At 55.2% G+C, this 104,357-nt stretch carries 84 protein-coding genes, 2 tRNA genes, 2 rRNA genes and 1 pseudogene (1 of these 89 running past the window's edge); 29 read left to right on the plus strand and 60 right to left on the minus strand.

The window, feature by feature from the left end; all coding sequences use genetic code 11:
- Positions 1-193 precede the first annotated feature (193 nt).
- Together ACR3EH_RS08800 and ACR3EH_RS08805 are read left to right on the plus strand one after the other, a co-directional pair.
- Positions 194-283: transfer RNA gene (locus ACR3EH_RS08800), tRNA-Ser, on the plus strand.
- 577 nt (positions 284-860) lie between these two features.
- Positions 861-1,562 carry a hypothetical protein gene (locus tag ACR3EH_RS08805; RefSeq protein WP_171183781.1) on the plus strand — a complete coding sequence of 234 codons (702 nt, stop codon included), beginning with the start codon at positions 861-863 and terminating at the stop codon, positions 1,560-1,562.
- Between the two features lie 79 nt (positions 1,563-1,641).
- On the opposite strand, the gene ACR3EH_RS08810 is transcribed toward ACR3EH_RS08805, so the two are convergent.
- Positions 1,642-2,922, minus strand: coding sequence for a serine hydrolase domain-containing protein (locus ACR3EH_RS08810; RefSeq protein ID WP_171183780.1), 1,281 nt, complete (start codon positions 2,920-2,922; stop codon positions 1,642-1,644).
- Between the two features lie 502 nt (positions 2,923-3,424).
- On the opposite strand from ACR3EH_RS08810, the gene ACR3EH_RS08815 reads away from it, so the two are divergent.
- Positions 3,425-4,987 carry an amidase gene (locus ACR3EH_RS08815; RefSeq protein ID WP_171675929.1) on the plus strand — a complete coding sequence of 521 codons (1,563 nt, stop codon included), beginning with the start codon at positions 3,425-3,427 and terminating at the stop codon, positions 4,985-4,987.
- A gap of 272 nt (positions 4,988-5,259) precedes the next feature.
- Here ACR3EH_RS08815 and ACR3EH_RS08820 read toward each other — a convergent pair whose 3' ends face one another.
- A complete protein-coding gene (locus ACR3EH_RS08820; RefSeq protein ID WP_216601651.1) occupies positions 5,260-5,715 on the minus strand; it encodes a hypothetical protein in 456 nt (151 codons plus the stop codon).
- A gap of 824 nt (positions 5,716-6,539) precedes the next feature.
- On the opposite strand from ACR3EH_RS08820, the gene ACR3EH_RS08825 reads away from it, so the two are divergent.
- From ACR3EH_RS08825 to ACR3EH_RS08835, 3 genes are all read left to right on the plus strand, one after another.
- Positions 6,540-10,139, plus strand: a complete 3,600-nt coding sequence (locus tag ACR3EH_RS08825) for an adenylate/guanylate cyclase domain-containing protein (protein WP_171183768.1) — start codon at positions 6,540-6,542, stop codon at positions 10,137-10,139.
- 27 nt (positions 10,140-10,166) lie between these two features.
- On the plus strand, positions 10,167-10,424 hold the full coding sequence (locus tag ACR3EH_RS08830) for a DUF4242 domain-containing protein (protein WP_171092613.1): 258 nt from the start codon (positions 10,167-10,169) through the stop codon (positions 10,422-10,424).
- Positions 10,425-10,539: 115 nt separating this feature from the next.
- Positions 10,540-11,955, plus strand: a complete 1,416-nt coding sequence (locus ACR3EH_RS08835; RefSeq protein WP_171675876.1) for an FAD-binding oxidoreductase — start codon at positions 10,540-10,542, stop codon at positions 11,953-11,955.
- A gap of 303 nt (positions 11,956-12,258) precedes the next feature.
- On the opposite strand, the gene ACR3EH_RS08840 is transcribed toward ACR3EH_RS08835, so the two are convergent.
- A complete protein-coding gene (locus ACR3EH_RS08840; protein WP_171183764.1) occupies positions 12,259-13,152 on the minus strand; it encodes an AraC family transcriptional regulator in 894 nt (297 codons plus the stop codon).
- 168 nt (positions 13,153-13,320) lie between these two features.
- Between ACR3EH_RS08840 and ACR3EH_RS08845 the strand changes: the two genes are divergently transcribed.
- Positions 13,321-14,274 carry an SDR family oxidoreductase gene (locus ACR3EH_RS08845; protein WP_171183762.1) on the plus strand — a complete coding sequence of 318 codons (954 nt, stop codon included), beginning with the start codon at positions 13,321-13,323 and terminating at the stop codon, positions 14,272-14,274.
- 107 nt (positions 14,275-14,381) lie between these two features.
- Here ACR3EH_RS08845 and ACR3EH_RS08850 read toward each other — a convergent pair whose 3' ends face one another.
- The 11 genes from ACR3EH_RS08850 to ACR3EH_RS08900 form a co-directional block, all read right to left on the minus strand.
- The gene (locus tag ACR3EH_RS08850; protein WP_171675874.1) at positions 14,382-15,926 is read right to left on the minus strand and encodes an amidohydrolase family protein; all 1,545 of its coding nucleotides are present in this window, start codon (positions 15,924-15,926) and stop codon (positions 14,382-14,384) included.
- Positions 15,927-16,270: 344 nt separating this feature from the next.
- Positions 16,271-16,684 carry a methylglyoxal synthase gene (locus tag ACR3EH_RS08855; protein WP_171183759.1) on the minus strand — a complete coding sequence of 138 codons (414 nt, stop codon included), beginning with the start codon at positions 16,682-16,684 and terminating at the stop codon, positions 16,271-16,273.
- Positions 16,662-17,189, minus strand: coding sequence for a 2,4'-dihydroxyacetophenone dioxygenase family protein (locus ACR3EH_RS08860; protein ID WP_171183758.1), 528 nt, complete (start codon positions 17,187-17,189; stop codon positions 16,662-16,664). Before ACR3EH_RS08860 ends, ACR3EH_RS08855 begins: the two co-directional genes overlap by 23 nt.
- A 14-nt stretch (positions 17,190-17,203) precedes the next feature.
- A complete protein-coding gene (locus ACR3EH_RS08865; protein WP_171183755.1) occupies positions 17,204-17,908 on the minus strand; it encodes an SDR family NAD(P)-dependent oxidoreductase in 705 nt (234 codons plus the stop codon).
- 3 nt (positions 17,909-17,911) lie between these two features.
- On the minus strand, positions 17,912-18,829 hold the full coding sequence (locus ACR3EH_RS08870) for a sugar kinase (RefSeq protein ID WP_171183753.1): 918 nt from the start codon (positions 18,827-18,829) through the stop codon (positions 17,912-17,914).
- A gap of 61 nt (positions 18,830-18,890) precedes the next feature.
- Positions 18,891-20,081: an L-dopachrome tautomerase-related protein gene (locus ACR3EH_RS08875; RefSeq protein ID WP_171647441.1), complete on the minus strand. Its 1,191-nt coding sequence runs from the start codon at positions 20,079-20,081 to the stop codon at positions 18,891-18,893.
- A 65-nt stretch (positions 20,082-20,146) separates the two neighbouring features.
- Positions 20,147-20,797, minus strand: a complete 651-nt coding sequence (locus tag ACR3EH_RS08880; protein ID WP_171183750.1) for an RraA family protein — start codon at positions 20,795-20,797, stop codon at positions 20,147-20,149.
- Positions 20,798-20,840: 43 nt separating this feature from the next.
- Complete coding sequence (locus ACR3EH_RS08885) at positions 20,841-21,809, minus strand: C-terminal binding protein (RefSeq protein WP_171183748.1); 969 nt, start codon at positions 21,807-21,809, stop codon at positions 20,841-20,843.
- 21 nt (positions 21,810-21,830) lie between these two features.
- A complete protein-coding gene (locus ACR3EH_RS08890; RefSeq protein WP_216600427.1) occupies positions 21,831-22,841 on the minus strand; it encodes a DctP family TRAP transporter solute-binding subunit in 1,011 nt (336 codons plus the stop codon).
- Between the two features lie 19 nt (positions 22,842-22,860).
- Complete coding sequence (locus ACR3EH_RS08895; protein ID WP_171183745.1) at positions 22,861-24,147, minus strand: TRAP transporter large permease; 1,287 nt, start codon at positions 24,145-24,147, stop codon at positions 22,861-22,863.
- Between the two features lie 9 nt (positions 24,148-24,156).
- Positions 24,157-24,657, minus strand: coding sequence for a TRAP transporter small permease (locus tag ACR3EH_RS08900; protein WP_171647443.1), 501 nt, complete (start codon positions 24,655-24,657; stop codon positions 24,157-24,159).
- Between the two features lie 124 nt (positions 24,658-24,781).
- Between ACR3EH_RS08900 and ACR3EH_RS08905 the strand changes: the two genes are divergently transcribed.
- The 7 genes from ACR3EH_RS08905 to ACR3EH_RS08935 all read left to right on the plus strand — a co-directional run bounded on the left by ACR3EH_RS08905 (position 24,782) and on the right by ACR3EH_RS08935 (position 34,403).
- Entirely contained in the window at positions 24,782-25,462 is a 681-nt protein-coding gene (locus ACR3EH_RS08905; RefSeq protein WP_171183741.1) for a GntR family transcriptional regulator, read from the plus strand.
- Between the two features lie 729 nt (positions 25,463-26,191).
- Positions 26,192-26,992, plus strand: coding sequence for a hypothetical protein (locus ACR3EH_RS08910; RefSeq protein ID WP_171183738.1), 801 nt, complete (start codon positions 26,192-26,194; stop codon positions 26,990-26,992).
- A 662-nt stretch (positions 26,993-27,654) separates the two neighbouring features.
- Positions 27,655-29,229: an ABC transporter substrate-binding protein gene (locus tag ACR3EH_RS08915; RefSeq protein ID WP_171183736.1), complete on the plus strand. Its 1,575-nt coding sequence runs from the start codon at positions 27,655-27,657 to the stop codon at positions 29,227-29,229.
- A gap of 55 nt (positions 29,230-29,284) precedes the next feature.
- Positions 29,285-30,838, plus strand: coding sequence for an ABC transporter substrate-binding protein (locus ACR3EH_RS08920; RefSeq protein WP_171675872.1), 1,554 nt, complete (start codon positions 29,285-29,287; stop codon positions 30,836-30,838).
- Positions 30,839-31,807: an ABC transporter permease gene (locus ACR3EH_RS08925; RefSeq protein ID WP_171096722.1), complete on the plus strand. Its 969-nt coding sequence runs from the start codon at positions 30,839-30,841 to the stop codon at positions 31,805-31,807.
- Positions 31,804-32,718: an ABC transporter permease gene (locus tag ACR3EH_RS08930; RefSeq protein ID WP_171096721.1), complete on the plus strand. Its 915-nt coding sequence runs from the start codon at positions 31,804-31,806 to the stop codon at positions 32,716-32,718. The genes ACR3EH_RS08925 and ACR3EH_RS08930 overlap by 4 nt, the downstream gene beginning before the upstream one ends.
- Positions 32,715-34,403 (plus strand): ABC transporter ATP-binding protein, encoded by a 1,689-nt coding sequence (locus ACR3EH_RS08935; protein WP_171183733.1) that lies wholly within the window; start codon positions 32,715-32,717, stop codon positions 34,401-34,403. The genes ACR3EH_RS08930 and ACR3EH_RS08935 overlap by 4 nt, the downstream gene beginning before the upstream one ends.
- Before the next feature lie 436 nt (positions 34,404-34,839).
- On the opposite strand, the gene ACR3EH_RS08940 is transcribed toward ACR3EH_RS08935, so the two are convergent.
- A complete protein-coding gene (locus tag ACR3EH_RS08940; RefSeq protein WP_171183731.1) occupies positions 34,840-35,718 on the minus strand; it encodes a LysR substrate-binding domain-containing protein in 879 nt (292 codons plus the stop codon).
- Positions 35,719-35,830: 112 nt separating this feature from the next.
- Here ACR3EH_RS08940 and ACR3EH_RS08945 point away from each other — a divergent pair, with 112 nt between their 5' ends.
- Together ACR3EH_RS08945 and ACR3EH_RS08950 are read left to right on the plus strand one after the other, a co-directional pair.
- Positions 35,831-36,580: an SDR family oxidoreductase gene (locus tag ACR3EH_RS08945; protein WP_171183730.1), complete on the plus strand. Its 750-nt coding sequence runs from the start codon at positions 35,831-35,833 to the stop codon at positions 36,578-36,580.
- Positions 36,581-36,595: 15 nt separating this feature from the next.
- Positions 36,596-36,991: an ectoine synthase gene (locus ACR3EH_RS08950; protein WP_171183728.1), complete on the plus strand. Its 396-nt coding sequence runs from the start codon at positions 36,596-36,598 to the stop codon at positions 36,989-36,991.
- Positions 36,992-37,348: 357 nt separating this feature from the next.
- Here the strand turns inward: ACR3EH_RS08950 and ACR3EH_RS08955 are convergent, their stop codons facing one another.
- The 4 genes from ACR3EH_RS08955 to ACR3EH_RS08970 form a co-directional block, all read right to left on the minus strand.
- Entirely contained in the window at positions 37,349-38,128 is a 780-nt protein-coding gene (locus ACR3EH_RS08955) for an IclR family transcriptional regulator (protein ID WP_171183727.1), read from the minus strand.
- An 11-nt stretch (positions 38,129-38,139) separates the two neighbouring features.
- The gene (locus ACR3EH_RS08960) at positions 38,140-39,498 is read right to left on the minus strand and encodes a TRAP transporter large permease (protein WP_171096759.1); all 1,359 of its coding nucleotides are present in this window, start codon (positions 39,496-39,498) and stop codon (positions 38,140-38,142) included.
- Entirely contained in the window at positions 39,498-40,163 is a 666-nt protein-coding gene (locus ACR3EH_RS08965; protein ID WP_171183725.1) for a TRAP transporter small permease, read from the minus strand. Before ACR3EH_RS08965 ends, ACR3EH_RS08960 begins: the two co-directional genes overlap by 1 nt.
- A 67-nt stretch (positions 40,164-40,230) precedes the next feature.
- Positions 40,231-41,469, minus strand: a complete 1,239-nt coding sequence (locus ACR3EH_RS08970; protein ID WP_171183723.1) for a TRAP transporter substrate-binding protein — start codon at positions 41,467-41,469, stop codon at positions 40,231-40,233.
- 109 nt (positions 41,470-41,578) lie between these two features.
- Between ACR3EH_RS08970 and ACR3EH_RS08975 the strand changes: the two genes are divergently transcribed.
- A complete protein-coding gene (locus tag ACR3EH_RS08975; protein ID WP_171183721.1) occupies positions 41,579-43,174 on the plus strand; it encodes a GMC family oxidoreductase in 1,596 nt (531 codons plus the stop codon).
- Between the two features lie 485 nt (positions 43,175-43,659).
- On the opposite strand, the gene ACR3EH_RS08980 is transcribed toward ACR3EH_RS08975, so the two are convergent.
- On the minus strand, positions 43,660-44,067 hold the full coding sequence (locus ACR3EH_RS08980) for a universal stress protein (protein ID WP_171183719.1): 408 nt from the start codon (positions 44,065-44,067) through the stop codon (positions 43,660-43,662).
- A 57-nt stretch (positions 44,068-44,124) separates the two neighbouring features.
- Positions 44,125-44,574 carry a phasin family protein gene (locus ACR3EH_RS08985; RefSeq protein ID WP_171183717.1) on the minus strand — a complete coding sequence of 150 codons (450 nt, stop codon included), beginning with the start codon at positions 44,572-44,574 and terminating at the stop codon, positions 44,125-44,127.
- A gap of 200 nt (positions 44,575-44,774) precedes the next feature.
- On the opposite strand from ACR3EH_RS08985, the gene ACR3EH_RS08990 reads away from it, so the two are divergent.
- Complete coding sequence (locus ACR3EH_RS08990) at positions 44,775-45,947, plus strand: cation:proton antiporter (RefSeq protein WP_171183715.1); 1,173 nt, start codon at positions 44,775-44,777, stop codon at positions 45,945-45,947.
- Here the strand turns inward: ACR3EH_RS08990 and ACR3EH_RS08995 are convergent, their stop codons facing one another.
- Both ACR3EH_RS08995 and ACR3EH_RS09000 read right to left on the minus strand, forming a co-directional pair.
- Complete coding sequence (locus tag ACR3EH_RS08995; RefSeq protein WP_371810535.1) at positions 45,948-46,532, minus strand: c-type cytochrome; 585 nt, start codon at positions 46,530-46,532, stop codon at positions 45,948-45,950.
- Entirely contained in the window at positions 46,516-48,120 is a 1,605-nt protein-coding gene (locus ACR3EH_RS09000) for a Na/Pi cotransporter family protein (protein WP_171183710.1), read from the minus strand. Before ACR3EH_RS09000 ends, ACR3EH_RS08995 begins: the two co-directional genes overlap by 17 nt.
- A 439-nt stretch (positions 48,121-48,559) precedes the next feature.
- Between ACR3EH_RS09000 and ACR3EH_RS09005 the strand changes: the two genes are divergently transcribed.
- Positions 48,560-49,780 (plus strand): APC family permease, encoded by a 1,221-nt coding sequence (locus ACR3EH_RS09005; RefSeq protein WP_171183708.1) that lies wholly within the window; start codon positions 48,560-48,562, stop codon positions 49,778-49,780.
- A 283-nt stretch (positions 49,781-50,063) separates the two neighbouring features.
- On the plus strand, positions 50,064-51,440 hold the full coding sequence (locus tag ACR3EH_RS09010) for an MFS transporter (RefSeq protein ID WP_371732005.1): 1,377 nt from the start codon (positions 50,064-50,066) through the stop codon (positions 51,438-51,440).
- On the opposite strand, the gene ACR3EH_RS09015 is transcribed toward ACR3EH_RS09010, so the two are convergent.
- Both ACR3EH_RS09015 and ACR3EH_RS09020 read right to left on the minus strand, forming a co-directional pair.
- Positions 51,441-53,009, minus strand: a complete 1,569-nt coding sequence (locus tag ACR3EH_RS09015; RefSeq protein WP_171675870.1) for a trypsin-like peptidase domain-containing protein — start codon at positions 53,007-53,009, stop codon at positions 51,441-51,443.
- A 243-nt stretch (positions 53,010-53,252) separates the two neighbouring features.
- Positions 53,253-53,756 carry an Hsp20/alpha crystallin family protein gene (locus ACR3EH_RS09020; protein ID WP_171183702.1) on the minus strand — a complete coding sequence of 168 codons (504 nt, stop codon included), beginning with the start codon at positions 53,754-53,756 and terminating at the stop codon, positions 53,253-53,255.
- A gap of 400 nt (positions 53,757-54,156) precedes the next feature.
- Between ACR3EH_RS09020 and ACR3EH_RS09025 the strand changes: the two genes are divergently transcribed.
- Complete coding sequence (locus ACR3EH_RS09025; RefSeq protein WP_253758651.1) at positions 54,157-55,341, plus strand: ferredoxin reductase family protein; 1,185 nt, start codon at positions 54,157-54,159, stop codon at positions 55,339-55,341.
- 327 nt (positions 55,342-55,668) lie between these two features.
- On the plus strand, positions 55,669-56,232 hold the full coding sequence (locus tag ACR3EH_RS09030; RefSeq protein ID WP_171183699.1) for a flavodoxin domain-containing protein: 564 nt from the start codon (positions 55,669-55,671) through the stop codon (positions 56,230-56,232).
- A gap of 78 nt (positions 56,233-56,310) precedes the next feature.
- Here ACR3EH_RS09030 and ACR3EH_RS09035 read toward each other — a convergent pair whose 3' ends face one another.
- The 5 genes from ACR3EH_RS09035 to ACR3EH_RS09055 all read right to left on the minus strand — a co-directional run bounded on the left by ACR3EH_RS09035 (position 56,311) and on the right by ACR3EH_RS09055 (position 60,984).
- Complete coding sequence (locus ACR3EH_RS09035) at positions 56,311-57,156, minus strand: universal stress protein (protein ID WP_171647451.1); 846 nt, start codon at positions 57,154-57,156, stop codon at positions 56,311-56,313.
- Between the two features lie 88 nt (positions 57,157-57,244).
- On the minus strand, positions 57,245-57,622 hold the full coding sequence (locus ACR3EH_RS09040) for a nuclear transport factor 2 family protein (RefSeq protein WP_171183693.1): 378 nt from the start codon (positions 57,620-57,622) through the stop codon (positions 57,245-57,247).
- Positions 57,623-58,411: 789 nt separating this feature from the next.
- The gene (locus ACR3EH_RS09045) at positions 58,412-59,293 is read right to left on the minus strand and encodes a tetratricopeptide repeat protein (protein WP_171183692.1); all 882 of its coding nucleotides are present in this window, start codon (positions 59,291-59,293) and stop codon (positions 58,412-58,414) included.
- Between the two features lie 7 nt (positions 59,294-59,300).
- A complete protein-coding gene (locus ACR3EH_RS09050) occupies positions 59,301-59,783 on the minus strand; it encodes an adenylate/guanylate cyclase domain-containing protein (RefSeq protein WP_256368429.1) in 483 nt (160 codons plus the stop codon).
- Between the two features lie 325 nt (positions 59,784-60,108).
- The gene (locus ACR3EH_RS09055) at positions 60,109-60,984 is read right to left on the minus strand and encodes a LysR family transcriptional regulator (RefSeq protein ID WP_171647453.1); all 876 of its coding nucleotides are present in this window, start codon (positions 60,982-60,984) and stop codon (positions 60,109-60,111) included.
- 94 nt (positions 60,985-61,078) lie between these two features.
- On the opposite strand from ACR3EH_RS09055, the gene ACR3EH_RS09060 reads away from it, so the two are divergent.
- Positions 61,079-61,927, plus strand: a complete 849-nt coding sequence (locus ACR3EH_RS09060) for an alpha/beta fold hydrolase (RefSeq protein ID WP_171183687.1) — start codon at positions 61,079-61,081, stop codon at positions 61,925-61,927.
- A gap of 225 nt (positions 61,928-62,152) precedes the next feature.
- On the opposite strand, the gene ACR3EH_RS09065 is transcribed toward ACR3EH_RS09060, so the two are convergent.
- The 11 genes from ACR3EH_RS09065 to ACR3EH_RS09115 all read right to left on the minus strand — a co-directional run bounded on the left by ACR3EH_RS09065 (position 62,153) and on the right by ACR3EH_RS09115 (position 75,529).
- Positions 62,153-63,619 carry a M81 family metallopeptidase gene (locus ACR3EH_RS09065; RefSeq protein ID WP_171675868.1) on the minus strand — a complete coding sequence of 489 codons (1,467 nt, stop codon included), beginning with the start codon at positions 63,617-63,619 and terminating at the stop codon, positions 62,153-62,155.
- Between the two features lie 16 nt (positions 63,620-63,635).
- Positions 63,636-64,490, minus strand: a complete 855-nt coding sequence (locus ACR3EH_RS09070; RefSeq protein WP_171183683.1) for an alpha/beta fold hydrolase — start codon at positions 64,488-64,490, stop codon at positions 63,636-63,638.
- Positions 64,491-64,519: 29 nt separating this feature from the next.
- Positions 64,520-66,538 carry a CocE/NonD family hydrolase gene (locus ACR3EH_RS09075; RefSeq protein ID WP_171183681.1) on the minus strand — a complete coding sequence of 673 codons (2,019 nt, stop codon included), beginning with the start codon at positions 66,536-66,538 and terminating at the stop codon, positions 64,520-64,522.
- Entirely contained in the window at positions 66,535-67,536 is a 1,002-nt protein-coding gene (locus ACR3EH_RS09080) for an ABC transporter ATP-binding protein (RefSeq protein ID WP_171183680.1), read from the minus strand. The genes ACR3EH_RS09075 and ACR3EH_RS09080 overlap by 4 nt, the downstream gene beginning before the upstream one ends.
- On the minus strand, positions 67,533-68,519 hold the full coding sequence (locus ACR3EH_RS09085; RefSeq protein ID WP_171675866.1) for an ABC transporter ATP-binding protein: 987 nt from the start codon (positions 68,517-68,519) through the stop codon (positions 67,533-67,535). Before ACR3EH_RS09085 ends, ACR3EH_RS09080 begins: the two co-directional genes overlap by 4 nt.
- Positions 68,519-69,397, minus strand: a complete 879-nt coding sequence (locus tag ACR3EH_RS09090; protein ID WP_371732004.1) for an ABC transporter permease — start codon at positions 69,395-69,397, stop codon at positions 68,519-68,521. The genes ACR3EH_RS09085 and ACR3EH_RS09090 overlap by 1 nt, the downstream gene beginning before the upstream one ends.
- Positions 69,378-70,322 carry an ABC transporter permease gene (locus ACR3EH_RS09095; protein ID WP_171183674.1) on the minus strand — a complete coding sequence of 315 codons (945 nt, stop codon included), beginning with the start codon at positions 70,320-70,322 and terminating at the stop codon, positions 69,378-69,380. Before ACR3EH_RS09095 ends, ACR3EH_RS09090 begins: the two co-directional genes overlap by 20 nt.
- 54 nt (positions 70,323-70,376) lie before the next feature.
- Positions 70,377-71,936: an ABC transporter substrate-binding protein gene (locus ACR3EH_RS09100; RefSeq protein WP_171183672.1), complete on the minus strand. Its 1,560-nt coding sequence runs from the start codon at positions 71,934-71,936 to the stop codon at positions 70,377-70,379.
- A gap of 93 nt (positions 71,937-72,029) precedes the next feature.
- Positions 72,030-72,722 (minus strand): helix-turn-helix domain-containing protein, encoded by a 693-nt coding sequence (locus tag ACR3EH_RS09105; RefSeq protein ID WP_171183670.1) that lies wholly within the window; start codon positions 72,720-72,722, stop codon positions 72,030-72,032.
- 108 nt (positions 72,723-72,830) lie between these two features.
- Positions 72,831-74,870, minus strand: coding sequence for an NADH:flavin oxidoreductase (locus ACR3EH_RS09110; RefSeq protein ID WP_171183668.1), 2,040 nt, complete (start codon positions 74,868-74,870; stop codon positions 72,831-72,833).
- Positions 74,867-75,529 carry a helix-turn-helix domain-containing protein gene (locus ACR3EH_RS09115; protein WP_171183666.1) on the minus strand — a complete coding sequence of 221 codons (663 nt, stop codon included), beginning with the start codon at positions 75,527-75,529 and terminating at the stop codon, positions 74,867-74,869. Before ACR3EH_RS09115 ends, ACR3EH_RS09110 begins: the two co-directional genes overlap by 4 nt.
- 164 nt (positions 75,530-75,693) lie before the next feature.
- On the opposite strand from ACR3EH_RS09115, the gene ACR3EH_RS09120 reads away from it, so the two are divergent.
- From ACR3EH_RS09120 to ACR3EH_RS09145, 6 genes are all read left to right on the plus strand, one after another.
- Positions 75,694-77,655: a CocE/NonD family hydrolase gene (locus ACR3EH_RS09120; protein WP_171647464.1), complete on the plus strand. Its 1,962-nt coding sequence runs from the start codon at positions 75,694-75,696 to the stop codon at positions 77,653-77,655.
- Between the two features lie 1,077 nt (positions 77,656-78,732).
- Positions 78,733-80,535: a hypothetical protein gene (locus ACR3EH_RS09125; RefSeq protein ID WP_171675864.1), complete on the plus strand. Its 1,803-nt coding sequence runs from the start codon at positions 78,733-78,735 to the stop codon at positions 80,533-80,535.
- Positions 80,532-80,891 (plus strand): hypothetical protein, encoded by a 360-nt coding sequence (locus ACR3EH_RS09130; RefSeq protein ID WP_171675861.1) that lies wholly within the window; start codon positions 80,532-80,534, stop codon positions 80,889-80,891. Before ACR3EH_RS09125 ends, ACR3EH_RS09130 begins: the two co-directional genes overlap by 4 nt.
- A 390-nt stretch (positions 80,892-81,281) precedes the next feature.
- Positions 81,282-81,953, plus strand: a complete 672-nt coding sequence (locus ACR3EH_RS09135) for a cupin domain-containing protein (protein ID WP_171189206.1) — start codon at positions 81,282-81,284, stop codon at positions 81,951-81,953.
- On the plus strand, positions 81,950-82,945 hold the full coding sequence (locus ACR3EH_RS09140; protein ID WP_171189208.1) for a flavin monoamine oxidase family protein: 996 nt from the start codon (positions 81,950-81,952) through the stop codon (positions 82,943-82,945). The genes ACR3EH_RS09135 and ACR3EH_RS09140 overlap by 4 nt, the downstream gene beginning before the upstream one ends.
- Entirely contained in the window at positions 82,942-83,478 is a 537-nt protein-coding gene (locus ACR3EH_RS09145; RefSeq protein WP_171647468.1) for a TetR/AcrR family transcriptional regulator, read from the plus strand. The genes ACR3EH_RS09140 and ACR3EH_RS09145 overlap by 4 nt, the downstream gene beginning before the upstream one ends.
- Positions 83,479-83,807: 329 nt before the next feature.
- Here the strand turns inward: ACR3EH_RS09145 and ACR3EH_RS09150 are convergent.
- The 19 genes and pseudogenes from ACR3EH_RS09150 to ACR3EH_RS09240 all read right to left on the minus strand — a co-directional run.
- Positions 83,808-84,515, minus strand: a pseudogene (locus tag ACR3EH_RS09150) (IS6 family transposase).
- 85 nt (positions 84,516-84,600) lie between these two features.
- Positions 84,601-85,608 carry a LacI family DNA-binding transcriptional regulator gene (locus ACR3EH_RS09155; RefSeq protein WP_171189137.1) on the minus strand — a complete coding sequence of 336 codons (1,008 nt, stop codon included), beginning with the start codon at positions 85,606-85,608 and terminating at the stop codon, positions 84,601-84,603.
- Positions 85,609-85,613: 5 nt separating this feature from the next.
- Positions 85,614-86,783, minus strand: a complete 1,170-nt coding sequence (locus ACR3EH_RS09160; protein WP_171675859.1) for a dihydrodipicolinate synthase family protein — start codon at positions 86,781-86,783, stop codon at positions 85,614-85,616.
- Positions 86,784-86,787: 4 nt separating this feature from the next.
- Positions 86,788-87,096, minus strand: coding sequence for a Dabb family protein (locus tag ACR3EH_RS09165; RefSeq protein WP_171189140.1), 309 nt, complete (start codon positions 87,094-87,096; stop codon positions 86,788-86,790).
- A 2-nt stretch (positions 87,097-87,098) separates the two neighbouring features.
- Positions 87,099-88,685: a GMC family oxidoreductase gene (locus ACR3EH_RS09170; RefSeq protein WP_171189142.1), complete on the minus strand. Its 1,587-nt coding sequence runs from the start codon at positions 88,683-88,685 to the stop codon at positions 87,099-87,101.
- A gap of 16 nt (positions 88,686-88,701) precedes the next feature.
- Positions 88,702-89,460, minus strand: a complete 759-nt coding sequence (locus tag ACR3EH_RS09175) for a 3-ketoacyl-ACP reductase (protein WP_171189144.1) — start codon at positions 89,458-89,460, stop codon at positions 88,702-88,704.
- Entirely contained in the window at positions 89,457-90,947 is a 1,491-nt protein-coding gene (locus ACR3EH_RS09180) for a GMC oxidoreductase (RefSeq protein ID WP_171189146.1), read from the minus strand. Before ACR3EH_RS09180 ends, ACR3EH_RS09175 begins: the two co-directional genes overlap by 4 nt.
- Positions 90,944-92,056, minus strand: coding sequence for an ABC transporter ATP-binding protein (locus ACR3EH_RS09185; RefSeq protein WP_171189148.1), 1,113 nt, complete (start codon positions 92,054-92,056; stop codon positions 90,944-90,946). Before ACR3EH_RS09185 ends, ACR3EH_RS09180 begins: the two co-directional genes overlap by 4 nt.
- Before the next feature lie 6 nt (positions 92,057-92,062).
- Complete coding sequence (locus ACR3EH_RS09190; protein ID WP_171189151.1) at positions 92,063-92,944, minus strand: carbohydrate ABC transporter permease; 882 nt, start codon at positions 92,942-92,944, stop codon at positions 92,063-92,065.
- Positions 92,944-93,837, minus strand: a complete 894-nt coding sequence (locus tag ACR3EH_RS09195) for a carbohydrate ABC transporter permease (protein WP_170376146.1) — start codon at positions 93,835-93,837, stop codon at positions 92,944-92,946. Before ACR3EH_RS09195 ends, ACR3EH_RS09190 begins: the two co-directional genes overlap by 1 nt.
- Before the next feature lie 101 nt (positions 93,838-93,938).
- A complete protein-coding gene (locus ACR3EH_RS09200; RefSeq protein ID WP_171189153.1) occupies positions 93,939-95,189 on the minus strand; it encodes an ABC transporter substrate-binding protein in 1,251 nt (416 codons plus the stop codon).
- Between the two features lie 56 nt (positions 95,190-95,245).
- On the minus strand, positions 95,246-96,769 hold the full coding sequence (locus tag ACR3EH_RS09205) for an aldehyde dehydrogenase family protein (RefSeq protein WP_171189155.1): 1,524 nt from the start codon (positions 96,767-96,769) through the stop codon (positions 95,246-95,248).
- Between the two features lie 4 nt (positions 96,770-96,773).
- Entirely contained in the window at positions 96,774-97,541 is a 768-nt protein-coding gene (locus ACR3EH_RS09210) for an enoyl-CoA hydratase/isomerase family protein (RefSeq protein ID WP_171189157.1), read from the minus strand.
- Entirely contained in the window at positions 97,538-99,109 is a 1,572-nt protein-coding gene (locus ACR3EH_RS09215) for an acyl CoA:acetate/3-ketoacid CoA transferase (RefSeq protein ID WP_171189159.1), read from the minus strand. Before ACR3EH_RS09215 ends, ACR3EH_RS09210 begins: the two co-directional genes overlap by 4 nt.
- Positions 99,109-100,110, minus strand: coding sequence for a Gfo/Idh/MocA family protein (locus ACR3EH_RS09220; protein ID WP_171189161.1), 1,002 nt, complete (start codon positions 100,108-100,110; stop codon positions 99,109-99,111). The genes ACR3EH_RS09215 and ACR3EH_RS09220 overlap by 1 nt, the downstream gene beginning before the upstream one ends.
- 212 nt (positions 100,111-100,322) lie before the next feature.
- A complete protein-coding gene (locus ACR3EH_RS09225; protein WP_171189163.1) occupies positions 100,323-100,793 on the minus strand; it encodes a TauD/TfdA dioxygenase family protein in 471 nt (156 codons plus the stop codon).
- 527 nt (positions 100,794-101,320) lie between these two features.
- A tRNA-Met gene (locus ACR3EH_RS09230) sits at positions 101,321-101,397 on the minus strand.
- A 125-nt stretch (positions 101,398-101,522) separates the two neighbouring features.
- Positions 101,523-101,637: ribosomal RNA gene (gene rrf / locus ACR3EH_RS09235) — 5S ribosomal RNA — on the minus strand.
- A gap of 190 nt (positions 101,638-101,827) precedes the next feature.
- Positions 101,828-104,357 (minus strand): 23S ribosomal RNA (locus ACR3EH_RS09240) (it continues 333 nt past the right edge of the window).

Here is a 104,357-nt window from a genome sequence, read left to right on the forward strand (position 1 = left end):
TTGCTTTCGGCTCGAGTTTTGAAACGCCTCGGCGATGCGCAGATTGAAAAACAGTGTGCGAATTGCGTCGCAATTCACCATTCGCCACGTGAATCCAAGCAATTTCAAGGATTTCCGGAAAATTCAATAAAACTGTCAAACCGTCGACAAATGGCCTTGTATTTCCAGTGTTTGCAAGGATATACCCGTCGGCGGAGACGTGGCCGAGTGGTCGAAGGCGCTCCCCTGCTAAGGGAGTAGGCGGGAAACCGTCTCGAGGGTTCGAATCCCTTCGTCTCCGCCATATATCATTGAATTTAAATGGTATTTTTGGGCACTAATTGCGGTACCCGCTAAAAAACCCGCCATCCCAAATGCGCTTGGTTGCCACCTCATGCAACGGGTGAATCAGCTATGCCCAACTGCAACCCACTGGCTGCTTCGTACTTCGTATCTAAATTGCGTATTCTAATGCGATTGCCGCACCTTTCATAAAACCATTGCCGCCCAATCCCAAAAGGAGTGTGTAGCCATCACTGCTTGAGTAAAGCGAACCTTATCGGAATCTACCTCAGGAAACGCGCTGTGGGATCAAGCGGACATAGGCCGATAGCAGCGTCTTCATTTTGTCCCACGGTACGACAGAGTTTTTCGGTGGGACTGTGGGAGGAAACTGGTGTTCTAACACGCAATAATGGAGCAAATCATGAACGCCAAAACGAAAAACCCCGCTGGTCTGACCTCGAAGAAACATGGCATGAAGTCCGGAAAGCTGTCGTTGAGTGTTCTGTTCAAACCGCACCTTCTTCACTTTTTGGGTTGTGCAAACGCTCCCAAGGGGTGTCTCATACAAATTGTAATGTGATCATTGGATCTTAGCCGTGTTCGACGCTTCGACATACCTCGCGATAACATCGATTGCAGTCATTGGCACTGTTCACGTCTTCTGCGTGTCTTTCTACCAGAGATTCCCCGGCCTAGCAGGCTGGCTTTCTGATTTTTCATCTGGGATCGGACTTGGCTATGCTTTCCTTTTCTTACTGCCAAAAATCGGTGAATTGTCGGCCGATTTGGCTGCAAATGGGAAATGGGAAAACTCGCTGTTCGGTTATTCGCTCCTAGGATTTCTCATTTACTACTTGCTGGAAGCCAGTCGCGACACGGGGGCCGATAACAGGTTGTCGCTTGGCTTGGACACAGTGGCACTTGGAACCTATAACTGCTTGCTCGCCATTACCGTCATGCAAACGACCGGAACATCACCTGAGCTGTACGCAGTTGGAACGTTGGCCTATTCATTGCATTTGTTTGGGGTGAATATATACCTCTACAAAACCCACCCCAGGCATATGTCTGGATGGCTACGCGCATACTTTGTAGCGTCGCTTGCAGTCGGCATATTGATCGGCCTCAACGCGGACAAAAGCAGCATGATCTTTTCAGTTGCGACTGGGTTAACAGGGGGCGTGATCATAGCCCTGTCTCTTCGGGTCAAACTGCCCAGCCTTTCGGCAGTGAATACAAAAGCTCTGTTGATTGGTGTGGTGTTTGCTGCGGTCGCAGTCGAGGTCACCCGTTACTAACCCGACGACACTGTTAAGTCTTTCCGTAGTATAAGCCGAGCCGTTTAGCTGTGCTTTAGAGACTAAGACGCCTTGAATTTCATTTGCTCAAAGTCTCTGAAATGCTTTTCATCGCAACCATAGAATCCAGGTACATAGGTGTATTTTGAACGTCCGGCTGGCTTGATAGCTTCACCATAACCACATTGGCTTTTTGGTTCACATACAACAGCTGCCCATAGACACCAATGCCATAAAACGCACCTTTTTCTCTGTCTTTCACCCAAACTTGATTACGGTAGTGGAAGCCTTCAAACACCTCTGAATATGCGCTTTTCTCATAAGCTGCGATAACGTCATCATTTGCTTGAATCGTGTCAGCTATCCAATCAGGAGGAATAACTTGAGTGTCGTTAACCTTTCCGTTGTCCAGCATCATTATGCCAAACCGCAATAGGTCACGAGAGCTGGTGAACATCCCACCACTGGTTTGCACAATCTTTTTGGGCCCCAGTTCGCTATATGCAGGGTCCTGTGCACCGATGTCCTGCCACAACTCGGCCAGTACATCCAGATAGCTCTCGCCAGTTGCCGACTCGATAACCATACCCAGCAACGCAGATAGCACTGAACGGTAACTATAGACTTCACCGTCTTCTACCAAGGTCTCGCGATCACTCAGAGAGATCATGTACTCTTTGACGCCAGACTCAGTATCACAAATTTCAACTTTTTCAGAGAGGTCCTGACCAAAGGCACAGAACAGATCACCAGCATCGTCTAAGTAGCCACTGGACGCATCTTTCCAATCAACAGCAGCGGTCATGTCAAGTAGGTGTCTAACCGTTGTATTTTTGAATGCTGGGCCTTCCAACTCTGGCAGGTATTCGGTGATCAGTTTTTTGGGATCTAATTCTCCCGCCTCAACCGCCAGCCCTGCTACCATACCCAACACAGTCTTGGTGATCGAGTGAATGCGGTGAGGCGTATCAGCTCTCATGCCATTGAAGTACTTTTCAGCGACCAATTTGCCATCGTGATAAATCAAAAAGCTATCGGTATGCGTTTGATGCAACCAATCGTTGATGTTCTGTTCTTCATTATTGCTAGCTGTGAAAACAAAAGTCTCAAGCTCAGTTGGGTATGCCGCTTTTTCCAAAGTACGCACCCAATCTGACGGTGGAACTCGTGCTAATTCGCCAAAAACATTTGTACCTTCAAATATCCAAGGGCTTCTATCTACAGACCCAACGGTTTCATCCCAGAAATAACCAGCCTCTGCGCTTGCTGGTTGTGTAGAAGCAGTAAATACCGCACCGGAGGCCAACAGAGCGATAGCAATAGCGGAAGTCACTAACAGCTTGTTTGCATTTCTTTTCAATTTTGAGGATCTCCGTCCGACTAGACAATCTCTAAGCAATCCAGCCACGCTTCAGCTCTGGTGTCTAGCCCCTTGTGTTTGGGCCAGAGGCTGTCAGACGACTGCGAATTAATCTCTGGTAGGACAGTTTATTAGTCGCAAGCGACGGATGGCAGATACTGTGCGTTAGTCGCCTTGAGCAGTACCCGCTTCGTACGCATCTCGGAGGATGTAAAGCTCGAAAGGAAGGTCCGCTTCGGTGTGAGACCAGTTACCAGAAAGCGATGAGCATAAGGCGGCTTTGTCCGCACTGGAGACCTTTCCCAGTGACGGCGGCGATGACCGCTAAGCGGACTAAGCGGTCATAGGCAAAAAATGCGTGAAGCGAGAAAGTAATTGACCAAAATGCAGCCCGTCCGTCGCGCTATTTTCGTCTGCACTCAGCTTTAAAACACAGAGTTCGCAGACATTACATTTGTCGCAGCTTCGGTTCACATTTTCGGTGCGTCATGTAACAGTTCAGATGTTTGTCGTCGATCATGAACCGGAGGCCGATCCCTTGGCATTTCCCAAAAAAAGCCTGACGCGCCGCAATTTCTTAGGAACAGTTGGGGCAACTGGCGCCCTTCTTGGCAGTGTGAGCCTTTCGTCAACTTCTGTATTTGCCGGAACGCGGCAACTTGACGACCTGGTCGAATACGATGCAGTCGGACTAGCGCAACTTGTAAAAACGAAGGAAATCTCTGCGGTCGAACTCGTCGAGCGGGTTATCCGCCGGATTGAAGCACTGAACCCCATAGTCAATTGTGTGGCGACACCTACCTTTGACCGCGCGCTAGAAAAAGCGCGAGAAGTATCCCCGGATACGTTTTTCGCCGGTGTGCCAACGATGCTTAAAGACATGGTTGATGTCGGGGGTGTCAGACGGACAGATGGCTCCCGGCTTTGGGCAACGAATATTCCGCAGAAGTCCGTCGCCTATGTCGAAGTTCTGGAAGCATCGGGGCTCAACATGATCGGAACAACCGTTGCCCCCGAGTTCGCCAACGGTCTTGACAGCGAACTCTACGGGATGGCGATCAATCCTTGGAACCTTGAATATTCTTGCAATGCCTCAAGTTCTGGCGCGGCCTGTGCGGTTGCAGCGGGAATAGTACCGCTTGTGCATGGCACAGATGGCGGTGGGTCAAACAGGCTTCCCGCCAGCGCCTGCAATGTCATTGGTTTCAAGCCCTCTCGGGGCCGCATGATGTCGGGCGAACAGGACGGCGGCCACGATACGTTCAAGACGAATGGACCGATTTGTAGAACCGTGCGCGATGCGGCTGCATTGATCGATGTCTGCGAAGACAAAGCCGGTCCTTTTCCGCCGATCGGTTTCATCGAAGGACCATCGAAACGCCGTCTGAAGGTCGCGTATGCCCGGATGGGCACCAAAGGTGTTGAGCCCGTCGCTGCCATAGTGCGGGCACAGGACGCCGTCGCAGAATTATTGCGTGAACTCGGGCACGAAGTGACTGTCATCGAACATCCGATCGACGGAGCAGAGTATCTTCGCATGTTCCGCTATGCGTTTTTGCCAAAGTTTGCACCGCTGCTTTCTTTGGCGCGCGGTACCAGTGGTCAGACATCGCTTGATACCGGGCTCCTGTCCAACTGGACGGCAACAACGATGCTGGAGGGGCAGTCCTATTCCCCGGAACAACGTCAGGAAGGATTGGATTATTTCAATGACATTTCGGCCAAGTTCGCGGCAGTTTTTGCGAACCATGACGTAATCTTTAGTGCCACTTCCCCTTCCGAGACATTGAAGCGGAATACGGTCAGCCACCGTGACGACTTCGCGTTCAAGGCCCATCTTCTTGAGAATTTGCTGGCGCTCACTTCTCCAGTGAATGCCGTGGGCGATTGCGCGATCTCACTTCCGCTTTCGTTCTCCTCTGAAACAAACATGCCAGTGGGCTCTATGTTCCATGCAGCAGCCGGAAACGACGCCACGCTGGTCGAGCTTTCTTACGAGCTTGAACAGGCCAGACCATGGAAAGACAATTGGGCGCCGTACTCCGCCAAATTTATTCCAGTATGATCATAGACGAGGTCCGCTTTGGGCTCGAAGCAGACGTACGGCAGGATTCAATGAATGCCTGCAACGTGGACGAAGCTGACATTCCGGGCCACCGCATGCATTCGCCAGTCCCTTGCAAAAGACTGCCTGAGCGAACCAATTAATCGTTCGCCGTGCAGCAGAAAGCCGTGACAGAACTCGCTTTATGGCGCGCGGTCTGTACGTGAGTAGTAGAAACGGCTCCCAACGTTTATCGGGAGCCGTGTTTATTGAATAGGGGAGTCTTTGGGAAATCAGGCGTGTCCACCACCGATCAAGCCGATACCCGAAGTCAGGCCGAACCAAGCTTTAACCCGCAGACCGACGGCCTTGATGATTCCCATAGCCTGGATCCCGTGGGCGACAAGAGTTCCTTCCATTTCACCTTCAAAATTGGTGGTGTAGGATTGGACGATGCAACCGCTACCCGGCACCAATAGTTCGCGGTGTTCAGGGTGCACCAGATCGAGATGCACAACGATCTGACCCCTTTTTGCCTTTTCACTGGGTTCAATCAGGCGGCCGCTAGGCGCAAGCTGACCGGAAGAAATCTGCTCCTGAATTCGGACGATCCTTGCCGGAAGAACAGTATTCCGCATCGAAATGTTGAAGTTGCTTTCGCACGCCACCTCTGCGGCCATTCCCTCGTACAGTTCGGTGCGAGAAACCTGTGAGAAGAAGAGTTTGGTAGAGGCTGTTGATCGTTCCACCGAAGATCCGTTTCTGCCATACTGGCTTTATCCCCTTTCGATTGCACACATGATGGCAGGTGATCAGTAACTCGCGCTTGGAGCAATTTCGGACGCGACTGAAATGCGTCCCTACTGTCGACACTTCTGGTTGGTGAAGGCGTGGATACTCAGAAAGTCGCGAATGCAATCCAAAGCGGAAACTGCTGCAGAACGCGCGGAAACGCTGTCAGAAAAAGCGGATATCCTGGCACAAAACCTTCATCTGCCTGACCCCATCAGAGAGGATATAGGGTTGCCAGGTGATCCGATCCAAGCATAGAGGCCTAGATGGGTTACGAGAGCGTGGGCTGATAGCCGAACGGCAGACATCTGCCTCGTTCTGTCCTTTCGATATTCTACCCCAATCCAACCTAAAGCGTGTTACCTACATTCACCGCGGGAGATGAGTTGCGTCATTTCTCAGGGCCGCTTTGGGCTCGTTCCTGACCTCGGATGCGAAACGGTATTTGCCAAATTTGGAAGGCTTGGACTGGTATCGACCCATAACGGACCTTCACTCTATAGTCTCCATGCTGCGGCGCGGCCCGTCGAATCTGCCGTTCGCTGCGAGCGCAAAATCTTAGGTTGCCTGAACTTGCGAATTGCGTACAAAGTCGCCTTCAAAGGCAATCATCAAACGTGTGCAGCCAATCAGCCAGTCGTGTAAATCTAGAACGCGGTGGCAAAAGCCGGAATTGTAGAGTGACCTGAAGAAAAATGAAACAGACGCCATTCATTGAATAGTCAGTTCGTTTTGAAAGCGTTTTCTTGATTAGTGTCGCGTATCTCAGCATGATCCAAAGATGTCGGCTGAAATAGACAAATGGTTAAACGATCTCGAACTGAGTCAGTACGCAGATGTTTTTGCGGAAAACGATATCGATGCGCGTGTTCTGCCACTACTATCTGGCGACGACTTAAAAGAGCTCGGAGTAAGCCTTGGTCATCGCAAAATCATTCTTGCCGCAATTCACGAGCTAGTCGACCAACAGAACGCAACCTCCCCGTCACAAGCAGCTCGTGAAAAAACGCCCGAAGGCGAACAAGCGCCCACCTCAGACAATTCACAAAGTGACGATCTGCGCAAACAAAAGCATGTTGAACCACCTACTGCAGAGAGACGTCACGTAACTGTTTTGTTTGCCGATCTTGTAGGTTCGACTGAACTCACCAATCGCTTTGATCCCGAAGACATGCGGGACTTGCTACAGAACTATCAAGATGCTGTTGCAGGAGCCGTAAGCCGATATGGTGGCTACGTTGCAAAGTACTTGGGCGATGGTCTTCTAGTGTTTTTCGGATGGCCGCGGGCTTACGAAGATCACGCGATTCGGGCGGTAAAAGCCAGTCTTGAGTCTGTTCAACGTGTCAAAGAACTCAAAACGCCTGACGGAGAGCCTTTGTCAGTTAGACTGGGAGTTGCGAGCGGTGATGTTGTGGTCGGCGATACCGTTGGTGAAAACACATATGAGGAAGGAGCCATGACTGGTCCGGTCGTCAACCTTGCGGCTCGGATTCAAGAGCATGCAGAGCCAAACTCAGTCGTTTTGTCAGTTGAGGAAACCGAGACAGCTTTACATCGGATATTCGAGTTTAAATCTCTTGGACAGGCACAGCTCAAGGGGTTTGCTGAACCACGTAATCTGCAGAAAGTGATGTCAGAACGCAGTGCGGAAAGCCGGTTTCGGGCCTCACATCGAGACGATGTCGACAGCGTCATGGTTGGGCGGGACTACGAAAAGGGAATTTTACTGCAATCATGGCAACGTGCTCAGAATGGTCACGGAGAGGTTGTTCTGCTGTCCGGTGAAGCCGGGATTGGAAAATCGCGACTTACAGAGGAATTTCTTGCTGACATCGCCGTAAACGACCAAGCCGATGTCATAAGACTGAACTGTTCCCCTTACCTCAGCAGTAGCCCATTTCATCCGGTTGCCCAACGAATTTCCCAAGACGCCGGGGTCGAACCGGACTTCGACGACAATCTGATACTCGAACATGTCAGGAAGATGCTTGAAGCGCGGCCCGGGCTGGACTGGAAACAAGCTCTGCCTGTCTTTGCAGCGTTGGTCGCACCCCGAAGCGCGCTCGCCCGAACGGTGCTCGAGATGTCACCGCAGGAGCAACGCGACATAACAATCCAAACTTTGATCCATACCGTGCAAGTGCGATCAAACGTACGCCCGGTTATTCTGTGCGTCGAAGATGCTCATTGGATCGATCCTTCCACCCAAGCCTTGTTGGAGCGGTTTAAGTCGATATGCACCGATCTTCCTCTGATGATCCTGATAACCCACAGGCCCGGGTGGGAATTGGCCCGAGACGATGGGGACACGCACGTTCAGTCTCTGGTATTGCGTCGGTTCGATTCTGCGCATGTTTCACACCTTGTCGAAAACATAACCGGGAAAAAACCAGACGATGCTCTGATTGCTACAATCATTGAAAAGACCGACGGCGTACCTTTGTTCGTGGAAGAATTAACCCGAGCGATTGTCGAGGCGGGAGAGCACGGGCAAATCCACATACCCTCGTCTTTGAAAGGCGCGTTGATGGCGCGTCTCGATGCGGTTTCGCCCAAGGCAAAACAGGTCGCGCTCACGGGTTCTGTTATTGGCCGAGAGTTTGAGCCGAGCATATTGGATGCAGCGATGCGTCTTGCTGATTCTGATATCAACAAATGCCTCGAAGAGCTTTCTCGAACCGGCATAATCTTCGAAAGCGGACACAATCGTGGGCATTTTGTATTCCGGCACGCCCTGATCCGCGATACCGCCTATCAGTCCATGCTGAGCTCGACTAGGAAAAGGCAACACGCAGACGTGGCGCGTGCGTTGATACGGACACGGTCCGCTGAGATCGAGCGTCGTCCCGAACTGATCGCTCGCCACCTTTCAGAAGCTGAGGATTGGAGGGCAGCGTTTGAAAAGTGGCAGATTGCGACAGAAATGGCCTTGGCGCGATCTGCCAGCCAGGAGGCGATGACCAACGCCAAGGAAACTCTACGAGCTGCTGAAAACCTGGGCTCAGACTCCGATTCAGAATTGATCAAAAGCAAGATCCTGGTTGGCCGCAGCCATGACAGCCTAGGCCAATTGCCTGAAGGGATAGCGGTTCTGAAGGGCGCTTCAAACGCGGCCCGGGCAGTGCACAATGTGGAGTTAGCCGCCGATGCAGCCAACCACTTCGCTGACTCATGTATGATGTCTAGCGAGAGGCACGGTGAAGCAATCGATCTCTGTAATAATGCGCTGAAGGATTTGCCTGATGATGATGAAGTCCGCCGGTGTAGATTGATGAGCCAACTTGCGCGCGCCCACATGTTCGTCGGTCAGTTCTCCGAAGGTGCGCGTTTCGGCCAGCAGTCCATGGAACTGGCCGCAAAACTGGGTGATTATAAATCCCAGTTCTCGGTAATGATGATGCATTTCGGGGCCCCATTCGTTGCGCGGAAGGGAAGAGAAGCCCACCATTGGCGCGAAAATCTGGAGGCTATGCACGGTGTGGCCGAGCATCTTGGTAGCATCGATCAAGGGCGGGATCGCACTCTGAGCTTGTTTGTAGGCGCCGAGATGGCCGACCGAGAGTTGATGGACCATTCTTTGGGTTTGCTTACAGAGATTTCGGAAAAGGACAATCATCTGCAGCTCTATTGGGTTCAGAAACACGCACGCGCGATGGTTGCAATTATGGACGGCGATTTTGAGCAAGCTGAAAAACACGCCACCGAAGCGGTAAAAATTGGCCGAAAGACCCATGGGGAACATGTTGAGGGCGTCTTTGGAGTTCAGATGTTCACCATTCGCCGCGAGCAAAACCGACTGCACGAGGTTGCGCCTGTGATTAAGCAACTGATGACAGACAGCCCCGAAGACATTTCATGGAAGCCCGGTTTTGGTCTTATCGCTGCTGAGCTTGGATACAAAGAACCCGCCGAACGAATACTGAATGAAATGGCTGCCAATGGCTTCGATCTTCCACCAGACGCCATGTATTCAACGACTTTGTCCTATCTGGCCGACATATGTGTCGCCATTCAGCATCAAGAACACGCCAAGACGCTCTATAGAATGCTTGCTCCTTACGAAGAACTGACGATCACCGCTGGGGCCACGACAGTATGCACTGGCGCAGCTGCGCGACGCCTCGGAAGTCTGGGTACCGTCCTGAAGGACTGGGATGCCGCTGAGAAGATGCTCCAGAAGGCAATAGAAATTGACACGCGCATGAAATGCCCACCTTGGGTCGCGCACAGCAAGGCGGCATATGCTACTGCACTAAGACAACGCGGCCGCCCGGCTGACGTGGAACAGGCGTTTCAACTGGAAGGGGAAGCGTTGGCAATTTCACAGAAATTGAGTATGGTTTCCCTAAGGTCAAAGCTCGAAGGAGTAGCGAGTTAAGGTAAAAAATCTGGTCTGGGGGACTTCATGCCAAGGTACATAATTGAAAGAAATTTTGCCGAGCAACTAAACGTTACAGACGATGACAAAATTCACATCAAAGAGATCAATGACGAAGTCGGCGTCGAGTGGATTTTCTCGTTTCTCAGTGCAGACAAGCGCAAAACGTACTGCTTGTACGAAGCCCCGGATGAGGAAAGCCTGAGAAAGGCGGCCGAACGCCTGAATATTCCCGCCGACGTGATAACACCTGTGGATCGCATCGACCCGGGAATTTTTGCCTGACCTGCAACATTATTTTCCCAATTCAGTGAAACGCCTTCGCGGGACCACGCGACGGAAAAAAATCGACTGAGGCAGCGCTGCAAGAAGCCCGACCTGACAATAGGGAGGCTTACGCATGTTTGATCTGAAAACACTCGACGGTGGTACGGCAACAGTGGAGCAAGACGCGTTGGGCGCTCTTGATGCAGCGCTTCGTGGCGGGGTTTATCAGAAGGGCTCCCCTGAATATGAGGATGCAAGAACGACGTGGAACAGCATTTTCGAACGTTACCCAGGCTTCGTAATCCGCGCGCTGGGGGCCAGTGACGTGCAGAAGGCCGTGAACTTTGTTCGGGACGCCGGCCTCGTTATGTCTGTTCGCTCTGGTGGACATCAGATTGCTGGTCACGCTGTTGCAGATGAAACTGTGATGCTCGATCTGTCCCAGATGCGATCTGTTCACGTCGATCCTATCAACAAGACCGCTCGGGTTGCGCCGGGAGCACTGCTCGGAGACGTAGATCGCGAAACTCAAGCACATGGACTTGTTGTTCCCGTTGGCATCAATTCGACTACGGGCATCGCAGGCCTTACCCTTGGCGGCGGCTTTGGATGGACCACCCGGAAATTTGGCATGACGATCGACAACCTGCTCTCAGCGGAAGTCGTGACTGCGGACGGAGCCATTGTAACCGCATCCCCTACAAGCCACCCGGAACTTTTCTGGGCTATCCGCGGTGGGGGTGGGAACTTCGGTGTCGTAACCTCATTTGAATTCCAACTGCATGGGCTAGGACCCGATGTCCTGTCTGGCCTCATTGTTCATCCGATAGAAAATGCGTCAGAGCTCCTCGCAGAATTTGCTAAGATTGCTGACACTTCCCCGGATGAGCTGACCGTCTGGAGCGTGATGCGAAAAGCGCCCCCTCTACCGTTCTTGCCAGCTGAGTGGCATGGGCGAGAGGTGCTGATCTTTGCAGCCTGCTATAGCGGGCCGATGGAAGAAGGTGAGAAAGCTATAGCGGCACTACGCGCGCTAGGTGAACCAATCGCCGATGTGATATCTCCCCACAATTTCGTTGACTGGCAGGCCGCGTTTGATCCTTTGTTGACGCCAGGCGCTAGGAATTACTGGAAGAGCCATGATTTCGATGCGCTTTCTTCCGATGCAATCTCAGGACTCTTGGAAGCGATTTCCAGCCTTCCTGACCCGGCGTGTGAAGTTTTTATTGCCCATGTGGGTGGAGCAATGGCGCGCGTCGAGGCAGGTTCAACCGCTTATCCCGAAAGATCTGCTCACTTCATCATGAATGTTCACACGCGTTGGGAAGATCCCAGCAAGGATGCCGATTGTATTTCTTGGGCGCGAGATCTCTACGACCAGATGCAACCGCACGCGACCGGAAGTGCGTATGTCAACTTTATGCCCGAAGACGAAGCGGACCACATGGCAGGTGCATATGGTAACAACGGTGAGAAGCTTTCTAGGATCAAGGGCACATACGACCCCACCAACTTGTTCAGGGTAAACCACAATATCTTGCCTGCGTGATGAAATCCTGAACTGCATAAATTGATCCAGATTGATGTTGATTGTTCTGCTTTGGCGTCACGCCGCATTTCTCGATGGCTAGTTTTTAGGCCAAGTGGAGCATCCAAGCGACGATCGCGCTGGTGATCATGCACCCAATGGGTTGTGGTTTCCGTAGATACGGCCAAGAAATTCAATATGCGTATGTTTCCGCCTTGGGCTCGGTGTAGACGCTCGCCTGAGTATCGCGAGTGACCGCTTTGCGGACAAAGCTTCCGTTCACTGCGGTGGCTCCAAGGTCCGCTCTGCTCACGCAAGTCAGCCTCAAGCAACTTTGACCAGTAGTTTCTGTGCCTCTCCCCATTGCCTCGGCGATTGCCCATACATGCGCCTGAACTCGCGACTGAACTGGGACGGGCTGACGTAACCAACGTCCATTGCGGCTTCGTTCACCGGCATCCCGCCCGCGATCTTCATGGCAGCGTTGTTGAGGCGCATCGTCTTGACGAACTGGATTGGAGCCATCGTCGTGACCTGCTTGAATTTGCGATGGAAGACCGCCCGGCTCATCCCCGCTCGGCTTGCCATATCCTCTATGGAGATCGGCGCATCCAAGTGTGACGACACATGCGCAATGGAACGTGCAATAGCGTTGCCAGCGCCGAACGCCTGCCGCGCGAAGTCGCCAGCTTCTCCCTTCAGAATCACATAGAGCACCTCACGCAATCGCGCCTCGCCGAGAACCGCTGCATCCGTCTCGCTGTCTCCGAGCCGCAGCAGCCGCAGCAGCGCTTCCGTGAACCCATCGTCCCATCGTGCGAGCCTAATTCCCGGCTCCCGCAGTTCCCCTTTGACCGAAGGAAGCGCGCGCCCGGCATTATCCATCTCCATCGCCAGCTCGGCCATAACACGTTGTTCCAGTGAGATCATAACCCCGTAGAGCGGCTTGTCATGCGAAGCCAAAGGCGTCCCCGCCTTGACTGGCATCGACATTGGGCAGCAGAGGTATTGACTGTTGTCGTATTCGTATCTTCGGCCATCCAGAACGGCTTCCTTCACCCCGCTCACGATGGCCACGATGCAGGGCTCGTAAACGGCTGGAACACAGGGGATTGATTGCGTGGCGCGAAACAGGCGTACACCCTTGATACCCGTCTCGGTCAGGCCGTCCGTTTCGGTTCGGTCTGCGATGATTTGCTTGATCTGATCCTTGCTCATAAGAGAGGTGTAAAGGCTCCAGATCGAAACTGGCAACTACCTTGATACAATTGGGCAAGTATTTGCGATGATCTCGCCTATTTCAGAGTTCAAGCGAGAGTTATCTGCATTTCCAAGTTAAAACACTATTCACTCGGTCCCCGCGCCCACGCAGATAGGAGACAAAAGATGCCAGATACCACATTCGGACCGAACGGCTGGACACCCGAACGTCTCAGCGACCTCTCCGGCAAGACCTACCTCATCACGGGTGCCAACGCCGGTGCCGGACTCCAGGCTGCGCGGACGCTCCTTAAAAAGAACGCTAAAGTCGTGATGTTGAACCGCTCAGCTGAGAAGTCTCAGGCAGCTGTTGCGGACCTGAAAAGTGAGTTCGGTAGCGAGGCGGAAGTGAGCTTCATTCGTATGGATCTGGCCTCGCTCGCTAGTGTACGCGAAGCTGCGGACGAGGTTCTGAATTCCGTTCCCCGGATTGATGCGCTCATCTGCAATGCGGCCATAGCGCAGGTGCCAACCCGCAAGCTGACTGAGGATGGGTTCGAGAGCCAGCTCGGCACCAATCATTATGGTCACTTCCTGCTTTGCGGGATGCTATTCGAACGCATCGAAGCCACGAAAGGTCGGATCGTCGTTGTCGCCAGTCTCGGCTATAATATGGGGCTGAAGACGATAAAGTTCGATGACATGAACTGGGAAGAGGGTTACGGCCCAAACACCGCCTACTCGCAAAGCAAGTTGGCGCAAATGATGTTCGCTTTCGAATTGCAGGACAGGCTTGCCGGCGCAGGGCGCACCGAAGCCGAGGTCTATGTCTGCCATCCCGGCTCGTCGGCAACGTCACTGATCAGCACCAGTGGCAGCCGGACGATGCGGTTCATCTGGTGGCTCATGACCATGACGCCGATGGTTCAAACGGCTGAACAAGGGTCCTATCCCGAAGTCATGTGCGCCACTGAAGAGACTTTGACCGAACAACGCGCGCTTTATGGACCAACAGGTCGCTTTGAAGCCGTTGGCCCGGTCGGCAGGGGCACATTAAACCCGCATGCGTATGACAAAACCGTCATGGCAAGGCTTTGGGAGGTCACTGAACAAGAAACAGGCTTGAAGTGGGAGATTTAATTCAACGGTTCCCCTGCGGCTGGTGATGCTTCACCCACAATCGGACATTTGTGCACTGTGCAGCATTTAGTAGAATGGGGCTCGGAGCTGCCGCTTGAAGTTGTAGGTTATTTGTTCTTTATTGCTTTTCCTGGGAGTAACTCTGTGTCGATCTCTCCATCACTGATGAGCACTGTTCCGTTGACGAGGAGGTACTCTACGCCCACCGAAGCTTCTGCTGGTTTGTCGATGGTGGCTCGATCACTGATCGTGTCTGGGTCGAATACGGTGATGTCTGCGTCCATACCTACTTGCAGACGCCCTTTGCGTTCCATTGAAGGTACGAGACCGTCAAAGAGTTGCGCAGGGATTAGCGAAACTTTTGCGATAGCTTGAGGCCAATCCAGAAGTTGATCTTCTCGCACCCAGACTCTCAAAAACTTGGCGAACGTGCCAGCGCTCCGGGGATTTGATTGCGCATTCTCGGGTACGGGCCAAGTGCTCCCCATAACCGGAGTCCCATCTGGGAGAGTGTACGGTATGGAGTCGGATGCGATGGCGATCCATGGTTTTGCTGTTACCTGCTTCAGGATTTCAGCGTCACTGGCTTTCTTTTCATCCAAATACTGCATAATTATGAATTGCCCTGGATCTTCCTCTTGCTCCTTGCGGATATCAGCTTCGTCTTCGATCCAACGCTGTTTGGCCACTAGGCGAACTGAGTCAAAATCGATGCCCATCCGGTTTCGAAACTCGTCGCCCTCCTGCAAGAGCACCGCGGAGGCAATAGGCATTGTTGCGATCCCGTAGGGATAAACCTCGGTCGTCACATCGACACCCAATTCCCTCGCCGACGCCACCATTTCGGCGGCCGTAAGTGTGTCGTGGAGATTTGTTGAATGCAGGTGGCAAATGTTAGTTCGCGCACCAGTAGTTGCAGCCAGACCGAGGACCATGTTGAGACCTTCCAGAGAGCTCAATGGATCAACCTGCGACCAGTTCCTCATATGTGTACTGATCGGAACGTTGTTTTCAGCTGCGGTCTCCCAAACACGTTGAAGTTCCTTGCCACCGACACCGGGAACGTACCCAGGGTTGACACCAATCCCGAGTGCCCCTTCATCAAGGCCCTGTTGCAGCAAGGAGAGTACATCTTCTAGTTCTTCGTCGGTGGAGACGTCCGTAGTCCAGCGTGGATACGCGAACGCACTCTGATACCAAGTTGCCGTAGGTTCAACGGGCGGCATCTCGTCTATCATCGTAGCAATGCGAGCAAACGTCCAAGACGCTGTTGCCCCGAAGTTGGTGGCACGCCCCTCCGCTTCAGTGGCATCATACCACTGGCCGATAGGTAGCACTCCAGATTCTAGTTCGAGTGCCGTTGTTACTCCGTCCAACGCCTGAAGACGGTTGGCTGGAAGATCAATCACTGAGTGCGAGTGAAGATCAATGAAGCCTGGTGCAACTATCAAACCCGTCGCGTCAATCACCGTCGCTGCGTCGAGCGGTTCCTCTGAAATCTCTGTGATTTCGTTACCGACAATTCCGACACTTCGAACTGCGTCCAAACCGGTTTCTGGGTCAATGACACGTCCGTTGTTAACCGCCACATCCAATTGCTGCGCGCTTAACAGTGTTGGGAATAATACAAGCAGTGCGGATAGAAATTTCATCGAAGGAACCTCACTAGAAAACCCAACTCCGTGGGAAAGTAGCATGAACAGTCACCATTGCGACTTTTGAAACATAAATGTCCCCTTTGGGCTCGGGGCAGACGTTGGCCGTGGTCGGCTCGAACAACCGCTTTGCGGACTTTACTGCCCTTCGTTGCGGGCGCACAATCGGACGCCCTGCAGACTCGGAAATCCGCAGAAAAGGACGGGAAGCAGTCATTCGCTGCAGAAAAACCGCATAAGCGTGATCGTAGTAGCAGACCCTAGGATTTTACTTGTTTGAAATTGGTAGAGTTCTTCTCGCAAATGCATCGAATTCCCCAAAGAAGTCGGAAAACTGCCAGTCACTCTTTACCTAAATCTCTACCGAAAACTCCGTTCAAAACGAAATCCGCTGTGCTTGGACTGCTTGCGAAAGGTAAGTCATAGACAATCGCAAGGCGGCTCAGAGCTTTGACATCCACATCATGAGGCATCGGTGACATTGGATCTATGAAGAAGAATAGGCCGTCGAGCTTACCCTCACAGATCATTGCGCCAAGTTGTTGATCGCCTCCCAACGGACCGCTTTTGAGTGCGGTTAGTTGAAGCTCGGGCAGAGCTGCTTTTATACACCCACCAGTAGTGCCTGTCGCAAAGATGCTGGCTTGACGCAGAGTTTCGATATGCCTTGTGGCCCATTCCACCATCAGGTCTTTCTTGGCGTCATGCGCAACCAATGCCAGTTGCAGCCGACTATCTGATGAATTGCTCGACATAATCCGCACCCAGACCTACTTCCTCATAGTGCTTACGGCACATGTCGATCTTGGTAAAGACGTCCTCGTAACCCATGGTTTTGCCCCATGGGTCGACATAGAGCATTACTCCGTTCACCTGAAAGTATGTGATCATCTCATCCACATCATCGGGCACGACTAGCGTATGAGTTTCACCCGGCGGCTCATATACATAGCCGCCTTCTTGTGCGACCCAGTCATGTTCCAGATAGTGCCAGCGCCCCTTCAGAACAAACCCATGCACGGGTTGAGGGTGCCGATGCCGGGACAGGACACCTGATTTCCGGACGCGCAGAAGGTTCATCCAATAGCCTTGCGACCTGTTCAGGCATAAAGGCTGGAACGACACGTTCTCGGTTTGGGGAACCCAGAAACGCTCATCCCGTGCAACGGCGTCGGGTATGACGATCTCCTCTTGCGCATCCTTCGGGAATGGCAACTGATACGGCATTCTTGGATCGTCGTCTTGTCCTTGAACTGGCATGGGGTTGTCCTTTTTTACATTGCGGAATAGCCACCATCCACAGGATAGATGGCTCCGGTCACAAAAGCGGCCTCGTCAGATAGCAACCACGCGGCCAATGCCCCAACCTCGGATGGCTTGCCCCAACGGTCCAGTGGGGTGCGGCCCAGAATCGGCTGGTTACGGCTCGGATCGGCGCGCAAAGCTTCGGTCATTTCGGTTTCAATCCATCCGGGAGCCACCGCATTCACACGGATGCCATCTAAGGCCCATCTCCCGGCCAAAGCCTTGGTTAACTGGGCGACCCCACCTTTGCTGGCGGAATAGGCCGGAACCAAAGGGCCGCCAAAGTACGTGAGCATCGAAGCCGTATTGACGATAGCACCGCCTGTCGAAGCCAACAGAGGCTGGGCCGCCAAACAGCAGCGCATTGTACCAGTCAGGTTGATGTCGATCACTTTCTCAAACGTCTCGATCCCGTATTCGGCGCCGCGTACCAGAATGCCTGCACAATTGATCAATCCGTCCAGCTTTTCGATCCCGGTAAAGAACTCGGAAACGGCCTGGATATCGCGCACGTCCAACTGCGTGCAGGTGTCATCGGAATGTCGCGCCGCGTATTCCGACACTTCTTCCGCACCAACCCCTGTGGCCGTCACACGCCATCCTTTGGCGCGCAAAGTGTCCGCGATGCCAGCACCAATCCCGCGGGTTCCACCAATAATCACGGCGTGTTTCATCGGTCAGTCACCTTCCGACAGAAACGCTTCGACAGCGTCCTTACTCGGCATCGGAGCAACGGCACCGTATCCTCGAGTCGACAGGGCTGCGGCGGCGTTGGCGTAGCGGGCGGCAGTGAAAGGATCATCACCTTCGACGATACGCGCAAGGAATGCACCGTCAAAAGTATCACCTGCTGCTGTAGCGTCGACAGCTTCTACCCTGCGGCCTTTGACCCGCTCTCGTTTGTCAGGCGTAGCGACCAAAGTGCCTTCAGCTCCAAGCGTCAGGGCCACGATTTTGGCACCGAGGTCCAGATAGAAATCCGTGATCGCGTTTGGATCGGACAGCCCTGTCAGCTGTTCGGCGTCATCCAGACCCGGCAAGGCGATGTCGCACTGCGCAATTGCCGCATGAGTCACCGCGCGTGCGCGCTCAATCGGCCAAAGTTTCAAGCGCAGATTGGTGTCGTAAGAGATCAGACCACCCGCCTGTTTTACGATCTTGATAGCCGCGAATACGGAGTCTGCGGCAATGTCCGAAATCGCCTGGCTTATACCAGACACATGCAAAAGTTTCGCCGCCTCCAGAGCCGCAACCGGTAGATCGTCAGGTCCCATTCGGCTACTGGCAGATCCCGCGCGAAAATAGCTGAACTCGTGCCCATTCGCGCCATGCGTTACGAAATAGACCCCGGTATGAGCGTCCGCAACCTGGCGGACGGTCGACACATCCACACCTTCGGCCTGCCAAAGGTCCATAAACGAATTGCCGAAGGTATCGGCCCCGATATGAGTCACGTAACCTACGGATGCACCCTGACGCGCAGCGGCGATGGCACAGTTCGACGTGTCGCCGCCATGTCCGGGCAGGTAGTTCCCATCGGGCTGCTGATTAAACTCCAGCATCGGTTCGCCAAGGCACAGAATATCGGGGGTCATTGCTGTCTCATTTCACGTAAAAGGGTCAGCCCGTTGGGGCTGACCAAGTTGTATGGGAGGATTATTCGGCCGTATAGCTTTGGCCGACACCCGGGATCTTCCAGATTCGGAAGTTCGGGATTTCGGGGTCTTCAAAATTCATGTCGCCATCGACCCAGATGTGCAGGTGGTTCGACACCACATACATCTCACCATCCGGTCCCCAGGCCAGCGTGTCGGGCCAGTTCATTTCCGGGTGGTGGACGAAACGGCTGACCTCGCGCGTGGATTCATCGAACTTCATGATCCCGTCCAGTGAAAGCGCGGTCATGTAGATGTTGCCTGCGTTGTCCGCCGTCATCCCATCGGTGTTCGAGGGCAGCACTGCGGCAACCTCAACCGCGTTTTCGATAACCGTTTCATTGGTCTCGAAATCGCGCAGGATTTCGGTCGGCAAACTATACAGGTGATTGCCGGTCAAATTGGTCCAGTAGAGCGTTTCCTTGTCGCCCGACAACGCGATGCCATCAGCACCGGTGCGCATGCCGCCATTCTTCAGGACCAGGCGGTCGTCGATGTTGAAGAAGAAATTAGGTTCATCATTGGTGAACCGGTGCTGATCCAGAATGCGGCGTACCGAGTTGGTGTTGCTGTCAAATACGATCAGGCCGCCATGCAGTGGGTCACAGAAGATGCCGCTGTCCGCGATATAGGCAAAGCCGGTGTCGTTATCGACGGCCAGATCGTTCAGAAAAGAACACTGACGATCCGCTTCTTCCGCTGTGAAGACATAGCGCTGGATTTCCTTGTTCTCTTTCAGATCCCAAAGCACCAGCTTGGCGTCACCGTCTTCAAACGGAGGGCCGGCCACGTGGCCCTGATCCAGGATCCACATCACATCGTTGCGGTCGATCTCAAAACCCAGAACGGCTTTCAGGCCATCAGGGTTCGACATGCTGTTCATTTCCTCAGACGGAAACGCCTCCAGTTCCCACGTGTCGCCGTTCTTGACCAGTTTCGAGACGGTCGAGGGGATCTCGGCCCCGCCCCAGCGCGCGGTGGACACATAAATGTTACCCTGGCTGTCGACCTTGGCGCCCTGAACCAGCGCCTTGCCGAAAATCTCGCTGCCTTCCCAGGCAGATTTTGTCGCCTCGTCCTTGACGGCATAGGGCAGACTGTTCCATTCCGCTACTACCTCGGGCTCGTTTGCAAGCGCCGGGGTGGCCAGAACGGCGGTAAGGGTCACCGTGTTGAGCAGTCGTTTCAGCATGTATTCCTCCCTTGCTGAGTTTTGGTGTTCCGCAGGCCGTTGCCGCGGCCTGCGGGACGTTTGGTTTAGATGCGACCGAATTTCGCCAGACCTTCGCGCAGCGAGCCGGTTTCGATGATCAGGCGGGCCTGTTCGGCTTCGCGCTCGTCGATCTCGCGCGCCATTTCCAGAATTGCCTCGGCATGGTCGCGCGGCACAGCTACCGCACCGTCAATATCGGCTACTATGATATCGCCTGGGTGCACGATGACTTCACCCATCGCCACTTCGACATTCGAGGCCAGCGTCCGGATACGGCCCAGCGTAGTGCCTGGGCTGACGCAGCGGGAATAGACCGGGAAGTCATAGTCACGTTTGATTTCGACCAGATCGCGGACACCGCCATCCAGAACCGCGCCTTCGTGCTTATTGGCGACAGCGCCCGCAGTCATCAGACCACCCCACAGGGCAACGTCAGTGGTGCCGTTGGTCGAGATCACAATGACCGAACCGGCCTCGGATTCATCAATGGCGTCCAGCGCGTGCTGGGGTGGCAGAAATTCATCTGTCGGACCTTCCAGAATGGTCACGGCAGGGCCAACGATTTTCTTTTCGTTGATGCGCGGCTTGATCGAGGCAGGCAGAAAGCCGGTTTTACCTGCGATCTTGTCAACCGCATCTGCGACGGATGCGGTGGCCACTTCGCGAAACCCGGCAACGAGTTCTTGAGTGTTCATGAGTATTATCCTCTTGGGTCAGATAGTTAGAAAGCGGGGCGTCTCACCACGGATTTTTCCAGCTTTTGGGCTGATACCCGTTGAGAACGCGGGTGATTTCTTCGGCTGCATTGCGCTGCAGGACTGCAACCGAGCGTTCCGAATACCAGGCGGCATGATCGGACACGATTGTGTTGGCGCTGTGCAGCAGCGGGTTGTCGGGGGCGACCGGTTCCTGTTCGAACACGTCGATGCCCGCGCCAAATATGCGCCCCTGGTTCAGAGCATCGGCCAGCGCAGCCTCATCGACCAGGCCCCCGCGCGATACATTGATCACGATCGAACTTGGCTTCATCAGTGCGATGTGTTCGGCATCCAGGATATGCCGCGTTTCAGGGGTGAGCGGTGCGTGCAGGCTGATGACGTCTGCGGCCTTACAAAGATCAGCCAAATCCACCTTTTGTACGTCTGCCGCTTGGGCAGCGTCGTCGCTCATATACGGGTCAAATACCAACACGGATGCAAACCCCAGCGCACGGAATTTCTGGGCTGCCTGTAAACCGATCTTGCCACACCCAATCAGGCCAAGGGTGGCGTTTTCGCGGCTGGGGATCAGGGCTGCTTGGCCTATACCCCATTGGCCTTGTCGCACTTCAGCATCACGTGACGGGATGCGCCGCTGCACCGCCAGATACAGCGCCAGCGCGTGTTCGCTGACCTCGGTTTCGGCGCCATAATCGGGGACGTTTACGACATAGATGCCGCGCGACCGGGCGTAGTCCAGGTCGATGTTGTCGACGCCCACCCCATAGCGGACGACGACTTTCAGGTTCGGACAGGCGTCGATCACGGCCGCATCCACGGTACGTTCCCGCACGAGGATGGCGACCGGGTCCAGCGCCTGCAAAGCCGGGACCGCCTCAGTCTCTGGCCCGACCGGCGCGATCTGAACGTCCTGCTTGGCCAGCACCGAGGCCTCGGTGTCATAGGCGGCATAGCCGGGTTCAAGGATTGCTATGGTTTGGCGGGTCATGTGACGGTCCCTCGGCATGGGTTACTGGGCCTTGTAGGCTTCGACGGCAGCGTCGAGGCGATCCGGCCATTCCTCGCCAATCTCACCGACGATGTATTCACGCACGGCGGGCTGCGCGGCTTCGCGGAACATGGCTTTTTGCTCGGGGCTGACCGGCACGACCTCCATGCCTTTTTCCGACAGGATCGCGGTGGCGTTGGCGTCCTGCGCGGCGGTCATGCCACGGTGGATCGTTTTCGAGATTTCAACGCACTGCTCGACGGCTTTCTTCTCGTCATCGGTCAGGCTCTCATAGAACATGTCCGACATCAGATAGGCGTGCCAGCTGAATACATGCCCATCCAGAGAGACGTATTTCTGGTGCTGATACAGCGAGGCGTTGACAATGTTTGTCACACCGTTTTCCTGACCGTCCACAACGCCCTGCTGCAGCGCACCAGGCAGTTCCGGCCACGGAACGGGCGTTGCCGATGCACCCAGGCTTTCAACCAGAGTCACCCATACAGGCGCGGTCATTACGCGCATTTTCAGGCCTTCCATATCGGCAGGCTCGGCCACGGGCTTGACGTTGTTGGTGAAGTTACGCACGCCATTATCGGCCACACCAAAGCTGCGGATGCCGGTCTTTGCCAGCATATCCTCGGCCAGCGCGTCACCGAATTCACCGTCCATCACCGCCCAGGCCATCGCCTGATCGTCGAACAGGTAGGGCATCGCCAGAACTGAGAAGGGTTTGTAGACTGCCGAGATCGGGCCGTCGTGGATCGCTGCCATCTGAACGGTGCCCAGCTGCAAACCTTCCATGATCTCGGACCCTCCGCCCAGCTGCGAGGCCGGGAATATCTGAACGTCGATCAAGCCCGAGGTCTTACCCTCGACGCAGGCTTCAAACGCCAGCGCCGCGGCGTGTTTGGGCGAGCTCAGGTCAGCGGCCTGAAAATGCGCATATTTCAGCTCTTTAGCTGAAGCCGCACTGGCGGCGGTCATTGCAACAACGGCTGTTGCCGTCATCAGTTTCGACATGGTTTTCATGAGGTTCCTCCCTTTCATGTCAGTTCGCAAATCCAAAGAAGTTGGGGATGAAGGTGCTGACACCCGGCACGAGAATGACCAGAAGCAGCACCACGAGCTCAGCCAGCAGCAGCGGCAAAACCGCTTTTGACAGGCGTTCGATTTTCAGTTGTCCGACGGTGGCGATCACGAACAGCACTGGACCAACCGGAGGGGTGATCATTCCGATGGTGAGGTTCAGCACCAGCATCATCCCGAATTGCAGCGGGTCGATCCCCGCAGAATAAGCGATGGGGCCGAGGATCGGCGTCAGGATGATTAACGCGGGCAGCGTGTCGATGAAGAAGCCGCAGATCAGGGCGAACGCCGCAAGAATGAACAGGATGCCCAGACGGTTCTCGGTGATCTGGGTGATCAGTTTGGCCAGTTCCTGCGGAATTTGCAGATAAGTCAGCAGCCAGGCAAAGATCGACGCCATCGCCACGATCAGGAAGACCGACGACGTCACCACCGCGGCCCGCACAAACGCGGCGTACAGAGCGTGGACCGTGAAAGCGCGCAGGATGAAGCCAAGGAACAGAGCATAGGCAGAGGCCACCGCGCCCGCCTCGGTCGGAGTGAACACACCGAACAGGATACCGCCCAGAATGATTGCTGGCATGATCAGCGCTGGAATGGCCGACAGGGTTGCACTGCGCAATTCAACCATGGTGGCGCGATGTTCGCGCCCGCGGTAGCCGTTGCGGGTGGACACGATATGGTTCGCGATGGCCAGCGCAACGCCCAGCAGAACCCCAGGCACGATTCCAGCCAAAAATAGTCCCGCGACCGTCACTCCATTAGTCGAGATCGCAAAAATCACAGCCAGGATGGACGGTGGGATGATCGGACCGATGGTGGCTGTCGCGGCGGACAAAGCACCGGCATAGTTCTTCTCATACCCAGCTTCACGCATCATCCGCATGACGATGGCAGAAGGCCCTGCTGCATCCGCGAGGGCAGAACCGCTGATCCCCGCAAACAGCATCGACACAAGGATGTTCACATGCCCCAGCCCACCACGTACATGCCCAACCAGAGCGTTGGCAAAGCGCAACAAAGCGTTTGTTAGCCCGCATGCCGTCATCAGTTCAGACGCGAGAATGAAGAACGGTACCGCCATCAGCGGAAAGCTGTCGATCCCGGCGAACATGCGTTGGGTTGCGACCAGTGGGTTCAATGAACCGTCGATAAAAATCGCCGACAGGCCGGCGATCCCCATCGTGAAGGCTACGGGAACACCCAGAAACAGCGTCGCAAAGAACAGGATGATCAGGGTTTTTGCCATGGCTCAGACCTACGCCTCTTCGCTCTTGGCGCTGGGGCCGTGTTCAAACTCTTGGCTTACGAAACGTTTTGCGAAAAAGGCCAACTGAATCAGGAACAAAGCGCACCCGACTGGGATAGCGAGATAGGGGATGCCGCGTGAAATGCCGGTGGACATGGTTTCCTTGTTCCAGCCGAATTCAACGAACTTGACACCCAGCCACAGCATCGTCGCCATGAAGGCAAACATGACGAAGACGATGGCCCAGCGCAGCAGTCGGGCCAGAGCTTCGGGTAGCAAATCCGGAATTGTGGTGATCGCGACCAACCGGCCCTCTCGCAAGGCAAGACCAGCACCGCAAAAAGCGCCGAGGATCATTAGGTGTCTTGCGACCTCTTCAACCCAGGCCAGGGACGTACCAAAACCGTACCGCCCCACCACATTGGCAAAGACGATTGCAAAGACCGTAGCGAGCGCCAAAGCCACCAGCGCCCGATTCAATGCAACAATCCATGTTTCTAGAGTTTGCAAAGACGCCCCTCCCGATGCCGTCTCTTTGTGAGAATCACAACTGGCATACAGTATGCTAATGTGTCAACACTAACACATTGTATGCCAGATACATCGCTGCTACTGTCGAACTGAGGAGAGCGACATGAGCCCATTCAACAGACCGAAATCATTGACGGAATTGGTGACCGAAAACCTGCGCGAGCGGATTATCAAAGGCGAGTTCGAACTGGGTGAGCAGCTGTCTGAGGCTCGAATCGCCAAGAACCTTGAGGTCAGCCGCACACCTGTTCGTGAGGCAATCAATCGACTTGAAATGGAAGGGCTGCTCGTAGTCGAACCGCAACGTGGGTCCTTCGTGTTCAACTTGGAGCCCGAAGAATTGGCAAAGCTCTGCGACGCGCGTGTCTGCCTTGAGACAACCGCTTTAACCTCGGCCATGCAGGCAAACCCGCAAGAGCTGTATACCGCGCTTAACGATTGCATCAATCGGATGAAAGCGGCGCGAGGGGCGGCGGATGATGCAGAATACCTGTATCAGGATACTCTTTTCCACCAATGCCTGTTTGATTGTGCGGATAATCGGTTTCTGAATGACGCGTACCAGACGATTGCTCTTAAAATGGCAGCATTGCGCAGCCGGTTGGGGCACCACCCGGATCACATGGCTAAGTCCTATCGGGAGCACATTGAGTTGCTTCAGTGCGTCGAGAATGGCGATGTTTCAAAAGCGCTAGACGTGCTGAAACTCCACATAGACAGGAAAGAAGGGTCCTATTGGAGTGACGCAACTAAAGCGGACAGCCAGACCCAGCACGTGAATTAAGCGCTTCTGTGTCCTGCCTGCAGCACGCACGACGTTTCAACTCGCACCCGCAGCGAAGGTCGGGTTACCCTCGCGATTGACTAGACCACGCGAAAAAGTCGAGGTCGGCGTTGGGCTCAAAGCGGTCTTTAGCTGCAATCTGTGTGAGTGTCTGCTATATTGTTTTACCAACATCTTGTCATAAGACACCTTGCGCTGTGCCTCGTTTGAAATCGATCGTTGTGTGGTATCTACCGTGGTATACATTCAACATAGATCAATTTACTATATATTTAACAAATACCTGCAGGATTAGTTATACTGACTTCTTTTCCGCCATCAACCTATTGACATCATGCGGTAAAAGCCAAGCTGGGCAAAGCCTTTCGCCGTTGACTGATAAATTCGCACGAAGATGAAGAGGCACAACCAACTAGGCAGGAGTTCACTTTGTTTGCAAATACAGGAACTCGCGCGGCAGGATCTACAGGAAAAGCACTGATGGGAGATGCGACAACGGTAGACAGATCTAGGGTGAATCCAACTTAACTTGAATAAGTCTGCAGAACCCGCCCAAGGTTCTTTTCGATTATACACTTCCACTTGGATTCACGCAGAAACATCGACACAGAACCAATCGGCATGTGGACAATAAAACACAACGATCGAGAAGCATCATCCGGTCGTTGACGACCTCCAAATCCCTTAGGTAGAGACACTGTATCAAACCGTTGCAAAGGGAACGATGTTTTGGATTTTGAGGTGGCGAGTTTTTGGTACGGACAATCGCTCTCTTGCGTGGAGCGAGTCTGTATTCAGTCCTTTCTCGACCATGGCTACACGTATCATCTCTATGTTCTGGATTTGGACATTGATGTCCCGGACGGTGTCATCGTCCATGACGCCCGCGAAATATATGGCGTGGGCAAAACCGACCAGCTTGATGCGTCACGCAAACGCGCCGCGGTGTATTCGGATGTGTTCCGAATCTATCTGATGCAAAAAACCGATTACGTCTGGGTCGATCTGGACATATATTGCGTAAATCCCCTGCACGTGAATTCCGATTATCTGTTCGGCCTGATTAGGCGGAACAACTCGATGAACAACTGCGTTCTGCGTCTTCCAAAGGGTTCACTGGCCCTAAAACTTATCATCAACTTCTTGGAATCTGATGTGCCATTTCCGTTTTGGCTCGGACCGGAACGCACACAGAAGTTAGTTGACCGATACCAGGCAGGCGATCGATTTACGCTGTATGACCTGCCCTGGACGACAACCGGCCCCAGTGTCACCCGCTGGGCCCTAAACGCGACCGGCGAGATCAGTCGCGGCCAGCACTGGCATTTGTATTTTCCGCGTCGCGGTTTTTTGGATCCTGAACGTGGTCTAGATGACTACGAACCCGATTGGGTTCGTTTCCATCATTTCCAAGGCGAAACCAGAAGCAACATAAGGGCGCATTACGGTGGGTTGCCGCCCGAAGGAAGCTACATTGATGTCGTCTGCAAACGTCACGGTATAGACCCTGCTCGATATCCGGTCATTTAAGCTCCGCAATCACGCCGCTCAGCAGACTTCTCCGCGTTCATCATGCAGTTTACCTGTTTGTCTGTTGAGCGGACAGTCCGGTGGACTGTTTTTAGATCGAACGTTCTGATTGAAATTTGATTGCGGAAGGGCACAACCACCGGTGTCGACCGCAATTGAAAAGTCAGGAATAGGCGCGAACCCGACATACGCAACTCGTCACTAAACTTCTGTTATCCGAGGTTAATCTGCCGTTGGTGTGTTTTGCTTGAACAACCAACTTGTGTACTTGGCAAACGAGCGAAAAAACCTCGGGAGGATTACAAATCTGGCAGCAAGTCTAAGGCAGTGGGGCAATCGCTTCAAAAAGCGGACATTTATCCAGACTCTGAAAAACGCCGTTCCCGTCAGCGCCACCTGGATTTACTTACCATTACGGGAAGCTTGATTTTTGCGGTTTGTTTTCGTCTCGCCTGAGCAATAGACACTTGATGCGACGTTTTTGGAGGGAAGCTGCCATCTAAAAGTCCCGCGTTTCAAACGTTTGGCAACTCTGCACCGCGTTGAACGATTGACATGCATTCGCAGTTGGTATGCTATCCACAACCATAACGTTCACAGAAATTTGCGACAGAGCATCGCGAATTCAAAGCAGATAAGCATCTGCAAAATGGGAGAAAAACATGAACAAACCAATACTCGCGCTTGCGCTGTTGATGACGACGACGTCGCTGGCCAATGCAGAAACCCTGCGTTGGGCGCGCTCGGGGGATGCGCTGACGCTTGACCCGCATTCGCAAAACGAAGGGCCCACGCATACCGTGCGCCACCAGATGTATGAACCTCTGATTATCCGCGACACGTCCGGCGCTTTTGAGCCTGCGCTGGCCACCGATTGGGCCCCCAGCGAGAGTGATCCGAATGTCTGGGTGTTCAACCTGCGTCAGGGCGTGAAGTTCCATGACGGTGCTGATTTCACCGCAGAAGATGTAGTGTTCAGTATCAACCGCGCGAAACAACCAAACTCGGACATGAAAGAGCTAATCAACTCGATTGTCGAGGTGCGTGCTGTTGATGACCACACGGTCGAGATCGTGACCGACGGCCCGAACCCGATCCTGCCGGCGAACCTGACCGACCTGTTTATCATGGACAAAGGCTGGACCGCGGCGAACAACGCGGTCAACGTTCAGGACTTTGAAGGTGGTGAGATCACCTTTGCGACTGTGAATGTAAATGGCACCGGCCCCTACAAGCTGGTTAGCCGCGAGCCCGATGTGAAAACCGTGATGGAGCGGAACGAAGACTATTGGGGTCGTGATCAGTTCCCGATGGCGATCAGCGAAATCATCTATACACCGATCCAGAACGACGCCACCCGCGTTGCGGCGATGCTGTCGGGCGAGGTGAACTTCCTTCAGGATATGCCGGTGCAGGATCTGGACCGGGTGAATGCTGTGGACGGCTTGGTCGTCAAGCAAGCACCGCAAAACCGGGTGATCTTCTTTGGTATGAACCAGGGCGGGGATGATATCGAAGCGGACAACGTCGATGGCAAGAACCCCCTTGCCGACGTCCGGGTACGTCAGGCCATGTCCAAGGCGATCAACCGGGACGCCATCCAACAGGTGGTTATGCGCGGTCAGTCGCAACCTGCCGGGATGATCGCACCGCCCTTCGTCAACGGCTGGACCGCCGAGATGGACGGTGAAAGCAGCACGGATGTTGAAGGCGCGAAGGCTCTTTTGGCCGAGGCGGGCTATCCCGACGGCTTCTCGATCCGGCTGGATTGCCCCAATGACCGCTACATCAACGACGAAGGTATCTGTCAGGCCGCTGTCGGGATGCTGGGTCAGATCGGCATTACGGTGAATCTGGATGCCAAACCCAAGGCACAGCACTTCCCGCTGATCACGGATGGCAAGACCGATTTCTACATGCTGGGATGGGGCGTTCCGACCTATGACTCGGAGTACATTTTCAACTTCCTCGTCCATGGCCGCGAAAGCGACATCGGGACGTGGAACGGCACCGGGTATGACAATGATGAGTTGGATGCCAAGATCAAGTCGCTGGCCTCGAACACGGATCTTGTTGCGCGAGATCAGGCTATCGCCGAGATCTGGCGCGTGGTGCAGGATGAACAGCTTTATATTCCAATCCACCATCAGGTGCTGAACTGGGGTATGGCTGAAAACCTGGACATCAACGTTGATCCTGAAGATCAGCCTATGGTCAAGCACTTCGGCCTGAACTAAGAAACGTGGCCGGGCCTCGAAATACGGGGCCCGCCACCAAAAAGTGGGAGCTATCATGAAACGTCTGACCACTGCCGCGCTTTTGGGCGCGCTTGCCTTACCCGTAGCAGCCGAAGAGTTCACGTTTGCCGTTACAACGGACCCGCAAACAATGGATCCTCATGCGGTCAACTCCGCCCCCGTTCTGGGTTTTTTGAACAATGTCTACGAAGGGCTTGTTCGGCGAGGCAAGGATATGACCATCGAACCGGCGCTTGCGACCAGTTGGGAAACCATCGGCGACGGAGCTGGATGGAGGTTCAAGCTGCGCGAGGGCGTAACGTTTCATGATGGGTCTGAATTCAATGCGGATGACGTGATCTTCTCGTACCAGCGGGCGTCTGACGAAAACTCGGACACCCGCAGCTGGTTCGCGCCCGTCAGCGAGGTGGTCAAGGTTGACGATTACACCGTCGACGTGATGACCACCGCACCAAACCCAATCTTTCCCGACAGCATCGCCAACTGGATGATCATGGATAGCGGCTGGGCCGAGGCGAATGACACAGCCCTTCCCGACAAAGAAGCAGGTAACTACGCAACGCTCAACGCCAACGGTACCGGTGCCTTCCGCGTCACCGCGAGAGAGCCGGGCCTGCGCACGGTTCTAGAGCCCTTCGAAGGCTGGTGGGGCGAGACCGAGCACAACCTGACTCGTGCCGAACTGGTGCCTATCCAGAATCCAGCGACCGCTCTGGCAGCTCTGCTTTCAGGCGATGTGGATTTCATCAACCCGGTTCCCATTCAGGACGTCGCCCGGTTGCAGGGCAACCCGGACGTGAAAGTCATTCAGGGCATCGAAGCACGTGTCATCATGCTGGGCTTCGACCAGCAGGAAGGCGCAAGTGAAACGGGCCAAGGCGGGACCGACGTTTTTGGCGACGTGCGCGTACGCGAGGCCGTTGCCAAAGCAGTTAACGTACCAGCCATCCTGCAAACCATCATGCGCGGCAACGCCGAAGTGGCAAGCCAGTTGGTCAGCCCGGCGATGCGTGGCTATTCGGCTGCAAACGCAGACCCATATGCCTACGACCCAGAAGGTGCGAAGGCGTTGCTGGCTGAAGCGGGAGCCGAAGGGGCCGAAGTCAGCTTCAAATGCTCCAACAACCGCTACCTAAACGACGAATCCGTTTGTCAGGCCATTACCGCCATGCTGACGCAAGTTGGATTGAATGTGACGCTCGATGCGATGCCCGTGCAAAATTATTGGCCTGAGCTGCGCGCCGACAACTTCGATATGTATCTGCTGGGCTGGTCACCGGGCACATTTGACGCCGAACATCCTGTGCGTTTCCTCGCATCGACACCAAATGAGGAAAAGAAGCTGGGTTCGTGGAACTTTGGCGGCTATTCCAACGCCCGCGTGGATGAATTGCTGCCACTAATCCAGTCCGAGATCAATGAGCCTACCCGTCAGGCTATGCTGGATGAGGTTGCAGGCATACTTCAGGATGAGGTCGCCTATGTGCCCCTTTACGTCCAGCCGTTGGTCTGGGGCGCGCGCAGCAATATCGAGCTGACACAACGGCCCGACAATTTCTTCCTTCTGCGCTGGGTCACGGTCAACTAAATGCTGTCATACATTATCAGGCGCGTTGCCCAGTCGGCGCTGGTTCTGTTCGTCGTGGGCCTTGTCGCCTTTTCCATGTTCCGCTTTGTCGGTGATCCGATCGACAACATGCTGGGGCAAGAGCGGACCATGGAAGATGTGGAACGTCTGCGCGCTCAGTTGGGACTCGATCAGCCGTTTCCGGTGCAATATGTGAAGTTTCTGCAAGAAGCGGTACAGGGCAATTTCGGCGTCAGCTTCCGTCAGGGGCGTCCGGTCGCTGAAATCCTGGCCGAACGCGCTCCGGCGACGCTGGAACTGGCGCTGGTCTCGGCCGTATTTGCCATAGTCTTAGGCATCGCACTGGGTGTTTTCACCGCAATCCGGCGAGACGGGTTTGCCGCGAATTTCATCATGTCAGCCTCTCTGATCGGGGTATCCCTGCCCACCTTCCTGATCGGCATCCTGTTGATTTACGTCTTCTCGGTCGAGCTTGGATGGCTACCAAGCTTTGGGCGCGGAGAGGTTGTGGATCTGGGCTGGTGGAACACCGGCTTGCTGACCAGCAGCGGGCTTAAGGCGCTGATCTTGCCAGCGATTACATTGGGTCTGTATCAGATGACCCTAATCATGCGGTTGGTGCGGTCCGAGATGCTGGAAGTCCTCCGGCAAGACTATATCCGCTTTGCCCGCGCCCGCGGCCTCAGCGACCGGACCATCAATTTCCGCCATGCGCTGAAAAACACCATGGTCCCGGTTATCACCATCATCGGTCTGCAACTGGGGGCCATCATCGCCTTCGCCATCATCACCGAGACGGTGTTCCAGTGGCCGGGTCTCGGCCTTCTGTTCATCAACGCAATCCAGTTCGTGGATATTCCTGTCATGGCAGCTTACCTGATGATGATTTCGGTCATCTTTGTCACCATCAACCTTGCGGTCGACATCCTTTATGCCTTCATCGACCCGCGCCTGAGGGTCAGCGCATGAGCCGAGTGAGACGCATTCTGGACAGCGACCAGTTCTACGCCTTTCGCCGGTCGCCCGTGGCCATGGTCTCGGCCACGGTGGCTTTGATCCTCATCCTCGCCACCATCCTTGCACCGTTGATTGCGCCGACAAACCCGTTTGACCCGGCCAGCCTGAACCTGATGAACGGCTTCACCCCGCCGATGGAACCCAATGCCTTTACAGGCGAAAGCTTCCTGATGGGCACCGACGATCAGGGGCGGGATGTGTTTTCGACCATCCTGTACGGAATGCGGATCTCGTTATTTGTTGGGGTGGCGGCCGTTCTGTTCGCCATGGTTCTGGGCATTATTCTGGGTTTGTTGTCGGGCTATTTCGGCGGCTGGACCGAAACGATCATTATGCGTACAGCGGATGTGCAACTGACCTTCCCTTCTATCCTGCTTGCTATGCTGATCTTTGGCATCGCCAAAGGCATTACTCCGGTGGAATATCGCGACCAAATGGCGATCTGGGTGCTGATCCTGGCCATTGGCCTGTCCGATTGGGTGCAGTTCGCTCGTGTCGTCCGGGGCGCAACGCTGGTCGAGAAAAACAAGGACTATGTCGCCGCCGCGCGCATCATCGGGCAAAGCCCGCTGACGATCATGCTGCGCCATATCCTTCCCAATGTGCTGTCACCGGTTCTGGTGATCGCGACCATCTCGCTGGCGCTGGCGATCATTGCCGAGGCGACGCTCAGCTTCCTTGGTGTTGGAGCGCCACCAACGCAACCGTCACTCGGCACGCTGATTCGTATCGGGCAGGGCTTCCTGTTCTCGGGCGAGTGGTGGATCCTGTTCTTCCCCGCCTGCACTCTGCTGGCACTGGCGCTGAGTGTGAACCTGCTGGGCGACTGGCTGCGTGATGTTCTGAACCCGAGGCTGAAATGACCGATCCCGTTCTTTCGATCCGCAACCTGACGGTGGAAATCCCCACCCGCCACGGCATCTTCAAGCCGGTCGAGCATGTGACCTATGATCTCCACCCCGGTGAAATCCGGGGCGTTGTCGGCGAGAGCGGTGCAGGCAAATCCATGACCGGCAACGCCGTGATCGGCCTGCTGGACCCTCCGGCCCATGTGTCAGAGGGTGAGGTCTGGCTGAATGGGCGCCGCATCGACGAGTTGGACGCCGAGGATAAACGCCGGATCCGGGGCAAAGAGATCGGGATGATCTTTCAGGACCCGCTGACCTCGCTGAACCCGCTGTTCACAGTTGGTGAGCAATTGGTCGAGACGATCCAACTGCATCTTGGCCTGTCCGCGTCCGAGGCGAAAAAGCGCGCCATTGCCCTGCTGGATCGCGTGTCCATCCCCGACCCGGCGGATCGTTTCAACCAGTATCCGCACCAGTTTTCCGGCGGGATGCGTCAGCGGGTGGTAATCGCGCTCGCGCTCTGTACCGAACCCAGTGTTCTGATCGCGGACGAACCTACAACGGCCCTGGATGTGTCTGTCCAAGCGCAGGTGCTGGATCTGATCAAGGAACTGGCGAAAGAGCGTCAGGTCGGCGTGATCCTCGTCACCCATGATATGGGTGTTATCGCCGACACCACCGATACGGTCACTGTGATGTATTCCGGTCATGTGGTTGAAAGCGGCACGACCGATCAGATCCTCGGCGCGCCGACACATGAGTATACCAAATCCCTGATTGCCGCCGTGCCGCGCCCGCACACCAAGGTCGAGCGTTTCCCAGTGGTCAATTATGGCGAGCGGGAAAGAACCTTCAAGATTGACGATCTGGCGGCCCATTGGGACAAGACTGATCTGTCCAAAACCGGCAAGCTGCTGGAAGTCGAAAACATTACTAAAACGTTCCTGCAAAAAGGTGGGCTGCTACCATCGCAACGCAAGTACTTCACTGCCGTCGATCAGGTGAGTTTCGACATTCGCGACGGTGAGGTTTTCGGCCTTGTGGGCGAAAGTGGCTCTGGCAAGTCCACGGTCGCGCGGATGATTGGAACGCTCTATCCCGTAGATGGCGGACGGGTTATCTTTGATGGCGAAGACGTCACAGTCATGGAGGCAGAGGCTCTGCAAGCCTACCGCCGCCAGATCCAGATGATCTTTCAAGACCCGTTCTCCAGTTTGAATCCCCGCATGAGGGTTGGGGATCTCGTGGCCGAGCCCATCCATCACCATAAAATCCTGCCCAAGCCCGCTATCGAACCACGTGTGCGCGAATTGCTCGACTGGGTTGGGCTGGCTAAGGACGCATGGCGTAAGTATCCACATGAATTTTCCGGAGGGCAGCGTCAGCGTATTTGTATTGCTCGCGCCCTCGCAACTCAGCCCCGTTTTCTGATCTGCGATGAACCGACAAGCGCCTTGGATGTCTCTATTCAAGCGCAAATCCTGAACATTCTCAAAGACCTGCAGGAACATCTCGGCTTGACCATGCTCTTTATCAGCCACGATCTCCCGGTCGTACGTCAGATGTGTGACAGGGTGGGCGTGATGCGTAATGGGAAGTTGCTTGAGGTCCAGGAGACGGATTCGTTGTTCGAAGATCCGCAGCATTCGTATACTAGGGAACTCTTGGATTTGATGCCCCGGTTAAAGCAGTTGGCATAATCTTACGACATAGTCTTACATCGGTTTTTTTCAGAAGACGTTGCTGGAGATGTGGAAGCGCAAGCAATCAACGGAAGTTTAAACTCAAACACCGACTGGATATGCTTCCATCTCGGCGCATCAGATCGGTCCAGTCGGCCTAAGATTGTCTCGGGTTCAGCTTACAAGCTTGGAGTGTGGGCTAAACCGACGGATTCCGCGCGTGACTTGTCCTTCGGGAATAATGTTCGCTATGTCAATTCCGCCCGGCTTCACGGGCGGCCCATTCCCGACCTTCGACCGACCTTGAGGATGCTGCGTCGTGGCCCGTCAGACCAGCCATTCGCTGCGCTTGGAAATTGGAGTCCGAGTGAACTGAAAGTTCGCGGACATAGTCGACTTCTGAAGTGAGCGGACCCTTGATGGCCTAGCGGGGCATCGTTTACGGGACATCGCCTCAAATCGACATCAGCCAACGCTTGAACGTTCTCACAGTGACACGATCTTGATCTCCGTTTCGGCAGACGAAATAGAGGCCACGGTTCAATGACACGCGGCTTTCATCCAGGCGGACCAGCCGACCAAGCTTTAAATCTCTCTCCGCCAAGAGGTGTCTCGCCAAGGCCACGCCTTGGCCGTCAATCGCAGCTTCCAAAAGAACAGCACTGTCCACGAAATTGATGTTCCGCGCTTTGATGCGATCCGCGTCCAGGCCAACTTGTAAGGCCCAATGGTCCCAACCCGCATTGAAGGTATCATGCAACAAAGGGTATTTTGCCACCTCTCCGGCACGCATTGGTAGCTGCTTGTTTTCTACAAGCGAAGGCGCGGCAACGACGATCAATTCCTCTTCTCGGATTTGCTCATGATAAAGCCCGTCCCAATTGGGTTCCCCAAACCGCAATGCGACGTCGACATCGGATCTGTCAAAATCTGCAAAGGCATCATTCGTGTCTAGCAACAGGGCGATTTCCGGGTGCTCTTGCTGAAACGAACTCAGCAATGGCACAAGCCATTTGAGAGCCAGCGACGTCGACAAAGACACCGTGATCGACTGACGATGATGAAAACGCTTCACCTCTGTCACACCCAACTGCAAAGCAGAAAACGCCCCACGTGTTGATTGATGCAGGCGTTCCCCGGCGTCGGTTAGTTCAACGCCATTGGGGTGACGATGAAAAAGCGTTACGCCAAGATGTTGCTCTAGCAATTTGATCTGTCGACTGATCGCCCCATGAGTGACATTCAGCACGTCCGCTGCTCTGGTCAGGCTGGAATGGGTCGCAGTTTCGTCAAAAGCCTGAAGGGCGCGAAGGTGTCTGAGATTTTCAGCCATGTGAGAAAAACTAACAACCTTATCAGATAAACTCGATAGGCATCATTGGTTACAAAGAGTTATAGCGGGGTCAATCTAAGAAATCTCATGGGTCTGATTGATCGAGGGTCGCATGTCCGAACTCAAAGTTGCGCTGATGACAGGTACGGGCCAAGGCATTGGCCGGGGGTGCGCCATTGAAATGGCAAAGGCGGGCTACAAGGTCTCGCTGATGTCGCCGTCCGATCGCTCGATTGAACTGGCGGAAGAACTTGGTGGCATCGGCCGCCGTGGCTCGGTTTTGGATGTGGACGATCTGCAGGCGATGGTTGATGACACCATGCGCGCGTATGGTCGGATTGACGCTATTGTCAGCAATATGGGGCACGGTGGTTCGGTACCCGAGGCCATCAAAACTGTTGGCTTCGATCCTGATTTTGACGGGCCGCTTTTGGAACTGAGCGACGAGCTGTGGCACGAAAGCCTGGATATGTATGTGCTGAACGTTGTGAAGATTGCTCGCATCGTCACGCCCATCTTGATCGAACAGGGCGGTGGAGCGTTCGTAAACATTTCCTCCATGAACACAATCGAACCTCGCGCGCCCTATCCCATGAGCATGTTGCGCGGTGCTTTGCACAGTTTCTCAAAGCTCTACGGGGATCGCTATGCGCGGTACAACATTCGCATGAACAACCTACTTCCCGGGTTCTGCGAGAATGTGAACCTGTCCGAGCGGGCCCGTATGGAAATTCCCGCGCAGCGGGCGGCAACATTCGAAGAAATTGGCCAGACATGCGTGTTCCTCGCAAGTAAGGGGGCCCGATACATCAATGGTCAGAGTATACTGTCCGACGGCGGCATGAACCGCGCAGTCAGGTAGAACAGAGAGAGTGAAATGATTGTCAAAGCACTCAAAGACATTCTTGGAACAGAGCGGGACGTCTCTGGACCAGGCTGGAACAGCAGAAGGTTGCTTTTGGCCTCGGATGGCATGGGGTTCACGCTCACTGACACGCTCATCGAAAAGGGTGCCTCGCTTGAGCTTGAATACACCCACCATCTGGAGGCTTGCTATTGTATCGAGGGCAATGGTCGGATCAGAGCCGCCGACGATGAACCCTGGCATATCCTAGAGCCATTCACCCTTTACGCATTGGATCACCATGACCGGCACGTGGTGCAAGCCACAGAGACCGACCTGAGACTTGTTTGCGTCTTCACCCCACCTCTCAGCGGGCGCGAAGTTCACCGCGAAGATGGAAGCTACAGCGTCGAAGCTGAACCTGAGTAGATCGGAGCAGAACGACAAAATCCGACCGCAAAGCAGCATGAAGCACCTCGTCCTTCACTCGGCCATTGCAGCAATCGCCTCGGGTTGCCGTCGCGCCGTGCACATTCGAAGCGGCTTCTTTGGTCCCAGTGGCTTCACCTGATCAGAATTTGGCCGCGTGCATTTAAGTGTCAGACCTGTTGAGTAAAAACGCTTGTATTCACTTGTCGGATCGGTTGGTGACTTCGGCCCGGAAAAGGTCCGACTTTGCGACAACCAAATACGGCGTTTTCCGGATAGCTGAATTCTTCAGTCGGCTTGATAAAATCATTTTTAGTCTGATGTGACGACGGTCCTGACGATCGCCACGAGCAGACATCAGTCAATTAGCATTTCGGAAAGTTCACCTGCTCCTTTTTGCAGGATGTTCAGAAAGGACAGCAGACTGTTGACATCGTGACGTTGGGTTGGAGCATGCACCGAAAGTGTGCCCACCAATCTGCCTTGTCCATCACGAATGGGCACAGCGATGGCCGTCATTCCGGCCATGAATTCCTCATCATCTGTCGCGTAACCCTTTTCAGAGATTCCGCGGATTTCGTCGCGTAGTGCTTTAGGGTCCGTTAGGGATCGTTCGCTCTGGGGTTGCAAATTGCCTGCAGAGAGAAATCCATCCAACGTCTTCTGACGCAGAGTAGACAGGTACATCTTGCCGCTGGCTGTACAATGGAAAGGTACCTGAGTACCGATAGGCAATTGGATGCGTAGCGGCCATTTCGTTTCGACCCGGTCGAGGTAGATCATTCCTTCCCGGTCCGGGATGGCTAAGTTGCAAGTCTCACCAACGTTTTCGGCGACACTGCGCAAGATTGCCAATCGCGCCGTGCGCAGGTGTTCGGAGGACATGGTATTGACCGAAAGCAACCGCAGCCGGTGCCCAGGGCCGTATGAGCGGCCATCCAGATCTCGCTGCAGGAAACCTTCGGCCTCAGCTGTTTGGAGCAGACGGTGAACTGTGGGCTTCGCCAGCCCCAAAGTCTCGATCAGGTCTGCTGGTTTGATGGCGACCCCACGCCGCGCCACCTCCTCAAGGATAAGAAGAAGGCGCAGGTTGGTCGGGATCTGAGTTTCTTTGTCTTGGGTTTCCGTCTCGGCCATCCCGCAACATTCTAGTTATTTGGCAGCAGGATCAAGGCCAGATCGGGCACAAGCGACACCAAGATCCATACCGACAGCAAAGCCGCCAGATAGGGCACAGTGTATCGCAAGAGGCGGAAATAGGGCACACCCGTCACGCCTGATGCCACATAGAGGTTCAAACCGTAAGGTGGCGTGATGAAGCCGATAGATGCGCCCACAAGGAAGATCACCGAGAAATGGATCGGGTCTATTCCAACCGAGGCCGCGATTGGCGCGAGTATCGGCGCAAGGATGATCGTCACTGGCAGGCTTTCCAGCACCATGCCTGAAAAGAAGACAATCACCATCGAGGTAAACAGAACCGCGTGGTAGCCGCCCATTGAGGTTACAAAGTTCCCAATGGTTTCTTGTGCCCCCAGCAGCGACAGGATTTGCTGCATCACCACTGAAATTGCGATCAGCGGTGCAAGGATGCCTGTGATCTGGGCTGACCGGATCACAATTGACGGGATCTCGGGGATCGTAAAACCTTCGACCACGAACATCTCGGCATAGGTTTTTTCGGTAGGTGAAATGTTGTTGCGAGCGCCCATCAAGCGATTGATCGGATAGCTGACCAAGCCTGCAATCACGCAAAATCCAACAGTCACGCCAGCCGCTTCGGTGGGTGAGAATTTACCGGTATAGATGCCCCACAAAACCAAACCGATGGCAAAGAAGCCAAGCCAAGCGCCGAACGCGGTTTTCAACACCCGATTCAGTTGCAGCGGGATAAGATACCCCCAGCCATTCATGCGGCAGATGATCCAGCAGGCGAATTGCATCCCCATGACCATCAGCGCGCCGGGCAGGATACCCGCGACGAACAGCTCCGAAATCGGCAGGTTCATCAGGAACCCATAGACAATGAAAATAATCGACGGCGGAATGATAATCCCCACCGTGCCCCCCGCCGCCGCAGTGGCCGCGCTGAACCGCTCATCATAACCGCCCTTGACCATCTCCGGGTGCAACATGGAACCAATGGTGGCAGTCGTGGCCGAGTTTGAGCCCGAGATAGCGGCGAACAACCCGCACGCCCCCAGCGATGCCATCGCCAACCCGCCACGTATCCAACCCAGACACGCATATGCGAAATCGCTGAGCCGCCGCGCGATGCCGGATTTGTTGATCAGGTCTCCGGTCAGGATGAACAGCGGCATCGCCAGCAGGGCGAAACCCTTGTTGAAGACGTTCAGCAACTCGGCACCCATATTGTCGAGCGTCAAGCCAAGGACAAACGAACAACCGATGACCCAGTAGCCGATGACCAGCAGAACCGGCACGCCCAGCATGAATAGAAATGTGACCCCAACCGAGATCAGTGTGACCATGGTTCCATCTGTCATTAGTCTGCTCCGATCACGGCCTGTTTGATGAGCGGTTCGCCAGTTTTCCAGTTGTGCAGATCATCCGCGAGGTTTTGAAACACGCGCCCTACCATCAAGAAGAACGACAGCGGCGCAGCCAGAAGAAACCACCACTGCATGACATTGTCGGTACCCAGTACGATTTGGAAATTTGACGCGGACAGGGCGACCAGGCGGGACGTGGTGACAATGACGATCACTGCAAAAATAAACCACAAAACCGCATCAAGGATCAGGCAAGCGAGTTGCCCTGCCCTCGGCATTGCGGTGCGGAATTCGCTAAAGCTCAAGTGCGTACGAAGGCGTACGTTGTAAGATGCGCCAAACCAAGCCATGACCATAAACAGCAATGGCGGAATGGTCGTCGACCATGGTTCTTGATCATTGAACACGAAGCGGTCGATCACACCCCAGAAGATGATCAGTGCAATGGCAAGATAGGAATAAACCATCACTGATCGTTCCAAATGACGTTCTATGAAGGGCACCTTTCTATAGAGCAACATGACCAGAAAACCGCCAAGTGCCGAGACGACTGCACCAAAAACCCAAGCAGCGTCAGATTCCAGAGCGGATTGAATCTCGAACGAATCCTGGCTGAGAAAGGCGCTGAAGATCGCGCCTATGTCTGCCCATAACGACATGTACCCCGTCCTCCCAGTCGGTGTGTTTTTGGAACCGGCCCGTTTGGGGCCGGTTCACATCAGCTTATCAGGCTTGGCCCATCCACCAACGGCGCGGCTCTACGTTTTCTGGCAGGGTGTCAGCCGGAATTTCACGCGCGATGTCGTAGATTTCCTGATACGTATCGATGCCGCCTGCCCATTTGTTCAGGCGTTCACGCCACTGCGCCCAAGGTTCAGGGTTATAGTTCGGTGCGCACATCTCTTCGGCCAGTTTGATCTGATCGTCCGGCAGGAAGGCCGGGCGGACACCGTTTTCGGCAAAGATCGTGTTGGGAAGCTGCGGCTCCGAGAAGCCAACAGTGTTCAACAACGCGGCCTCATTCGCACCTTGGATCAACGCCTGAGTGAAGTAGGAAGACTCCATCACTGCGTCCTGCAACTCGCCCCCGAGGCCGTCGAAGACCTTGGCCGACATCGACGTATGCTCGGTGCCACAGAAGAACTTCAGGTTCACCGACTGCGAAACCACCGGTGCCATATTGGCGTAAGCCACGGCGGAGGCCCAAGTTTCAGCCCCGTCAATCAGACCGGTTTTCAGCGCATCCAGCGTCTCTTCCCAGGCCACCGGAACCGGGTTCAGGTTCAGCAACTGCATTGCGATCCGGCCCAACTGCGTGCCGGTCACGCGGTTCTTGGTGCCGAACAACTCTTCCAGCTTGGTCACCGTAGGCTTATCGGCAAAGGTTGAGCCCATTTGCAGGCCACGCAGTTCGCAATGGGTAAAGAGGAACTTCAGCCCATGCCGTTTCTCCAGGGGTTCGCGGAGAATGCGTTGGCTCGCAGGGCTGTAGAAGAAATGGTACTGCGCCGCACGGCTTGGGAACATATAGGCGTAGTCCAGCACGTTCAGGTAAGGCGCGCCACCAGCCGAGTTTTGGGTCGAAGCAGCGTATATATCGACGATTCCCTGCTGGGTTTTCTCAACACAGCTGAGCTGTCCACAGATCTGATTGTCGCCGATAAACTCGATCCGAATCTCACCATCTGTTCGTTCTTCCAGATCGCGCGCAAACTCGATAGCTCCGGCGCGTTCGATCAGAAGGTTGCGAGTATTAAAGCCTGAAGCGCCAAACTTAAGCGTGTGTTTGGGCTCTTTCGAAAACCGTTTTTCGTACGTGGATTCAGCTGCTTGCGCCAGGTTTGCCAAGCTCATCGCCCCACCGAACCCGCCTGCTGCCAGCAGAGTCGAACTCATGCCGTAACGACCTGCCACGCGGAAGAAATCCCGCCGCGAAATCCCACTCAGTTTCTTACCGATCTCCATTGCTTACCTCCCTGATCGCAATTATTGAGACTTTTTGTATCAAAAAATGCTAGTATAATTCGATCAACTTGCATAGAGTTTTTTTCAGCGACATTGGGAGGAGGCAGTCATGGAGGTGGATTATGCGGTTGTTGGCGCGGGGTCGTCGGGCTGTGTTATCGCCAATCGGCTAAGCGCTGATCCCAACACGACTGTCGCACTGCTAGAAGCAGGTGGCCGCGATACCAACCCGTGGATTCACATTCCTGTTGGTTACTTCAAAACCATGCACAACCCCTCGGTCGACTGGTGTTACCGCACCGAGCCTGACCCAGGTCTGAACGGTCGATCCATCGATTGGCCGCGCGGCAAGGTGCTGGGTGGGTCGTCCTCTCTAAACGGGTTGCTCTACGTGCGCGGGCAGAAAGAGGACTATGACCGCTGGCGGCAGATGGGAAACGAGGGCTGGGGCTGGGACGATGTGCTACCGCTGTTCAAACGCTGCGAAGATCAGGAACGCGGCGAGGATGAGTTTCACGGTGTGGGCGGGCCGCTTTCGGTGTCCAACATGCGCATTCAGCGCCCGATTTGCGACGCCTGGGTCGCGGCGGCGCAAGCGGCAGGTTATCCTTTCAACCCCGATTACAATGGGGCCGAGCAAGAAGGCGTCGGCTATTTCCAACTGACAACCCGCAATGGCCGCCGGTGCAGTGCTGCCGTTGCCTATCTGAAACCCATTCGGGATCGACAAAACCTGAACATCATTACGAACGCTCTGGTAACGCGCGTGGTTCTGGAAGGGAAAAAGGCAACCGGTCTGGTTTACCGGGATCGTTCCGGCGTTGAGAAGACCCTAACAGTCCGACGTGAAATCATCCTGTCCGGCGGAGCGATTAACTCGCCACAGATCCTGATGCTTTCAGGGATCGGAGACCCAGACCACCTAAAGGAAAATGGCGTCGAGCCGCTGCACGCCCTGACGGGTGTCGGAAAAGGGCTACAGGACCACTTGCAGGCCCGGCTAGTATTCAAATGCAATGAGCCGACGCTGAATGATGAAGTCCGCAGCCTTTTTAATCAGGCGCGCATCGCCCTGAAATACGCATTGTTCCGTGCAGGTCCTATGACCATGGCGGCCAGCCTTGCCACCGGTTTCATGAAAACCCGGCCAGATGTAGAAACGCCCGATATCCAGTTTCACGTCCAGCCTTGGTCCGCTGACAGCCCCGGCGAGGGTGTTCATCCGTTTTCAGCCTTCACCATGTCGGTCTGCCAACTGCGCCCGGAAAGCCGGGGAGAGCTTTGTTTGAACGGTCCGGATCCGACTAAACATCTCAAAATAAAACCGAACTATCTGTCCACTGAAACGGATTGCCGAACCATTGTTGACGGGGTGAACATCGCGCGCAGAATAGCCAAACAGAATCCTTTAGCCTCGAAAATATCAGAGGAGTTTCGGCCAACGGCTCAGCTGAGTTCCGACGACTACGAAGGCACGCTGGACTGGGTAAGGTCAAACACCGCATCAATCTATCATCCTACCGGCACTTGCGCGATGGGAAGCACCGAAGCATCAGTCGTAGATGCAAAACTAAAAGTACACGGCATAGCCAACTTACGTGTGGCCGACTGCTCGATCATGCCGGAAATCGTCAGTGGTAACACCAATGCGCCAGCCATCATGATCGGCGAAAAGGCCAGTGATTTGATAAGAGCGGATGCCTGAAACAACAACGGGTAAGGTGTTTGACCCGTCGGTTTGATTGTGTGTTCGAGCCAAGCGTTTACGGGAGTAGGAGGAGTAGGATATGAACCTCTGACCTTTTGGTTTTGATCCTGCGGATGTTAAGGCTTCGAGCAATTGATTTTGTGGATCAATTGTAGTTTGACCGGTCTGTGTTGGGATTTTCCGACACTGGTTGCGGGAGCAGGATTTGGCCTTCATCGCACAACCGTCCTTCGAAGAAAAGGAAAGTAGACTACATCTCGAAACACAATCTGAGGCTCCGAAGCAACCCAAGTGTCGAAAGCCTCCAAGCGACCGACCAGCAACCGCTCTTCACACTAAAGAAATCCAGCGTTCTAATAAATTCGAAACCGCAGGCAAGCTGCAGTCCAAGGGTTCTTTGGCTCAGCGGTCAATCCTCTCGATTGGATTTGGCTCACTAAGTAGGGGCCACTCAAAAAGGAAGCCACCCCGCTAACATTGGATCACCGAATTACGTGAACCGAACACTTGGCGTGGTGCACGACTCTGTTCGCAGTGGAACCTAAAAATATGTCCTCAAAACCAGGCTTGTGCGAAGCCAAGACGATGCAATCCGCGTCGCTCTCATTTGCGAAATCGACAATAGCCCTACCCGCGTGCCCAGAGATGAGCCGAGCCTTCGCGCCTGGAATTTCAGAAGCAGTTTGATGCAGGTTTTCCAAGATTTCATGCCGCGTATTGGCAAGTAATTCGCTGGGAATTTGAGACCCTACATACGCCGGAATTGGTTCTTGGACGTGTATCACGGTGAATACAGCGTCCGCATCAGCCAATTGGCGCGCGGCTTCAAACGACGCTTGTGTGTCGTGTTCTTGGTCCAGAGCAACCGGGATCAGGATATTCTTGTACATTTGACCTCCTATCTACTGCTCCGATGATTCCAGTTTGGTTCCTCGGCAGCAGGAAATCTATACAGGCTCGGACTTTGAAGATTTCCCCGCGCTCTTTGTAGCGGCTACAACATCATCAACTGTTTTCTCAACAGCTTCAGCTTCGGTTTCAGCGACATAAGATGCACAGCGGGACACGGTTTCGAACCATTCCTGAGCGTCAGCAACCAACCGCTCCGCCGAATGGCGCTGCCACTCCGCCATGCTCTGAAAGGCTTTAGAGGGATCGGACGGGTTCGTGGAAGACACATTGCGTGCAGCTTTTAGAGCCGTCCGGACCGCCTCATGACGCCGTTCGAACCAATGCTGCGCAAAGACCTCTGTTTCTTCGAGCAATTTTTCTTGCGCGTCCCAAAATTGTTCGATCTGGGCACCGAAGGCCGGATTGCCAGACATGGGTGGCTGCATTTGCTTGAAAACATCCAAAAGTGAGGTCGGGCTATTTGTGTTAGATTTCTTTGTCGGCATCGAAAAATCCTCCTCATTCCCTGAATAGGCTATTGTGCCACCTGCGGCGCGCTTTCGCCTTAATACAGATCAAAATCCCTTATTTTTATTACCCTCGGCATAGGCCGCAACGGGACACTCGCATTCTCTCCGACATCGGTTCCTAGAGGGCAGCGTTGGAGTTAGAGTAGTCTAGACAAGAACTTAACGTTTGGATTTCTATGCACATTGCCGGCTTTCTGATTACTCTTGGTGTTCTCTTTCTTGCCGGATTGGCGGCCGACCAACTAGGCCGGGCCACGCATCTTCCTCGTGTTACAACCTTACTGTTCCTCGGTCTGATCGCCGGGAACGCCGGAATGGGGCTAATCCCACTCGACGTTGCCATGTGGTTCGACGAGATTTCCATTGTGGCTTTGACGATGGTCGCGTTCCTTCTTGGCGGATCTTTGACCCGCGAGAACCTGGTTCGACATGGCCGGGCCATTCTGACGATTTCGATTTCAATCGTGGTTGCAACCCTTGTTATCGTGTCTGCTGGATTGACCGCAATTGGTATGCCGTTTGGATTGGCATTGGTGTTGGCGGCAATTGCCACAGCTACGGCTCCGGCCGCCATAACTGATGTGATCAAACAATCTGGGGTGTCTAACAGCTTTACCGAGACATTAAAGGGCGTCGTCGCAATTGATGACGCTTGGGGTCTGATCGTTTTCAGCATCGCCCTGGTTCTGGCCGGTCATTCGGATGGTTGGGCCAGCATCACCGCCGCAGCGATGTGGGATTTCGGAGGCGCCATTGTTTTGGGTGTCACCTTGGGCGTTCCGTCCGCTTACCTAACCGGCCGTTTGAAACCGGGAGAGCCAATGCAGGCAGAAGCAGTGGGCATCGTCTTTCTTACAGCGGGTCTCGCGCTTTGGCTGCAGGTTTCATTTCTAGTAGCAGGCATGGTTGTCGGCGCAGTGATTGGGAATCTTGCCCGCCATCACGACCGTGCTTTTCATGAGATCGAGCACATTCAGTGGCCATTCATGATCCTGTTCTTCCTTTTGGCTGGCGCCACGTTGGAAGTTGAAGCCTTCGGTTTGATGGGCTGGGCTGGTGCTCTTTTCCTATTCTTACGTGCCGTGGCCCGCCTTGTCGGAGGTTACTGCGGAGCAAAACTGGGCGGCCTGCCTCGCCGTCAGACCCGCTGGTACGGTCCCGCTTTGTTGCCACAGGCTGGTGTCGCGGTAGGTATGGCCCTTGTAGCCGGAGAGCAGTTTCCGCATTGGGCCGCGTCGATCATGGCCTTTACTCTAGCCAGTACTGTGGCCTTCGAGGTGTTGGGGCCGCCACTGACTCTCATGTCAATCAAACGCACGGCTGACACGGACCAGCAGATTGGTCAGTGACTATTCAGACTGGATCGATTCAAGGAAGGCGAGCAAATTCGCCAACGGCAGGCCTACCATCATAGGTTGCCCATTAGGTAGAGCCACTGCGATTTGCTGGTCTGTTTCAAACACCGCGCCAAAGATTGGCATTTCGCCCCCATGGGCGAGCAATTGTGAACGACCATCAATCTGTTCAGCTATGCGATCTATCGGAAACACTCCGTCGTTCTCGCCTGCCAATTTGGTAAGGTCAGGTGTTCGAATAGCCAGCATTTCGGCCATTGGCCCGTCTCCGGTCGCTTCGAAACCGTGACATTGCCAGCAATACGTCCGGTACAAATCACTTCCCTCACTGACGCTGACCTCCTGCGCTAGTGCAGGCTCCGTGCCTAACAGTGCCAGTAGAATCCCTCGATAAACCTGCATATTCTCCTCCAAATCTCTGCCACAAATGAAGATCCCATTAAACAGTATAGCTAAGGAACGTCTTTGACCTTGCTCATGTTGTTCGCACCAGTACGAACATTGCCGTTTCAGTCGAATAACGTTTGAGCACGCGCCGAATCCAATCCAGCCCGGCCTCCAACTACGCAACCTCGTCATCGACCTCACCACCCTTGCGCCCAGACGGCACTCCTTCCAATGCGTTCAAATGCAGACGAATTCGCCAGAGGTGATAAGACACTCGATGCAACCATCTGAGGGCATCCAAGCGCGCCCAGACCACGTCGTCCGGCAGACTGTCAGTCGCAGCGTCAGAGATGAGCAAGTCTCTGCGAAGTTTCCTCTGTCGTCGCAGAAAACGGCGAACGCGGTTCAGCGTAATTTCACACTCCACTGGGTCGTCGATTTCCAAATAGCCATCAGTTGCTGCAATCATCACCGAAGCAAGCCGCTTCAACCGCCAGTCTTTTGGTAACTCGCTTATCCGATCATCTTGGCCACACCGGTAAAGCAACCGGTCAAGATGATCCAGGATATGGTACATATCCTTGATGTTGGATATCTCTGCGTCGGGCATGCTGGGCAGTTCTATTTTGTCCAGATACGAGCGGGCTTCGGACACGGCGGTCTGAATGTTATCCCGACCAAAATCGATTCCGTTTGTCTGAGATGCCCCCAGACACGACCGAAGGTGCGCCAATTCGGCCCTTACAATGCGTTCGACTGCAGCCTTTGCCGCATCCACGGCTAATTCCGGCATCCCAAGGACAAGCGGATCCAGAGATCTCGTTAACTCAGCACCTCGGTCAGGTATAAGCGCCTCGACAAATCTGGCGAAGGGTTTCGCGAACGGCAAGATCAGCGCCACGCCTATGGCGTTGAAGAAACTATGGAACGCGACCAGCGCAGTCAGAGAATTTCCGGCCCCCGCCCCGCTTGCAAACACCGAAGTAAATGGACCTAGCAAGAAAAAAGCCATTGCTCCTGTCATCACGTTGTAGATCACATGAGCAAACCCGGTTCGACGCGCCATCGTGCCCCCGCCCAAAGTCGCCAGAACTGCCGTAAAAGTCGTGCCCACATCCATTCCAATGACGAGAGCTGCTGCTTGAGGGAAGTTCACAGCACCCGCGCTCAACGCAGCCAATGCGGTCGCAACGCCAGCGCTCGAAGACTGCGTCACCATCGTGATAAGCACGCCTATCAATACAAGCTTCAGCCTGCCTAGCAGTGTATCTGGCGGGAAATCGGCAGGAGTCACTATGCCGCGAAATACGTCAAGCCCGGACTTGAGTTGCTCGATCCCAATGAAAATCAAGCTGAACCCGGCCAACGCCAGCCCAAGGCCGGAAACCGCTTTTCTTCCCGAAAGCGCCAGCAAAGCCCCAACAAAAACAACGGGCAACATCACTTGCCCCAGGTCTAGCTTGAACCCCAAGAGCGCGACGAGCCAACCTGTCATAGTCGTTCCGATATTGGCCCCAAAGATGATCCCAAGCGCCTGTGGAAACGTGAGAAGGCCAGACGCGACAAATCCTACTGCCGCGACAGTCGTTGCACTAGAAGACTGGATTGCAGCTGTCGTGACCGCGCCTGTTATCGCCCCGGTAAACGGTGTCGACGTGAACCGGCCCAAAATATCTCGTAATTGCGCCCCTGCCAAAGCCTTCAAACCGTCCGTCATCAACAGCATGCCGATAAGAAAAAGGCCGATGCCACCCAAAGCTGGTAACAGGTTCCAGAACATCGCGAATAGCTTTTCACCTTTGATCTGACATTGCCGAACATTTTAGCTTTGCCTTTAAGTTCGACGGTGTTCGACAATTGGTTTGCATCCAGCATCGCAACCCCGACACTGCAAGTTGATTGACATAGATCAAAGCACCAACATAAATCACATACTGAAATGCGAATGTTTCAACTTGTTCTACGTTCACCGACCTGTCCCCAAGCGAACACTATGGTGAACGGAATTTTGTAGGAGTGGAAGTTCCACCCACGGGGGCTCGGCAGAAGTGGTGGCGAGCCCCCAGTTGGTTGATTGGCGCCCAATGCGCCCACACGTTGAGACACAAAGCATTCGGTGCAGCTTTGACCATAGGATTGAGCTGCTCCGCCAATCGCGGAAAGTAACGAGAAGGACGCCACTGACGACGTTCTGAATGGGCAGTTGGTGGAAATCGCTTATGAGCTCTGTTGATCCAAACGAACAGAAACTCAGACGGGCCCTTACTACCCCGTTGCTCACGCTTTATGGCCTTGGGGTAACGGTCGGAGCGGGCATTTACGTTTTAGTCGGTGCAACAGCTGACATTGCCGGACCGTTTGCGGCGTTGTCGTTCGTTGTAGCCGCGCTCGTCGTATCACTGACCGCGCTTTCGTATGCAGAACTCGCAACACGATTTCCTGTCAGTGCAGGTGAAGCAGCCTATGTTGAGGCGGGATTTCAGAAAGGATGGTTGGCGGTTTTCGTAGGGCTCGCGGTCGCGGCTTCGGGGGTTATCTCTGCCTCTGCCGTTGCAATTGGCGCAGCATCATATCTTCATGCTTTGACCGGTTTTGCGATTCCTGTTTTGACCATCAGCGTCGTTTTGATAATGGGCCTAATCGCGCTTTGGGGGATCACTGAATCGGTCTTTGTTGCGGCCGTCATTACGATCATCGAGATCGCAGGCCTTCTCTTTGTGATTGGCTGGGGCATGTCGGTTCAGGATCCGCAGGGATACGGGATCAGTTCGATGCTTCCGCCACTTGAATTCGACACGTGGAGAGGCATTTTCGCAGCATCACTTCTCGCCTTCTTTGCATTTGTTGGCTTCGAGGACATGGCCAATGTCGCGGAAGAGGTCAAAGACCCCGTGCGCACCATCCCAAAAGCGATTTTACTAACCCTCGTTCTGGCGACCATGTTGTATCTGGGAACCTCAATGACGGTTCTACTTGTTGTTCCGATCGACGTTCTCTCGACATCCGCAGCACCCCTCGCGCTTGTGTTTTCAAACGCCCCCGAGGTGATCAAACAGGGCTTTTCCGCGGTCGCGATTGTGGCGACAGTCAATGGAGTACTGATCCAGATGATCATGGCCTCGCGGGTGATCTACGGCCTAGCTGACCGTAACCATTTACCGAAGGTTCTGGCGATTGTCCCAAAAGCAACTCAGACACCAGTTATCGCTACTTTGCTGGTCGTGGCGATCATCGTTTTGCTGACCCAAACTATACCGATTGGTACTCTGGCAGAGCGCACGTCTCAGATCGTTCTAGGCGTCTTTGTACTGGTCAATATTTCGCTTATCCTGCTGAAGATGCAGCCGGACGAGGCCGCCAAGCATTTCCGCGTTCCTATTGTGGTACCGATCCTTGGGGTGATCACCAGTGCATTGCTATTCGGATCTGGATTTCTCTAACTAGACACAACGACCCAAAGGCTTCGACGGGCTGCCATGGCAAATGACGACTGACCAAACTTCAATAGGATCAAAACTTTCGGCCTGGTGGCATAGAACGTTTGTAGATCTGGTTCAGCAACTGCAATGGTCGTATTTACCGCCATTGATGGTCTACTTCGCTGCCGGCGTGTCCGGCCTGACCTCGGTCGTCGGAGCTTTTTTCCTCAAAGACTATCTAGATTTATCCGCCTCTTTCGTTGCTGGACTTGCATTTTGGGCTGGTATCCCGTGGATACTCAAAATGCCGCTTGGCCATGTCGTGGACCTGTTCTGGCGCTGGAAGTCCCTGCTGATCCTGTTTGGCGCATCCCTGATCACGTTGTCATTGCTAACAATGTATGGGCTTGTGACCGCGCCTGCACAGATGTCCAGTTTCATGCCACTGGAAGACTGGTATGTTGTTGCCTTGCTGTTGGCGCCTTCGGGCTATGCCATTCAGGACGTTGTTGCCGACGCCATGACGGTCGAGGCGGTTCCCAAAGTCAACCAGCACGGCCTCCCGTTTACACCTGAAGAAACCCGTGCACAGCACACGACAATGCAGACCTTGGGCAGAGTCTCGATCATTTCCGGGTTTGCGGCGGTTGCGGCTGTGAACATCTGGATTTTCTCTGGAACCGAAGATCTGCAAAAATCCGAGCGCCTCGCGCTCTATGGCCTAGTGTACCTAGTAGCACTGGCCATACCCGTGTTGTCGGTCAGCGGAGTCGTTCTTCACAGCTTGATCCAGCGTCAACGTGTCCAGCGGGGACACCCGCCCCACACACCGGACGCAGTCACAGAAGTCAAATGGTCCATATTGCTCGGCGGTCTCGCATTCGTGGTGCTCAGCATCGTTCTGGGAACCGCTGATTTCGAATATGCGCAGGAAACAGTTTTCGCGGTTTCCCTGACGGTAATTCTGTACCTCATGTCGCGCCTGCTCAAAGAGCTGGAACCGGCCCAAGCCAAAGCCTTAATTGGGACAGCGACAATCATTTTTGTTTTCCGTGCCGTTCCTCTGCCGGGACCAGGCCTGACCTGGTTTGAAATCGATGAACTAGAGTTCGATGAGCAATTCTTAGCAATCTTGGCTTTGTTGACTTCGCTGCTGGCGCTGCTGGGGTTAATTGTTCTGCGACCATTCATGGCCAACCGCTCAATTGCGCATGTGGTGATATTGCTGACAATCGCCGCAGGCATACTCGCCCTGCCTAACCTTGCTCTCTACTACGGCATTCATGAATGGACAGCTGAACGTACTGGCGGAATTGTAGACGCAAGATTTATTGCCATTCTCGATACAGCGGTTGAGTCGCCGCTTGGGCAGATCGCCATGGTCCCGATGTTGGCTTGGATTGCACGCAATGCCCCAACTCATTTGAAAGCGACCTTCTTTGCCGTGATGGCATCGTTTACCAACATGGCATTGTCGGCCAGCAGCCTCAGCACCAAATACCTCAACCAGACATACGTCGTCACGCGCGCTGTCACCAAGCCCGAAACCGGTGAGGTCACGTCGACTGCGGACTACAGTCAACTTGGGTACTTGCTGATCTCCGTGGCCCTGATCTCAGTGATCGTTCCACTGGTCACTGTGTTCTTTGTTCAAAACTCGCGCTTCCGAACGAGCGAATGATCACTGGCTTTCCACCTCTCCTAGCAGAGTTCTGAGATGTGAGACCGGGACGCCGATGTTTGAACCACCAAACTCGGGCAGGATCGCAGCATTGATGGCAACGACCTTGCCCCTCCGATTCAATGCTGGCCCTCCACTCCCACCGGTCGTAGTCTCAGCGTCATAAACGATGGCGCTCCCACTTATCCGCGCGACGATCCCCCGGCTTGCTAGCGGGTGAATCTTGCTTTGAGTAGAAAGCCGGGACGCAATCGACCAAAAGTTCAACGTTCCTTCTGCCTCCAGTTCCTCTAGAAAGCCCGGACCAGCCTGCGCGATCAAAGCTTTCAAACCCGTTGGATATCCCAACAGATAAAGCTCTTCACCAACGCGCGACGTGGCATCCGCCAACGGAATTCCGAGGTCCTGAACGCGGCTGGGCTCAACTGCCAAAATCGCCAAGTCTGCGGCTTCACTGAACCGGACCAAACGCGCCTCTATTGGATCCGTCTGATCAGGCAAATAGGCCAGCAGCCTCAACATCTCTGGCTCAAGACCAGCTTCTCTCAGCGCCTTCTCTTGGTCCCCTGATGTCCACGGCAACGCAACATGGCGGTTGGTGGCCATCAACGGCACTCCAGCGATCAAAAAGCCCGTTCCGGTGAATTGAAATTCTGCAGGTTCGCCGGTCCCGTCCGGTTCGATCCAAGGCTGGCCAAACGGGGTTTTCAGGTTTTCTCCGTTAGGTCCCAACACATGCCGTAAAATCTTTCCGCTTTCCACGTGGCGCAGTCCGTAAGCCCCCTGAAGGAAAGCGACCGATCGAGTGGAGGCGGCGATTACCCGCGTTGGCGCTCCCGCCCGCTGCTCCAAGGTTCCAAGACGCTGTTCGGTCGAAAGAACTTGGTTTTCAAAAGCGTCACGCAACGAAGCCAGGTCATCAGGCGTAAGTGCATCTTCTCGCGTCTGGGCGAGCATAACCGCTACCGCTTCGATCTTACGGGACTCCTGTTCGATACTATCCGCCAAGCGCCGGTCGTTCTGGAAAAGCAGGTACCCAAACCCCGCAATCACAAGAAGCGTTGCAAGAACTGTGATCCTGAACAGTATCGTGGTCTGAGACGCAAGCCGCCGCCCACTATCGCGCAGGGCGCCAGACATCTTTTTAGCGAAAGGTCGGCGGCTCGCTCGGGCGTAGGCATATGCGTCACTAAAGATATCTTCGACCGTATGGTGCGCGGGAAATGAGTGATCGCACAATCTGTATCGAGACATAGGGCCCTTTTCGCCAAACTCGATCATGTCGCCATGCCTCAGAGACACCGATGAGGCTTTTTGTCCGTTTACCCATATATTACGCCCTGCTGACGCGGTTATTGTGTAACCGTCGTCAACCCACTGTAGGGTCGCAATATCGTTATCATGCGGAGGCAGGTTGTCTTTAGGTCGAAGGCTTAACACCCTGCTATCGTCAACAGAAACGGTCAGGGCTTTATCGACCAGCCAGTTCACGTTTCCGCGCGATGGTCCGGTCAGGCTCTCCAGAAAGGCCCGCACCTCACCTTCACCAGCATGTCCTGAGGGTGTCATGCCACTCTCTTCTGGTTTTCGCATTGTGGCCCCCTACCCAAACGCGTGAGGGCATTCTACCACGCTTCAACGCCAAACCCATGGCCTGGTACGAATGTGCAAAAAACACATTTGTACAGATACTTGCGGTGCCCGCGCGGATTCAACCAAAGACACTTATCAGGACGCAACTCTAAGAAGGTCGATCCACGATCGACCCTCTACTTTGCTCTTTTCAAGCACTGTATCGATCCACCAAACCGTCTATTTCGACGATACCTTGATCTTGCGGCTTGGATCCTGAGGCTCAGTCTTCGGCATTTCGATATGCAAAACGCCTTTGTCGAATGTTGCTGAAATCTTGTCGATTTCAACAGTGTCTGGCAGCGACATGGCTCTGGAAAAGCTGCCATAGCTTCTTTCGCTGACACGCAGATCGCCCGTTTCGTCATGCGCAATCTTCTTCTGACCACGCAGGATTAGCCTGCGATCCTTGATTTCAATTTCCACATCATCCTCTTCGAGCCCTGGCAATTCAGCCGTCAGGACAATCGCAGAATCCGTTTCTTGGACATCGATTGCAGGTGAAATCGCACCTGTCATGTCAAGAGACGGAAAACCCGTGCGTTGCGCAGCCGTTTCCATTGGTAGGAAAGGTGATCCTCCCCCGAAAAAACGCGACATCAGGGTTTCCATTTCACGCCGAAAGTTGTCGGAGAGCGGATGCGTTCCAGTGAAAAGTTGCGGGGATTTTTTGTCTTCTAGCATTTTTTGAGCCTCCTCCTTTGGTCTGATTTCGCGCGCTCAACATTATGACAGAAAAAGCCGTCAAGGACCTTGATCTTGCGCAAGCATGCAACCTCATCCGTCGCCAGATCGCACGCACCGGTTGAACGAACAGAAACGGCAAACATCGCCCACCAAGCTTGCCATGTCGTGGTGGATTTAACACCAATCTCAGTAGTCTTGATCGGAACCCCAGGTCAGCCTAGCGTTTATTTTGAATGAGCCCGAGCTGCCTAGCTTTAGCACAGTGGAGCGAAACCGTATGAAATGGCCTTATCTGGCGCTGATTTACGTTTTGCTGATCTTGGCTCCCTTGGGTTTTTCTTGGTCTCTGGGATGGCCACCACGATCCTTTCATCAAGAGCTCGCGTCCGGGCTTGGAATGCTTGCGTTTTCAATAATCTTAGTCGAGTTCCTGCTGTCTGGGCGGTTCAGGTTCAGCTCTTCCGGCTTGGGTATGGATGTGACCATGCGAGTGCATCAGTTGATGGCGCGTACAGCACTCGGCTTTGCGCTGATACACCCGCTTCTGTATCAGGGTACGCCTTCTGGCGGACGCCGACCGTGGGATGAAACAAATCAAATTACGATTTCAACCGACTTTTCAGCGCTGGTATCGGGCATCGGCGCATATTTTTTACTGTTCATTCTGGTCGCCTCGGCAATTGCCCGTAAATCCCTTGATTACAAGTACGAAACATGGCGCCTCTTTCACGGGCTGGGAGCCTTGGTGATTGCTTGCCTGCTGTTGCACCACACGGTCTATGCTGGGCGCTACGGTGGGCATCCGCTATTGGCGTATCTCTGGCTTACCCTGACCAGTATTGCAGTTGGAACTGTGCTGTATGTCTATCTCGTTCGGCCTTTACGTCAGAGGAAAAGGCCATGGCGCGTCACTTCTGTGTCTCGACTAACACCGAGGCAATGGGAGTTGCGCATCAAGCCAGATGGTCACAACGGACTAACCTTCGAAGCAGGGCAGTTTGCCTGGCTAAATGTCGGCCACAGTGCTTTCTCGCTGCACGAGAACCCATTCTCGATTAGTTCAGCACCAGCCGAAGGCCCCGAAGTTTCATTTCTAATAAAGGAACTTGGGGATTTTACATGCAGTCTCGGACAGATCGCTCCGCAAACCCCAGTCTATCTGGATGCCCCACACGGGAATCTGTCGATCAGCCACCGCCCTGAGAAAGGCATTGTTCTTATCGCAGGTGGTGTCGGGATCGCGCCCATGTTGAGCATTATGCGTCAAGTTCGACTGAGTAGAACACAGCGCGGTCTCAAGCTTATCTATGGCAACCGGGTGGAGGAGCAGATTGTTTTTCGACAGGAGTTGTCCAAAGAAGAAACAGTATATGTTCTATCCGAACCGCCAAGGGATTGGTCCGGAGAGACAGGCTTGATCGACGGTCCCCTGTTGGATCACAATTTGTCTTCTGAACAATTTGAAAGCTGGCTTTTTGTTCTCTGCGGCCCCCCTGCCATGATGGACGCCGTCGAAGATCATCTGATCGCACGGGGCACCGCGTCCCACCGGATTTTGTCTGAAAGGTTTGACTATGATTAGACTGCTCAGAAACCTGCCCACACGCAAACAGGTGAAGTTCGCAGTTTGGTGCATCAGTTTCATAGTCTTCATCGCTGTCTTGGCCTTTTCCTTACGGTAGCCAGGCAGACTATTAAGCCTTGGCTAACTTCAAAACTATCAGTCGAAAAAGGCTGATTTGCTTGGAGATGTATGTCGTCGCGAACTTCCTCAAAAGACATAATCTGCGAGGACAGAAAAGGAGTTTCACAACTCTCCCAAGTAACGCCTTTGATGGAGATCAAGGGCAAACCAAGCCACTTATTCATAATCAGCAATCTATTCAGACCGATTTATGGGAGGATCGGAATGACCGTACTCATCGCCTTCGCTACAGTCGAAGGCCAGACAGAAAAGATTGCGTGTTTCATCAACGATGTCGCGAAGAATGCTGGTTTCAACGCAAAGCTGATCAATACCGATGAAATGTCCAGCCACGTATCACTTGACGATGTGGTCAAGGTTGTTCTTCTGGCCCCTGTCCACGAGCGTAGGCATCCCGAGTCATTCGAGGCTTTTGTCGCTTCAAATAGAGACGCCCTAATGGAACGAAAGTCTCTCGTGCTTTCCGTCGGTCTAAAAGCTGCTTTTGCGTCAGGTCGAGAAGAAGCACGCGACTATCTTGACGAAATGCTTCTTCGAACAGGTTTTGAACCAAATGCGACGGCTTTGATCGCAGGCGCGGTGAGGCCCGAAAACTACGGGTATTTTGAGAGGGAGATCCTTAAGCACGTCGTCTTGCTCGGTCGAAAAATCGATCCACGAGAAGGAGCAAGGGAGTTTACTGACTGGGATGAGCTAACGTCAATTGTGATAGATTTCCTTGGCGAAAACGGTCGGGCGAACACGCTTCAACCTCCAGCAAAATCTTAAAAAATGGTTTCTCAAGTATTTACCGATGAATTTTAATAGTTTTGACTCCCAGAAAGTCACAGTCGTCGGCTCACTTCATCAGTGTCCTAAAAGCACTGGTAAACTTGTCTGCTCCAACATTGCTTGCGTCGTGCCCCCAAAAACTGACTCTCGCAAATGGGAATGCCCATAAGCTCCCATAACAACGAGATCGGCCCCCGCTTCGCTTGCTCGTTCTTGAATGCAGTCTGCAATTGAATTTCCCCCGCACTGGAACTGCGACACGGTCACGTCGCAACCGTGATGGCCGAGCCATTCAGCTAGGTCATTTCCGGGCACGCTACCTTCTAAGTCCTCAGGCGACGGGAAATCAAAACACCCAATCACAACTTCATTGGCCGCCAGAAGAATGGGTAAGGCTAAATGCGTCGCCCTAGACGCAGGCAAGCTGTCATTCCATGCCAAAAAAATGCAGTCGCGTTGGGCAAACGGATCTCCATTGATCATCAGAGCGACAGGCGAATGAAACAATACTCCGCACGCGATCATGTGAAATAAATCGGGATCTCTTCGCAATCCAGCGTCTAGAAAGGCGATATCGGAGCATTTGGCTTGTTCTGCTACAAGTTGCTGTAACTCTGCTCCAGGCCCCATAAAGGCAACTACATTTGCCGATACGTCCCGCCCAACCAGAAGCGCTTCAACTCTAGTGGCGCGAGACTTCAAGGCGGCATTTTTCGCGTGAAGAACGTCCAACCAATCTGAGGGCAGACCCGCCTCAACGAACTTGTTTGATCCATACTTCAGGTAAGGCAGGCTAGGTAACGCCGCGATCAATACGCAATTCAAGTGGTCGTTCTGGATACGGGCAGTATCAGCGCATTCCAAAATCGACGCGTCGTCAGCATCAACTCCTACATAATATGCCACTGTTCTGTGTCGCATTCCCGACCTCCGTCCGGAATTTCACTTCGCCCGAAAGCCGTGCGCATTGATTGAACCAACAAATAGCCGATGTTGTTAGTCGCTTATCTTACTTCGGCAGCATGAAGAACTCTTCCAATACAATCTTGCCTTCCGCCACCGAATACACTGCGATCTCACGCAGGGCCATACGCTCACCCGTAGCCTTCTGAATCACTTCAGCTCTGAAGCGCACTCCAAAGCGGTTGGGTGGGTGGACGTAGGGGCCGTCCACTTCTAGTTCATTGATTTCATGCGATGCCAACCAATCCTCTCTTTTTCCCTTGATGGCTTCGCGACCCTTTGAAACGCGGAATTGTCGAACCGGAGGCACAACGGCCTCTATCGACTGTGCGTTTTCCGCATACATTTCATCAACACTTCCAAGGCCCCTGCGCTCACGCATGGCCTCGACGAAGGATCTACCGATTTCAATTAACTCTTCCATGAATCCCCCCTGAGTTACCATGGAGTGTACCACTTCTTGCCCGCTCAAATCTTGACAAGGATCAATGAGCACCTGAGGAAATGAAATGAGGCCAATTCGTACTCAACTCTGCTCAGCCAGAAGTAACACACTTAATACCGCGCCACATTCGCATCAATCTACAGGAAAGGCGGACAGCGTCATCACGCTAGTGTCGCAGTTGCTATTTGGTTTTTAGTCAGTTCGACCGTGCATTGGCGGCGGGTTGCAACCTAAAGCTGCCATGGAGATGTAATAATGCTATACAAGAGGAAGTACTGAGGCGATTGCCACGGCCGTTTTTTCCAAAAACACATCTTCGCCCTTACTTGCCAGACAATATCCGGCCCCCGCTCCTTCCCCCCGTCATGCGAGAGAAGGCCCTTCGCTTTCAGGTTCGTATCCGCGCGATGCCTTTTGTCGGAGGCCAGCCGCTTCCCCGCAGGTTTCTCACCTACCCCGCTTTGACCGCGCACGGTCTCGGCGGCCCCCGGTCCGACGAGTGTCTGAAGACGCCCGTCGACCGGTGGGTTCCGTAGTCGCGTTTCTGCACCGGGCCAGAAGGAGCCGCGTCGGCGCGGGATGCCGCCGCAACGACATTGGCGCGCTCCTCTCCGGAACACGCAAAGCTGATCCGACCAATATTGGCTCATGCGAGCTTCGGAACGGCAGAGCATCACTACATTCACGCCCAAACCATTGAAGCAGGCCGCGACTACGCGGATCTGATCAACCAAAAGAAAAAGGTCTGGCGATGACCCGAGTTGCAATCTATGCCCGTTTCTCCAGCCAGATGCAGCGAGACGCATAGGCGCGACCGAACTGGATGTTGAAGCGAAATGGGTCGAGTGGGCTAAGAGCTTCAGCTTTGTCGAACGCTGCAAGACCATCATGAATGTCGCGCATATGATAGATTTGGTTCCACCCCATTCGCAACCAACCCCAGGCTGAATTTGGGTCGAGAACCAGCGCCCGTTCCAGCAGCACTCCGGAGCGTTCGTGCTCAAGTCCTGTCATGCTCAATGCAGCGGCAATCGCGACCAGTGAGGGTGCATGATCACCTGATGACAATATGGCGGCTTCCGCGTCCGACTGAGCGTATTCCCGAGACCTTAGTGGCGTCTCACTCCACAAATAAGTCGCCTGCTGAGCATAAGCCCAAGCACGCAACGCCTTTGCGCGAAAATCGTTCGGGTCTTTGTTTACCGCGGATGTCAAAAGCTCAATCGCGCGCTCGTTCTCCTCCCGTCGATGAGCCCAAAAATGTGGAAACGCGCTCATATAAAGCTCGTATGCCTTTCTATTCATCGGCGCGACGGCTCGAGCAGCAGCTATTTCAGATGCGCGGATGGACGGCGAAATTGCTCCGGCGACATGTGAAGCGATCTTGTCTTGAAGATCGAACAGGTCTTTGAGTTCTTCATCATAGCGTTGCGACCAAAGGTTGGCGCCCGTTATGGCAGAGTTCAGTTGAACGGAAATCCGCACCCTCGAACCAGATTGACGGATGGCCCCCGTCACGACGAACCGCGCGCCAAGCTCGCGCCCGACTTTCCTGACTTCTACTATGCGACTCTTGAAGCTGAAAGCTGACTGTCGGGTTATTACCGATATGTCGCCTACGCTTGAAAGAACCGAAGTGATTTCGTCCACGACGCCGTCAGCAAAAAAACTCGTCTTCGCTCCCAATCTCTTCAAATGGCATTACCACAACGGCAGGCAGCTTTGCCGAAACTACAAGTAAACCGGCTGGATCTTCTCCAATAACCCATGCTTCAATCGGTTCTGGAATGTTCTTTACCGAAACAGCTCCTAGGGGGATTATCTCAACGTCTATGCGTCCCTTGATCTGATCCCGTGCCGATAGTGACAGGCAAATCCCGCCAACAGGTGCTAAAGCCTCCAGCCGCGCCGCCACATTCACCGCATCGCCTAAGATATCGTTATCAACGACGACCACGTCGCCGACATGCATCCCAATTCGAAAATGCAGCCTTTCTTGCACTGGCCGATCTGTATCACGGCTCTCCATCGCTTCCTGAACGGCGAGGGCAGTCCGAGCAGCTTCGACCGGCGACGGAAACTCAGCCAGACAGCCATCACCCATTGTTTTGACAACCCGCCCGCTTGATTGACGTACCATTGGTTTGACAACCTCGCACTAGATCGCACGAAGGCGCGAAACCACACCCTCTTCGTCTGCGGCCATAAGGCGCGAATAGGCCGCTAGATCGGCGGCTAAAATTGTCGTCAGTTTTCTAATGCGGTTTCTCCAGATGCTTAGCGCACCTTGAGCGATAATTCTTCGTTCAGCAATGATCAGGTGTTTTCCAATTCGTCTGCTTTGTACGCAGAGCCGACATTTGGAACGCTGTGAAACCTGAGATAGCTGACCGAAGATGTTAGATGACCGCTTTGAGCCCATACTTCCCGGATGCTGCGTTTCGCGTGAATTTCCGCTTTCCCAATTACGCTACGCGCAAGGTCGACGGGCGTCCCACCTCGGCGGTGATTTCGCTGAGCAGTGCGCGGGCGGCGTCACTACGCCTTTTGGGGTTAGAGCGCGCAACGTATGCAATCGCAGGAGGCTCCGGGAACACATCTTCGATAACTTCCAAGTCTTGGGGCACGTGCAAGCCATTCATTAGGGCTATACCGAGCCCCGCGCGCGTTGCCGAAAGGATACCTGATACGCTCGGGCATTCTAAAACTGCTTCAAATTGATGACCCGTTCTTGAGTTCTGCGATTGTGCCCAGTGCTTGTAGAAGCAGTTTTGATCGAACGCGAGGAATGGAACGGATGCGTTAAGATTCAGTGATAGATCATAAGACTTGATCCAGTGCAGCCGGTCCTCATACAGCACAAGGTCATCGCTCCGGACTTCGTCTCTCATGACCTGTATAACCGCGATGTCGATTTCACCCGCGATAAGCCAATCAGACAGTGTTAGGCTTTGCGCGACCCGCGTGCTGACCGTGGTCTCTGGGTGCAGACGTGTAAAGCGGCCAAGGATGCGCGCAACGTCACCGCCCGTTGTATCTTCGGTCATGCCCAATTTAATGGTGCCAGCCAAAGGCTTCTTTCCAAGAGCGGCGAGCGCTTCGTCATGCAAATCCATCATCCGGTGCGCATACTCTAACAGGCGTGTACCGGCCTCGGTGAACAATGGCCCACCGGCGCGGCGTGCTAGGAGTTCACAATCTAGAACAGTCTCAAGCCGCTTGATTTTGTGGCTCACTGCAGGTTGAGACAGCGCTAAATGCTCGGCGGCGCGCGTTACACCGCCATGGGTCGAGATCGCGACCAAGGCGCGCAAACCTTCGATGTCCAAACGCTCAGCCATTCGGAATTTCTATCGCTACATGACAATCATTCATTTGCTTGATCAAGTATCAAAGCGCTAGGACTTGCGAAAGAAAAAAATTGGAGTTCCCCTCATGACCCACCTCGTCGACCAACATGTTCTCATCAACGGCACCCGTATTACACATGGTGTACACGGAGAGGGTGAGCCCGTGGTTCTCCTGCATGGCACACCGTCTTCCTCGTATATTTGGCGGAACGTACTGCCAACGCTTGTCGAAGCTGGCTACAAAGTACATTTGTATGACCTGCTCGGTTATGGCCTGTCAGAGCGCCCGCAAGACCCGAGCATTGATACGTCCGTCACGGGCCAAGTGCCGATCCTTGAGGGGTTGCTGGATGTTTGGGGCCTTAAAGACTTCCACTTCATCGCACACGATATCGGCGGCGGCGTTGCCCAGAGGTTCGGCATTCAGTCGCCGGAACGGCTGCGCAGTTTGACCATGATTGACGTAGTAAGCTATGACAGTTGGCCATCCAAACGCACGCGCGAGCAGATGCAGGCCGGTTTGGAAAAGCTGATCAAAGCGCCCGATACAGACCACAGAGAACACTTTCGCAACTGGCTCAACTCGACGGTTCAAAACAAGGAGCGCTTGGCGGAGACGTCGATGGAAACCTACCTCGATTTCATTTGCGGCCCAGTCGGACAGGGCAGCTTCTTTCAGCATCAAGTGATGCACTATGATCCGAAGCACACAGACGAGATAGCCCCGCGCTACGGCGAGCTTGGTCAAAAGCCAGTACAACTGATTTGGGGTGCAGATGACGCATGGCAGGTAGTGGATTGGGCGCACAAATTACACTCGGCAATTCCAGGATCAGAACTGCATGTGCTAGAAAACTGCGGTCACTTCTCAATGGAAGATCAGCCGGAAAAGATCTCTGGATTGCTCGTCGACTTCCTCGGCAGAAACCGATGACGCAACTACGGAAAGCTGCCGTTAATGAAAACAATCGGGACGGCAGATTCGTCCGCAAAGGAGCCATTCTCTCTGCAGTACATTAATGACTGCGATGCGGACAAACCCGCCGTACATATTTCTTACACGAATGGCTGCTGTTAGCGCACTACTACCGCAGCAGTCCGAACCTTTTATGACAGGTTCTTAGCCGGTTTGTTCTCACTTTAGGTGCAGAAGTTGTCATCATTCAATTGTACCAACCTCAGCGCGCAGCTTTGAATAGCTGACGTCCGCCAGTTCACATGGAAACTGTCCCGGCGAGGCGCATACTAAAACCTTGTGCGCGATGGGCTCAAAATCGGCTCGGAAGTGCACTGTGCTTTTGACACATAGTATCTTTGCGTCTTCCGGCTCCAGATTGAACAAACGTATCTGCGCCAGATCCAGACATTGATTTCGAATGCTGGTGACAAGGACATGGATCTGCGTTCCGGTTATTTGCAATGCGACCGACGGGCCGAGCGTTGCAACGCCGCCGCCATACATTTCGCCGGTATAGCTGCATTGGCCGTCACTCAGGTGGTGCACCTTCACTTGTGCAGAAAAGGGGGTGTCGCCGGGACCTTTACCGCCAATCTCGGCCTCGAATTCCGCACGTTCGCCCAGTTTGTGGGCCTTGGCAGCCAGCTGCGGGTCATGCAGCAGCCCGAGAATGGCCGAGGGCGCGTTCTGATGCACGAGCTCACGTAGCAATCCTGTCGTGTCGGCGGACGCTCCGGCCCCGGGGTTATCCTGCACATCCGCAATGACAACAGGTCCTTTGACGTTTGCGCGGCGTGCAGTGGCAACAGCATCTTTGGGGCTTAGTAGGGCGGTATCGAACCGTGCTTCAGCCGTCTGCAACTGTTCGAACATCTGCGCTGACAATGCTTCGGCATCGGACTGAGACGCGCTGTAGGCCAAGACGGATGGTCCGCAATCGGCTGTATCGGCTGCGGTGAATCCCATGGCGAGTTCCAAAAGGCGCCCACCCGACCCGTCCAAGGCATCCAGCGCGGCGTACAGCGTTTTGGCCGGGTCAATTTCCGTGTATTGGCTGTGCAGGGGGATCAGGTACTCACCCTGCCGCCACGCTTTAGCAGGTGGACCCTTTGAACAGATGTCGAGCATCATTCGAAAGGCCCGCGCGCCTGTGTCTGCCATGTCGAGATGTGGATAGGTGCGGAAAATGGTCATCGCGTCCGATAAATCCACCATTTGCCCCGAGATATTGGCGTGCATATCAAGGCTTGCAACAAGCGGTAAGTCCTTCCCGATCACCTGCCTGATCCTCGACAACAGTTCTCCTTCACCATCATCGCAGGACTCGGTGACCATGGCGCCGTGCAGGTCCAGATAGACCCCATCCAGCGGCGTCATGTCCGCCAACGCGTCAGCGATGCGTCCGGCAATAGTGTCAAAGGCGTGATCCGTGACCTTGCCGCCCGGTTCGGCGGCGCACCACAGGACAGGCAACACATCGACCCCATCCAACAACGCAGCTTTTGCGAAACCAGCGATGGGCAGGTTCATACCGCGGGTCACATCCAGTACGTCTTGACCACTCAGCAATTCCGGCCAGCTGTCGGCTTGTTCAAAATCGCTCAGCCGCGTCGGAGCGTCGACGAAAGTGTTGGTTTCGTGCTGAAATCCTGCGATTGCAATTCTCATATGATCATTCAGCCGCTTATAGCTGCACCAATTCGGCGGTCAAAATCTCGCGCAGTTTTGCCGCTACGATTTCCGGTTTGTGGCGGGTCATCGAAACATGGCCCAGGCCGGGAATTTCGTGGAACACGCCGTTGGGCGCAAGATCAGAAACAACTTTGCACATGACCGGAGCGGTTTGAACATCCTCGGAAAAGGCGATGACGTGCATCGGGACCGGGCAGGTTTTTAGCCCTTCGCGGCAATCGAATTCCAGACAGGCCTCCCACTGATCAATCGTTGCCTGTGGGTCGCGATCCCGAAAACGTTCGGTGTAGGATGCCTTGAGCTGTTCCCAAAGCTCGGTTTCGTGCAGTGCTTTGGCCGGAAAGGCGTAAACCGCATAATGCGGCGCCAGAAAATAGTCTGGCAGGGTGATGCCATCCTTGCGCAGGTCGATCTCGGCTTGCATCCAGTCACGGGTGAACCCGTCGATATAGGCTGAGGTGCCCATGGGAATGGCCAGCCGCACCTTGCCCGGGAAGTCTATCGCGGTTTGCTGCGTAACCAGACCGCCCAGTGACAGACCGCAGACGGTCGCTTGCCCACCGGTAAAGGCGTCAATCACGGCAGCGCAATCTGCGGCATAGTCATGCATCGTCCACGGTGGAGGGGGTGACAGCGTATCACCAGCCCCCCGTGGATCATAGGTGATGCACTTAAAACTGTCAGACAGGCGCGAGAATTGCTCGGAATAGGCCTCAGCCGTCTGATCGCCTCCGGGAACAAACACGACTGGCGGCCCGTCCCCTTCGACGACGACCCGCATGGTGACGCCGCCGATGGTCAATTGGTGTGTTTCGGCTTTTGGCCCAAATTCAGGGAAAGCTGACATTGGAAGGCTCCTGTGGCCGCAAGGACGCGCTACATTCCGTTGCGGGGAATGATGTGCGTCTCTTCTTCTTCGAAAATGAGTTCATCACCTGACCAGGCCTTGAGGCGTGAGGTCAGGTGAAACTCGGTCGCCGTTGCTCGTTGTTCGGAATAGGTCCAGATTTTCGCGGACCAGTCGTCGCGGTCAAAACCGGCCGTTTGCTCCATGGTGGCGACGGCTGATAGTGGATCGCTAGGGTGGATCGTGTAGCGGCGGTCTGAAACGTCGCTAAGCACTGTTCCGATGTCATCGAGGCGGAAATCGCCGACCGGACCAAACACTCCGCCGTCCAGGAAGAACCGGTGTGTCATCTCGCCGGTCGTCAGATCAGTATGGACCGAACGTTCCATCGAGCCACTGCGAACATGGGTTTTTCGCGGGGCTGCGGTGGGGGGCGCTGGTTCGGGCAGCGGACGTGGTTCGGTGCTGCCGTCAGGCTGGGTTCTGACCGGCAGGATCAGCCGGGACGCGCCGGGTCGGATCGTAAGCGTTACGGGCTGCGGCGCGGACCACAGAACCGGCCAGTAGGCCGAGGCGATTTGCAACGTGACCCGATGGCCCATCGGCACCCGGTAGCCTGTTCCGTACATGGGAACCGTAACGGTCATGTCTTCGCCGGGCGTGATCGGCGTAGGCTGGGTGTCACTTTCCCGGTGGTTGAGGTTGCAAAACCCTCGCGCGATCAAGGTTTGTGCGCCGTCCGGGGCCTCATCCACCAGCAAGGCGGCGACAAATCCCTGTGGCTTATCAGCGGACACCGTCAGGTCAATGCTGGGCTGGCCCAACAAGTCCAGCGGTTCGATCAGGGGCGCCCCCTTGAACTGCAAAGCACCCCCGGCATCGATCCTGCAATCCGCAGCCATATCGCCGGGGATCGCGAACGAGCACATGTCGCCAGCGGCTGCCCCGAACGTCTGCGGCGAGCAGATCGACATCGCCGTCCCGGCCTGAGCCGTATCGTCCAGCGTCTGATCATTTAGCCAGAGCGTCTGCGCGGACACATTCGGCGACGGCCAAGAGGGTTCTTCGACCCAACGCCCCGCGCGATGCAGATGCGTGCCTGAAGGGGCCGCGCTGTCTTGCAGGAAAAACCGCAGCGGGGGCTCATCCATCAGACCGGTATCTTTGCCTTTTAGCCAATGGTCCCAAAAGCGGATTACTTCGCCGACAAAATCGGCCTTTGGCCCGGGGACACCTTCATGCGGGTAAAGATGAGCCCAAGGTCCCATCAGGATTTTCACGGGGCCTTTGAGATGCTCGGCGATGCGGAAGGGCGTGTCCCGGAACAGGTCCATCCAGCCGCCGAAGAAATACACGGGAACCTCTACTTCCGCATAGTTTTCGCAGATCGAGCCGCGCCGCCACATCTCATCATGGGTTTGGTGCTCCAGCCACATGGCAGGCCAGAATTTCGCGCCGGTCATCCGGTCACGCCACATGTCGATCCAGCGATCCGCACCGACAATCTCGGGGTCGGGAGGCATCGCATTGTAAAGCTGCATGATCGAACCCCACCAGAAATTATCGTTGGCCAGACAGCCGCCGTAAAAATGAATATCCTCGCGCCACCGATCATCCGTTCCCATCACCGGAGCGATGGCTTTCAGTGCCGGGGGCCGGGTCGCTGCGACCTGAAACGCGTTATACGCCCCCCAGCTTTTGCCGAACATGCCGACATTTCCGTCGCACCAATCCTGAGCGGCAATCCATTGAACGACGTCATGACCGTCTTGGATTTCCTGATGCGAGTATTCGTCCTCGGCCACGCCTTCGCTGTCGCCATACCCCCGGATATCCACCCGGATTGAGGCGTATCCGGCGGCCGCGAAGTGTGGATGCATGCTCTCGTCGCGCATGCGCGTGCCATCCCGACGTCGGTAGGGGATGTATTCCAGAATACAGGGCAGCGGTGAGGTTCTGGCAGACGCAGGCAGCCAGAGCCGCGCGGCAAGGTTTGTGCCGTCGGACATCGGAATCCAGACAGTTTCGATGACCTCGATGTCACTCATGATGCAGCCTGTTTTTCCATTTCCGGCGGGCGGGCACCGGGTTCAAGGGGGAAATGACAGGCAACTGCGCGTCCGTCTGTAACCTGCCGCTCTGGTGCATCCACACTGCATCGTGATTGCGCCCATGGGCAGCGGGTGTGGAACTCGCATCCAGCCGGTCGCGCCAGCAGCGAGGGAACTTCGGCAGGTAGGGTGATCCGGTCATGGGTTTTGTCCGGGTCTGGCTCGGGGTTGGCCGACAAAAGTGCCGCCGTATAGGGGTGCTGCGGTGCGCTGAACACCTCTTCAGTGTCACCTGCCTCAACAAAGCGCCCCAGATACATCACCGCTGTTCGATCAGCCACATGGTGCACCACATGCAGGTTGTGCGTGATGATGACCATTGCCAGTCCGAGCCGCTCGCGCAGATCGTTCAGCAGGTTGAGAACCTCGCCCTGCACCGACACGTCCAGACCAGCGGTGGGTTCGTCCGCGATAATCAGCGCCGGGTCCAGTGCAATGGCCCGTGCCACGCCAACGCGCCGGGCTTGCCCGCCCGACAACTGATGTGGAAAGCGAGAGGCGAAACTTGTTGGCAACCCCACCAAGGTCAGCAGCCGCGCGGCCTCGTCCCTCAGGTTGCGGCCCTCGATCCCGTGGATGCGGAACGGCTCGGTCACCAGATCGCCGACGGTCATGCGCGGGGACAGGGACCCCACCGGGTCCTGAAACATCATCGACATACGTTTGCGCACGGGCTTCATCGCCTTGCGATCCAACGTGTCGATGCGCTGGTTCTCGAACGTAATGGATCCTGCGCTGATTTCTTGCAAACCGTTCACGGCCCGCGCGAGCGTCGTTTTGCCCGAACCGCTTTCTCCGACAAGCGCAAAGGTTTCACCTCGGTTGACTTCAAAGTTCACGCCAGCCACGCCAAGGATCGAACTTCTACGCCCAATGCCACCAACCGGGAACGAGACTTGAACGTCTTCAACCTTGAGAATGGGATCGCTGCTCATGCCGTTACTCCGGTTGCTTCGGGGCTGTCTGCAACAACACAGCGGGCGATATGGCCGTCTCCGATGTCCTTGTCAGGCGGCGGGGCCGAGCACGCGTCGCTTACAAGGTCGCACCGATTGGCAAAGATACAGCCTGCAGGCCGTGCGCGCAGATCGGGGATTTCTCCGGGGATTGTCGGCAGGTGCAGGGTGCGTTCGCTTTGCCGCGCCGGATCGCATTCCAGCAGCCGCGCTGTGTAGGGGTGGCGCGGGTCCTGGAATATCTGCCGGACGGTTCCGCGCTCCACCACTTCACCCGCATACATGACCACAACGTCATCACACAGCTCGGCGATGACGCCCAGATGGTGCGAAATGAACATGACCGAACAGCCAATTTTCTGCTGCAGATCTTTGAGCAGCTCGATCGTTGTCACCTCAAGCGTCGCATCCAAAGCCGTTGTGGGTTCGTCCGCGATCAACAGGGCAGGCTCCATCATCAGGGCCATGGCGATGGCGATCCGTTGCTTCATCCCGCCCGAGAACTGATGCGGATAACGCTCCAAGGCGGCACGCGCATCTGGAATACGGACCAGTTCCAGCATCTCGACCGCGCGATTCAGCTTTTCCTCTTTCGACAGGGACGAGCGATACTGGATATTCAACATCTGCTTGCCGACAGAAATCACCGGGTTCAGAGCGCCCATCGGGTCCTGAAAAACGGTGGCTATGCGTGGGCCGCGCAGGTCGCGCATCCGCGACGGGGGCAGGGTGGTCAGCTCATCCTGTCCTTCAAATAAGATCGATCCGCCGTCTACGCTGCCGTTGTCGGCCAGAAGGCCCAGAATGGCGTTGATCAGCGTGGACTTGCCGCAGCCGGATTCTCCCACAATGCCGACGATCCGGTTTTCGGGCACATCGAAGCTTACGTTTTTCAAGGCGTGCAGCGGCCCGGCCTCGGTCGAGAAGCTGACGTTCAGGTTATCTATGCGCAACGTGGTCATCAGCGTCCTTTCAGCCGGGGATCGAACACGTCCCGCAGCGTCTCACCCAGGAAAGTAAAGCCCAGCGTGGTGATGATGATTGGCACACCACCCGCTATCGCGATCCAGGCGGTGTCGCGGATATTGGTGAACCCATCATTCAGGATCGACCCCCAGCTTGGGGTCGGCGGGCGCACGCCGAGACCCAGGAAACTCATCCCCGCCTCAATCCCGATAACAACCGGGATGTCCATCGAGGCAAGGATCACCAACGGACCAATCACATTTGGAAGGATGTGAACCCGTAAGATGCGAGCCGAAGACGCGCCCATGCTTTGCGCCGCGGTGACGTATTCCGAAGTTTTCAACGCAATGGTCTGGGTTCGGATGATCCGCGCGTATCCGGGCACGGTGACCAGAACGACAACAACCATCACAGCGGTCAGGGATGGTCCCATCAGCGTCACCAGCGCAAGGGCCAGCATGACGGTGGGAAAGCTTTTCATCGCGTCGAAGAGCAGGATCATCAGGTTGTCCAGCCAACGCGGCCCGTAGCCTGCGATCAGGCCCAGAACGATGCCGATCACCAGCGACACAGCGGTCGAGACCAGAGCGACAAACAACGCGATCCGCCCGCCATGCAGCACCCGGGCAAACAGGTCTCGGCCCAGTTGATCGGTGCCCATAAGATGCTGTGCGCTTGGGCCTTGGAACCGGTCACGCGGGTTGATTTTCGTCGGGTCCCAGCTGGTGAGCAGATCGGCAAACACAGCGCCGAAGATAACAAACAGCACAAGGAACAATCCCAACGCGCCTAAAGGTTCGCGCAGGATTTTGCGGATCGGGCGCCACAGCTCGGCCATGCGCCCGGGGGCGGGATTAGAAACTGCTTCTGACACGGGGATCCAAAGCTCCGATAATTAGGTCTGCCAACAGGTTGAGCAGAACGAACAGGACGGTGGTGATCAAAACGGTGCCTGTCACGATGGGGAAGTTGCGGGTCAGGATGGCGTCATAAACCAGCTTGCCGACGCCGGGGCGGGCAAAGACGATCTCGGCAAAAACAGCCGATGAGAGCATCTGACCGATGCCTACGCCCAGCAAGGTGACCGTGGGCAGGATCGCAATCGACAGGGCATAACGGTAGGTGATCGTTCGATCCGGAAGGCCAAACGCACGTGCGGTGCGGATATGGCTGGCCTCAAGCACTTCGAGCATTGAGGCGCGCACCATGCGGGCGATGTAACCGACCCAACCCAGACCAACGGCCAGAGACGGCAGGATCAGATGGGTAAGTTGATCGCCGAGATTGCCGGGTTCACCAGCGCCAATGGCAGGTAGCCAACGCAGTTCGACGGCAAAGATCAGTAGCGCATAAATCGCGATAACAAAGGACGGCACCGCAATCACGGCAACGGACAGGATGCCAACAATCCGGTCGGCCCAGCTGCCGCGGCTGACCGCCGCCCAGCAGCCCAGCGGAATGCCAAGAGCAACCGACCACGTGATGCCGCCGACGATCAGGGCCAACGTATAGGGCAGTTGTTCGAACACAACCGTGGTGACGGGACGGCCCGACAGAACCTCTTCGCCTAAATCACCTGTCCATGCCCCGATGTAGAAATTCCAGAACTGAACCAGAACCGGCTGGTTCAACCCCATTTTCTCGCGCAGGGCGGCGCGCATTTCCTCGGTCGCCCGAGGCCCCAGTGCGACCGAAGCCGGGTCGCCGGGGATCAGATAAATCATGCAAAACAGCAGGAACATGGCGACCGACACGATCGCAGCAGCCAGCCCAAGCCGTTTGATAAAATAGCTCAGCATACGCGCCCCCTATAGGCGTTCAGGCGGCGACAACGCGCCGCCCGTTTGCGTGGATCAGGCGGGTTTGAACAGCGGCAGCAATGGCTCACCATTCGGTTTGAGGCCCGGGTTGACCGTATCCTTGTGGATCAGACCAACAACCTCGTGCGTCAGGAAGACATAGCAGCCGCTTTCATCCATGAGACCCTGCATCTTCTTGTAGATCTCATCGCGCTTGGCCGGATCGCTTTCAACCAGGCCCTCTTCGTGCAGCGCCTTGTATTCCTCGTTGTTGAAACGTTCCCAGTTCCAGACGCCGACCTGTTCGGGCGTGAACCAAACGGTCGCCCAGCTTGGGTCGGGGTTCATCGAGAACCGGCTGAGCACCAACTGCAGGTTCATGAAGTAGTCGCCATCCTTCGAACCCAGCGTCCAGAATGTCCCACTGTCATTCTGCTTGATTTCGCAGGTGATCCCCACATCGGCCAGATTGGCCTGAATGACCTGAGCCGCCGTCAGACGTTCGGATTGGTTCAGGATGTCGAGCGTCACGGTCATGCCTTCGGCACCGGCTTCGGCCAGCAATTCACGGGCCTTGTCGGGGTCGTAGTCATAAGTCACACTGTCCCGGCTGCCGGGCAAACCGGGCGCGATGATGCCGTTGCCCACGGCCGCTGCGCCGAAATAGGCCGCGTCAACCACAGTCTGCCGGTCAATCGCGTGCTGAATGGCACGGCGGATGCGCACGTCTTTCAGCGCTTCGTTGTCCTGGTTCATGCCCAGCCAGACATAAGCCAGCGAGGGTTTTTCCTCGACAACCGATCCCGCAGGCGGGTTTTCCTTGAGACGCGGCAGCGAGGATACCGACGTCCAAGTATAGTCCAGATCGCCCGCTTCAAATCCCAGTTCAGCGGTCGAAGGGTCTTCGATTGGTAGGATGTGGATTTCTTCGTACCCGCCCGGCTCATACGCCCAATCCGGATTGCGTTTCAGAACAGTTTTCTGTTTGGGCACCCACTCGGTCAGGATGTACTGACCGGATTGCGCAACCGGCTCGGATCCGATCTTGCCGCCGATTTCCTCGACCGCTTTGCGCGATACGATGCAGGAGGCAGGCGTCGGCAGTGTGGTTGTCCAAAGCGGCACGAACTTGTTTTTCAGGTGGATCAGGCCCGAGAGGTTGTCCTTGATCTCAACCTCTTTCAAAGCGCTCCAATCGCCGGCATAGGGGCTTTCATTGGCCGGATCGGCGATACGCTCAATCGAGAACTTAACGTCATCGGCGGTCATCTGTCCGAAGCCGTCCGTGAAACCGATATTGTCACGCAGTTTGAAGGCTATGGTCAGGTCGTCCAGCTGTTCGATGCTTTCAACAGCAACGGGCCGCCAGTTCCATTCATCGCCTTGTTGGTTTGACACCAGAGGCGCATAGATCGACCGCATGATGTCGGCCTCAGGCAGCGCGAGCCAGAAGGCTGGGTCCAGCACCTGTAGATCGCTATAGGACCGGATGGTCAGGACCGAGCCATCGGCACTAACAGCAATATGCGGAAACGCGATGCTGGCCGCGCCCAATGCACCAGCACCGGCCAGAACGGAGCGTCTGGAAACGTCCCCTTTGAAAATCGAACTCATTTGCTTACTCCCTGTTTGTCTTCGTGTCCGGGCATCTGTCCGGTTTGGTTGCTTGCGGGCAGGCGCGCCCGCGACTTCAGGTGCCAGCAGGCGTTATCCGTTCTTTTTCTTGTTTGACTGTGGCAGTTGCTCATCAGCGCCAAGCGCTGAGAATCTTGGGATGATGACGGGTGAGTTCACCCAGATCATGCGCGCGGGTTGATCGGTTACGTTGCGCAGAACGTGCAGAATTTCTCCGGGAAAGCTGAAACTGTCCCCAGTGCGCAAGGTGACGGTTTCGTCCTCCAGCACCAGTTCCAGTTCACCATCCAGAATGACCCCATGCATCTCGCCATCGCGCGAGAAATACTGGTCTACGACCTGTTCGGAATAGGGGCGGTAATCTGAGACGCCCAAACAGAACCCACCGCCAATTGAACTGGAGAGCAACTGATCCGCATAGCCAGATTGCTCGATAGGTTCGTCATACAGCAAATTCAAATTTCGACGGTTGGATTGACGCACGACATATGCACGCTCCAGCGGGCCCGAGCCGGGGCGGTGGTTGAAAAACCATTCCTCGGGGACACCCAAAGCGTCGGCAATGCGAGAGATTTTATTGAGCGAGGCACTGACAGTTCCGCGCTCGATTGCGCTGAGATGGCTGATCGAAACACCGCTGCTGGACGCAAGCTCGGCCAGGGTCATCTGGCGGGCCTTGCGCAGCTGACGCACCTCAGCCCCGAAGGCTGCAAGCCCCTCTTCGCTGGCAGTGCGGGTGTATTTTTTCGATCTGGCCTGGCTCACGATTCCTCCCTTCGTGCGCTCGTTATTTCGGAATTGTTACGAGAAAGTTTCTTTTTCGCAAGAAAAATAGTTAATTTTTCTCGTATTTACGATATCTCCCTGCGCTTGCTACCACCGGATACCAATGCGCAGAGCGTCGTAGATTGCAGCGTGAATGTTGCGTGCCGACACGGCATCGCCAATACGATACAGATCAAATCCGGCGCTGGGATTGGGTTGCGAAAACAGGTCGCCCTTGCCAGAGACAAGCGCACTCTGATCCACCGCCCCGCGATTGCGCGACAGAGGCTTAAGGTCAAAGTAAAGATCGTCCAGTGGCAGTGTGCCTTGATTGACAACCACCTGATCATATTCTCTTTTCTCAATCAGATCCGAATAGTCGGTTCCAATATGGGCTTGTAGCTGATTGCCTGAATTTTCGATCGCTTGCAGGGTTCGGGTGACCGTGAACACGGCCCCGGTTTTCTGCAAGGAGCGCATATAGGGCACCAGATTCATCGCCATGACTTCGGGCGCAAAACTGCGGTCACGGGTCATGACCTCGACCCGTGCACCGGAGGCTGCGATGACCTCGGCGGCCATCAGGGCCGGATGATCCCCCGCATCGTCATAAATCAGCACGTTTTCGCCCGGCTCTACGTCGCCGGACAAGATATCCCAAGCGGACACGGCCAGTTCATTTCCCGAATCGAGGATCGTTGTCTCGGGCAGACCTCCGGTCGCGATCACCACCACATCCGGCGACAGCGCGGTCACGTCACTGGCCTCGGCATACGTGTTGAACTGAAACTGCACGTCCCGCGCAGCGCATTGCGCCATACGCCAGTCGATGATCCCGATCATCTCTGCCCGGCGCTTGGATTGCGCGGTCAGGCGCACTTGCCCGCCGGGTTCGGGGGCCGCCTCCAGAACGGTGACATCATGGCCACGCTCAGCGGCGACGCGCGCGGCTTCCAACCCGGCGGGACCTGCGCCAACAATCACCGCACGGCGGCGTGTTTCGGCAGCAGGGATGACATGTGGCATCGACAATTCACGCCCCGTTGCGGCGTTGTGAATGCACAGTGCTTCGCCTGCTTGATAGATGCGGTCGAGGCAGTAGGTGGCCCCGACACAAGGCCGGATGTCATCTTCCTGTCCGGCTTGGATCTTGGACACGATCATCGGGTCGGCCATATGCGCGCGGGTCATCCCGACCATATCCAAAAGACCCGAGGACACCGCATGTCTCGCCGTCGCCACGTCAGGGATGCGCGAAGCATGGAAGGTCGGCATGCCCGTTTCAGCCCGCACCCGCCCGGCGAAATCCAGATGCGGCGCGCTTTTCATGCCCTGCACGGGGATCACATCCGTCATGGCGGGGTCGGTATGAATGCGCCCGCGAATGACATTCAGGAAATCCACCTGACCGCTGTCTCGCAGCCTGCGCGCGATTTCCAGCCCTTCATTTTCGGTGATCCCGCCTTTTTCGACTTCATCGGCGGTATAGCGGACGCCGACGATGAAGTCGGGGCCGACGCGGTCACGGATCGCATCCAAAACCATAAAGCCAAAGCGAAGTCGGTTGTCGAGATCACCTCCAAACGGTGCGTCCATCGTGTTGGTCAGCGGCGACCAGAATTGGTCCAGCAAGTGCCCGTAGGCCTGCAACTCGATCCCGTCCAATCCGGCGGCCTGCATGCGTTCAGCCGCATCGGCATAGTCGGTCACGATCCGCTCGATATCAAAATCTTCCAACTTTTTCGGAAAGGCCCGATGCGCCGGTTCGCGGAAATGCGAGGGGGAAACTGACGGCAACCAATCGCCCTTGTTCCATCCCGTGCGCCGCCCCAGATGGGTCAGCTGGATCATCACAGCGCAGCTATGGGCGTGGCAGGCATCGGTCAGTTCGCCCATCCAGCGCACGACCTCATCCTTGTAGGCGAGGATGTTGTTGAACACCGGTGGGCTGTCGCGGCTGACGGTGGCAGACCCTGCGGTCATTGTCATTGCAACACCCGCTTTTGCCCGCATTTCGTGATAGGCGCGATAGCGTTCTTTGGGCATTCCGTCTTCTGGATAGGCGGGTTCATGACTGGTAGTCATGATCCTGTTTTTCAGGGTCAGGTGCTTTAGTTGATAGGGTTGCAGCAGGACGTCACGGCTCATGACGAGGTTTCCCGGTCAGACGCCTGCGGTGCGACGACATCCTTTGGAATGACGACCGGTGAGACCGCCCAGATCAACCGGCATACCTGATCAGTGCGGTTGCGGGCATGGTGCGGGATACGTGCGTCAAAGCTGTAGCTGTCCCCGGCGCGCAGTGTGATGAACTCATCGCCGATCTGCATCTCCAACTCACCTTCCAGCACCAAGCCGTGCTCTTCACCCTCGTGCTTTTGCAAAGGGTCTTCGGGGCGTTCCGAGTGAGGTGCATACGCCGCCAAACCCATATAAAACTGCCCGCCGATCGAACTGGACAGCAGGTGATCAGTATAGCCCAACTCAGCCGCGTCCTGACCGTAGAGCGTATTCAGCGCGCGACGGTTCTGGGCGCGAACAACATAGGCCTGTTCCATCGGCCCGGCACCAGCGCGGCGGGCAAAAAACCAATCTGGCGTGACGCTGAGCGCGCTGGCGATAGCCTGCAACACGTCAACCGAAGGTTTGGAAACCCCGCGCTCAATCGCCGACACATGGCTAAGCGAAATGCCCGCCTCTTCGCTCAATTGTTTGAGCGTCAGCTGGCGGGCTTTGCGCAATTGCCGAACCTCACTGCCCAGTGAGGAAATTGCGGATGGCAAAGCGACGACGTTGTCAGATGGCATGCGGCTCTCCGAAAGTGGTTTGCGCGATAAACCCTACTAAAATTGAAATCAGACTAGAATTTTAAAGTCAAATTCTATTTTACATTGAATAGCACGGTGCTATTGCAAGTTCGCCCCAGATTTGCAGAAGTGGGATAAACACTAAACGCACGCGGCGGATCACTATGACGGACCAGCCAGAAAATCCTTTCGACGTGTCGGAAACGGATCATCTGTGGATCACAATGCCTGATGGCGTGCGGCTGGCCGCACGGTTGTGGCGCCCTTTGACTCAAGCGCCTGTGCCCGCCATTCTGGAGTACATTCCCTATCGCAAGACCGACATGGTTCGCGCGCGGGATGAGAGGAACCATCCCTATTTTGCCGCCCATGGCTATGCCTGCATCCGTGTGGATATGCGGGGATCAGGAGATAGCGAAGGGCACATGCCGGATATGTACGCACCGGCAGAATTGGACGATGCGCGGCAAGTGATCGAATGGCTGGCTGCGCAACCCTGGTGCAATGGCCGCGTGGGCATGTTTGGCACGTCCTGGGGTGGGACCGCATCTCTTCAGGCAAGCGTCGATGCGCCCGCACCGTTGAAGGCGGCAATAGCTGTCTGTGCCACACATGACCGGTTCGAGGACGACATCCACTATATGGGCGGTTGCGTTCTGTCGGACACGTTCGAATGGGGTGCAACGCTTCCTTCTATCCTGGCATCTCCACCGTCGCTGAATGTCGGGCCGGAATGGAAATCGCGTTGGAAAGAACGGATTGATAGTCTGACATTCCCCCTGCAGAACTGGCTGCGTGAGGATGGGCGCGGTGACTTTTGGCGCCACGGCTCAGTTATTCATACCGCTGAAGCCCTTTCGGTTCCGATCCTGTCAGTCGGCGGGTGGAGTGATCGCTATTCCAATTCTGTTATGTCTTTGGTTGATGCCCGCCCCGATCTGGTCTGGGGGGTCGTCGGTCCCTGGGGGCATCATTATCCCGACCACGGTAGTCCGGGTCCCTCCATCGGTTTTCAAAAGCTGGCGCTGGAGTGGTGGGATCATTGGTTGAAATCGGATCAGCCCGACGCGCTGGATTGGCCGCGGTTGCGGGTCTGGATGCGCGAATTCGATACACCGGGCGACCGTTTGGTCCAAAGATCCGGGAGATGGACGCAAAGCGGGCCAGCCTCAAAGGAAAGCGAGATACAGGACTGGGACTTGTCCACGCATAAATCCAGCGATGGCCCTGCACCATGGATGGTTCCCGCAGACCCGACCGTCGGGCAAACCGCCGGGGACACGGGGTATTTTGGCCGTCTCGGCGGGCTGCCACTTGATCAAACCGCAGACGATGCCCGGTCATTGGTTTTCGAAACGGCTCCTTTGGCCGATGACGTCATTATCTATGGTTCGATGACACTGACTCTGCGTGGCGAGACTGGCGACAAACCGGGGCAGATCATCGCCAGGCTGAGTGATGTCAGCCCGGAAGGCGTGGCTGCACGAATAAGCTACGGCGTTCGAAACCTGTCGCTTGACGAAAATTTGGATTGCAAACCATCAGCGACGAGGTCAGGCAAATTTAGTGCGGACCTTCGGCTTCATTCAACGGCGTATCGCGTCCGTAAGGGGCATAGTCTCCGGCTTGCTTTGTCCTCATCTTACTGGCCCCTCATTCACGCAAAATCACCGGCTTTAGATATACAGATAGATCACGCAACGCTGCGTTTGCCTGTTTTACCCGATGCGCCCGCTGACCTGTCCAGGCCACTGCCCGAAGCCCAAGACCTGCCCGTGCAGAAACGGCATTCCACCCATGCGCCTAACCCTTTGTCACGCTGGACACAGACTACCGGGGACAGGGTTGAGATGGGATGGCATCAGCCGCTTTTGAAAACAACCTTCGCCCAAACAGAAACCGCTTTCAGCTATGAAACCAACATGACGCACAGTCTGGATGCTTCAGATGGCGTTGAGAAACAGACAAACGTACTTCACAGGATGGTTTTCGAACGGCCTGATGGAACTGCCGAGGTTTCGGTCGCATTGACTGCCAGAACCACAAGCGACCGCACCACGGTGGATGCCGAGTTGAATGCGAAATGGAACAATCAGCCCTTCGCAACGCGGCAATGGCGTATTTAGTAACAATTCTCTGTTCAATTCATTCTCGGGTTGAGCACTTTCGTTTTGTTGGATCTGAATTCACGCTCAATGACGCGGACATGCTAAACACAATAACCACGGTTTTCGGTGGCGGCCCGGCCTATGTTTTCGTGATGACAGAGGATTGACGAACACCGGGAGAGAAATGGGCTGGTCGAAAGAAGCTGCGGCAAAACTGGCTCGAGAATTGATCTCTGTGACCGGCGATCTTCTGCGATACAGCCCCTGTCACCTGCTAACCTCCGAAATGAATTTACATCCCCAAATGGGACAACGGAGGCGGGGTTGCAGGAGTTGATGTCACTCGAGCAACGGATGTTCACTCTAAGGACTGAGATGCCCTGTACATCTAACAGATCTACCGGTCTGTTGAGCTTGCGGACCTCTGCTAGCATCCGCGCTATGTACTCGCAACGACGATCCGGTATAAAGGGCCGCGCAGAAACCTTTTGATTTTAGTTTGACCGCAGGTTCGGGCCGTACTTACCAAAACCAATGGCGGCAATGACGTGGTTCGCACCCGTTCGTGCGTCGCGCAACATCGGGCACTTTGGGCTCAAGGCAGTCATCTGAGTCTTTCAGTCAGATGACGGCTTAGGAACGGAAAGCGGTCATTGTTGGTGGTCATTCCGAGAAATTTCGCCCCAAGGCCTCCATTGAACGGCAGCGGACGTTCGCTGAAATCTGCTGAACGTCTGCCTAGCGGACAATGCTGCCATTTACTCTGGATGGATCAATGTCTGCTTCGCTGCATATCGCGCAAATAATCAGATATTTGGGCCGGTGGTTCTCCCCATCTAAAACGCCCCGATGCGACGTCTCGGTTGAGATGGACCAGGTATTGATAGTGCGGTCGACTAAGGGGTTCGCTTGCCAAAATCGTTACTGTGGCACATAATGCCTCATAGATTTTTTAATTTTTGTTGAAACATGTTTCCAACTATTTCCGCATTACTGATAGTAGGGACCTGTTGGTTCTTGGCCTGGCAACAACCAGGCAGAGTAAGATTCATATCGTTGGTGATTAGGCTTGTCATCGCATTGCTGATCGGCTTGATGATCGCGTCTATCGATTTTTTGATTGCGCTTTCAATTGGTGATGTAGACCAACCAGAAAAGTACTTTGAATGGGGCTACCCACAATTTGCCGTGAACTGCATAGCGCTTGCATTGGTGATTTATGCGGCAATCAACGCATCATCTGCGAAGCCAAGGAAACTTACTACACTTCTAGCCAGTTCCCTGTTGGGATTCTGGCTTACGAATGCCGGTTTATACTGGGCTATCCGAAGTGTGTTCGAATACGGCAGTTTCGGATTTGGAGAGTTTCTGGAAAACCTTGTCAGTATAGACCGAATGACGAGTGGATTCTTTCTCAGAGGTGCCCTTATCTATTCGGCGGCGAGCATTGCGTTCTTATTCATTCTTGTACGAAGCAATTCAACTTCAAAGAACCACCATTCCACCACAAATCAGGAGGTTGTCGTGCGGTTCAAATCCAGCCCTAATGAACCCGCCCGTTTGTTGATGGGTATGGCTGCGGCGGGTCGCCTATCTATGATTGGAAAGCTGCGCGATGAGCAGGAGCACCCCTGTTTGCCGGCTCCGTTCTCGATGGACGTAGATCGCAGTGAACTCATCAAACTTGCAGATAAGCGCGACCAAGAGGTCGCAACAAACCGAGTCTGGTATCTCGTTCTCGCAGTGGTTGGACTCGTCCTTATCAGCTCAGATGCACCCGGCGCTGTAGTTCTCGTAATCATTGCTGCTAGCATCGTGGTACTCCGTCAAAGTAGACGCGATAGAAACAGTCTCGTGCCAGCGTATCAGCCCAACGTATTTAAACCGCCCACGCCGCCCGACAGCGAAGACAGCTTCCACAACCTCGTCACGTTTGCGGGATCTGATCCGTTTTCCCAATTCGGCTTTCGCTTTGGATCGTGGGTCTTAGTCGTCGATACTGCGAGGTCAAAGCAGGGCGATCTAGAGCAAAGAAGCTTAACCGATCCAGATATCGATCTAATTGAGGCTGCGATCAGCCAGTCGATGATGCAAGGTGGGCAAATTGTTGGAACTCCGCGATCACTATATTTCGTACAAGGCGCTAACATCCCAGAAGATATAAAACGAGAGGGTGCAATTCGCCCGCCTGAAAGCTTGTCCGATGAAAGGTTTGCCAAGCATGCCGACGACCCGGATTCGCCCGTACGGCGGTATCTTTGGATCAGAAAATCCATTTGGGGCAGAGAAATCACGATTTCCTATTTCGTGCGAATATTTAGACATGGTACCGATTTGAACTTGGAGATTAATGGAATAATAATGCCTCCTGTTGCGGCACAGTTCCGCTGGATAGATCAATTCGCACCACAGGGCTTCTGGGGCTTAGTGTTTGAATTTCTGGGCTCCTTGTTCATTGGGGCGTGGATGCTTGTGTGGACACCGATTGAACTAGCGGGAAAAATTCAGGAGGGTATGGCTGAAGCCACAGGAGGCAAAGAGCGAGCTAAACGGCGCTTACAAAAGTCCATTGAGCGGACCGCCAATTTCGATTTCGGAGCCCCCTTGTCCATCCGGCGGCAGGTGGCTGATTTTGGCCCAGTGCAATACTTTCAGGATATGGACCGCAGGTCTGCGGAAGCAGCATTTGCTGGGCGGGTTATGCGCAGCTTTATCGACTATTTGGATGAATGTAATATTGACACGTCCGAACTGCGAGAACAGCGCACTACGCTTCTGAACCAAGGTATTGTGGTGCAGGGTGGCGATGTCAAGGCCGAAAACATGGCTGTAGGCGCTGGAGCGAGCGTCAAAGCTATAGGACAGCAGGCGCGCAATAAATTGGGAGCTAGCAAATGACCAGTGATAACTACGGCATCAGCACAAATGGTGGCAATGTTACGGCGACCAACCTAGCAGTTGGCGAGGGCGCGACAATCACGATCTCTGGTGATGTGCGGACCGAAGTCATACACGAAATAGGTGCCATTCGATCCCTTTTGAAAGATTCTGATATCCCCTCTGAACAACAGTCAGAAATTTCTGATGCCGTCGATATGATTGAGGCGGAAGTCAAAGCAGAGGAGCCGAATAAATCCAAAGTAGTGTCCGCATTAAGTATCCTAGAGAAGGTCACCAAGATTGGTGGGGGAATGCTCGACTTGGGTGTAAAGCTGGCCCCCCATGTGGCTGCCATTACACGATTCCTTGTTTGAGTACTCCGTTTTTCCAAAACATTAAGGCGGACCAGTTCAGTTGGGGGGGCTGACCAACGCGCCCTTCGTTTTTTGCGTTAGGGACTAGCGATATGTGGGTAACCTACAAATCAAACTAAGAAGAATTATTATTGGCGTAGTTTATTGAAGCGGCAATTGCAGTCGTTCAGGAATTTCGCAGCATTCGGTAAAATGGGCTCGGTGCGGTCATTCGCCGAAATGTCGCGAGCGACCGCTCTGCGGACAAATTCGCCATTCGCTGCGGTTTAACCAATGGTTCACGAACGCGTGATCACTGTTGCGATAGTGACGTCGAGAAACGACCTACCTATCAGTAGGTAAGTATAGTCAATTTGCACATACACAGTGACAATGGAGGGAGACCAAACCATGCGCGTGAACGCCAACTTCAATAAACGTACCCTTATACACTTTGAAGAGAACGATTGGGTCGCATCCCCGATGCCCGGAGTTGAGCGCAAAATGCTTGACCGAATTGGAGAGGAAGTAGCTCGCGCCACCACTATCGTCCGTTTTGCGCCTGGCAGCGCTTTCTCTGCCCACACGCATGACGGTGGCGAAGAATACTTGGTTCTCGACGGTACTTTTCAAGACGAAGACGGTGATTTTCCAACTGGTTCCTACGTGCGGAACCCGCCGACCTCGTCTCATACACCTGCAGCACAGGACGGCGCGACAATTCTTGTAAAGCTCCACCAATTCGATGCTAGCGACCGCGATCAAGTCCAGATCGACAGCGGCAAGGCAAGCTGGATTGAAGCAGCAGATGGTGTCTCTAGGTTGCCCCTCCACACAGATGTACGTGAAACTGTAGCGATGGAACACTGGGATGCGGGTACAGTGCGCTCTTTAGATGCCTCAGGCGGGCTTGAGGTCTTTGTGATTGATGGGAGCCTGAACGAGGGTGGCGACACCCTGTCCCGCTGGGATTGGTTACGCCTGCCCGTCGGGGCGAGTTTCGAGGCGACCGCTGGCGCTAACGGGGTGCGAATCTGGATCAAGACCGGCCACCTTAGTAACGTCGCAGAGAGCGCGGCATGAAGCCAAACGCAAAGATTATCATCGTCGGCGCAGGGTTGTCCGGCCTAGCTTTGGCGCATGCGCAGAAGCTTGAAGGGCGCGACGTGCTTTTGCTAGAGGCGCGCGACCGCGTAGGCGGTCGCATTCTCTCACAGGGCGGCTATGACCTCGGCCCTGCTTGGATTTGGCCGCACAACCACCGCATGCTATCCCTCCTAGACAAGCTTGGGCTGCGAACATTTCCACAATACAGCGATGGACGATTGGCGTTCGAGGATGCTCAGGGAAATGTGCGTCGTGACTTCGATTTCGCCCCCATGGGTGACGCGCTTCGCGTTTCAGGCGGACTCGCTCAGATAACCAACGCCCTCGCCCAAAAGGTTGTTGATACGCTGTGCCTTGGCCACGAAGTTCGGCGTGTGATCGAAGAAGACGAATTCGTGACCTTGAGCGGAAACGGGTTTTCATTGCGCGCCGACTTCGTTGTTTTGGCGCTACCCCCGCGCCTCGCTGCACAGATGGGCGTGGTCGTTCCGGATGTTCCAACTTGGATGGCTGGACATGCCAAACTCGTTGCTGTTTACGACACCCCATTCTGGCGCGACGCGGGCCTGAATGGCGACGCAATCTCTCATCAAGGTCCGCTGGCTGAAATCCATGACGCGTCGCCTATGGACGGCACCCAGGGTGCTCTGTTCGGCTTTGCCATGCCCGGCACGGCCCGACAATCCGGGTTCGAAGCGCAAGCGGTGGCGCAACTGGTCCGCCTGTTTGGCCCCAAAGCAGCCGAGCCACGCGGCGTAATCGTCAAGGATTGGAGCGCCGACATGGCAACCGCCACGTCTGCCGACCTCAAGCCGCTTAGCTCCCATCCTATGTATAGCAAACTAACTCCTACTCGGCGGGTGATCTTTGCAGGAACTGAAACCGCACCGTCGCACGGTGGTTTCCTCGAAGGCGCTCTTGAAGCCATGGATGCAGCGCGGCAAGAATTGTCGAGGGTGATGGTATGACATCAGAAGAGAAAATCCTGGTCGCCGCCGAGGCGCGGGTCCGCACTGGCGGCTACAACGGCTTTTCGTTCCGAGACCTTGCGCGCGACACAGCGCTGACCAGCGCAGGCGTACATCATTACTTCCCGACCAAGGCCGATCTGGTCGCTCGACTGGCCAGAAATTACACGTCCCGTTTCCTGGACGCTTTGGATGAATGCCCGTCTCATGCGCGTGTCGCACGCCTACGCGAGCTTTTCGCGGAAAGCTTGCGCCAGGACGGAAAGATGTGCCTTTGTGGGCTACTCGCAGCTGAAAGCGGAGTTCTACCTGAACCGGTAACGGAGGCGGCAAGAATGTTCTTCGCAGCATTGGTCGATCGGCTTGTCAGCGCATTTCCGGACAGCGACGATCCGCTTTCTGACGCACTAGCAGTGCTCGCGACGCTGGAAGGCGCTGCACTACTTGCGACTGTGCAGGGTGACCCGGACGTCTTCGAAAAAGCAACGTCCGATTTGGGCTCAAAGCCGTCATCCGACGGCATTAGCGATTAGACCAGTTTGTGGTTGCGAGCGATCATAGGGGCCGCTCTCAGGATTGGTCCGACATCGGCCCTCCCAGTACTATTCAACGAGTTTTCAAGCTTGACTCTGAGGTTCTACCGTCGCCTGACCCTCTCGCGATTGCGCTCCCGACGTACGATGTTGATCTGATGATCGCGACCAAGCGCGCGGTAGAATCCCAGTCCCTTGGACCAGTTCAGAAGATGGGAAAAGCTGTCGAGTTGATCGTCGTTGCGTCCGCGTGGAATGGACTGAAGCTCCCGTTTGGGTGCTGTCAGACGAATTTGAACCAGTCTCAGTTTGCCACGAAAACCACGAACCTATCCGGAACAAAGTTGACACCACTCGGCAAGAACGACGCTGCGTATCAGCTTGAAGGTATCTCTGCTGGCGAGCGATCTTTCCTGGTTGAAGTGGTTGTAGACAGAGGAATGGACGGACGCGAATTTCTGCAAACTTCGCATTAGCCTGAACCGCTGCATCGCGCGTTCGCGTCGTCGAAACGGCAGGTGCGAGTTCTCGACGCGGTTATTAAGCCACCTGCCCGTCCTTTGTTTTTCGGTAGCGCCAAGTTCTCTGAGTGCAGCCCGATACGATGCGAAGCGATCCGTGACGAGTTTTTCCGCTTTACCGTGTCGCTTCTCTAACTTCTTGAGGAATTTCAGTGCTGCAGCTTTGTTTCGACGTTTGGTAACAACGGCTTCCAGCACCTAGCCTTCGTGATCAACAGCCCGCCAAAGATAATGCCGCTTACCATTCACCTTCACGAAAACCTCGTCGACGTGCCACTTTCATTTGGAGAAGGCGCGCAGCTGCTGCACACGATTCCGTCTGATCTCAGCGGCAAACATCGGGCCGAACCTGTTCCACCAATACCGGACAGTTTCGTGGCTCACATCGACGCCTCGCTCGTGCAGCAGATCTTCGACATTCCGAAGCGCGAGCGGGAAACGGATGTACAGCATCACTGCTAGGCGGATGATCTCGGGGCTGGTTTTAAGGTACTTTAATGGCGGCTGTTTAATCATGCGCGAAGGCTACGAGAGTACCCTGCCCCGCTCAACCAAGGCTCTTCTGACAAGACCTCTCGACAAAGGCTGGTATAGTCTTTTGCTACACCGTGTCTTTCGTAGTTTGCCTCAATACCAAACGCGTTGAAGTCCGCGTGCATTGCGCTGGCGTGGCACCATCCTGCAACCACAGCAAAACAGTGTCCGCAACTTGTTCTCCAAACTCAGAGACGCCGCAGTGTACGGTAGACAAAGCTGGCCAGCATTCTGATGCTTCCTTGATGTCGTCGAAACCGACAATCTGAAACTCCGTGCCAATCTTTATCTGAGTTTCATGGCAGGCATTAATCATCCCAAAAGCAACAAGATCATTGAAACAGACTGCGGCATCGCACGCAGGATGCTCTTTGAAGAGGTTGACCGTTGCTTCATGTCCAAATGATCGGCTGGATTCCCCTGTTTTTACAATAGGCTGCAAGTGGTTGTCTTTCATCGCACTGATATAGCCGGACAGTCTTTCCTGAGTGACTTCGGCACCATCCAGACCACCGACAAAGGCGATGTTCCGCGCGCCCGTTTCGATCAGGTACTGCGTTGCCGCGCGTCCACCCTCTGCGTAATCAGGAGCGATAAAGGGAAATCTGCAAGTTTCGCTTTCAACCTGTCGCAAGACTTGCATCAACGGAATGCCAGCTCGCTCTACCGCGGAGAGGGTGTTTGTGACATCGCCATAAGCAGGCGATAGGATCAAAGCAGAAACACCGTGCTCAAGCATCGCGCCCACCACCTGATCCTGAAGTTCGGGGTCTTCGTTTGTGTTCGCCAATACGACCGCATAGCCTCGGGACGCCAGCGCCATCTGTAACGAAGTCGCAAACTCAGTGAAAAACGGGTTGGTCAGGTCGTTTATCACCAAACCTATTAGCGCCGTTCCCGTGGATCGCAGATTTGCCGCCGATCGGTTATAGACATACCCGATCTCTTTCATCGCGGTATGGACGAGCTTGCGTGTCTCCGGCTTCACCTGCGGACTGCCCTGCAAAACAAGGCTTACCGTCGACTTGGAAACGCCCGCCGAGTTGGCGACATCTATGATCGTGGGTCTTCGCATTCAGGCTATTGTTCAACTCCATGCAAGCTGAGAAGCGTGGTCATCCGTGCTTTAGCCAGTTCAGGGTCTGAGAGTAAACCGGCCTGATCCGCCAATCTGAACACTTGCGCGTAGTGGCAGATGTCACGGCTGGATTGGAACCCACCCGGCATGATGAAATGGGACTGGGCTCCGTTCAGCCATGCCAGACAGGCAATCCCGGCTTTGTAGAACCGCGTCGGAGCCTTAAAAATCTCTCGACTGAGGGGAATAGTCGGTGCGAACAGCGCGTTGTAGCGATCCATGTCGCCCATAGCCAACGCCTCAAGCGCCTGGCTGGCGGCGGGGGCGATAGCAGCGAAAATGCCGAGTAGAGCGTGGGAAAAATGCGTTCCATCCCCGGCAATAAGATCGGCGTAGTCGAAATCGTCACCAGTGTAGAGGCGCACGCCGTCCGGCAACCGCGCGCGGAAGTTTTCTTCATGTGCCTGATCCAGCAAGGATATTTTTATCCCATCAACCTTGGCGGGATTTTCGTTTATCAGGGACAGCACAAAGTCGCTGGCCGCGTTGATGTCCGTGCTACCCCAATAGCCCGTCAATGCAGGATCGAACATATCGCCCAGCCAGTGCAGGATTACAGGCTCCGCAGCCCCATCGATCAGCGCGCGGTATACGTCATGGTAGGTGTCTGGACCTGCCTTGATCGATGGGAAGGAGCGTGACGCCATGAGGATCAATTGCCCTCCGCCGGCTTCGATCGCCTCGGCCTGATGCTCGTAGGCTGACAGGATTTCACCCGCTGTGTTCAACGCGCTTAGAGGCAAGTGATCAGTCCCTGCCCCACAAGCCACCCGAGGCGACAACGGATGCGCCTGCGCAGCCTTCATTGTGCGCTGGATCAGCTCCAGCGCGGTCTCCCAATCGACGCCCATACCCCGTTGTGCGGTATCCATGGCTTCGGCCAGACCCAGCCCCTGATCCCAGAGTCCCTGACGAAATCGCAGGGTCGCTTCCCAATCAACTGCGGGACGCCCATCCCAGGGATTACGTTCCACCAGCGGGTCTGAAACCACATGAGCCGCCGCAAAGGCCGTGCGCGTCAGAGGCACCTGCGGCTTGCGCGGTACTATCGGCGTTCCGGTCAGCGCATAGGGTTCCAGCTGCCCCTCAGGATTTGGCAAAATCAATTTCATTGTCTCAAACCTCCAAATCCAGAACCAGAATGCCGTCGATGCCACCCACCGCGTTCTCGACCAGTTGCGCGCCCAGCGCCTTGTGCGTTTCGTTGTTCTGATAGGCCTCTAACGCGGCCCAATCGTCGAAGTCGATCACGAAACCATGCATGTATCCGCGTTCGATCTGCTCGGGGCTCTCACTGCGGCCCCCGGTAAACCCGCTGGCCCCGGGAAGGGCCTTTGACACGTCCTCGAGACCTTTGTAGATGGCTCCGATTGTCTCCTCGGTCACGTCGGCGCGGAACTTGGTCAGTACGATATGGCGGATCATTTTTAGAAACCCTGATCTTGTTTGATCATGTCGGAAGCTTTTTCCCCGATCATGATTGTAGGTGCATTGGTGTTCGATGAATTGACCGTCGGCATAATCGACGCATCCGCGACGCGAAGCCCTTCGATCCCATTGAACCGCAGGCGCGGGTCCAGAACGGCTTCGGCATCGCTGCCCATACGACAGGTACCAGCGCAGTGGTGCGATGTTTTGGAGTGTACACAGATAAAATCGAAATACTCCTGCTCGGTCCGCACATCCGGACCCGGCAAACGTTCTGCCAAGATGTACGGCTTCAGCGCATCCTGAGCGAGGATGTTCTGCACCAGCTTCAGCCCCCGAATGGACATCTCGCGATCGTAGGGATCCGCCAGATAGTTGGGATCTATAAGCGGCATCATCGCGGGGTCTGAACTTTGCAACCGGACGGTTCCGTGTGATCTGGGTCGCAAAAAACAGGCGTTCAGTGTAACCCCACCGTTGGGCATCGCCTCGACCCCTGCCTCAATGCCGGTACCAAGCCCCAGATGCAACTGAAGATCCGGTGAACGCGCATCCGGGTCTGCGTACCAGAATCCACCCGTTTCGAACAGGCTGGACGCGACCGGTCCCTTGCGGGTGAAAAGGTATTGCAGGCCTGCAAAAGCTGAAAGGTGCAGCTTAGCGAAACGGTCGTAGGTGTGCGGGCCGGTCACTTCGCAGATGGAATACAAATCCAGATGGTCCTGCAAATTCGCGCCCACCTGCGGCTGATGAAAAACCGCGTCGATGCCAAGGCTGTCCAAATGATCCGCGGGGCCAATTCCCGACAGTTGCAACAAGCGCGGCGAACCGATGGCACCTGAGGACAGAATGACCTCTTTCGCGGCGGAGATCTTGTCCCCATTCATCATCTCGACACCAGTCGCCCTGCCTTTGTCCACCATAATGCGGCGGACCTGTGCGCCGGTGCGCACGGTCAGGTTCGGGCGGCTGAGGTTCGGCGCGATAAACGCCATCGCAGCAGAGGATCGCCGCGCATTGCGCTGGGTCAGCTGATAGTACCCCGCGCCATCCTGTTTCGCCCCATTCACATCGCGCGTTTCGGGAATCCCCACTTCCCCTGCGGCCTTGATGTAGGCGTCGCAGATTGGCAAAGGTGCTGCGGGCATGGACACGCCCAGCGGTCCGCCCTTGCCGTGAAATTCGTCGTCGTAGGTGTCGTTGTCTTCGGACTTTTTGAAATAGGGCAGCACGTCGGCATAACTCCACCCCTCGCACCCCATCTGTCTCCAGGCATCGTAATCCTGAGCTGCACCCCGCGTGTAGATTTGCGCGTTAATTGCAGACCCTCCGCCGATCACCTTGGCCTGGGTGTAGTTGAAGACCTTGTTCTGCATGTGCCTTTGCGGAACCGTGGACCAGCCCCAGCTGCCGATACCCTTGGTCATCTTCGCGAACCCGGCTGGTAGGTGGAAGAACGGGTGACGGTCGGTGGAGCCGGCCTCTAGCAACAGCACACGCGCCGACGGTTCTTCGGAAAGACGCGCAGCGATAACCGAGCCTGCCGAGCCGCCCCCAATGACAATGAAATCATATCCTTCAGACATTCTTATATGCCCTGACTTACAGACGTGAAATCGACAAGCCGCCATCCACCGGGATGACGGCACCGTTCGCAAAGTGCATATGCCCCTGAACCAGTGGGACGACAACGGACCCAATATCCTCGGGCTCACCCCAGCGTGCCGCGGGAACAAGACCGCCTTCGATACGGTCGGTGTACTTGTCGCGCACGCCCGCCGTCATCTCGGTCGCGATGATGCCCGGTCGCAGCTCAAAGACGCCGATGCCTTCGGGGGCCAAGCGTACTGCGAACAACTGAGCCATCATCGCTGCGGCTGCCTTGGACACGCAGTACTCGGCGCGTTCGATCGATACCATTGTCGCGCTGACAGAGGTGACAAAGGTGATCGAACGATAGGTATCTTGAGGCTGCTCCAACATGCGCCGGGCCACCTCTTGCGCCAGAAAAAACGCGCCACGCAGGTTGATATTCTGCACGAAGTCCCAGTTCTCGGGCTTCAGATCCAGCATGTCGCCCCGCACTGGCGCCCCAACCCCTGCGTTGTTTATCAACGCGGTGATCGGGCCCAAATCGGCTTCGATCAGATCCAGTAGCGCCGGAACGTGATCAATGTCGGACACGTCGTGCTGCACATAAATTGCGCTTGGGCCAAGCTCTGCCAAAGCTGCCTTAACGACTGGTTTGTCGGGCTCCGAGCGAGAGGCAATTGCGACCTTGTACCCCACCGCGATCAAGGCGCGCGCCACCCCTAGTCCAATGCCCTGTTGTCCTCCGGTCACCAATGCTGTTCCGGTCATGCGGCGAACTCCGTTTCAATGATATGACGCCCCGAGCGGAGTGCGAGTGCGGCTATAGTGAGGGCCGGATTCACCGCCGCAGATGTCGGAAGAACTGACGCGTCGACGATGAACAGGTTCTTGTGGTCGTGGCTGCGACAGAACGTGTCGACGACACTGCTTGCCGGGTCATTGCCCATCCGTGCAGTTCCGCATTGATGCGACGGAGTTCGCCGATCAAATGGTCGCGACAGTACCACGGGAAACCCGGCCTGCTTCAGATGCGCCTTTAGCCGCGCAACCAAGGCCTCGTGCGCAGCCCAATTCGAGCGTTTCCAATCCAGCTTGATCTGGTCACCTTCGACCGTCACCCGGCTTTCTGGGTTCGGCAGATCCTCGGACATAGCATAGAAATCAAAACTGCGATTTGCGATCAGTGCTGCAATTGGCCCCGGTAGATGGGTTTGCGACGCAAGGATCGGCCCAGTGATCTTTCCCAACATCTGAATGTTGCCCAAAGGCAAGCCACCCTGTCCGTCGCTGTTGTAATAGTCGTTGAACATCAATGTCTTTTGATAGATCGCCCTGTTTCGGCGCAGCGGATGAAGGGCCAGCACCGCCGAACAATTGTGGTTCATGAAGTTCCGTCCGACCTGATCGGACCGATTGGCAAGACCGATTGGACAATTGTCGTTCGCGGATTGCAGCAACAGTACCGAGGACTGTACCGCACCTGCTGCAAGCACGATGACCGGCGCACGCAGGGTACCGTGGCCATCAACTTCGACACTTGTGACACGACCAATGGCATCAGCCTTCAATTTTCGGACACGCGCGTCAGTTAGCAGCTCGACATTCCCATGCTTCAATGCCTCGGCGAGGGCACAGGTTTCGGCGTCCATTTTGCCGCCGCATGTATTGGGAAACGCATCCCAAGTTGTTTGCCCAGCCCGCAACCAGGTTTCGATATCCACGCCCAAAGGCACTGAGGATGGCGTCAGGCCTGCGTGGCTTAGCCGGTTCCTCAGGTCTGCAATATCAACCTCATCCGGCACAGGTGGGTGCGGATAACCCCTACTGTGCGGCGGTTCGGTGGGGTCCTCTTTGGTGGTCCCACGTGCGTCGTAAAGCTGTTCCGCGGTGGTGTAATCCGCCTCCAGCTCTTCATAGGGCATGGGCCAACCGTGCGAATAGCCACCCATATGCTGACGCGGCTCAAAATCCTCTTTCCGATAGCGTATCAAAGCTGCGCCGTAGAACTTGGAATTTCCACCAACGCAGTAGTAGTTTCCCGGGTTGAAAGGTTTGCCTGCTCCGTCCAGCCATGTTTCATCGGGGCGAAAGTGCCCATTGGCAAAGATCGCCCTTGGGTCTCGATCTAGCGGCGAGGGGTGCAATCGCTTGCCTCGTTCAAGGATCAGAATGCGACGACCGGACGGAGCCAACGCCGCAGCCAGTGTTGCCCCCCCGATACCCGACCCAATGATTATGACGTCAGCTCGATTCATGGAAGGATCCGCATCTCGCTTTCGGGATCAAAAGCCACGGCCTTTTCCATGTTCACTGCAAAGTTGAAATCCTGACCCGGTGCCACTTCGGCATCCGAACGCATACGCGCGATCACATCTCGTCCGCCCAATTGCATCGAGACGAAGGTGTCCGATCCAGCGGGCTCCGTCACCACGATACGGTTGGCCATCTGCGCGATGTTCGACGACTTTCGATCCGCGCCATCCATATCGGTGATTGTCTCAGGGCGGATTCCCAACAAGATCTCGCGCCCATCCCATGCGGCCAAGTTGTCCTGGCTGAACGGAAGTTGCGCCATAGATCCGTCGTGAACAGCGACCCCTGCATGAGGGCGGCCATTCAAAACCGCAACCTTGGCCGGTACCACGTTCATCGCAGGCGAGCCCATGAATGTTGCGACGAAGATATTCGCAGGTGTGTCATAGATTTCCTGCGGCGTACCCAGCTGTTGGACATAACCGCCGTTCATCACGGCGATCCGGCTTGAAAGCGTCATCGCCTCGATCTGGTCATGCGTCACATAGACGATGGTGGTCCCGAGATTTTGATGCAGCTTTTTGATCTCGGTTCGCATGTCGACGCGAAGCTTGGCATCCAGGTTCGAGAGCGGTTCATCGAACAGAAATACATCAGGGTTCCGTACCAACGCGCGACCCATCGCAACCCGCTGGCGCTGACCGCCCGACAACTGACCGGGCTTACGATCCAGCAACTGCTCGATCTGCAAGAGCTTGGCAACTTCTTGCATCGCTTTGTCGCGTTCAGGCTTGGGCACACCATGCATCTCAAGTCCGAAAGTGATGTTCTGCCCGACCGTCATATTGGGATACAAAGCATAGCTTTGGAAAACCATGGCAATGTTGCGGTTGGACGGGTGCACCCCGTTCATCACCTGATCCTTGATGCGGATTTCGCCGCTGGTGATCTCTTCCAGCCCCGCGATCATGTTCAGCAGAGTGGATTTGCCACAGCCCGAGGGACCGACCAGAACCAGGAACTCTCCTTCCTGCACCGAGATGTCGACCTTGTGCAGAACCTCAACCGCCCCGTAGGATTTGGTCGCGTTGTCTATGTCTAGAAAACCCATGAGGTCTTATCCTTTCACCGAACCCGCCATCAGGCCGCGGACGAAGTATCGACCGGCCACGATGTAGACGAGCAGAGTTGGCATGGCCGCCAGAATGGCGCCTGCAAAATGAACGTTGTATTCCTTCACACCGGTTGATGACTGCACCAGATTGTTCAACGCCACCGTCATCGGTTGGCTGTTGGCATCCGCAAAGGACGCACCGAACAGGAAGTCATTCCAGATGTTGGTGAACTGCCAGATGATTGAAACCACGGCGATCGGTCCAGAACTGGGCAGAAGGATGCGCCAGAAGATCTGGAAGAACCCTGCCCCGTCGATCTGCGCCGCCCGGATCAGCTCGGTCGGGAATACGGCATAGTAGTTGCGGAAGTACAGCGTGGTGAAGCCGATCCCATAGACCACATGAACCAGCGCTAGACCCCAAGTGGTGCCAGCCAGCCCGATGATGCCCAGCATCCGCGCCATCGGGATAAGGACGATCTGAAACGGGATGAAGCAGGCAAACAGCATCAGACCGAATAGGATAGTGTCGTACTTGAAGCGCCATTTCGTCAGCACGTAACCGTTCAACGCACCAAGTATGGTCGAGACGATCACCGCTGGAACCACCATCTTGATCGAGTTCCAAAAATACGGCTTCAATCCGGTTGGATCGACCCCGATCTGAGCCGAGGACCACGCCTTGAGCCACGGCTCAATCGTGAACACATGCGGCAGGTTCATCATGCCGCCGCCGGTGATCTCTTCCAATGGCTTCACCGAGTTCACCAGCATGACATAGAGCGGCAGCAGGTAGAACAGACCGAACAGAAGCAGCACCAGATAGATCAACGTGCGCGTAACGCGGCCCGTTCGGATTGCGGTATCCTGAGTAGCTTGAGACATCAGCGTTTCTCCCGCAATTCGGCGTAAAGATAGGGGATCATGATCGCCGCAATGGTCATCAGCATGATCGTGGCCGAGGCCGCACCGATCCCCATCTGGTTTCGCGTGAACGTGTAAGAATACATGAAGGTCGCGGGTAGTTCTGTGGCGCGACCGGGGCCACCCCCGGTCAGGGCGATGACAAGGTCAAAGGTCTTGATCGCCAGGTGGCTGAGGATCACGAAGGCCGACAAGAAGGCTGGTCGTAGTTGCGGGATAATGATCCGGCGATAGAGGTTCCAGTTCGAGGCCCCGTCCATTTGCGCAGCCCGCAGAATTTCGTTGTCGATCCCACGCAGGCCAGCCAGAAACATTGCCATCACGAAGCCGCTCGTCTGCCAGACGGCTGCTAGAACCACTGTGTAGATGGCGTAATCACGGTTTTTTATCCAGTCGAACTCGAAGCTGGTCCAACCCCATGTGTGCATCACGTTTTCCAACCCGATGCCAGGGTCAAGGAACCACTTCCAGGCTGTACCGGTGACGATGAAGCTCAGAGCCATCGGATAGAGGTAGATGGGACGCAGCAGCCCTTCCCCCCGGATTTTCTGATCAAGGAAGATCGCCAGGCCCAGGCCGATACAGGTGCAGATCACGATATATAGGCTCGCGAAAATCCCCATATTGATCAACGAGGTTTCCCAATGGCTCAGCCGCCACAGTTTGTCGTAGTTTTCCCATCCGACCCATCCAAAGGACGGCAGGATGCGACTGTCGGTGAATGACAGGTAGACCGAAAACAGAATGAACCCGTAGACAAAGACCAGCATCATCGCCAGCGACGGTGACAGGACCAGCTTGGGTATCCAGTTCTGAAGGCGTGTCTTAAAATCCGCGTCGGCTGAAGCAGCCATGGCGCGCCCTCCTCGTTCGAGTCGTGTTAGATCGGAGCTTTTGCGCCCGTTTGGTGAAAGGGCGGCCAGACCGCCGCCCCATCGGGAGGATCAATTGTGGATCACTTGGCGATCGAAACGGCGTCAACCAGTTCGGTCACGGCATCTTCGCTGCCGTACTCGCCGTTAAAGTGGGCGGTCACCACGTCATAGACGGCGTTCTTGACTGACGCCGGCGCGGCATGTCCGTGTGCCATCGAGCCGAACAGGTTGCCTGACGAAGCCGCGGCGGCCAAATCTTTCATGCCCTGCTGACCACACGCATCCAGATCGCTTCCATCCACGTCAGTACGAGCCGGGACAGAGCCCTTCACCTTGTTAAAGGCAATCTGGAAGGATGGCGACAGGATCGCGCTGGCCAGCGCGGCTTGCTCGGCCGATACCGTACCGCCCTGATCAAACATCATGAACTGGTCAGCGTTGAAGGTGACCTGATCCTGAGTACCCGGGAAGCGGAAGCACAAAAAGTCTTCGCCCGGCACTTTGCCCGCGTTTAGGAATTCGCCTTTGGCCCAATCACCCATCATTTGGAAGCCGGCTTCGCCGTTGATGACCATCGCTGTCGCCAGGTTCCAGTCACGACCCGAGAAGTTCTCATCCACGTTGTCGCGGATAAAGGCCATACGGTCAAACGCTTCTTTCATCGCGTCGCCACCCAGCGTTTCCTCGTCCAAGTCGATGAAAGCCGCTTTGTAGCCGTCAGGCCCCAGCGTCGACATCGCGATAGCATCGAACACGGTCGCGTCCTGCCATGCCTGACCACCATGCGCGATCGGGGTGACACCAGCGGCTTTCAACGCCTCAACTGCGGCGACGAATTCTTCCCAGTTGGTGGGCTGTGCAATGCCGTTGGCGTCCAGCACCGCCTTGTTAGCCCAGACCCAGTTGGTCGAATGCACGTTCACAGGAGCCGAGACCCATTTGCCGTCATGCTTGGCGAAGGCTTTCAGCGCATCTGGGACGACGTCATCCCAACCTTCCTGGGCTGCCACTTCGTTCAGATCGGCCAGCGCGCCCTGATCGGCCCAGTCCAGAATGTCAAAGCCCAGAGCCTGAACGGCTGTTGGAGCGTTGCCTGCGGTGACGCGTGCGCGCAGAACGGTCATCGCCTGCTCACCACCGCCACCTGCAACAGGCATGTCGGTCCAGCCGATGCCCTGTCCGGAAAGGTCGTCCTTGAGAACGTTCAATGCTGCAGCCTCGCCGCCAGAAGTCCACCAGTGCAGAACTTCCACGTCTTCAGCGTGCGCAAGGCTGGTCGTGCACAGTAGACCTGCCACAAACAGCGATTTTGTATTCAAAAATTTACGCATTCTTGTTTCCTCCCTTAATGCGTTATTCTCACTCGGGACCAATCTGGTGCCCGGTCTTAGTCGTGTGGAACCCATGGCGCCCGGCTGTTGCCGACGCGCATGACCACTGATTTCACTTCGAAGAATTCCTCGAACCCATATCGTCCGATTTCCCGCCCCTGCCCGGATTGTTTGACCCCACCGAAAGCGACCTCGGGGAACCCGTCCATCCAGGTATTGGTCCAGACCGTTCCCGCTTCTGCTCGGCGGGCAAACTCTAGGCAGGTGTGAACGTTTTCGCTCCAGACCCCTGCCGACAGACCGTAAGCGCTATCATTGGTGAGCGCGATGGCTTCGTCCAGTGTTTTGAAAGTCAAAACGGACAGAACCGGCCCGAATACCTCATCACGGGCAATGGGCATGTCGGACGAGACGTTGGAAATCACAGTCGGCTGATAAAACTGAGCACCGAGGCCTTCGACCTCCAGCGGCTCACCACCCAGATCGATAGTCGCACCGGACGCCCGCGCCTGTTTGACATAAGCGTCGATTTTTGAGTTGTGCTCCGGTGTTACAATAGCTCCGACTTGCGTTGTCGGGTCCAGTGGATCGCCGAATTTGACTTTGCGCGACAAGGCAACGACTCGCTCACGGAAATCGTCGGCGATATCTTCGTGCACAATGATACGACTGCTTGAATTGCAGCACTGGCCGACATTGAAATAAACACCGAACACAACGGCATCCGCCGCTGCATCCAGATCGGCATCAGGAAAGATGACCTGCGGGTTTTTGCCCCCAAGCTCCAGCGCAACTTTCTTAAGCGTGTCCGATGCAACCACGCTGATCGTCTTGCCCACGGCTGTCGAGCCGGTAAAGCTGACCATATCCACGCTGTCGTGGCCGGACATAGTGCGTCCGACGGGAACGCCGTAACCAAGCACGACATTACAGACACCTGCGGGTAAACCGGCTTCGACCAACAGCTCGGCAAGCATCAAGGTTGTCGACGGTGTCATCTCAGACGGCTTCACAACAACAGTGCAACCAGCGGCCAATGCAAAGGGGAGCTTCTGACTGAGGATCCAGAACGGGAAATTCCATGGCGTGATGATGGACACGACCCCAATGGGTTCCTTCAACACGACACCCATCATGTCTGCGCCGAGAGTGTTATGACTGTCACCGTGCGTACTGCGCGCCAACGAGGCAGCATAACGCCAAAGGTCTGCGGCACCTCCTACCTCGCCCTTGGATTGGCTGATCGGCTTGCCACTCTCCAGCGTTTCGATCAGGGCGATGCGGTCGACGTTCTGCTCGATCAGTTCTGCAACTCTCAGAAGAACCGCTGCCCGTTCTTTGCCGGATGCGCGGCTCCAATAACCGCTGTCGAACACCTTGCGCGCCGCCTGGATCGCGGCCTCGGCTTCAGCCTCGCCACCCAACGCCGAACGGCTGACGATGTGCCCGTGCGAGGGTGAGCGTCGTTCGAACGTCTCACCCGACGCGCTATTCTGCCACCTGCCATCGATGAGATGCCGACCTTCGAACAACGGCGGCAACTCGAACGGGATAGCAGGGTTGATGGTGATATCTTTCATATTGTCAAAGGCCCGAAAATGTGGGGTTACGTTTTTCAATGAACGCGGCAACGCCTTCTTCGCGGTCCGCTGAGGCGGCAATCGCTGCGCTACCAAGGGCTTCGACCACGGCATGAGTGTCTTCACCGACCGCTGCATGGATCATGTTTTTTGAGATTTCGGTGGCGCGAGGCGAAAGGTCGCTTAGTTCGGCGGTGATCTCAAGCGCGCGCGCCAGAGCGTCGTCAGTCACCTCGGTCGCATAGCCCAAGGCCACGGCGCGGTCAGCACCAATACGGCGCCCAAAGAGGGCCATCTCTTTCACCGTAGCTTCGGGGATCAGCCGGGTCAACCGCTGTGTCCCGGACCAGCCGGGTACAATCCCGACCCGAGCTTCAGGTAAAGCCAACGTGGACCGCGGGGTCATCAGGCGCAGATCGCAGCAACTGGCCAGCTCTAGCCCACCGCCGAACGCATGACCGTTGATCGCAGCAATTGTTGGCTTGCCGATCCGCGCCAGGCGGTCAAAGATGCGATGTCCATCACGGACCCAATGGCGCGCGAATTCGGCGGGGCTCAGACCACCCCAAGCGCCAATATCGGCCCCACAACAGAACGCTTTTTCACCCGCGCCGGTCAGAACAAGCGCACGAATAGATACGTCACGCTCGACCTCTGTCAGGCCAGCTTCCAGCGCGTGCAGCATATCTAAAGTTAACGCATTGAGCTTGGCCTCGTTGTCCAAAGTCAGGACGGCGGTTGCACCCTCGATATGAATGCGCAGTTTGCTCAAAGTGTCATCCCCATCGGGCCAACTGCAAATAGCGACTTGGGCATCTGAACCGCGTTTTCCGCGACTTTGACGCGACCGCCTGAAGCTTCGGCAATATCGCGCTGCGCCTCAATGCCGGGCATGATTTCCGTCGCGACCAGCCCCTGATCCGTCAGGCGAATAACGCAACGCTCGGTTACATAGAGCACATCCTGACCGGTTTCCTGGGCACGGCGGCCCGAGAATGTGACATGTTCGACCTGATCCACCATCTTGGTGAATTTTCCGGGGGCATTCACACGGATACCATCATCCGCCAGATCAATCTTGGCGCCAGCTTCGAACCAGCCCGAGAACACGATCTTTTTGGCCCGCGTGGTTATATCGACGAAACCGCCGCACCCTGCTGTCAAATAGGGTTTTTTACCAAGTTTGGAGACGTTCACGTTGCCTTCGACATCGACCTCGAGGAACGAGAGGAACGACATATCGAACCCGCCGCCCTGGAAATAGATGAATTGCTGTGGTGACGGCACATAGGCATGCGCGTTGGATGCGCACCCAAAGGCAAAGCCGGTTAGTGGGACACCACCGACGGCCCCCTGTTCAATCGCCCAAGTTACCGCCTGAGGATGGCCCTCCTCCAACAAGACACGCGGAACCATTGCGCTGATCCCAAAGCCCAAATTGGCGCTCATGCCGCTGCGCAGTTCTTGGGCAGCCCGTCGTGCGATGACCTTCTCGACACCGTGCTCGGCCAGCGAAAAACTGTCCCAAGAGCGCATAATTTGGCCAGAGATCGCCGGGTCATAGGGCGTCTCTGTCGTTTGCATCTGCTCTGGGTCTTCAACGATCAGATCGACCAGATGCCCCGGCACGCGCACGTCATGGGGGCGCAAGCTACCTGCAGCAGTCACACGTTGAACCTGTGCGATCACGAGCCCACCGTGGTTGCGCACGCAAATCGCTTGCTCCAGTCCGCCCAGATAGGCACCTTCATGTTCATAGGTCAGGTTGCCAAACTCATCCGCCGTAGTTGCGCGCAAAACGCAAACGTTCGGGTTGATATTTGGGAAGTGCAACCAAGTCTGACCGTCGAATTCCTTGCGATTAACGATGGGAACCGTCGCACCACGCTCGTTCATCGCGCATCCTTCGCGAACAGGATCCACGAAAGTGTCAAGCCCGACCTGCGTCAGAACACCAGGTCGATGCGCTGCGGCTTCGCGATGCATATCGAACAGAATTCCCGATGGTACGTTGTATGCAGCCACTCGATCTTCGACGATCATTTTCCAGATTTTCGGCATCTCAAGGCTGGAAGGGCCCGACGGGTATGATCCGGCGAGAACGCGACTTAGCAGTCCATCCTGCGCCAGATAGTCCATGCCCTTTACGCCATACATATCCCCTGCAGCAATAGGGTGCAGCGTTGTAATGTTGCGCGGATGCCCTTCAGTGCGAAACCGCTCTCCAATCGCCTTTAGAACAAGATCAGGGCAACCCAGAGCCGAAGACGATGACACAGAGACGACCGCATTGTCCGGGATGCGAGAAACGGCCTCGGAAACAGAAACCAGCTTGGTCATCAGAAACCACCATAATCTACATTGATACGCCGACCCGAGGCTGCGGCTTCTCGCACACAAAGCGCCACGGACAACGATTTCACGCCATCGGGCCCGTCAGCCGCCGGGCGACCTTCGTCTATGGTCGCGGCGACAAATTCTGATACGCCCTGAACGTAAAGCGAATGATCCGAAAACGGGATCTCTTCGCTTCCGGCTTCAGTCACCAGATTGATCGACCCAACCGGTCGCTGCGTCATGACGCCATCCGCAAAAATCGAACCCTTGGTTCCGTGAACTTGAAGGTCCGACCCGGCAAACGGGTGCGTAAAACTTTCATGTGTCATGACCATTGCGCCCGAGGGCATCGTCCAGACAGACATGCAGGAGTCTTCGACGCCCTGCCCCATCCCGGAACTGGCCATTTGCGCGACGACAGACACCGGGTCTTCATTGAGCAGGAAGCGGGTGACATCTGCATCATGAACAACGATGTCGGGGATCACGCCGCCACCAGCATCCGCAGAGTTTATACGCCACCCCTGCAAGTTACCCGGCAGATGCACTGCGTGATGGATTCGTAGCGAGAGAACGTCTCCGACGCGCCCGGCTGCAATTAGGTCACGAATTGCGCGATGGCTGCCAGAGCAACGCAGGTGATGATTGGTTCCAAATGTCACGCCAGCCGTGTCGGCCGCACGCACCATCTCGATAGCTTCCGCTTGCGTCATCCCAAGCGGCTTTTCACACAGTACATGCTTACCAGCCGAAATGGCTGCCATTGCCTGGCCGTGGTGTTTCTCATTGGTTGAGGAAATATAAACAGCCTGAACATTCTCGTCAGCAAATGCAGCGTCCAAGTCTGTGGTCGCATTGGGAATACCGTGTTCATTGGCCCAGGTTTGCACCCGGTCAGGCGAATTGCTGACGACCCAGGTCACTTCGTTGCTTGTCTGATGACGCACCGCGCCCAGCATGTGTTGTGAAGCTATCGTACTCGCTCCGACAAAAGCCCAGTTCATCTGATTTCCCCGAATTTGGAACGTTCCAATTTTCTAGTGGAACGTTCCAAGTATGACAAGAAAAAACTCTTAACGCGCTTTAAAGGTAAGAAAACATGGCTAAAACCACGAAGCTGGGCACCTCATCAAAAAGCAATCACAGGGAATCGAAGAGATTCATAGCGTGTCGGCTCTCCAACTGAGTCGCAGAAATTCGCCGTGTGCCACTTGCATCATTGCGTCAGAGCGTCTCCTTCCACCGTCACCCTGTGCATAAGGCGTCGAAACCCATGGTAATCGTTGATCGCTTTGTGGCAGGTCGCTCTGTTGTCCCAAATGGCGATATCCCCTTCCTGCCAACGCAGGCGGCATTGGAATTCGGGCTGCTTGCAATGATCATAAATCATAGCCAGCACCGCGGCAGACTCATCCGCGCTCAAGCCTTTTATTTCGGTCGTGAACACAAGATTGACGAACAAACCTCGCCGACCGCTGAGAGGATGCGTGATGACAACGGGGTGCAAAGCGTCTTGCATGGCAGCTTCGGCGTTACCCAACCGACCTCTTTTTGCGGCTTCTGTGTCCATGATGCTGGCTCCAAAGGCATGACGGGAGGAATGCACCGCCCACAAACCATCGAGGAAACCACGCATCGTGGGCGACAAGTCCATCGCGAGGACCAAAGTTGAAGACTGGGTTCTCATCGCACTCTCCGACCAATTGATGGACCCAGACCTGTTCAGTGTCTTCTGCGAAGAGTTCGTCGCAGAGACCAACCGGTTGAGAGCCACTTCCCAATCGTCTCGCGCGTCCAAGGAAGCCGAACTCGCAAAGACCAATCACGCGCTGGCTCGTCTGGTTCAAGCACTGATCGACGGAGCGCCGGCGTCGACCGTCAAAGACAAAATGGCTGAGTTGGAAGCGAGGAAAGCCCAATTGGAAAATGACTTGAACGCGGCGCCAGCGCCCCAACCTGTGCTGCACCCCAACCTGTCGAGGCTCTATCACTCCAAAGTCAGCGATCTTGCCAACGCCCTCAATGAGCCCGACGTACGCAGCGAAGCTGCTGAGGCGCTGCGCGCTCTGATCGACAAGGTGGTGCTGACACCGTCTGAAGATGGATATGACATTGATCTGCATGGAGATCTTGCCGGCATTCTCGCCTTAGCGTCTGGTAAAAAAGCAAAAACCGCCCATACCGACATAGCCGAGGCGGTTTCGCAAGTATCGCTGGTTGCGGGAGTAGGATTTGAACCTACGACCTTCAGGTTATGAGCCTGACGAGCTACCGGGCTGCTCCATCCCGCGACACTTTGCGTTGGTCTACCGCCTATTCGGCTACTTGAGACCGTTTGTTGGCCTATCGCTTACGCTGCTTGAGGCCGGGTAGTGTTCTTTTCATCGTATTAGAGAGATTGTTGGGCTTTTTCTAGGTTTGGCGGTGACCTACTCTCCCGGGGCTTAAGCCCAAGTACCATTGGCGCGGCAGTGCTTAACTTCCGGGTTCGGTATGGGACCGGGTGTTTCACTTGCGCTATGACCACCAAACCGAGGAAAAGCCCATGTCGACTTTCTTGCGGAGCAAGAAAGCGACGGGTGGCAGGCAGCGTATTCGCTTGCGAATGCGCGGTGCCACTCGGTTGTGTTTATCAACCAACAGTGCCGCTTGGTGCGACACGGTTATCCAAACCAAGGTCGGTGTATGCTTTTGGTTTGATTTGTCTTTCTGTTACTGGATCAAATCAAGCCTATCGGGCGATTAGTACCGGTCAACTGAACGCATTACTGCGCTTACATCTCCGGCCTATTGACGTGGTGGTCTTCCACGGCCCTCAGGGAGACCTTGTTTTGAGGGGGGCTTCCCGCTTAGATGCCTTCAGCGGTTATCCTGTCCGATCATAGCTACCCAGCACTGCCGTTGGCACGACAACTGGTCCACCAGTGGATCGTTCACCCCGGTCCTCTCGTACTAGGGGCAACTCCTCTCAAGTCTCCTACACCCACGGCAGATAGGGACCGAACTGTCTCACGACGTTCTAAACCCAGCTCACGTACCTCTTTAAACGGCGAACAGCCGTACCCTTGGGACCTGCTCCAGCCCCAGGATGAGATGAGCCGACATCGAGGTGCCAAACACTGCCGTCGATATGGACTCTTGGGCAGTATCAGCCTGTTATCCCCGGCGTACCTTTTATCCGTTGAGCGATGGCCCTTCCACTCGGGACCACCGGATCACTATGGCCGTCTTTCGACTCTGCTCGACTTGTCAGTCTTGCAGTCAGGCTGGCTTCTGCCATTGCACTCAACGAGCGATTTCCGACCGCTCTGAGCCAACCTTCGCGCGCCTCCGTTACGCTTTAGGAGGCGACCGCCCCAGTCAAACTACCCGCCACGCAGGGTCCCGGATCCGGATAACGGACCGCGGTTAGACATCAAGAGTGCGAAGGGTGGTATCTCAAGGGAGGCTCCACGGATACTTGCGTTTCCGCTTCAAAGCCTACCACCTATCCTGCACATCACAATCCTGATGCCAGTGCGAAGCTGTAGTAAAGGTGCACGGGGTCTTTCCGTCTAACCGCGGGAAGCCTGCATCTTGACAGGCAATTCAATTTCGCTGAGTCGATGTTGGAGACAGCGGGGAAGTCGTTACGCCATTCGTGCAGGTCGGAACTTACCCGACAAGGAATTTCGCTACCTTAGGACCGTTATAGTTACGGCCGCCGTTTACCTGGGCTTCAATTCAAGGCTCTCACCTCTCCTTTTAACCTTCAGGCACCGGGCAGGCGTCAGACCCTATACGTCGTCTTGCGACTTCGCAGAGCCCTGTGTTTTTAATAAACAGTCGCCACCCCCTGGTTTGTGCCCCCAGCCCCTAGTTGCCTAGGAACCGGGCCTCCTTCTCGCGAACTTACGGAGGTATTTTGCCGAGTTCCTTCAACATCGTTCTCTCAAGCGCCTTGGTATGCTCTACCAGTCCACCTGTGTCGGTTTAGGGTACGGTCTGATGGAGGGCTATTTCCAGGAACCACTCAGCAGCCCAATCAATCCGATAAGATTGAACTACACCTGTGATCCGTCACATCCTCCTGGCCTAGGAATATTAACCTAGTTCCCATCGCCTACGCCTTTCGGCCTCGGCTTAGGGCCGGCTTACCCTGCTCAGATTAGCTTTAAGCAGGAACCCTTGGACTTTCGGCGAGAGTGTCTCTCACACTCTTTGTCGCTACTCATGTCATCATTCTCACTAGTGATCTCTCCACCGGATCGCTCACGCGCCGGCTTCATCGAAAGAACTCTATCCTGCGCTACCGCCTATTCGGCTACTTGAGCGCGCTTACGCGCACCACATAACCGGCGGCAATACAGGATGAGTTCTATGTCACACTACGCTCTGCTACCATGCCTTACGGCATCCTAAGCTTCGGCTCATGGCTTGAGCCCCGTTACATCTTCGCCGCAGGACAACTTATTTAGACCAGTGAGCTGTTACGCTATCTTTAAAGGATGGCTGCTTCTAAGCCAACCTCCTGGTTGTTTTGGTCGTCCCACCTGCTTTCCCACTTAGCCATGAATTGGGGGCCTTAGCTGTAGGTCAGGGTTGTTTCCCTCTCCACTACGGACGTTAGCATCCGCAGTGTGTCTGCCATCTAGTACTCCCGGGTATTCGGAGTTTGGTTAGGATCAGTAAGCCTGTGGGGCCCCATTACCCATCCAGTGCTCTACCCCCCGGGGTATTCGGATGACGCTCTACCTAAATAGATTTCGCAGAGAACCAGCTATCTCCGAGTTTGATTGGCCTTTCACCCCTAGGCACAGCTCATCCCGATCCTTTTCAACGGATGTGGGTTCGGTCCTCCAGTAAGTGTTACCTTACCTTCAACCTGGCCATGCCTAGATCACTCGGTTTCGGGTCTGATCCCACGAACTCATGCGCCCTATTAAGACTCGCTTTCGCTACGCCTACACCTAACGGCTTAAGCTTGCTCGTGAGACCAAGTCGATGACCCATTATACAAAAGGTACGCCGTCAGATCTCGAGGATCCTCCGACTGATTGTAGGCGTTCGGTTTCAGGTACTGTTTCACTCCCTCGTCGGGGTGCTTTTCACCTTTCCCTCACGGTACTGGTTCGCTATCGGTCAGCAAGGAGTACTTAGCCTTCGAAGGTGGTCCTCCGATCTTCAGACAGAATTTCACGTGTTCCGCCCTACTTAATACGTCCATCAAAGCTTCCTATACGGGGCTGTCACCCGCTATGGCCATGCTTCC

The organism is Ruegeria sp. BG7 (assembly GCF_056535685.1).

Bases quoted from the DNA above. Each gene is read 5' to 3' on its own strand.
- ACR3EH_RS08870 (WP_171183753.1), bottom strand. From the start codon at position 18,829: ATGACCCCCGATATTCTGTGCCTTGGCGAACCGATGCTGGAGTTTAAT.
- ACR3EH_RS08925 (WP_171096722.1), top strand. From the start codon at position 30,839: ATGCTGTCATACATTATCAGGCGCGTTGCCCAGTCGGCGCTGGTTCTG.
- ACR3EH_RS08935 (WP_171183733.1), top strand. From the start codon at position 32,715: ATGACCGATCCCGTTCTTTCGATCCGCAACCTGACGGTGGAAATCCCC.
- ACR3EH_RS09205 (WP_171189155.1), bottom strand. From the start codon at position 96,769: ATGAAAGATATCACCATCAACCCTGCTATCCCGTTCGAGTTGCCGCCG.
- ACR3EH_RS09125 (WP_171675864.1), top strand. From the start codon at position 78,733: ATGATCGCGTCTATCGATTTTTTGATTGCGCTTTCAATTGGTGATGTA.
- ACR3EH_RS08955 (WP_171183727.1), bottom strand. From the start codon at position 38,128: ATGGCCGAGACGGAAACCCAAGACAAAGAAACTCAGATCCCGACCAAC.
- ACR3EH_RS08840 (WP_171183764.1), bottom strand. From the start codon at position 13,152: ATGAGCAAGGATCAGATCAAGCAAATCATCGCAGACCGAACCGAAACG.
- ACR3EH_RS09185 (WP_171189148.1), bottom strand. From the start codon at position 92,056: ATGGGTTTTCTAGACATAGACAACGCGACCAAATCCTACGGGGCGGTT.
- ACR3EH_RS09140 (WP_171189208.1), top strand. From the start codon at position 81,950: ATGAAGCCAAACGCAAAGATTATCATCGTCGGCGCAGGGTTGTCCGGC.
- ACR3EH_RS09110 (WP_171183668.1), bottom strand. From the start codon at position 74,870: ATGAGCCGTGACGTCCTGCTGCAACCCTATCAACTAAAGCACCTGACC.
- ACR3EH_RS09195 (WP_170376146.1), bottom strand. From the start codon at position 93,837: ATGGCTGCTTCAGCCGACGCGGATTTTAAGACACGCCTTCAGAACTGG.
- ACR3EH_RS08905 (WP_171183741.1), top strand. From the start codon at position 24,782: ATGAGCCCATTCAACAGACCGAAATCATTGACGGAATTGGTGACCGAA.
- ACR3EH_RS08880 (WP_171183750.1), bottom strand. From the start codon at position 20,797: ATGAACACTCAAGAACTCGTTGCCGGGTTTCGCGAAGTGGCCACCGCA.
- ACR3EH_RS09115 (WP_171183666.1), bottom strand. From the start codon at position 75,529: ATGCCATCTGACAACGTCGTCGCTTTGCCATCCGCAATTTCCTCACTG.
- ACR3EH_RS09005 (WP_171183708.1), top strand. From the start codon at position 48,560: ATGAGCTCTGTTGATCCAAACGAACAGAAACTCAGACGGGCCCTTACT.
- ACR3EH_RS09215 (WP_171189159.1), bottom strand. From the start codon at position 99,109: ATGACCAAGCTGGTTTCTGTTTCCGAGGCCGTTTCTCGCATCCCGGAC.
- ACR3EH_RS08895 (WP_171183745.1), bottom strand. From the start codon at position 24,147: ATGGCAAAAACCCTGATCATCCTGTTCTTTGCGACGCTGTTTCTGGGT.
- ACR3EH_RS09080 (WP_171183680.1), bottom strand. From the start codon at position 67,536: ATGAGCAGCGATCCCATTCTCAAGGTTGAAGACGTTCAAGTCTCGTTC.
- ACR3EH_RS09040 (WP_171183693.1), bottom strand. From the start codon at position 57,622: ATGGAAGAGTTAATTGAAATCGGTAGATCCTTCGTCGAGGCCATGCGT.
- ACR3EH_RS09130 (WP_171675861.1), top strand. From the start codon at position 80,532: ATGACCAGTGATAACTACGGCATCAGCACAAATGGTGGCAATGTTACG.
- ACR3EH_RS09180 (WP_171189146.1), bottom strand. From the start codon at position 90,947: ATGAATCGAGCTGACGTCATAATCATTGGGTCGGGTATCGGGGGGGCA.
- ACR3EH_RS08985 (WP_171183717.1), bottom strand. From the start codon at position 44,574: ATGCCGACAAAGAAATCTAACACAAATAGCCCGACCTCACTTTTGGAT.
- ACR3EH_RS09170 (WP_171189142.1), bottom strand. From the start codon at position 88,685: ATGTCTGAAGGATATGATTTCATTGTCATTGGGGGCGGCTCGGCAGGC.
- ACR3EH_RS08915 (WP_171183736.1), top strand. From the start codon at position 27,655: ATGAACAAACCAATACTCGCGCTTGCGCTGTTGATGACGACGACGTCG.
- ACR3EH_RS09145 (WP_171647468.1), top strand. From the start codon at position 82,942: ATGACATCAGAAGAGAAAATCCTGGTCGCCGCCGAGGCGCGGGTCCGC.
- ACR3EH_RS08975 (WP_171183721.1), top strand. From the start codon at position 41,579: ATGGAGGTGGATTATGCGGTTGTTGGCGCGGGGTCGTCGGGCTGTGTT.
- ACR3EH_RS08835 (WP_171675876.1), top strand. From the start codon at position 10,540: ATGTTTGATCTGAAAACACTCGACGGTGGTACGGCAACAGTGGAGCAA.
- ACR3EH_RS09095 (WP_171183674.1), bottom strand. From the start codon at position 70,322: ATGCTGAGCTATTTTATCAAACGGCTTGGGCTGGCTGCTGCGATCGTG.
- ACR3EH_RS09155 (WP_171189137.1), bottom strand. From the start codon at position 85,608: ATGCGAAGACCCACGATCATAGATGTCGCCAACTCGGCGGGCGTTTCC.
- ACR3EH_RS09085 (WP_171675866.1), bottom strand. From the start codon at position 68,519: ATGACCACGTTGCGCATAGATAACCTGAACGTCAGCTTCTCGACCGAG.
- ACR3EH_RS08845 (WP_171183762.1), top strand. From the start codon at position 13,321: ATGCCAGATACCACATTCGGACCGAACGGCTGGACACCCGAACGTCTC.
- ACR3EH_RS09135 (WP_171189206.1), top strand. From the start codon at position 81,282: ATGCGCGTGAACGCCAACTTCAATAAACGTACCCTTATACACTTTGAA.
- ACR3EH_RS08855 (WP_171183759.1), bottom strand. From the start codon at position 16,684: ATGTCGAGCAATTCATCAGATAGTCGGCTGCAACTGGCATTGGTTGCG.
- ACR3EH_RS08960 (WP_171096759.1), bottom strand. From the start codon at position 39,498: ATGACAGATGGAACCATGGTCACACTGATCTCGGTTGGGGTCACATTT.
- ACR3EH_RS09200 (WP_171189153.1), bottom strand. From the start codon at position 95,189: ATGCGTAAATTTTTGAATACAAAATCGCTGTTTGTGGCAGGTCTACTG.
- ACR3EH_RS09160 (WP_171675859.1), bottom strand. From the start codon at position 86,783: ATGAAATTGATTTTGCCAAATCCTGAGGGGCAGCTGGAACCCTATGCG.
- ACR3EH_RS08950 (WP_171183728.1), top strand. From the start codon at position 36,596: ATGATTGTCAAAGCACTCAAAGACATTCTTGGAACAGAGCGGGACGTC.
- ACR3EH_RS09050 (WP_256368429.1), bottom strand. From the start codon at position 59,783: ATGGTACGTCAATCAAGCGGGCGGGTTGTCAAAACAATGGGTGATGGC.
- ACR3EH_RS08995 (WP_371810535.1), bottom strand. From the start codon at position 46,532: ATGACGAGGTTGCGTAGTTGGAGGCCGGGCTGGATTGGATTCGGCGCG.
- ACR3EH_RS08850 (WP_171675874.1), bottom strand. From the start codon at position 15,926: ATGAAATTTCTATCCGCACTGCTTGTATTATTCCCAACACTGTTAAGC.
- ACR3EH_RS09035 (WP_171647451.1), bottom strand. From the start codon at position 57,156: ATGCGACACAGAACAGTGGCATATTATGTAGGAGTTGATGCTGACGAC.
- ACR3EH_RS09000 (WP_171183710.1), bottom strand. From the start codon at position 48,120: ATGTTCTGGAACCTGTTACCAGCTTTGGGTGGCATCGGCCTTTTTCTT.
- ACR3EH_RS08940 (WP_171183731.1), bottom strand. From the start codon at position 35,718: ATGGCTGAAAATCTCAGACACCTTCGCGCCCTTCAGGCTTTTGACGAA.
- ACR3EH_RS09165 (WP_171189140.1), bottom strand. From the start codon at position 87,096: ATGATCCGCCATATCGTACTGACCAAGTTCCGCGCCGACGTGACCGAG.
- ACR3EH_RS08825 (WP_171183768.1), top strand. From the start codon at position 6,540: ATGTCGGCTGAAATAGACAAATGGTTAAACGATCTCGAACTGAGTCAG.
- ACR3EH_RS08860 (WP_171183758.1), bottom strand. From the start codon at position 17,189: ATGCCAGTTCAAGGACAAGACGACGATCCAAGAATGCCGTATCAGTTG.
- ACR3EH_RS09070 (WP_171183683.1), bottom strand. From the start codon at position 64,490: ATGTCAGCTTTCCCTGAATTTGGGCCAAAAGCCGAAACACACCAATTG.
- ACR3EH_RS08945 (WP_171183730.1), top strand. From the start codon at position 35,831: ATGTCCGAACTCAAAGTTGCGCTGATGACAGGTACGGGCCAAGGCATT.
- ACR3EH_RS08980 (WP_171183719.1), bottom strand. From the start codon at position 44,067: ATGTACAAGAATATCCTGATCCCGGTTGCTCTGGACCAAGAACACGAC.
- ACR3EH_RS09025 (WP_253758651.1), top strand. From the start codon at position 54,157: ATGCTTGCGTTTTCAATAATCTTAGTCGAGTTCCTGCTGTCTGGGCGG.
- ACR3EH_RS09120 (WP_171647464.1), top strand. From the start codon at position 75,694: ATGACGGACCAGCCAGAAAATCCTTTCGACGTGTCGGAAACGGATCAT.
- ACR3EH_RS09175 (WP_171189144.1), bottom strand. From the start codon at position 89,460: ATGACCGGAACAGCATTGGTGACCGGAGGACAACAGGGCATTGGACTA.
- ACR3EH_RS08830 (WP_171092613.1), top strand. From the start codon at position 10,167: ATGCCAAGGTACATAATTGAAAGAAATTTTGCCGAGCAACTAAACGTT.
- ACR3EH_RS08920 (WP_171675872.1), top strand. From the start codon at position 29,285: ATGAAACGTCTGACCACTGCCGCGCTTTTGGGCGCGCTTGCCTTACCC.
- ACR3EH_RS09060 (WP_171183687.1), top strand. From the start codon at position 61,079: ATGACCCACCTCGTCGACCAACATGTTCTCATCAACGGCACCCGTATT.
- ACR3EH_RS08865 (WP_171183755.1), bottom strand. From the start codon at position 17,908: ATGAAACACGCCGTGATTATTGGTGGAACCCGCGGGATTGGTGCTGGC.
- ACR3EH_RS09075 (WP_171183681.1), bottom strand. From the start codon at position 66,538: ATGAGTGACATCGAGGTCATCGAAACTGTCTGGATTCCGATGTCCGAC.
- ACR3EH_RS08890 (WP_216600427.1), bottom strand. From the start codon at position 22,841: ATGAAAACCATGTCGAAACTGATGACGGCAACAGCCGTTGTTGCAATG.
- ACR3EH_RS09020 (WP_171183702.1), bottom strand. From the start codon at position 53,756: ATGCTAGAAGACAAAAAATCCCCGCAACTTTTCACTGGAACGCATCCG.
- ACR3EH_RS09010 (WP_371732005.1), top strand. From the start codon at position 50,064: ATGCCGCTTGGCCATGTCGTGGACCTGTTCTGGCGCTGGAAGTCCCTG.
- ACR3EH_RS09065 (WP_171675868.1), bottom strand. From the start codon at position 63,619: ATGAGAATTGCAATCGCAGGATTTCAGCACGAAACCAACACTTTCGTC.
- ACR3EH_RS08875 (WP_171647441.1), bottom strand. From the start codon at position 20,081: ATGCTGAAACGACTGCTCAACACGGTGACCCTTACCGCCGTTCTGGCC.
- ACR3EH_RS09030 (WP_171183699.1), top strand. From the start codon at position 55,669: ATGACCGTACTCATCGCCTTCGCTACAGTCGAAGGCCAGACAGAAAAG.
- ACR3EH_RS09220 (WP_171189161.1), bottom strand. From the start codon at position 100,110: ATGAACTGGGCTTTTGTCGGAGCGAGTACGATAGCTTCACAACACATG.
- ACR3EH_RS09055 (WP_171647453.1), bottom strand. From the start codon at position 60,984: ATGGCTGAGCGTTTGGACATCGAAGGTTTGCGCGCCTTGGTCGCGATC.
- ACR3EH_RS09225 (WP_171189163.1), bottom strand. From the start codon at position 100,793: ATGAGAACCCAGTCTTCAACTTTGGTCCTCGCGATGGACTTGTCGCCC.
- ACR3EH_RS09015 (WP_171675870.1), bottom strand. From the start codon at position 53,009: ATGACACCCTCAGGACATGCTGGTGAAGGTGAGGTGCGGGCCTTTCTG.
- ACR3EH_RS08965 (WP_171183725.1), bottom strand. From the start codon at position 40,163: ATGTCGTTATGGGCAGACATAGGCGCGATCTTCAGCGCCTTTCTCAGC.
- ACR3EH_RS08885 (WP_171183748.1), bottom strand. From the start codon at position 21,809: ATGACCCGCCAAACCATAGCAATCCTTGAACCCGGCTATGCCGCCTAT.
- ACR3EH_RS09190 (WP_171189151.1), bottom strand. From the start codon at position 92,944: ATGTCTCAAGCTACTCAGGATACCGCAATCCGAACGGGCCGCGTTACG.
- ACR3EH_RS08815 (WP_171675929.1), top strand. From the start codon at position 3,425: ATGTTTGTCGTCGATCATGAACCGGAGGCCGATCCCTTGGCATTTCCC.
- ACR3EH_RS08970 (WP_171183723.1), bottom strand. From the start codon at position 41,469: ATGGAGATCGGTAAGAAACTGAGTGGGATTTCGCGGCGGGATTTCTTC.
- ACR3EH_RS09100 (WP_171183672.1), bottom strand. From the start codon at position 71,936: ATGAGTTCGATTTTCAAAGGGGACGTTTCCAGACGCTCCGTTCTGGCC.
- ACR3EH_RS08930 (WP_171096721.1), top strand. From the start codon at position 31,804: ATGAGCCGAGTGAGACGCATTCTGGACAGCGACCAGTTCTACGCCTTT.
- ACR3EH_RS08990 (WP_171183715.1), top strand. From the start codon at position 44,775: ATGCACATTGCCGGCTTTCTGATTACTCTTGGTGTTCTCTTTCTTGCC.